Source organism: Paraburkholderia sp. RL17-337-BIB-A (assembly GCF_046025895.1).
GTDB classification, from domain to species: domain Bacteria; phylum Pseudomonadota; class Gammaproteobacteria; order Burkholderiales; family Burkholderiaceae; genus Paraburkholderia; species Paraburkholderia fungorum_C.
In genome coordinates, this window is sequence record NZ_JARESY010000002.1 from 2,991,227 (window position 1) to 3,106,569 (window position 115,343).

The window sequence follows — 115,343 nt, forward strand, 5'->3', positions numbered from 1 at the left end:
GCACCGTTCCCCGCCCAGATTGGGTGGTGGTGCCTGCGCCGAATGCGAGGCAACCGGAGCGCCTGATCGAGGCGCTGGCGCGTCCAGACGTGCGCGACGCGATGGCGTACCTGCGTACCTGGCATGCTGACGGCGTCGGCGTCGCGGCCGCCTGTATCGGTACTTTCCTGCTGGCCGAAGCCGGGCTTCTGGATAATCGCGAGGCGACGACCACCTGGTCACTGGCGCCTTTCTTCCGCCAACGCTATCCGGCTGTCAATCTGGATGATTCACGCATGGTCGTCGCGTCGCATCGCGTAGTCACAGCGGGCTCCGCGATGGGCCATCTCGACCTTGCGCTATGGTTGTTGCGTCAGGCAAGTCCCGAACTTGCGACGCTCGTTGCCCGCTTCATGCTCGTTGACAAGCGTTCATCCCAGGCCGAGTACATCATTCCCGATCATCTCGCTCACGCCGATCCATTGGTCGCGCGATTCGAGCGATGGGTTCGCGACAATCTTTCTTTGGGTTTTTCGCTTCAGGCAGCGGCGGCTGCGTTGTCCGTCGGACCACGCACCTTGCAGCGCCGTACCGAGGCAGTGCTTGGCAAATCACCATTGGCGTTCTTCCAGGACCTGCGAATCGAACGGGCGCAGAATCTCGTCTCGATTGGCTACGACCTCGAGACAATCGCAAGCGAGGTTGGCTACGCCGACTCGGCGACATTGCGGAGCCTACTGCGTCGGAGGCTCGGCCGTGGGGTGCGGGAACTTCGTGCGGAAATGCGCTAGCGTCCTGACGACGGATTTGCCTTTACGCGACGCGTTGCAAAGCGGCGAAAACGTGGCGTACAGCAAAACCCACCGCGCAAACCGGCGAACGCTCAGAGTTCAGGCGCTGCGTCCCATTTGGGTTTCATTTCTTTACCCCATTTGTGCGGATCTTGTTTGTGCATCTCTTCCATTTCCTTGGCGACATCCGGATGTTTGTCCATGACATGTTTCGTCATGGCTTTCACCATTTCGTCCCATGATTCGGCCGATAATTTCTGATCACATTTTCCGCCGAGCTCTTTGCACGTCATGGCCTTCATTTGGAATCTCCTTCTAACTGCTAACGAGAGTTTGGGCGCGAGATGACACACCTCAGACACGCGACGGCAGACGTTTCCCGGAACCGGCGACGCTGCTGGATGCGACGTTGGATGTCGCAGCAATTACTGGACCTGCAATCTTCGGGATTTAGCGCAAGTGAACTTTGGCGTATGTCTGCTGGACCTCGGGCTGACCTTAGTCGCCATAAACCTCGATCCGGTTGCGACCGCGCTCCTTCGCGCGATACATGGCCTTGTCGCCACGAGACAGCGACTGATAGGCGCCGACATCGGTCGCGCGCATCGCGTCGACGCCGACGCTGACGGTCAGCACGATCTGCTCAGCACGGCACAACAAGGGGGTTCGCGACGTACGTTGCTGGACGCGTCGCGCGAGCGCGATGGCCGCGTCGATATCGGTGTCCGGCAGCACCATCGCGAACTCCTCGCCGCCAAGGCGGCCGACGATGTCGCTGGCCCGCACTTCGGCACGCAGAAGCGCGGCGAAGTGACTGAGCGCGTAGTCGCCGACCTCGTGTCCCCAGCGGTCGTTGAGCGCCTTGAAGTTGTCCAGATCGAACATCAGCACGGAGGCGACACAACTGTCAACGCGCCGGACGCGCGATAACGCCGCCTCGCTTTGCATCATGAAGTGGCGGCGATTGGGCAACTGGGTCAGGAAATCGATCGTTGCCGATTCCTGCAGCTCGGCCTCGATGTGCTTGCGCTCAGTCACATCCGTGATGAAGCCGTGCCACAGCGTGCTGCCGTCGGCCAGCAGTTGCGGCCGCGCATCGCCCTGTCGCCAGCGCAAGCCTTGTCGCGGCAGCTGCACTCGATATTCGAGGTGCCACGGCGACAGGCTTGCCGCCGATTCCTCAATCGACTGCCGGTACGCGGCCAGATCGCGCGCATCAATCAGCGCGTCGACTGTCTCCGCGCTCGTCGTGGCCTGCTGTGGCGTCAGCTCGTAAATATCGCGGATTCCGTCGCTCGCGTAGGGGAAGAACGCGCGGCCATCGGGCATCAGCCGGTATTGGAAGACCAGGCCCGGAACCTCATCCGTCAGGTTCGTGATCAGCTCAATGGACTGCTGTAGCCGCGCGGCCATCTCCCGCAACGCCGTGATGTCGGTCGACGTACCGACCATGCGCAGCGCGCGAGCCTCGCTGTCGCGGTTGACCACCTTGCCCCGGCTGCAGATCCATTTGTAGCCGCCGTCCTTGCAACGGATCCGGTGCTCGACCGCGTAGGTGTCGGTTCTGGCTTCAAAGTGGGCCTGCATCGCCGCCGCGACGTCCGCGAGGTCGTCCGGATGCAAGCGCAGATAGGCGTCCTCGATCCGGTTGCTGAGCTCATGCGCCTCGTACCCAAGCATCGCCTTCCAGGCAGGCGAGTAGTCGATTTCGCCGGTGACGACATTGCGGTCCCAGACGCCGGTCCCGCTGCCGGCAAGTGCCAGCGTCATGAGTTCCGCGCCGGCCTCCAGTTCTTTCACGCGGTCGCGCAGCGTCGACAGTGCATGCGCGCGTTCGAGGCTGGGCGCGATCAGCCCGGCCAATTCACGAAGGAACTGCCGTTGTGCGTCATCGAGGGCGCGGGGCATGTCGTCCAGCAGGCACAGCGCGCCCAAATGGAGACCGTCGGAGCTTGTCAAAGCGCAGGCGGTGTAAAAGCGCGGCCACCGCGCCGCGCCGCCGCACGCCTTGCCGCGAAAGCGCTCGTCGATCCAGGTATCCGGCACGACGACCATCCCGTCGAACGCCGTGCCTGCTTGCAACGACGGACCCGATAGGTCCGGAGGCAGGACGTCAGGCAAAACGCCGTCGACCGCCTTAAGCCGCTGCCCATGAGCGTTGGATAACGTGACCACGGCGGTTGCGACGCCGAAATGAGCCCGCGCGAGTCTCGTCACCGCTTGGCATTCCGTGTCGGCCGACGGCAGTTCGACATCGCCGCCCGCGGGTGCTGCAGACTGAACGGCGTCTTTGTCTGAATCGGTGCAAACCAGCATAGGGATTGAGGCGTTACCTGTGACGGGTCGCGAGGCGTATCAAGCGCCTGTTAAGCCCCTGTTAACGGCACCGAACGCCGTGAGTTTAGGGCAGGTGGTCTACTGCATGCGCCAAGGATGCGTTTCAACCGGAGGCAGTGCGATGCGGAGTGTGTCAAAGTAACCACTCTTACCGTGAGCGACCCCACATGACCAGCTTACCGATTGCCGACCGATGGTTCGAACTCAAACGCATCAGCGACGACATTACCCTGCTTTGGGAACCTCACGTCGTGCCGCTGATGCGCTGCAATATCTGGCATGTGCGCGGCCGCGACCGGGACCTGATGATCGACACAGGAATGGGTATCGTCAGTCTGCTGGATGCAGCCAGGCACCTGCTGCAGAAGGACGTCACCGCCGTTGCCACGCATACGCACTCTGATCATATCGGCGGACATCATGAGTTCGAGCACACGCTGGTTCACGAGTTGGAGGCAGACAACCTGCGCTCGCCGCGTGAGTCAGGCACCCTTCTGGCATCGGTATTGGGCGACAAAGCAATTCGCCGGTATCGCGAAGCAGGTTATCCGTTCGACGGCGACCTGATCACGGCCCTTCCCAGCGCTGATTATTCGATGTCCGACTATCGCGTGCGTGCCGCAACGGTCACGGAAATCGTCAAGGAAGGGAATATCGTCGATCTCGGCAACCGGCATTTTGAAGTGCTGCATCTACCCGGCCACTCACCGGGCAGCATCGGCCTATGGGAAGCGGCATCCGGCACACTGTTCTCGGGCGATGCGATCTACGATGGCCCGCTGCTGGATGAGATAGGCGGTGCTGATATTCCGACTTATGTGCGCACGATGAAGCGCTTGCGTGAATTGCCCGTGCAAGTGGTCCACGCTGGACACGACGGGAGCTTCGGGCGGGAACGACTGGTCGAGCTGGTCGATGCCTATCTGGCTAAACGCACCTGACCGTTGGGCGGGTCCGCCGCCTGGTGCGTTGCCGGCCGGACTTCGCGCGCCAGGGAAACGGTTGACGTATGTCGGTTCGGACCTTTGCCAACAGGTGCGAGCCTGCGCCGGACGACGGCCCCAATCTCAACACCGGACCCCTGCCCCGTTATGAATTTGACGTCAAGCGGGCGGTGCTTGCTGGCATTCCGCCTGGAACCAACTGTCGACCTGGCGCTGTGCCGCTTGTAGATCATCCGGGTAGTTCGGGTCGAACCACCTTGATGGGTCGTAGCCAGCTTTCCTTAGCGCCGCCAGTTCGCTGCGGTTTCGCTCCGGGGTCAGAGGGGCGTTGTTCCTGAGCGCGGCCAGGTCGCGGCATTGCGACCCGCTCAAGTGCGCCGCGCTTTGCGGGCTGCCGCCCGCCGCGCAGCCAGCGAGTAATAAAACCGACGCGGCAAGCATCGGCCACTTTTTCGGTGGGTTCTCCATATCGCGTCTCCTTCCATTCAATCGACACAGTACAGCGGCGTCAAACGGCCGATAAGAGGCAGCCGCCTCGAGCGTCGCCTCGACCAGACGGTTAGGCGGCGCTGGCGATCGGCGCCTCGAGAAGACAGCCAAACTCGCGGGCAAAGTCGACAGAGACACGCGCATGAACTGCGCCCTGCTGGTCAAAGAATCGCTGCGTCCCTTCAAGCGTGAACACACCTTCATGCCAGACGTTCGGATGGATGTACAGACCCTGCTGTCCATCGAAGCGAAAGCACACGAACTTCTCTGGCGCAATGTCATCTCCGGGCAACGCCAGCGGAACGTAAAACGGACGATGGTCGAGAGGAAAGAACAGTTGCCCGCCGTCAGGATGGTAGTTCGCGTGCCAAAGCAACATGCGTTGCGGGGCATTGTCGCTGTCGTCGCGGGCTGCTTCGGGTTCTCTGGCGTACGCAAGGATGTAGTTACCACCCACGGCCTCGTTTCGACCGTAGAGAATATCCCCGCGCCATTCGCTCACGAATGTCCCTGCGGTTGTGCCTGCTTCGTCACCGGTACCTGGGTCGATGGGTCTTGTCCCCACCGCCGGCCACTGCACGATCTCGATCGGGCAGTCGCCCGGATCTGTCACAAGCCTGCCAAATCCATTCAGCGTTGCAGGGGTCGCGTCGACCACGGGCATCAAAACGCGTCCGAGGCCAGCAGGAAGGTCGGGGTTGAGGTAATCGATTTCTTGGGACATTGGCACAGTTTACGCGAGATCAGAAGATCTGGCCGCAGGTTACTCGAAGAAGGCTTTTAACCGACCTTCGTGTCGGCGATGTGACATGCGCCTGCTTACCGATTTTTCTCTGAAGACCGGACCGCCGACTGCGGACCCGGTCATATTTTTCAACGAAGACAACTCGCGAAAGCGAGTTGCTATCCGTTAAACCAGCACGTGCCCACCATCGACAACGATGACCTGTCCCGTGCTAAAGCCCTGCTGCATCAGATAAAGATATGTTTGGGCGACGTCGCTCGCCTCCCCGACCCGCCGCACCGGCATCTTCTCAGCGATATAGTCGTAAAGACCCTCGCGATCGGCTTCGCTCATGTTGTCCCACAGGGCGGTACGCAAAACGCCGGGCGCCACGGCATTGACACGCAGCGGCGCGAGTTCGACGGCCAATGTCCGGGTCAGCGACTCGATTGCGCCCAGGATGCTGGACGGGATCGTCCACGCAGGCAGCGGACGCGACGAAGCCACACCGCTTGTAAGGGTGATGGAGCCGCCCGTGCGAATGAAGGGCGTCGCATACTTGACGGCCTTGAGCGCGCCCCAGTAACGCACCTCGAAGGCACGCTGGGCAGCTTCGATGCTGAGGTCCGCAAGGTTTTGCAGGAGTAGCGATTCCCCGGCGGTGTAGACGAAATGATCGAACGCACCGACGCGCGCGAAGAACGCTTTCACTTGCGCCTCGTCGGTGAAATCAAGTGGCTCGCCGCGCGTACCTTGAGGCAGTTGCTCCAGTGCGGCCGCGACGCGCTCCGGCCTGCTCGAGGCGATGATGACCTCGGCTCCGGCACGCGCCGCCGCTTCGGCTACGGCGAAGCCAATTCCTGACGTGCCGCCGGCCACGACGACACGGCTCTGTTGAAGAGTAATGCTGGTAAGTTGACTGTTTCCCATGCTTAACGATTTCGTAATAGAGCGATCCACGCGGCGGCGCCCGGCGTCATGCAGCATGTTGCATGCATGTGCTGCCTAAGCATCGATCGATGCGCTACCGCGGCCGCGTGTGAGTGTACGTGGTTTGCGGCAAACGCGTTGCGCGCGCGAGCCCTGCTAACGAAGCGCCATAAGCAAGCTCTACAGGCCCTGTTTCGACGCCATCAGATCATGCGTTGTTTCCGCGCTGGTCTGCCTCTGATGACGCCGGATCACGAACGCGAGAATCAGCATCGCAATCACGCTGAATCCCGGAATGGCAGAGAACACGCCGAAGCTTGCGAGACACAGCAACGCGAGTTTGATGCACCGATATTTCTCACGATCGCGGAAGAAGGCAGCATTTCGAAAGCGCGCTCGTGAAAAACATACCGAAGTGCGACAGCGTATCGATCCGCGTATGAGACCAAAGGCCAATTGCCTTTCTACGGCGGCTATATATAAATTGATTTCCAACAATAAGGGCCGCGGGCAGGAGATTGAGGCTCGCTCACGCGTTGCAGTCGCCAAAGGGAGTATGCATCATGCTCAAATGTATTCGCTACGTCGTAGTTGTTCCAGTTCTGGTCGTCGCCGTGGCCTGTTCGACTGGCGGCGGTTCTATGTCCGCGTCGCAGTCGACCACGGCAGCGCCGGTAGCGGAGGATGCCGTTCTCAAGAACGACAGTCTCGCCGCGCTGCAGACGTTGTATGCAAAGGAACCCAAGGCAAAAGAGATCGGCGACAGATCCAAAGCGATACTTGTCTTTCCAAACCTTGTAAAGGCCGGCTTTATCGCCGGCGTGCAAGGGGGCGACGGCGTGCTGATCGAGAACGGGAAGATCACGGGCGTCTATAACAACACGGCGGTGTCGTATGGCCTGCAGGCCGGTGTCCAGACGTTCGCCGAAGTCATGTTCCTGACGACCGATGCTGCGGTGAACTACCTCCATAGCAGCGACGGATGGTCGATCGGCATGGGCCCAAGCGTCGTCGTGGTGGATGCAGGCGCCGCGAGGTCATTGACCACTACTACGCTCCAGTCTGACGTTTACGCATTCATTTTCGGTCAGGCGGGGTTGATGGCCGGCCTTGGGCTGCAAGGCCAGAAGATCACGCGGCTCAGAGGCTAGTGTCAGGATAGCCATCGCGTCAGAGGTCAGTGCCACAGGCGCTTTGTCTCGCCGCCGCGAAAACGACCACCTTCGCGGCGATCGCCTCCATCGCGACGAGAACCCCGCGCGCGCCGGCCACTTGCGCGCCCCCGAGAACTTTCCAGACCAATCCCGGACCGCATAGCTGTACAGCGCGGCAAGTTCTCCGATGAGATCCGACGGTCGCGACAAGATCACTCCGTGCCAAGCGGGAGATTCGCCGAACCACCTTCCTAAGGAAAGCATCATGAAATACACCGTTATTGCTGCGCTTGCATTGGGATTTGGCTGTACGTTACCCGCCCTCGCCCAAACGGGGAAGGAAATGAGCCCCGCGAAAATGAAATGCGAGGACTTTGTCGCTGTGGACTCGGTCTATCAGCCGGCCCTGGTTTACTGGGTGGCGGGTGTCGATCATCTTGGGGTACGCGAGACCGACACGATGGTTGTCGACACCGCGACCCCCGTCGCCGCAATCGTCGCGGAGTGCAAGAAAACACCGAAAGCCTCGTTCAAGACCAAGGTCCGAGCGCTCTATAAGAGCGGTCAGGTCACCCTCTTCGACCATCACTGAGAGTGGCGCTTGCCGCGGCGCGGAGGCATGGCCTATCAGCGATCCGGCATATGGCATGAGGATCTGCCACTGACCTCATCGGGTCGAACTGCACCACCTGGCAGCGCAGAGAGCGGCTTTTTGGGGGCGGCTCGCGTTGGCACCCCATTCATGAGCCCCGGTCATCCAGGGGGACATCCGGTCACGGAAGAAACTTATGGGACTTTGAGCCATGCAACGAATTGTTCGCTACTGGATGGGCCTGGCGATGCTCGCGCTCGCATTTGCAGCACAGGCGCAACAGCCCATCATTTATCCTGCTCGCGGTCAGAGTTTTGAGCGCCAGCAAACCGATACGGCGGAATGCCACTCGTGGGCGCAACAGACCACCGGGGTCAATCCTGTCGCGCTCGCCGAGCAGATGGCGAGCAGTCCACCGCCGCCGCAGCAGGGTGGCCAAATGTTCCGCGGCGCTGCGGGCGGCGCATTGTTCGGCACGCTGATTGGCGGAGCCGCCGGCGGCCACTGGGGCGAGGGAGCAGGAATTGGTGCGCTGGTGGGCACGATGGGCGGCGGCATGCGAATGCGGCGCGAACAGCAGGAAGCGGCCGCGCAGCAACAAGGCATGCGGCAGCAGGCGTCGAGCCAGCTTGCGATATACAACCGCGCGGTGGGAGCATGCATGACCGGGCGCGGCTACACGGTCGAGTAGCGGTCGCCACCTCACTCGCTCAATTCGGGGTCCGCACTTTCGCTCACTGGTTCACGCCAGGCAGGAGAAGCAATCATGCTGAAAATCGCGTCGGCATTCGCCGTGGCCGTGTTTGTTTGCGCCGCGCCTTCATGGGTTCTCGGTGCAGACTTCGACGGCAGCAAGCCGTTGTTGTGTTCAACCATCGACGCGCACTTCTGCGACGTGGGCGAGGTTTGCTATCGGACGCTACCGGCGACTCTCGGCGCACCGCAGTTTATCCGCATCAACTTTGCGAAAAAGGCTATTGTCGGGCCGCAGCGCACCACGGAGATCCAGCACATGGAACCGGGCGATGGACAATTGCTTCTTCAAGGGACGGAAATGGGCTATGCCTGGAGCGTTGCGCTCAATACAAAAACGGGCACGATGTCCACGACGCTCGTCAACCGCGAAGACGTGTTCGTGCTTTTTGGGAGCTGCACACCGTTGTAATGCGACGTGCGCCGCCAATCATGAGGACCACTACGGTCGAAGGGAACCACGACGGACTAGCCGCATTGGGCTTTCTGTCCCTCATCGTAGGAGCGGTGTCGGGGTTGATAGGGGCCCTGTTTCGTTGCTCGCTTGAACAGGCAGACAGCTTCCGCACCATGTTCCACGCGTGGGCGCAAACGGAAAATGTGACTGGCTTGTTTATTGTGGTTGTTGCCACAGCGGCCTCAACCGCCTTTGCGGTTTGGCTCGTCCGGCGGTTCGCACCGCAGGCAAGCGGCAGCGGGATTCCTCAAGTTGAAGCCATCTTGCACGGAGAGCGACCACCCCCACCACTTGTCCTCATCGCGGTGAAATTCGTGGGCGGAGTGCTGGCGATCGGTTCTGGTCTAGCCCTTGGACGTGAGGGGCCAACTGTTCAAATGGGCGCCTCGATCGCCCATACAATCGGGACGCTTTTTCGCCGGGGCGCCGACGATTGTCGGGTGTTGTTGGCCGCTGGCGCCGGGGCCGGATTGGCCGCCGCATTCAACGCACCCATCGCCGGCGCCGTGTTTGTACTGGAAGAGCTGGTTCGAAGGTTCGAGACGCGTACGGCAATCTCGGCGCTCGGCGCCTCCGCGGGAGCGATTGCGGTAGCACGCCTGATTCATGGCGATCTGCCTGACTTCCGCTTGAAAGCGCAACCTTTCCCCGAGTTCGGAACGGTGTCCGCGTATCTTGCGCTTGGGGCAGTCGTCGGTCTGCTTGGTGTCGCCTATAGCCGGTCGATACTGAGCGCTCTAACGGTCGCCGACCGATTGTCGGGTTGGCCCGCCGAAGCGCGGGCAGCGCTGGTGGGTGCCGGGGTAGGTTTACTGGCGTGTATCGCACCAGACCTGGTGGGCGGCGGTGACGCTATTACGCAACGTGCGCTCGAAGGGACAGGCACACTCACCACCATTGCGCTCGTTGTTACAGTCCGCTTTGCACTTGGTGCTGTGTCATACGCCGCGGGGACCCCAGGTGGGCTGTTTGCGCCGATGCTCGCGCTCGGCGCGCAAGCCGGCTTGGCTTTCGGAAGAATTTGCGTTCACTGGTTCCCTGGTGTTGCCGCGGATCCCACAGCATTCGCGGTTGTCGCCATGGCTGCCGTGTTTACGGCCGTCGTACGCGCGCCAATAACCGGCATTATCCTGGCTACAGAGATGACTGGCAGTTTCACCCTGCTCCTGCCGATGCTTGCAGCGTGCTTTGCCGCAATGATCGTTCCCACCATGCTGCACTGTCCGCCGATCTATGATTTGCTGCACGATCGCATGCTGCAAAAGAAAGGCGACCCGGCGCGCTGAAACGGGTCAATCCCGCATATCGTCGATTTTGGACCAAGGTCACATACCGGTATCGCCGCTGCTCGCGTAGCTTATCTCCTGTCGAAACAAGCTAGACCGCGCGTGTCGAAAGGACATGCGTGGACGAAGTCAAGAGCCAGACATTAATCACAAGAGCGATGATCTCGGCAATTGCACGGGTATTTCAAAATTTGATTCCCAGGCCCACAAAGATCCCGGACGTCTTGACGTTATAAAGGAAGTCGGTTTTCTCGTAGTCCATGCTGCCGAAAAGCCTGGATCTATTTTGGCGGTAGGCGTTCTTCCACCGAGGCGGGTCCACCCGTTCATCCCCGCCGCCCAGAAGTATGGGGTGGCCTCGAATTTCCAGGCGTCCAATACCGTTAGTCGCCGGTTGCACGGCGTTGGTTCGCCGATGTGTTGCTCAGGCTTTTGCGGCCGTTCAGCAATTTCCGGTCTGAAATGAAGACGGTAAAAATCAAACGACATCTTGTTGGAAATGGCCAAAGCCACTAGAAGCGATAACCGATGCCACCCAGTATGACATCGGTATCACGGCTATAGCGTGTGACCACCCGGTTCCACGTCACGCGCGCCGACCAGTGTTGTGTGACGCGATACGAGGCCGATACCGACACGAGGCCGGACAGAATGCCGTCGCCCATGTCGTGCTCCTCGTTCGAATTGCCATGATGGATGGCAGCATATGCTCCGGCACCCACGCCCAACGTAAGACGTTCATCGAAAAAAGCGCGCGTGAGCCAGAGTTGTGCGGTCACACCATCACGCCGCGCGGTCAGGCCGTTGCCTTCGTGCAGGTAGCCGAGCGTCGCGTCGAGATAGTTTGTGAGCCCGCGCCTGTATTCGATTGCCTCCGCCGCCGAGGTTTGCGAATCGAGGCTGTTCAGGATTGTCACGCCGGCCATCAACGTGACTTCATTATTCGTGACCTTTTGCGCGCGCGGCAGCGCGAAGTCACGTACTCCCGGTGTCCCGGGTGCATCCAGCTGATAGCCGATGCCAAGCATGACCGCAGTGGTCGACGGCCCGCTCGCTACCTGCACGTGATTGAGTTGCAGATTCGCGGTCCAGCGCTGCGATGAATACCACGTGGCGCGCGCACTGTAGACGACGCCCCAGCCATGCGTATTCGAATAGCCCAGACCCTCCTCCGCTGCTTCGGTATCAAAGTAACGATAGGGACCCACACCGAGTGCGACGACGAAGCGCCGTTGCGCAAGTGGCAAGCGGCCCCACACCTGAACGAGCGGTCCATCGCGGTGATGATTGGGAACGTGTCCCTCGTTGAGCCAGGTGACGCTGCCAGCGAGGTATTGGCCAAATCCCTCCGTGTAATCCAGCGACCAAGCGTAGGAATGGGCATGCTCCCCGGTCAATGGTCCGGTGTATAGCGCGAATTCCTGGGCCGACGCGCGGCCGGTCCCCATCCATAACGCTGCGACAGCAACAGCGAGAGTCCAGGAGTTACGCCAGGTACACATCGTGTTCGCTCCAGAGGGGAAACTCCGTGCGGAAATACTCACATCTCGTCGCCAGGCATACTCAGCAAAAAGCGGAGGCGCAGACAATGCCAGACGTGACGTCACGCCCGGGCGGTTCCATCGACCCGGCTGGTCAGGAAGGGAAGTCTGGTGTCACTTCGTGCTCGAAAGGATCTGTACACGAACCTCTGATGTCTGTTGCGGAGCCGACCTTCAAGTGCCCGGGTCAAAGAGCGGGCGAATGGCCGTAGATGGCCGCGAGGTGCAGATGCTACGGCCGTACGTCGATCGGCGGTCCCACGCCAGTCTATCCGCGCCGACTATCCCGGCAAGACGGGCCAACCAGGACTCTCTTCAAAATGGGCAAACGGTCCCGAGGATCACGCCGCAACCATAGCTTGATCGAACCGCCATCGAAGAACCATAGGACCAAGGTCCAATTGTCCCGGGCAGGACACAACCTGCACTATTGATGTGACTCGAAAAAAACCTGAATCAGGCACGGGTTCCACCTCTGCATGCCGTGTCTGGACGAAGTACACCGTGCCAGGTATTTTCGGCCTGTCCTTGCCATCCGCTCCTGCTCGTCGTGATGGCCTTTTCAGTGACGGATGGTCGGTAGGATGGGGCCGACCGCGTTGGTAGTGGATGCGTGAGTCAAATTGCTTGAGCCAGCGGGTGGGGAAAGATGTCACCGGCGTAGTCCCGGTCGATGACACGCTCGCCGTAGGCTTCAACGAATAGTAGACCGGAGCGATTTGGCAGCAATGCAGTCTACGGTCGACTTCGTTTGGTCGCGCAGGATGTCACATGTTGCCCCTGACACGTTTAAACCGGTTACTGCTGATCGGCGCACTCTGCCTCGGTGGCTGCGTGCGTGTGGGGCCGAACTTCGAGCCACGGCATGACGCCTGGGTCGACCACTGGAGCACCCCAGCTCTCGAGCAGACCAGCGAGGCCCGTCCACAACCCGACGCCCGTCAGTGGTGGCAAGTGTTCGCGGACCCAACCCTCGAACATCTGATTGCCGAAGCCGATGCTCACAACGCAGGCGTGCAGATTGCCGGCTTGCGGGTGATGGAGGCCCGCGCCCAACTGGGCATCGCCCAGAGCGGGCGCTACCCGCAAGCGCAGGTGGCCAGCGGCGAAGTTCTGTACCGCGATCGTAGGGAATCTGGCGGACAGAATCCGCAGAGCAAGAGCTTCTGGCAATACAGCGCGGGCTTCGACGTTGGTTGGGAACTGGATTTCTGGGGGCGCTTCAGCCGCGCCATCGAATCGGCCGATGCCGCCTGGTTCGCCGCCCAAGCCAACTATGAAGATGTGCTCGTGCTCCTGCACGCCCAGATGGCGGAGACCTACTTCGCGCTGCGCACTGCCGAGGCACGCCTGCGCATCGCCCGCGACAACGCCCGGCTGCAAAAGCGCAGCTATGAGATCACCGAGCGGCTGTTCAGGAGCGGCGAGACTGACGAACTCGATTTCCAGCAAGCCAGGACACAGTATCTGGGCACTCTGAGCAGCATCCCTGACTTTGAAAGTCAGATAATGCGGACCCGGAATGCGCTGGCTGCCCTGATCGGCCGTCCCCCCAGCCCTTTGCCGGAACTAGCGGAAAACGAAGGGGTCATCCCGCTGATCGATCGCGCGGTGCTGCAGGACGTGCCCGCCAACCTGCTGCTGCGGCGCCCGGACATACGCGCTGCCGAACAGCAGATTGCTGCTCAATCGGCGCTCATCGGCGTCGCTGAAGCGGATCTCTATCCGTCGGTAACCCTGTTGGGCAGTATCGTCTGGTCAGCCGGCTCGCTGGAGGGCATCCCCAACGGCCTGACGCTGATAGGAGGCCCCAGCCTGCGCTGGAACGTGTTCGACCATGGCGCCATCAAGAACAACGTGCGCGTACAGGATGCCCGCCTGCAACAACTCATTGTCGCCTACCAGGACGACGTGCGTCAGGCGGCTCGCGAGGCCGATGATGCAGCCAGCAGCCTGATCAAGGCACAGGAGCGCGACGTCATCCTCCACGGTGCGGCACTGGCCGCCAGGCGCTCGCTGACGCTGGCGAACGCCCTCTACCGTGAAGGCTATTCGGACTTTCAGCGCGTACTGGATGCCCAGCGCGCGCTATCCACCCAGCAGGATGCTTATCTGGTCAACCGCAGCAACGCCGTGAGCGATCTGATAGCCCTTTATAAGGCCCTTGGCGGAGGCTGGTACAGCGAACAAGCGCTGGTCGACCCGGCCAACCGTCAACAGATGCAGAAGCGCACCGATTGGGGTGATCTGCTGGATGAGCCGAGCCGCCAGTCCGCCAACACCGGCCTCCCCGTGCAGAGGTAAGTTCCGATGAGTGACACTCAACAACCGCCTGCAGCCCCGCCGCCGAGCGCGCCAGCGCCAGTGCCCGCGCCCGCCGCCGATCCGTCAAGGAAGGGGATCAAACTGGTCCTCCTGCTGATCGGCCTGAGCCTGATCTGGTACCTGTTGGCCGACCGGCTCACCCCGTACACGCAGCAAGCGCGGGTGCAAGCCTTCGTCGTCCCGGTAGCCTCGGAAGTGTCGGGACGTGTGACCCGGGTGTATGTGCGAAACAATCAGGATGTCAAGGCTGGAGCAGTCCTCTTCGACGTCGATCCGGAGCACTACAGGATTGCCGTTGACCGCGCCCGCGCCGACCTTGAGTCAATGCGCCGGCAGATCGGCGCCAGTACAGCAGGCATTGATTCGGCGAGGGCGTCATTGCGTGCCGCCCAGGCCAACGAACTCAAGGCACGCCAGGATAGCGAACGTCTCGAACGCCTGTACCGCGAAGACCAGGGCACTATTTCACAGCGGCGCCTCGAGCTGGCTCGCGCCAGCCTCGAACAGGCCACCAGCCAGGTCGCTGCGGCCCGGGCCGAGGTACAGCGCGCGCGCGAACAGGAAGGCGGCAGCGAAGAAGACAACGCCAAACTGCTCAGTGCCGCTACCGCTTTGGAAAAGGCCGAACTGGACCTCACCAATACCCAGGTACGGGCACGTTCGGCCGGCCTGATCACCGATCTGCGCACCGATGCTGGCCAGTTTGCCGCCGCCGGTAATCCGGTGATGACACTGATCACTATCCACGATATGTGGATCAGCGCGGAAATGACGGAGAACAACCTCGGCCACGTCGAGCCTGGCACTCCGGTTGCCATCGCATTGGACGCACTGCCGGGCCAGGTATTCGAAGGCCGCGTGCGCAGTGTCGGCTATGGCGTCAGCGTCGGCCCGAGCGCCCCACCGGGTGGCCTGCCCACCGTGCAGAACAGCCGCGACTGGTTGCGCCCCGCCCAACGGTTCCCGGTGATCGTCGAGTTCACTCAGGGCGAGTTGTCCAGTTTGCACGGCGTCCGCGTTGGCGGGCAGGCCGAAGTGATGGCCTTCCCCACTCGGGGCAATCCGCTCAATCCGCTCGGGCGCCTGTTCCTTCATCTGATGAGCTGGCTTTCGTATGTCTACTGATCGCTCAGCGCACGCCCAGCGTGTCCTCCGCAGTCAACGTGCGCTGCGCCTTGCGAGCGGCACCGCCCTGTGCCTCGCGACCAGCTTCGGTCTGGACGTGCCAATCCCGATGATCGCGCCGGTGCTCTGCGCATTTCTCCTTGCCATGCGCAACCAGCCTCTACCGCTCAAGGCTGGGGTGGGCCTGGCGTTGGTGGCCATGTTGACGACCAGCAGCGGATTGCTGCTCACCCCTTTGCTGCGCTACTACCCGTTCAGTGGCGTGCTGCTAGTCGGCCTGTGTCTCTTCCTGACATTCCGCCGTGGACTGCGCGGCGGCAACAATCTGGTCACGCTCTTCCTCGCGGTTGGCTTGACCATGATTTCGGCGGCCGGTACCGCCAGTTTCGCGCTGGCCGTCGTGGTGATCGGTGCGCTAGTGAAAGCACTGCTCCTCGCCGTGCTGATGCACACCGTCAGTCACTGGATTTTCCCCGAACCAGCCGGTGCGCCGACATTACCTGCCGCCCCGGCGCTGCGGGAAAACGAAGCCAGTTGGTTGGCGTTACGCGCGACCGTGGTGGTCATGCCCGCCTTCCTGCTGACACTCACCGATCCGACCAGCTACATACCGATCATCATGAAGGCGGTCAGCCTCGGCCGCCAGAGTTGTACGACTACGGCTCGCGGTGCCGCTCGCGAACTGCTCGGCTCGACTCTGCTCGGTGGGGTACTCGCCATCCTGTTCTGGTTTGCACTCAGTCTGTTTGTGCATCTCTGGATGTTCTTCCTGTGGATGCTGCTGTTCGGCCTGTTGCTAGCACGCAAGCTGTATGCCCTCAGGGCTACGCGATACTCGCCCAGCTTCTGGCTGAACACCTTCGTTACCCTGATCATTTTGCTAGGCCAGTCGGTGCAGGACAGCGTCTTAGGCAAAGATGTCTACACGGCTTTCGCGGTGCGCATGGGACTGTTTATCGCCGTCGCCCTCTATGCCTGCCTGGTGCTGCAACTTCTCGACCAACCACGCCGCGCGCCGCGGCAATCTGCAGTGATTTAATCGTCCAAACAGGAGATCGTGTCATGACTACGTCAGACATCAAAGCCGAAGTCCCCGCCACGGGCGGATGGCGTTTCAAGCTTGGAATCGGTATCTTCGTCCTGGCCTTCGCGTTGTGGCTAATCCTTCCGCTGGCGGGCTCCATGGGAGCATCGGGTGCGCGCATCGCGGCACTGACCGGCGCGATTTTCGTCGCCAACAAGGTCCTGCTGGTCACCTGTATTGCTGTAATGGGCAAGCCCGGCTTTCAACAGCTCAAGGCGATGGTGTTCGGCCATGCAAAGCGTCTGGCACCCAGCAAAACTGTCGGCCCCATTCGCCACGTCATCGGGCTGGTGATGTTCTGCCTGCCACTCATCTCGGCGATGCTTGAGCCCTATGTCGACACGATCTGGCCCGGTCTAAGGCCGAACATCTGGCAGCTTCAGGCGCTCGGTGATCTCCTGCTGATAGCGAGCTTCTTCGTGCTCGGCGGGGATTTCTGGAGCAAGGTCCGTGCGCTGTTTGTGCGCACGGCCTAGGTGGTGGACGCTCGCGACCCGGGCGATGGCGATTGAACCGGTCGGTGGGAGACCAAACATGAACATTGGCATTTATGGAACCCTCGTCGCGGCTTCGCTGGTTCTGCTGCTCGGCAACCGCCTCGTCGAATGGATTCCGGTGCTGCATAACTACACGATTCCCGAACCCGTTGCCGGCGGCCTCGTCGTCGCGATCGTGCTGCTGGTGGTGCGCGTCGCAGGGCAAGTTGAGGTGCGCTTCGACACGGCGTTGCAAGCGCCCTTGATGCTCGCCTTCTTCGCGACCATCGGGCTGAATGCCAATCTCGCGAGCCTCAAACAAGGCGGGCCGCTGCTGCTGCGTTTTCTTGGCGTCGTGATCGGCTTGCTGGTACTGCAGAATGCCGTTGGAATCGGACTCGCCTATGCGCTCGGCGTCGATCCGCTGCTTGGCTTGCTGGGCGGTTCGATCACGCTGTCGGGCGGACACGGAACGGGGGCCGCGTGGAGCAAGGTCTTTGCCGAACATCACGGCGTGCAATCGGCTACCGAAGCCGCCATCGCGTGTGCGACGTTCGGTCTCGTGATGGGCGGCATCCTGGGCGGCCCGGTGGCCCGCCTGCTGATGCGCCGCGTCACGAAACCAGACTCGCAACAGACTGCTACGCCGGTTGATTCCCCACTCGCCTTTGAAGAGCCGAAAGCGGAACAACCCACCACGTCCGCCGCGTTCATCGCCACGCTGGCACTGATCGCAATAAGCCTGGCCGTGGGCGAGGCGCTCTCGAACCTGTTGGCCGGCACGGCCTTCGAATTGCCTACTTTTGTCTGCGTGCTGTTTGTTGGCGTACTGCTCAGCAATGGGCTCGCATTAGCGGGCAAGCCCGTGGCCGAGCACGCTGTCGCGTTGCTCGGCAATGTCAGCCTCGCGCTGTTCCTCGCCATGGCGCTGATGACCCTGAAACTGTGGGATCTGGCCTCGCTGGCGTTGCCAGTCATTTCGATTCTCGCCGCGCAGACGGCGTTAATGGCGCTGTATGCGATCTTCGTGACGTTCAGCGTAATGGGCCGTAACTACGACGCTGTTGTACTCGCCGCGGGTCATTGCGGGTTCGGGCTTGGAGCGACGCCCACCGCAATTGCCAATATGCAGGCGGTCACAAACCGCTTCGGCCACTCCCATCTGGCGTTTCTCATTGTGCCGATGGTGGGGGCATTCTTTATCGACATCGCCAATGCCATTGTCATCAAGGGTTATCTCGCGTTGCCGATCTTTCGCTAACCCGGTGGGCTGAGTGACTCGAACGACGGCGCCTGAAGCCGCCGGTTGAAGCTGCGCTTCTTTGCCCATCGAAGTAACCACAGCGAACGATGGACTCAGTGCGCAGGCAACTGGAACACCCCCACCACATCGCTCATGCGCGTGGCCTGCTCCTCAAGCGAGACCGCTGCGGCCGCGGCCTGCTCGACAAGCGCTGCGTTGCGCTGCGTGACCTCATCCATCTGCGAGACGGCCTTGTTGACCTGCTCTATCCCGTCGCTCTGTTCTTCGGACGCGGCCGCGATCCCGGCCATGATGTCGGTCACCCGGCGCACCGCGTCGTTGATCTCCGTCATGGTCTTTCCCGCTCGACCGACCAGCTCGGTCCCATTACCCACCCGCTCGACCGATTCGCTGATCAGCGTCTTGATTTCCTTGGCCGCCGAGGCACTGCGCTGGGCCAGCGTGCGCACTTCTCCCGCCACCACCGCAAAGCCGCGGCCTTGTTCGCCGGCTCGCGCCGCTTCAACGGCAGCGTTCAACGCGAGGATATTGGTCTGAAAGGCGATGCCCTCGATCACGCCAATGATGTCGGCAATCTGCTTCGAACTCGCGTTGATTTCGCCCATCGTCGTAACGACCGCTGAGACGACGTCGCTGCCTTCGTGCGCAACGTCCACTGCGACCCGCGCGAGATCGCTCGCCTGACGCGCGTTGTCGGCGTTCTGGCGCACGGTCGAAGTGAGCTCCGCCATGCTCGAGGCGGTTTCTTCGAGCGAAGCGGCCTGCTCTTCGGTTCGCTGCGACAAATCGGTGTTGCCTGCCGAGATCTGCGCGGTCGCAGTGGAAATGGATTGCGCGCCGTCGCGCACCGCTACCATCGCGTCCCGAAGGCGGGACTGCATCAGGCGGAGGTCTTGCATCATCTGGCCCATTTCGTCGCGCGAACGTACCTCGACAGGTCGGCTGAGGTCGCCATCGGCAATGGCGCGGAAGTGGTGCATGGCTTCACCCAGTGGGCCGGCAATCGACTTGCGCAGTGCATGCCACGCCAATGCGGCCATCGAAAGCCCGATCAGAAGACCCGCTGCGGCGATGAAAAGAATCGCGTGGAAACGGTCCTGCGCCGCTTCGTATCGGCTGCGCGCCTGATCCGCCTGCATCCTCTCGAGCGCCCCGGAACGGTCCGTGATCTCGTTGAATGGTCCCGTCATCTTGTTCGAGATCAGATCGGCGAGTTGTGTGGTGTCACGCCGGTCGATCGCGGCGAACACCGCGGCGACCGGTCCGTTCATCGCAAGCGCCCGCCTGGCTTCGACCGCTTCGGCCAACTGCTCCTCTTGCGATTCGACATGCAGCGCACGGTACGTCTGCCAGGCCTTGTCGCCGATCGCGAATTGCTCGCGTGCATGCGCCTCAAGGCTCGCAACGTCCGGGCGATCAGGCTGAGCCGCGATCCGGTCAAGCACCAGCCGACCGCGAGCATAGAACAAATCGAACTTGCCGAGCGCACTCGCCGACGTGAGTTCGTTGGCGTACAGCGCCTTCTGATCCGCATTGCTCAAGGCAATGCCAGTCACGCCGAGCACGGCGCCAATCGTCATGAGCAAGCCGAGGAAGCCCATCGCAAAGGCAAGACGGGCACGGATCGTGATGTTCGAGAACATAGATGCCTCAAGGCACAACAAGTGGAACGGGAAAAATGTCGCGCCGGGAAAGCACGTGTGGTCACTGTGCTTTACGGCAATTGAGCGGAAATATGAAGGGGGAGAGTTGAACTTGATCCGTTCGAGGGACCGAAAACACGAGGAAGGTGTGTTACAGCCCGTTGCAGGAGCCACTATCGGTCCTGCAACGGGCGGCCAGATCGCGTGGCATCACACGACACGCGATGGCCATGCTAACGCCGGCGAATCAATGCTGGTTGGCCGTGTCGCTCAGCAACTGCACAAGGTATGGCTTCCACACGTCAGGGTGAGCGAGGGTCTGATGGCCGTACGAGTGCACCGTCTCCGGCATTTCGACGAATCCTCCGTTCGGCACAGCCTTGATCTCCCGCTGCATCACACCGAGGTCCGCGGCGTTGATCAGGTCGTCGGCAAAATTGACGGCAAATAGCCGTGCGCGAATCTTTGACAACTCAGGCGCGGGGTTGTAGTCCCATGACGATTCGAACCAGTACAGGACGTCGTTAGCGTCGCTCTTTTCGGCGTTGCCGACCAGGCCTTCATACATCTGCGTGGCCGCGTCGCGATTGGGAGCGTCGCTTTGCATACGTGCCGGGTTGTTGGTGATGATCGTGAAGATTGGCATCACGCGGGTCCACTGGGTCGGCCGCACGGTATAGTCGCCCCCCTGCCAGCCCGGGTCGTTGCGAATGGCGCTGACGATCATCTGCCGCCAGAGCCAATTGCGGCCGGCCATCGCGATCGGTTGGCTGGCAATCGGCATCAAGGCATCCGCCATCTCGGGATACCGCTCGCCCCACATCCAGGTCTGCATGCCGCCCATCGACGTGCCCAGCACCAGGCGCAGATGATGGATGTGCAAACCCTCGACGAGCAGACGATGGTTAGCCTCGACGACATCGCCATAACCGTAATGCGGGAATCTTGCGTGCATGCCGTCGCTCGGCTTACTCGAACCGCCTCGGCCCAGGCCATCGGGGATCACGATGAAGTACCGGCTCGTGTCGAGCGGCTCGCCCGGGGCGAAGAGTTCCCGGCGCATCGCCGGCGCGAGGAATGCCTGGCCGGTGCCGGTGGTGCCGTGCATCAGCAACACTGCATTATTGATCTCGCCGTGCGCATCGCGCCGCGGCGTGCCTAAGGTTACGTAGTGGATATGAATATCCGGCAACGTAGCACCATCGGAAAAGTGGAAGTCGCGCTCGGTGAAATCGGCGGCCTGCTCGGAAGCAGGTTCGGTTGTCGCAGCGTGGGCCGGCACGAGGCTGGTCAGTGCGCACATTCCTGCCGTGGCCAGCAGGGATGCGAATCGGATCATGGAAGTGTCCTGTCGATTGTAGGGAAGGAAAGAAAATCGTAAGCACGCCAGGCACAGACGACGAAGATAGCTCAACGGCGACGGGGGCGTGCTCGCAACGGGGCTCAATGGTACGCGGATAGGAAAAAAACCGTTGGCGTAACTCGGGGTGGAACGACTGCTATTGGTCAATCCGACGGGCAGTTCCGGGGCAAGCGCGCGATCCACGTCGGGAAGTCTCGATGTATGTCCCGTTCCACTACGCACGCGGTAGCGAAACGGTTCCCTATGAACCATGGCCTCATTTGGCAAATGTCATTTGCCAAATGAGGCCATTCCGTCGGTCCGCTGCCGCGTGGCAGGATGCATTCAGCCACGACGAGTACATAGACGGCTTCATCCAGATACACCACGCGATGTCGACGCTACCGAACGGCACAACCTGTCGAATTGTTCGTCGCTTCACCCCATAACACGGAGAACGAATTGTTTAATTTTTTCGATATAAACAGCATCATCGGTCAATTCCCGGACGAGGCGGATAGCACAATTGTCGACGTCTATCTCACCGATGAACCCTCTGCAAGCTCAAGAATCTTTCGTGTTTATTACCCGATACCTCGCCACTACCACGAAACGTGCGAAGAACATCTCTACCTCCTGACCGGTAAGGTCGCCTTCGCGATTGAGGACGAAGCGCCTCGCGTCCTCACTGCGGGCCAGTTAGTGACCTTTGAGCGGAACACGGTCCACGCGATAACTGAAATACTCGAGTCGCCGGCAGTCTTCTTTACAGTTGACGCTCCTCGTCGTGTGCCGACCGATGTCGTGTATGTGAATCCGGACGACGCAAAAATCCGACCTTTTGTGACCCACCTGGAAAGCTACTAAAGGTCAGCGTGTGGCGGCAGGAAATCAGACTATCAACCTGCCGTTTCCTGCTAGTGAACAACCGGTTTAGAGAAACGCGAAGGGTTGCTTCGCGCGACCATGAAAAAAGTACCGCGCCGCTCACGCCGCCATGCGCGCGGTACTCCAGGACCACAAATCGGCAGGCGACAAGGCCTTCGAGAACAGGAAACCCTGCAATTCGTCGCAACCGATAGCGCGTAGGATGTCAGCCTGATGCTCGCTCTCGACTCCCTCGGCGACCACCCGTAGCCCAAGCTCGTGGCCGAGCTCGATGATTGCCCGGATGATGGCAAGGTCGGCCGGCGCGTCGAGCATGTCTTGCACGAACGCACGATCGATCTTGAGGCGATCAAGCGGGAATCGGTTCAGATAGCTGAGGCTTGAGTAACCGATACCGAAATCGTCGAGGGCAAGCTTGACTCCAAGCTTGCGGATCGCGTTGATCGTGGTGAGATAGTTCTCCGCATTGTCCATCAGCACTGTCTCGGTGATCTCGAGTTCGAGCCGCTCGGGGGCGACTCGATACCGTGCGAGACTGTCTGTGAGCGTGCCGATCAGGCCTGGATCGCGCAGCTGGATCGCCGACAGGTTGATCGAGACGCGCAGCTGCATGAGCCCTTCTGCGTCCCACGCGGCGACCTGCTGGCAGGCTTGATCTATCACCCAGGCGCCGATTGGAATGATGAGCTGCGTCTCTTCGGCGACCGGAATAAACTGCACGGGCGACACCGCGCCGATCTGCGCGCTGTTCCAGCGCAACAGCCCTTCAACAGCGATCAGTTCACCCGTGTGCGCATCGACACACGGCTGATATTCGAGCCGGAACTCGTGCATCGCGATCGCGGTGCGCAGGCACGCTTCGAGCGTCAAGCGGTAGCGCGCGCGTTCGGCCATGTCGGGCACGAAGAACTTGACGAGGTTGCGTCCCGCGCCCTTCGCGTGGTACATCGCGGCGTCGGCGTTCTGCATCAGGGTCTCGATGTCCTCGCCGTCGTCGGGGAAAAGTGCCACGCCGACACTACACGACACCGGCAGCGCGACGCCGCCGAGCTCGTGCGGCTGGCGCACGAGCGGCAGTAAGCGCTCCTCGATCGTGCGGCTGACGTCTGCCGCGTTGGTGACGCCGTTGAGGATCACCGTGAACTCGTCTCCGCCGAGGCGGCTGACCGTGTCGTTGCTGCGCACGGCCTGCAAGAGGCGCCGCGAGACCGAGCGCAGCAGGTTGTCGCCGATGTGATGGCCCAGCGAATCGTTGATGTTCTTGAAGCGGTCCAGATCGATGAACAGCACCGCGACGCGCTGCCCCGTGCGGCGCGCATTGCCGAGTACGACGCCAAGGCGCTTCACGAACAGCTCGCGGTTCGGCAGTTCCGTCAGCACGTCGTGCTCGGCGAGGAACTGGATGCGGGCCTCGTTCTTCTTGCGGTCCGTAATGTCGATCAACGTGCAGATATAGTGCGACAGGTTCGCACGCCGGTCGCGCACGGCGCTCACCATCAGCCACGCTGGGTAGTCGCTGCCTGCACGCCGCCGCACATGCGCTTCGCCATGCCATGCGCTCAGGCGGTCGACGGAATCGATAACGGCTGGAAAAATGTCGCCTTGCTCCTGCGCTCCGAAGAGGAAAGCGGGCGCCTTCCCCGCCACGTCGTCGGAGCGATATCCTGTCGCACGATAGAACGATGCGTTGGCAGTCACGAGCCGTCGTTGCGCATCCAGAATCAGAATCGCCTCGGATGACGCCTCGAACACCTTGCCCCACAACTCGAGGCGCTGCTCCATCAGCTTGATCTGGTTGATTGGGGTGAATGCGGTCAACACGGCGTCGCGCCCCTGGAAGTCGAGGCGCCGCGCCGACAGCATGGCCCAGGTGGGTTCGCTGCCGGCCTTCCAGCGCACCTCGAATTCGTCCACAGCATCGCGGTCGGAGAGTTGCTGGAAGAAACGCGCGCGCACCTCCGAGTCGAGACCGAAGCCCCATGGGTCCACCGTGCAGCCATTGAGCCAGGAAAGCGCCGGCCCGTTCGCGTGCAGCACCTCGTGCCCCGGGATCGCTGTGACGACCATCGGCACTGGAGTCGCCTCGACGAGCGCGTATTGCGCGGCTGACGCGCGCGCTGTCGCCTCAAGCTCCTTCTGCACGTCGCGCTCGCGGGCGAGCTGCGCGAGCATCTCGTTGAAGCCTTGCACGAGCTGGCCGATCTCGTCCTGGCTATGCCAGTTGGCGCGCAGAGAGTGGTCACCTGTGCGGCGCACGGTATCCATCACGCGCGCGAGCCGGCGCAGGGGCCGTGAGATCTGCTGGGCGACGAAGTACACCAAGCTCAGGATCGCGCACAGCAGGAAGAGTGCGGTTCCCAGGTCCAGCCACATCCGCTCAAAGAGGGCGCGTACGCGCTCATGCAGAAGTCTTTCGAGCTGATTACCGGTCTCACTCCACGCGTCGCTTACGCTCGTCACCACGCGCCGCTGTGCGGCATCGAGCGCGGCCAGCGTGACAGCATCCGGGCCGGCGTCGACCGCGGCGCCAGCCACACGGCGATACGCGTCGATCGCGGCGAGCAATCGCCCGACCGGCGGTCCGATCGTGCCGGTCAGTGTGCCGTTCGCGACCGAAGCTTCCGCATAGTCGGAGCGCAGCCCCTGCAAGACTGCGTCGAGCTGCCCTTCCAGCACGAGGTAGCGGGTCCGCATCTCGTCGCGGCTCATCCGTGCGGCGCGAAAACTCGCGCCGGCATCGTGCAGGTGGCGGCCAATCCGGTTGACGTCGCCGAGCAGTTCCGGATAGCGCAGGATCGACAGCGACATCGAATAGTAGCTGTCGAGATCCGGATCCAGAATCAGGTTCGACTGGTTGCCGACCCGCGTCACCAGTGCGCGCGTTGCTTCAAGGCCGCGGTCGACCGTCGCTGCGCTCGCATGCGGCGCCGAGCTGGCGGCAAGCGCATCGAGCACCTGTTTATTGATCCCGGCGCTCTGCATGTTCGCGCCAAAGCGGCGTTCGGCATCGGCGAGTCTGCCGGCCGTGCGCTGCAATTGGGCCGCCGTCTGCGGCTGCCCGGCGCCCGCGAGCGCGAAGTCGATAAGCGCGTCATGCACGGACACGACGTAGGCATTGCCGATCAGCTCCTTGTCGGAGAAGTCAATTGCGATGTACTTCTCGTGGATCAGGATGCCGCTGATGTACAGCACCGCGCTCAGATCGAGCAGATAGATCAGCAGCAGCTTGCGGCCGACGCGAAGACGTCCGAGAAACCGGAAGAACAGGTTGCGTTTCATGGGCACTGTCGCTCGATCGCGAAGCTTTTGTCCCGGGTGCGGCGAGCCAGACGTTTCACTGCGTTTCTCCGTGCGGGGAACGTCGGACCTGGGTCAGGTCCGACGGTGGGAAAAGCCCCTGATCACGCTATCGGCCAGTTGGAGAACTTCTTTAGTTTTTGCTTAAAACGCTCCAGGACGGTGCCGAACGCGCGACAACACGGTGCGAACATTTCGACTAATGCTCTCCGTTGGATCATTCGCGTAACGGTAATGAGGCATTGTCACCACGAGGTCTCCTGAGCCGGCGAGCGGTCAATCCGCAAAATTTCCGCTGCGCGACTCAGAGGACGCTTGCAAAGAGTGAATCAGTTGTCGTCCGACCAGGTGCGACCAGTACGGGACATTCGGCGGCCACGACCAGATTGACAACAATCGTTGGCAGATGGGTACAGCCGAACGTTAGCTCAAGCCATCGGCCACTATTGCTGCGTGAGCATCAGGTTCAGGTTCTGAACCGCAGCGCCGGATGCGCCTTTGCCGAGATTATCGAAAACCGCGGATAGCAGGACGTGCCCGTGTTCCATGTTAGGAAATACGCTTAAGCGCATATCGTCCGTACCGTTTAGTACTTGCGGATCCAGGTGCTTTAAGACGCACGATTCGTGCAGCGGCAAAACATGTACGTGGACCGCCTCGGCATAGTGGCGAGCGAGGCATGCGTGTAACGTGGCGCCATCCACGTCGGGCGCCAGCAATCGCAACTCCAGGGGCACCGTCAGCACGATGCCCTGGCGGAACGCACCATACGCAGGGACGAAGATCGGACGCTGCGCGAGCCCGGCGTGCTGCTGGATCTCCGGGGTGTGCTTGTGCGCGAGCTCCAGACCATATACCTGGTATAACGGTGCGTTGACAGCACCCTGCCCCTCGTGTTCCTCCACGCCGGCACGCCCGCGTCCGGAGTAGCCGGACACCGCATGAATGCTGATAGGGTAGTTGCCTGGTATGAGCCCAGCCTGCAACAGGGGACGCAGCAAGCCAATTGCACCGGTCGGATAGCAACCGGGATTGGTGACCCGACGTGCGTTTGTAATGCGCTTAGCCTGTCCCAGCGTCATTTCCGGAAAGCCGTATGTCCAGTCCGGCTGTGTGCGGTGGGCGGAACTTGCGTCGATTACTCTGACGGCAGGATTAACAATGGCGTCCACCGCCTCGCGCGCGGCGGCATCGGGCAGGCAGAGGATGGCGATGTCGCAGGCGTTGATGGCTTCGGCGCGACGCCTGGAATTCTTGCGTTCCGCCGCGGCAAGCGTGACCAGTTTCAGATCGGTCCGGTCGCGAAGCCGTTCGTGAATTTGCAACCCGGTGGTGCCTTGGTCGCCGTCGATGAAAACAAGGGGAGAGCTCATGCGCGCAATACTCCGGTGACTGGGTAATAACAAGTAGAACGAGCCTGCTATCTTCCGCGCACCGCTAGAATAGCGAAAGTTGAATTTCATAACGTGAATATTCAGTTTTTCTGAATCTGGACGCCGACATGCGAGAGATCAGCCTGGACCGCTTGCGCACCCTGGTCGCTATTGCCGACCGTGGCTCATTCGCCGACGCGGCGCGTGCGTTGCATCTGGCGCCGCCAACGGTCAGCCTCCACATCGCTGAACTGGAAGACCGCATCGGGGCTCCGCTCCTGTCGCGCAAGCGTGGACATGTTCGGCCGTCGGCAACAGGCGAGTTGTTGGTCGAACGCGCGCGTCGACTGCTGGCCGACGCGGAACAGGCGTTAGACGATGTTCACCGCCAGGTTCAAGGGCTTGTCGGACGCGTTCGGCTCGGAGCATCGACCGGCGCGATTGCGCACCTGCTGCCCCAAGCGCTTGAAGTGCTGCGCCAACACCATCCCGCTATCGATATTCAGGTCGCGGTACTCACCTCGCATGAAACGCTAACCCGACTGGCGGATGGAACGCTGGATGTTGGGCTGGTCGCTCTGCCTCAGCCTCCGGTGGCTGGACTCGTGATAAAGCCTTGGCGGCGCGACCCCGTGATGGCCTTTGTGCCGGCGCATTGGCGGTGTCCGGCCCGCGTCACGCCTGAATGGCTCGCGGCTCAACCTCTCATTCTCAATGACGCGACCACGCGTCTCTCGCGTCTGACTGCGGAGTGGTTTGCGACCGCAGGGCACCATCCTGCGCCGCGCATTCAGCTCAACTACAACGACGCGATCAAGAGTCTGGTAGCAGCAGGTTACGGCGCAGCGCTGTTGCCCCATGAGGCCACTACACCATTACCCGACAGGCGCATTGTCATGCGTCCGCTGCGGCCGGCGTTGTGGCGTCGGCTCGGCATTGCGCATCGTGCGGGGCACGTCGAGCGTTCCACGCAACACGTGCTCGATGTGTTGTGGGATCTGCGATTGGCGTAGGAATTTGCCATTTGTCCCAGAAGAATCCACCCGTCGGGCACGATGCAGGAATTAACCCGACTGCCATGAACCCAACGCCGCCAACGGACCTTGCCGATGGAATACACGTGAAGCGGGACGCCCAGCGGACGTCGCGTAGCCTTGTGCGAATTCTTTGGCACGCTCTGGCCTCGCAAACAGGAAGCCCTGCGCAAGGGGCACGCCGATCGTGTCCAGCACATCCTGCTGTGCGCGTTCTTCGACGCCTTCGGCGACAACCTGCGCGCCGACCTGCCCTGCGAGGAAAGTAATACCTTCGAGCAGCGCGCGATCGTTGCCAACAACGCCCTGGACGAATTGCCGGTCGATCTTGATGTAGTCGAAATGAAACCGCTGCAGCAAGGCAAGATTGCTGTTCTCTGTCCCGAAGTCGTCGACGGCGAATTTGACACCCTGACGCTGCAGCCGGGCCAGGCTGTCTTTCACGCCGTCGATGCCCGCGAGCAGGCCGCGTTCAGTGATTTCGAGCACAAGCTGAAGTCGGGTCTGGCTGGCAGAGAGGATATCGCTCAGGTCGCCGGGAAAGCCGCGCAGGCCTGCATGGAATGCCGCGAGGTTGACGGTGAGCCTGAACCCGTTTGGCAGATCCATGGCACTCAATTCCTTGAGCGCTTGCCGGAGGACGAATTGCGTCAGGTCCGCGATCACCGGACTGTCCTCCACTTCGCCAATGAAATGGCCGGGCATCACCAGACCCCGGCGGGGATGCTGCCAGCGCACCAGCGCCTCGGCGCCCACCCATTTCCCGGTCGCCACTTCGACGATCGGCTGATAGACCACGAGGAATTCGCCGCGCGCGAGCCCCCGACGGACCCGACGGATCAGACGCTGCCTCGGCGTATAACCGGTGAGATAGCCCGCGGCGAGCGCCAGACCCACCATCATGCCGATCAGCATGGCAACGTTTTCGACATCGCCCAGATCCTGTCGCCGCCACGTTGGACCACCTTGTACCGAGACGGAAAACAGGGCGTCACGCGCCGGGTAACTCGCCCATCCCTTACCCGGGGCGAAAGACGCCAGAATCCGCCCGTCGCTGGTGAACGCACTGCCATCGGTGCCGGTAATAGCCGCTGACTGGGCTCCTGACGCCCGCACCCGTCCGAGCAGGTCGTCAATGTATGCGCCGCTAACGACGAGGCCAATTCCGGCGCTGTCGGACAGGCGGTCGTACACGACCATCGCTGGGCTCTTCGGGAAAAGCGGTGTACCCGCACGCATCGCTATGCTGACGCCTGGTCCGGGCGGCGAAATATACGCACTCAACGGGACGTCGCCGGCTCCCGATACCGTCGTGCAGTAGACGCGATTGTCCCTGGAAAAAAAGGCATTGCGAACGTACAGGGCAATCCTCTTGTCGCCCGTGAGGCCTGCGAGGACCCTGGCGCAGGACTGTCCCGCCAACGGTGCGAGTTGCGGCCTGTCGCGTTCAGCGATGGCGATGATCCGCGCCAGCGACCGGCCAATATCCTGCGCCAGCGCTGCCTCGCGCTGAAGTGTGCGCTCTGCGGCGATGTGGTAGCCCACCGCCAGCGAAGCTGCTACAGCGGCACCAAAGAGAGCCGCGGCCGACGTCCACACCCTCCACGGACGCAACGCCACAGCGACTGCGCGAGGAAATACGGCTGCCGTCAGTCTTGTGATCATGATCATATTGAAGTAGTCATGCAGGCGAGTAGCCGCTAATGTCGGACCTGGTGTCGTCAAGCATCCGTGATGCTCGGAATGATATTGACCTGAACATACTCATAGCGCTGTTGTGCCTGGTTGAGCCACCACGGGCCGATACCCCCGACGAAAAGCAGAGGCGAGCCGGGCGACGAACAGTGCGAGGACAAGACGTCTGCGGAGGGCCATGCGACTTGTCCTTACCGAACTTCCGACGGCGCGATGGCCGCGTCAAAAATTTCCTCGATCGGGACGGGCCTGTGCCGCAGAAAACCCTGGGCATAGTCGATGCCCATGTCGCGTAACAGCCCTTCGACCGCCTCGGTCTCCACGAATTCGGCCACGGTCTTCTTGCCCGTGATGCGAGCCACAGCGCTGATGCACCGGACTGCCTCCTGGCCCACAGGATCGTCCACTAACCCTTTGATGAACTGGCCGCCGATTTTCAGATAGTCGACCGGCAGCGCTTTGAGGTAACCGAAGGACGATACGCCGCTGCCGAAATCATCGAGCGCGAAGCGCACGCCGCGCGCGCGCATGGACTCGAAGAACGACGTTGCGTCGTTCAGATTGATGATGGCGGCAGTCTCCGTGATCTCGAAGCAGATCTTGTGCGCATCGATCGTCATCGTCTCCATCAGATCGTGCACGTAGCGGTGGAAATCGCGGTCGCCGATTGACTGTCCCGACAGATTGATCGAAACAGTGGCCAGATGCGTGACCTTGTCACGGTGGATGGTCAGGAACTCGAAAACGTGCCGAACCACCCATCGGTCGATGCGCGAGGCCATCTGAAAGCGCTCGGCCGGGGCGAGGAACAGACCCGGCGGAATCAGCTTTCCGTCGTCATTGATCATCCGTAACAGGACCTCGCCGTGCACCCCGCCGCCGTCGCGACCGAGCGCGTTGATTCGCTGCCAGTACAACGCGAATTGCCCGTTGTCCAGGGCCTGCTCTAGCCGGCGAACCCACTGCATGTCTTCGCGGTGAGATTCGATCACCTCGTCCGCTGCCAGGTACGCATGCACGCGATTTCTGCCGGCTGCCTTCGCCGCGTAGCACGCGCTATCAGCCGCTTCCAGAATGCGCTCCGCCGTCGGCCAGCGCGTGTCCACCGGCACGAGCCCGATGCTCGCGCCGACGTGAAAATGCTGCACGCCTTCGTGAAACCGGAATGAATCGAGCGTCTCGCAGATCCGCTGGGCGACGCGCTCCGCATCCTCGATGCCGCGGTCCTTCACGACCAGCCCGAATTCGTCGCCACCAAGCCGGGCAAATGTGTCGTCGCTGCGGATGAACCGCTTGATGATCCCGACGACATGCTTGAGCAGCCTGTCCCCGGCTGCGTGCCCGGCCGCATCATTGACCAGTTTGAAGCGGTCGAGGTCGATGTACATCAGCGTATAGCGGGCCTTACCGGCACGCGCGCCGTCGAGCGCGAGCTGCAGGTGGCGCTCGAACTCGTCACGGTTGAGAAGCCCCGTCAGCCGGTCGTGCGTCGCTCGCCAGGTCATTTCGCGATGCAGCTGGATCTTTTCGGAAACGTCGCGAAATACCAGAACTGCGCCAATCGTCTCGCCCGACGCGCTCCTGATCGGCGCAGCCGAATTTTCGATGCAATACTCCCGGCAGTCGCGGCCCAGCAGGATGGCGTGGTCGCCGGCGTCGGTGAAGGCCCCACCACTCAGGCATCGTATCGCTGGGCTCTTCACGCGCTGCCGGCTCGTTGCGTCCACGATCCGGAGTACCACCTCCGACGACATGCCGCGTGCCGTCGCACTGGTCCATCCGGTCAACCTTTCCGCAACGGGGTTCAGGTAATCCACGCGACCCTTGGCATCGACCGCAATAACGCCGTCGCCAATCGAATCGAGCGTTACGCGCAGGCGCTCATGCTGGGCGAGCAGTTCCCGCTGGACGCACTTACGTTCGGTCACGTCCTCCATCACTGTCAGCGAGACGAGATGACGGCCCTGCACATCGCGCTCCACGACGGACGACATGGATACATCGAGCACGCTGCCATCCTTGCACACCAACTGATATTCAATCCCTACGCATCGGCCTACGCGAAACAGTTCCGGAATGACCGTCCCGATGGCGTAGTTGCGCGATGCTGGCGTAAGAAAGTCAGTCACCGGACGGCCAACCACCTCGTCGCGCGCATAGCCGAGCGTCGCCAGCCAGACGTCGCTCACATGAATCAATCTGCCTTGCGCATCAATCGAATGCAGCATGGCAGGTGTCGATTCATAGAGCACGCGGTAATGCAAGGCCGTTGATTCGTCGCCGGCCGAGCACGACCCGACCCGCGCGCCCCCGGCAGCCTGATCATCAGTCTGCGCATCGCGGCCAACAAGACCGAAAAACGGGACGCTGCAATTCATTTTGTATCAACCTATATGACGTGTCGGTAACCCGGAAAATGAGCACCTCGCAGCCGGACCAGATCCACGATCTGGGTGAGCCTCTTCGGAAGACTTCCCTGGACGCAGCAGGTCAGGTGTTAGTCCGAGACGAATACCGTGACGGCCTCTGGCTGGTCCAACCCGAACGCGTGGACGCGTCCCGCGCGGACGTCGAGTATCAGCCGCTCGATCAACTCGACTCCCTGAAATTCGGAGTCAGCGTTGCCGCTCGGCGTGACCGCGATTCCTTCCAGCAGCGCGCGCCGACGGTTAAGCAGATACGACACGGCACTTGCGCGTCTCAAAAAAAGACGATCCATTTCAACTTCCAACGTCTCGCTCAATCGGGGCTCTGTGGCGCTGAGGCGATACGCATCCCGCCGTAAAAAAAACCGACCGGGTTAGGGTCGGCTAAAGATTCTGGCTGTTCGGGGGCCATGCCAGAACCTGAGAGAAAAATCAGGCAGCCGATCCTCATCTGCCGCTCGAGGCGCCTGAGACAGCCGGCCGGACGCGGGCTCCTGTGTCGACCGGCGAGTTCCCGGACGTGCGCTGCACCAGGCGTATGAAACTACCCGCTATCCATGCGTGGCTGATTCCTGATCCTCGTCAGCATTGTTCAATTTTCCGCCCACTCAGAAGGCCTGCCAGTCCACGGCATCACTGGTGTCTGTCGCAACTGTGGTGCTCCGGTTTGCTGTAGCGACTGACCTCGTCTCTGGCCTGGTCAATGACGCACGAGGGGTCATGCGAACTGTCGGTGCCGACCGGCGCGGTTCACTCCGCTGGGCGACCGCTCGTGACGCCGAGGCCCCCGTTTCGCCGACCTTGAAGAACGCCACCGTTTCACGCAGGCTTTGGGCCTGCTGGGCCATCGACTGCGCCGCCGCCGAGGCCTCTTCGACCAGCGCGGCATTCTGCTGGGTCACCTGGTCCATCTGGCTGACCGCCTGATTCACCTGTTCGATGCCGGTGCTCTGCTCCTGCGACGCCGACGAGATTTCGCCCACGATATCGGTCACGCGCTTCACCGACTCGACGATCTCGTTGATCGTGCTGCCTGCTTCCTCGACGAGCTTCGAGCCGACGTCCACCCGATCCAGCGAGCTGCCGATCAGATCCTTGATTTCCTTCGCCGCAGTGGCGCTGCGCTGGGCGAGCGTACGGACCTCACCGGCCACGACAGCAAAGCCCCGACCCTGTTCGCCCGCGCGGGCTGCCTCGACCGCCGCGTTGAGCGCGAGGATGTTGGTCTGGAAGGCGATGCCCTCGATCACCGTGATGATCTCCGACATCCTGGCTGAACTGCTGGCGATCTCATGCATCGTCTCAACGACACGCCCGACCACCTCGCCGCCGCGCTGCGCGATGCCCGAGGCCGTGCCGGCCAGCGTCGCTGCCTGCCTTGCGTTATCCGTGTTATGGCGGACCGTGGCGGTCAGCTCTTCCATGCTGGAGGCAGTTTCCTCGAGAGAGGCCGCCTGCTCTTCGGTGCGGCTCGACAGATCCAGATTGCCCTGGGCGATTTGCGCACTCGCGGTCGCCACGCCTTCGGCGTTCTCGCGCACCTCTGACACGACCCCCAGCAGGCCGTCGCGCATGGCCTTCAGCGATGCCATCAGGCTGCTCGTGTCGCCGGGACGCAGGTCGATCCTGACGCCCAGATCGCCGGTGGCAACGCTTTTGGCCAGTTCGGCGGCGATCGCCGGCTCGGCCCCCAACTGCCGCGTCACACTGCGCGTGAGCCAGACCCCGATGCCGATGCCGCCCAGAACAGAAAAAACCACCAGGGCAAGCATCAGAGTTCGGCTTTCCTGATACAGCGCCTGGTTGGAGTCGGCACGGTCTTTCGCGCCTTTCTGCTTCAGATTCACCACTACGTCCATCAGGTCGTCGACCTTGTTGGTCCTCGAGCGGAAATCGCCGAACAGGTAGTCGGTCAGGTCACTGTGATCCTGTAGCGAAGCAGAGCGGGCCCGGGCCTGCATCTCCCTGACGGCCTGCGCGTAATCCTGCCAGCTCTGGTCGATCTCGGCGAAGGCAGCCCTGGCTTTGTCGGTCTGTAACGTCTGTTTGGCTTTATCGAGGTTCTCACGCGTCAGTGCCAGGTTTTTTTCGCTGTCGGCGAGGAATGCGGCCCGCTGCTCGGCGCTGGTGGCCAGAATGGCGTCGCGCAGAGAGCGGCTGACATACAGCAGGTCGATGTTCGCTTGCTCGGTAAGGTCAAGCCCGATCAGATTGACACGGTAGATATCGTCGCCGTTGTCGTTAATCTGATCCATATCGTGGATGCCGATCCCGCTGACGATGGCGCCGATGGCACACACCAGCATAAAGGCACTGATCAGTCTGGTACCCAGTTTCATGTTGCTGAATTTCATAGTTTTATTCTTTCAGATCGAGGGGGATTACTGAAAGTCCTGGAAATCGCCTGACACCTTGGAGAACGCTGTTGAAAACGGCACAGCACCCAGCATTGCCGAATACCTATCGATATTATACATCTATAGCTAATGGTATATACCTACGTATTTACCATTATTTGATGCCGTGCCGCATAGCGGTGGCCCAGAAAATGGGCACGGCGCACATCGCGACTGAAGCAGATCTGCACGTACCCGACTCGCTTTCGACCGCCTGCGGCTGCGGCTGCGCATCGCTCGTGCCGTTATCAACCGGCTCTGTTGGCGTTCATGCTGCCGGGAAATAAAGCCCCTTTTTTGACACAGTAAGAGTGGCATTAGGTGCGTCAGCCGGAGCGAAGCGTAGCTAGATCGACTATTTGCGGCAATTGCGTGAATACATGCTTATCTGCCAACTTGACAATATTTTCGGCCAAGCGACGCCGCCTTCCGGCAGGCCATTCTGGTGAATGTGCTCTTTGAAATTGCAGAGGCCAGCGGCTGCCTGACTCGCTTTCGACCGCCTGCGGCTGTGCATCGCTCGTGCCGTTATCAACCGGCTCTGTCGGCGTTCATGCTGCCAGGAAGTGAAGCACATGAATTGACGGTCGACCTCTGCGTGATACGTTCCCGACACTGAGTGCCTGCTTCGGGCCCGAAGCCATCAGTCAAGCACTTGTGCCACCATCGACCTTCAGACTGGTGCCGGTTATGAACGCCGCATCGGGGCTTGCCAGCCAGGCGACAAGTCCCGCAATATCGTCGCCTGATCCGTAGCGGCCCAGTGCAATTGAGCCCCGGATCTGGTCGGCCATCGGACCGTTGGCCGGGTTCATCACCGTATCGATCCGTCCGGGCTGGACGTTATTGATCGTAATTTCCCGGCTGCCAAGATCCCTTGCCAGCGCCCGCGTCATGCTGGTTACCGCGCCTTTCGTCGCGGCGTAGACGGACACGCCCGAAATCGGCATGTAGTCGCTGCTGATGCTGCCGATATTGATAATCCTCCCGCCTTTTTCCATGAAACGGAGCGATTCCTGAATGGCGACAAGCAGGCTCCTGACGTTGATGGCCAGCATCCGGTCGATATCTTCCAGTGGGAAGTCGTCGATCAGGCCGCGGCGGAACATGGCGGCGTTGTTCACGAGAATATTCAGTCCCCCGAAGCGTTTCGAGGTCGATCCGACCGCGGCTTTTACCGCTTCCGCGTCGGCACAATCCGCGCGAATCGCCACGCCCCGTCCCCCGTCGCGTTCGATGTCCTCGATGACGCGATCCGCGTCGGCACTCGAGTTCGAATAGGTTATCGACACGGCCGCGCCATCGCTTGCGAGCCGTCTTGCGATGGCCGCGCCTATCCCGCGAGAGCCACCGGTCACGAGCGCCACTTTACCAGCCAGTTGTCCATTAGAAAAAGTCACGTTTATTCCTTTCAATTGCATTCTCTGCTCGTTCAGATCGGCCACGCTTGCCTCGTCTATCAGCAAGCGGGAAGCGTGTGTAAGCGGCTCACTTCTGAACCTGGCATCGCTGCGCTGCTGCGACAGGACACGACATGTCGTGTGAAAAATTCTAGCTAGTCTGCGCCGGTCGTACGTGCCAAAATAAGCCAATGAATTAACTGTGCGTGGCAACATTAGGCAAATTTTCGTGTTTATTTGAGACAATGAGCCAATGAAATTGGACCGGATCGACATTGACATCTTGCAGGCGCTGCAGCGGGACGCTCATGTCAAGGCTGCGGACCTCGCTGAATCGCTGGGCATTTCGCTTTCGCCGTTCTACCGGCGCATTCGTCTGCTCGAAGAGGCGGGCGTCATTACAAAATATGTGTCACTTCTGGACCAGGAGAAGGTTGGATTTCCAGTCACCGCCTACGTATCGGTCGCGATCGAAAAATCCGCGGCAAAGCTGGCTGCTTTCGAGCGCGCCCTGCTGGGTTGCGAGGAGGTGATGGAGTGCTATCTGATGACGGGCGCGTTCGATTACATCGTGCGGGTGGTGGCCAGCGACATGGCGGGAATCGAGCGTTTCGTGATGACACGGCTCGCGACCATCGAGGGTGTTCGCGACGTCAGCACGTCGATCACCTTGCGGCGTGTCCAGTACAAGACCGTACTACCGGTTCGCGAGAGCGGAGAGTAAAAAAATATCGAGTGCGCCGGAAGTACCCGATCGGTGGAGCAGACTGCTCAGGGTGAAGCTATGAGCCCAGCGCGCCGCCGGGCCAGGTGACGGGCGGATATTCCTGGAACGTTTAGGATTGTTCAACGTTTAGGGTTGTTCGACCGCGTTCTCACGCGGACATTCGAGCGTCAGGTCCACCCAGACAACGGACTTTCCCTCTAACAGTCATGCTCGTCAGACTGTCGGCCGGGGCGGCCGGCCGTTCCGGTTTCGCCCAGATCTGGATAGGCTCGTTGGGTAGTCGCCGATGCCCGCCGATCCGGCGGCCCTGCTCACATCCACAACCAACCGTTGTTCGAACGCAGATCAATTCCGCCGAACTTGCCCATTCCAGGGTCGGCGCTTACGTGATCCAATGTCGACCGCATGTTATACGTCATCCTATAACAAATCTATTTCGATGTTTTCAGCATCGATTATTGGAAGGCACTTCGGGTAAGTACCGCATGTACGACGACGCTCGTGTTGAATAGAATTCATATGTCATCGTATAACATACATGAGGAGACATGGTGCGCGGACCCTTACCAAAAGGCGCGTGCGCGCGTAGCGCATGGACGGCCCACCGAAATCATCAGCTACGAGCGGGAATGGCTCAAAAGGCGAGCCAACCAACCCCGCTTCTTCATATTTCTCGGTTTTCTTCAGCGTGATCAATGTGCTGACCTACGCGTCATCGCTTCAAAGCCAATTCTCGACTTGATCTGTAGATGGTTTTTTGCGGGGCTTTGTACAAGGTCTGACACGAAAGAGGTCAGAAACGCTTCCGATCCCGCTCGGGACGCTGCCGGCTCCGCTCCCGAGTCAACGCCGCGAGCACGGTTACGCGCGAGCCTCGACTGCCAGATTGGTTAGCGATGAAAACAAAGCCGTTGCGGCCTGGCTGGAGTGAATCAATAACAAGTCTAAATCGTTAGGTGTATTTATTATAAGGATGAGCCATGCTTTATAGATTTGCCGTTATCCCTTTAGTTATAACACTTGCCGCATCACTTGCCGCTTGCGGTAGCAGTGACAGCTTGCCACCTGCTTCAACCAGCAACACCCCTCCGCCGGCGGCCGCCGCGTTCAAGGTCGGCGTGACCACAAGCGATGCCGCGCTTCCGCCCGCACCGCAACTGCCGACTCCCGGCCAGGTCTGTAGCACGCTCGAAGCAAGTAACAATCTGGTGCGCCAACCCAGTGGCGCGCTGGGGCCCGAAGCCGATAACGGTACAACGTCGGCCATTCTGAATCCGGATCAGGCACGCATTCAGGCGGCGCTCGACGCTTGCGGCGCCGCGGTTGACGCTCAGGTCGGAGCGGCCATCTCTGCTGCGGACGCCGCGGCGGCAGCTTCGCAGACCGCGGCGGCGGCGCCGAACGTTAACATTTCTGGCGCGTCGGCTCAGCAACTGGCTGCGCCGCAATATCGCGCCCAACAATTCGCTGTTCGCCTGGTTGTGTCGAGTACTGGCGCCGGCAACGCGTTTATCACCGGACCGCTCACGCTGCCGTCCGGCGTCACGTTGTGGATCGATACGGGCGTGACGGTCTATGCGACGCGGGACGTGATGGCGTATGCGCCCAATGCGGCTGGACCCTATTGCGCCAACACGGCCGTCAGTTCGACCAAAGCAGGGAGTTCTAGCAACTGTCTGCCACTGATCGGCGGCAGTTACCTCGTCAATTCGGCAGTCGTCGGCGGCGGCAATATCGACGGCCGGGCCGCCTCCGAGATCGTGAGCTCGAACCCGCTCTATCCGCTGATGCGCGTCGACCTGACTTGTACCAACACCTATGCGGCTTATGCAAAGGGACAGCAGGCTGGCAACAATACGCCTTGCGACAACGGCGGCACCTTCGTCGATACCTCGGCCTCGTCCCGGCACATGACCTGGTGGGATTTGGCGTGGCTTGGCAACATGATCGAGAACGGTACGACCGGGGTTGGCTCACAGTCGAACTTCCGCATGATGGTCTTCAACTACGCAAAGAACCTGACGCTCTTCGGCATCACGTTGAATAACAGCGCCAGCTTCCACGTCGTTCCTAGCGGCGTCGACGGACTCACGGTCTGGAACGTCAAGGTTCAGACACCGTCACTGTCGGCTTCGGCGAACCCGGCGGGCAATGGCAATCCGAATTACCTGGGTATGCTGCCGACCGTCGACACGGCCAAGAACACGGACGCTTTCGATCCGAGCTCATCTTCCAAGCCGGTTGTTCAGGCGTTGGCGATTGGGAGCACAAAAACCTCCACGGCGGGCAAAATCGCGTTTGACGGGTACCTCAAAAATGCCGTCTTCGCCTATAACTACATCAGCACTGGCGACGATGACATCTCTCCGAAGGGATCCAATAACCCGAGTCCGAGCGGCTCAGGATTGTTCGGTATCGACGGCAACCGCAACGTAGCGACTGACCGGCAATACGGTTTCGTCATCGCCCACAACCATATTTATGCGGGCCACGGCATCTCGATCGGCAGCGAAACCAATGCTGGCGTCACCAACATCCAGGTCTACGACAATTCGTTCGACGGCTCGGAACAGGCGCTGCGCATCAAGTCCGATTGGGCACGAGGCGGCATCGTGACCAACATCAACTACAACGACATCTGCATCCGCAATAGCGGGCAGGCACTGCTCTTCACGCCGTACTACAGCACCAAGGCGTTGCCGAATCCGACGTCGCCGCTATATCCGGACTTCTATAACATCTCGTTGTCGAACGTGCATATTATTGGCGGCACCACGGCGATCCTCGAGGGATTCCAGGCTAATACTGGTGGTATCGCGCATGCCGCACTCCCGCTCGGCATGACGTTCACCAACGTTCTCGCCGATTCGCCAAGTAACGTGGCGGTCACCACGTCCGACGCGAACCTGACGCTGAACAACGTGAACCTGCCGATTTTCCCGTCGACCGCGAATCGGGTCGTCCTGACCGGCAGCGCATCGCAGTTGCTGAGTACGGCGAACGCGGTGGATTGCAGCAGCGCCTATGTCGACTTTCCGGGTATTGGTGATTCGTCGCCGACGGGCCAGACGTGGGCGGGTTCGCAGTAAGCAGGGGTACGTATAGCGTGCCGCGCGTTGAAAGGCGGCACGCACTGAAACTGACGCAGTCTGTTCAACGGCCCGTCGAGGTTGCTCGATCGGGCCGTTCTACTTTCAACTCATGCGAACTAGCCGCTTTCGTGCATGTCCCTTCAGCAGGTCGATTCCCGTGGGACGCCACCTTCACCGTGTCAGCCATTCGGGCTTGCTCGAACCCCGTGGCGCGAGCACCGTCCTGAAGGCCCCGGGAGTTTTCGACAAGACCACCTGGTCGGTCATGCCCTGATATGTGCCGAGCGGGGTCTCTGCCGTGAACAGATCGGGCGCGACGTAGGCGTGCTCGTCGGAAGATCCGGCGGTCGCTCGGGCGTAGTCCCTGTCGAAGATGCCGAGCGAGAACAGCCACAGCACGGTTCGGGTCAGAGAAACGGTGACGCGATAGCTGCCGCCCTCGATCGCACGCCGGCGCAGCGCCGCGAGTACGCCGACCGTGCCGAGCCAGCCCACCACGTTGTCGACAATGGGGATGATCGGCGGCGATTTCGGACGCGCGAGCGTACCTTCGACAGCGAATAGCCCCGAGACGGCCGCGCCGATTTCATCGAATCCCGGACGATACTTCCAGGGGCCCTTGGCACCGTGAAGCAGGACACTGGCATGGATCAATCCAGGCTTCCTGCCGCAGAGCTCCTCGGCTTCGAGACCATGGCGTTCCAGATAGCCCGGACGCTTGTTCGCGAAGAAGACATCGGCATCCTTCAGCAGGAGATCGAATTTCGCGCGATCCTCCTTCGAGTAGTCCAGGATCGTCGAGCGCATCCCGACCTGGGTGTCCCACGCGAACGCCTCGATCTCGCTGTCGTCGAACGGCCGCCAGATGTTGAGGACATCGGCCCCGTGCAAAGCGAGGTCTCTGCCGATGGCCGCGCCGGCAATCACGTGACCCATCCCAAGTGCGCGAATGCCGTCCAGCGGACTGGCGCCCTCTTTCCTGAAAGGGATCGGCTCGCTTTCGCCGATCTTTTCCACGTTGATCAGCGACATGCTCGAGAGGACCTCGGTGTACTGAAGCTCCTTGCTGAATTCCTCGAAGGTGCGCACCTTCGCGATGACGATCCCGGCTTCGGCCGCCGCATTCTCCAGGTCGTCCGCGCGCCATTGCAGAATGGCGTTGCGTACGGCTTCCGGGCTGCAGTCGCAGCGCAGCAGGCTGAGCTCGCGGGCTGCCAGCTTCGGATAGATGTTCAGGGGTACGACGTGCCGTCCGTCGCGGGTTTCGCGAAAGAGATTCGTATCGACCTTGAGGGCCGGAGGACGTCCATTGATCGTCTCCCATTTCAGATCGAAGAACCCGGCGAAGCGCCGCAACGCTTTACGAACGTCCACTTCGATGTCCTGTTCCTCGCCGCTGCGCAGTCGCCATAGCGCGGCGACGCCGACGGCCTTGGCGGCGAGAGCGATCGCGGACAATGAGCCGAACCGGAAGAGCGCGGGAATGATCGGATCCCGGCCGTGGAAAGTGATCTTGCCACCGCTGTCCGCCGTCGATAACCCGACGTCTTTCAGTACGTCATTGAGCGCGCCGTGCAGATCGATATCCGAACTCCGCGCCGGATTCGCGAGCTTCGATTGAATGATTCCGGTAAGCCGATCCGGTTCGCTTTCGATTGCAAGATTGGTCGAGTCTGTCATTTGAGGAGTTGTTTTCGATAAGGGAGTGTCAACTGCCCGCGATCAGTGCACGCGGGCCGCGGCCACGCGTGAGTGGCCGCATCCGTACCTTTAACGCGCCTTTCCTTTGGTGCGCAGTTCGATCAGGCCGAGCAGCATCTCGTCGCGCTCTGCCTCCAGCTCCTTAATGGACCGCGATCCGACTTCGGCATGAACGCCGTCGATGAGCTTCTTCTGCACTTCCGGTGTCAGCTCGGGCGAGCCGAGATCCTTCCACCCAGCCGTCATCGGACCGCTGAACTGATGGAAGAAGTGCTCGATGCCGCCCGGGCCGCCGCCGAGGTGATTGAGCATCATGTTGCCCATCACGCCCCAGCGCAGGCCCGGCCCCCATGAGAGAGCGGTGTCGACGTCGGCGGCGCTCAGCACACCCTCCGCCACCAGGTAATAGACCTCGCGCGCTACCGCGAACTGCAGACGGTTGGCGACGTGGCCCTGCAATTCCTTATGCAGGCGCACCGCCTGTTTCCCGATCGACGTATAGAACGCCGTGGCGCGCCGGATCGTCTCTTCCGAGGTCTTGGTCCCGCCGACGATCTCGACCAGCGGCATCAGGTGCGGCGGATTGAACGGATGGCCGACGACGCAGCGCTCGGGATGCAGCACGGCGCCTACCTGAATGTTGCTCATGGGCAGGGTCGACGTGCTCGACGCGATGATCACGTGAGGGGGCAGGAGCTCATCGAGTTGCCGATAGAGATCCTGCTTGAATTCGAGCCGCTCGGGGCCGTTTTCCTGGACGAGGTCCACATCCGTGAGCGCTTGTGCGAGCACGGGCGTGAACGTAAGGTTCGCTTGCGACGCTCCGGGCGCAAGGCCCAATCTCTTGAGCGCCGGCCAGGCGGATTCCACGAACTGCTTGAGTTGGGCTTCGGCATTCGGCGCGATGTCCGTCGCCACGACCTTCAGCCCCTTGGCGAGAAACAGTGCGGTCCAGCTGGCACCGATCACGCCGGTGCCGATGACGGCGATCCGGCGAATGGGCGTGGTATCAGTCATGTCATGTCTCCAATGCGTGGGTCAGACTTCGGCATAGGCGATGCCGGTGAGGTTGCCTTGGGCGAAGAGGAAGTTGCGCGGGTTCTTGCCATCGAGATCGGCGGAATAGACGGAGCCGCCCAGGTCCGTGACGAACATCCGGTTACCGGGAATGTCGAGTGCGATGCCGATTCCCTCCATCAGGTGCGTAACGAGGATTTCAGATGTCGCCGTTCCATCGATCGACGTACGATTGACGGTGTTGCCGCGCGGAGGATCGCCGCGGTCGGTCCAGTAGAGGACACGCTTCGCGAGGTCGAGCTCGAGGTCGATGGGCTCCGGCAACCGGTCGAACAGCACTTCGATGTCGGAGCGGTTGGTCGGGCCTTCGCCCTGCGGGATGTCGAGATTGGCGCGGAAGATGCGGCCCAGGCCGGCGTTGTCCGGACCTTTCTGCGTCCAGTAGAGCTTCCCGTGCTTCGGATCGAGCGTGATTCCGACGCACCAGCGGGTCTGGTCGAGCCGGTCCTGGTCGCTCTGCCCAGTGGCGACCAGCGTTTCGACTTGAGAGCCGTCGAGGTTGGCGCGCATCACGCGCATGCCTTCTCGATCGCACCAATAGAGCTTGCCACCTGCCTTGTCGAGATGAATCTGCTTCGGTGTGTGCGTGACGCCTTGCGGGACGATGACCACGCGGTTCTTGCCATCCAGATCGGCGCGTTCGATCGAGCCGTCATGGCGGCCGATCGAACCCATGTTGGTCCAGTAGATTTGACCAGCATCCACGTCCACGACAATGCCGTCGGGGAGGCGGCAATCCGCGACGATCGTCTTGAGGTCGGATCCGTCGGGATTGATCGAGTGAATGCGGCCACCACTCAATTCGAGGAAAAACAATCGGCCGGAGCGGGTCGCGTCCGCGGAAACATTCGTTCCGCTGATTCGGTGCAGGGTCATCGTGTGTCCTTTCGGGTCATTGCCATTGGAAGAGAGACTGAATGTCGGGCGCGACGGTGTACCGCCGGGTAGCGATCTTGCCGACCATCGCGAAGGGATCGGAAAGCCAGCGGTTGGCGCCAAAAGCTTCCATCTCTTGCCACACACCGTGTTCATTGCGCGTCGCAACAGCCGCGAGCCTTACGCCGGGAAGCCGGGAACGGGCGACAGTTTCGAAACTTGCATCGGCGTTGGCGCCGACGATTCCGACGCGAATTTCCTTTTGGTCGTGGCTAGAGCCGCTGTAAAAGAAATCGGGTGCCGTGAATTGCCCGGCAGGACGTTCATCCGGCCCGCGACCCCATCGAGGTCCGCAGTGCAATCACCAAGCCGTAGTGTCTGAATTGAACGGTTTATAGAACCAATTTTCTGATGGTAGTTGGCAAGGCGAAGGGCGGCTATTACATAAAGCTGGAATAGGCCTCGTGTCCCGTAACCATTAGAGACATGTTGTTGCGTGAAGACCGTTTGACCTTTGAAACCGGCCATCGCTGGCACGAAGTGTCGGAGGTCCGTTCAGGTCGTATTGGGAACGTCGAGATAAAGTTGACATGCCGGGGTTAATGCCTGGACACCAACGACAGCTTCCAAAGAACGTCGTTCACGCTTCCGAGCCGCCACGCATGGTGTGGAGCGCCGGACAAACACGCCGCGCATGCCATGACCAAACCAAACAGACTGTGCCGGTCAGTCGGTCGAAGCGTCGCAGCAGCGGCCGCACGAACGCGCCTTGCCCAGCCGCAGGCGCCCGGCGCTCACTGTTGCCTCACCACCGCACTCGCACCGGCAAATCCACAAACCATCGCCAGCGTACCGATCGGTCGTCAGCTGGCCAAACACCTCACCGCCCCGCAGCGCAGGTGAGCCTGGGCGGGACCGCCACACACGACGCTGCTCACGGCAGCCACAATCACGCGTTCTGCCGCCTTCTACCGCCTCCAACTCGGCAGTCACCTGGCCGCCGCAACGGCACCGCCAGAGCCACATACCGGCGCCGCGATATTGAAGCGCGACAAGGTAGCCGAAGGTGCGACCAGCGACATCGCGACCAGGCGGAAAGGGCCATTGAGGCGGCAAGGGGGGACGGATACGCTGATTCACAAAAGGTCAGTGGGATTCGGCATCCTACTCTCAAGGCATAAGTGCTGCCCGTCGCTTCGCGGGCGTGGCTCTGGAAGGCGGGGACAGGGTGGCCCCATACAATCGATGAATTGGCACCTCGTTATAAGGAGCGCGTGCGCAAGTTGGCACCGCAGCAACATGCCGATGATAGTTCGTGCACATCCTCTTCGGTGAGTGACGAGCATCTGGGACGGCGTCATAACGACTGTTTCCAACGGATACGTGTCGGGCCATTAACCGTCACTCGACGTTGTGGCCGGGATCGTCGACAATCTGGAGAACGATGGGGCGCCTTCCGGTAACCGCGGGTTACGCCTCCACATCACGTTTCTCCGCGCGTTCCGTGCGCGTTTCAAGGAAAGATCCATGCTGAAGATCCATCACCTCGGTCACTCACAATCGGAACGGATCATCTGGCTTTGTGAAGAACTGGGCGTTCCTTACGAGCTCAAGAAATACACGCGCGACCCGGTCACTCGTCTATCGCCGCCGGATCTGAAGGCGCTACATCCGCTCGGGGCGGCGCCTCTCATTGAGGTCGACGGAATGTTGCTCGCCGAATCGGCCGCTATCGTCGAATTCATCCTCGCCCGATATGGTCGCGGACGTTTGCGGCATGGGCCGGACCATGCCGATTTCGCGTCCTATCTTTACTGGTTCCATTTTGCCAACGGCAACCTTCAGCCGGTGATGGGCCGATCGATGATCGTGGAACGGTGCGGGCTGGCACCGGATCATCCCGTTCAAACTTCGGTGCAGGGACGACTGGACAAAGCGCTCGCGCTGGTCGACGCGCGGCTGGCGCAGAACGACTATCTCGCAGGAAGCGAATTCACCGCAGCCGACATCATGAGCGTCTTCTCACTGACCACGATGCGCCTGTTCCATCCGGTTGATCTCGCACCTTATCCCAACATACTCGCGTATCTCCAGCGCATCGGCGGACGAGCCGCTTATCAGCGGGCTATGGCCAAAGGCGACCCTGACTTGACTCCAATGTTGACCTGAGCGCGGGTCGACATTCGCTCACCACTGTTTCTCAACTTCGGAGCAAAAGAACTTCCCGGCCGGATTGCGAACACTTCAAGAGTGAGCTTCCAAGGGCAAATCCTGGGTTCGGCCAGCCCACTTATGACTTGGCGCGCTACGACGATTTCGTGAGACTTCGCTGAGCACCGCCTCGTGGTTCGATCCCAATCGATGGCTGCATGCTGGATCGCGAAAGCAATCCCTGGCATTACATGACAATCGATTCGACCGCTGGCCGGGCGCAATTCGGCCAGAAACGGCTGGTCGACTCGTATGCGGTGCTATTTCAGGCGCTGATATTGATCACCGAGCCGACTGCTGTCGTGCCGGAACCGGTAGTGGATTGCGATGACGATGGCGACCCATCCGCCAATGCGCTTACTGCGCCATGCGCGTGATGGTGTTGGACGCTTTTGCCAAGACTGCTCTGTGACGTTGCCGCCTTCAGATGTGCTGCAAAACTCGGCTGGCTCGATTCACTCGTGGAGCTTTGGCCTGTCAGCTTCGACAGCCCGGAACCGATGGCGCTGCTCACGCCGCTGAGTACTGTGGCTGCTACACCGATTGGAATCATATGGACATCCTTCAGATTGGGGCAACCGAAATGCCCACGCTGTCGAACTATACCGAGTTTCCCCACTGCACGGGTATGTCGGCCTCCGTATGCTATCGAAATAGCGGCTATCGTTGACGCTGGAGGCATCCGGCGATCGGACTTGACGGCTCTTCGGTGGCCTGAGGGAATGCAATCACCTGTTGCAGATCCACGTTAGGCGGTTCGATGCACTACATAGAAAGGAATTTGAAAGATCGTCGACCGCGAGTCGCCGATCGCCAACTCGTAAGTTTCACGCGACGTATGCCGATTGCTTCGGGCCGCGATCGGCCAGCTTGAGCCATTCAAACAGGCATTACGCCCGTCCGTTCACGGCCCGACAAGAGGCGTTCGTGCCGGCCCGACAGCGGCCGCTCTGGAAGCCTATGATGGGGTGGTGACGCACCTCGTCTTCTCCGTTGTTCCCGTCGTCATACCCCATCTTCGACGTTGACTGCGACCACGCCCGCCTGAATCGTGAACCGCGTGCGCTTCGCGAGCGGTGCGGCCGGTGCGCTGCCGTCGCTGTTCAACACTTTGACCTTATTGAAGATCGCGACGAATTGGCCTGGCGTCACCGTTGCTGAAGCATAGCCATTGCCGTCGTGATCGGCATAAAGCAGATCGGGGTTGTTCTGTTGCAGGAACTGGTCGAAGGCTATGGGCGAAGACGTCAGCGGGGCAACCGGCGTGCCTACTGCGCCCTGCTGCACGTCGACGAAGAAAGGCCGGCTGCTGATGCCCGCCGTCATGAGCTCGACGGCAACGGGCGTGCCGTTCACCGGATCGGGCACGTCGCGCACGATGCCGCACTGGAACGCATGCAGATCGCCCGTGACCGTGACGAGATTGCGGATGGATTGCGTCTTCAGGAACGACATCAGATCGGCCTTGTGCGTCGGATAGCCGTCCCACGCGTCGCAATCGATCACAAAGACGAGGTTATTGGGCGGCGGCGCAAGTTGCGTCAGATCGAGCCACAGGCGGTTTAGCATGACCTCGTTGCCCCAGACCTTCCACGTCGCCGTCGACGCGTTCAGCGTGTCTTTCCACCATTGCGTCTGTGTCGTGCCGAGCATCGAAGGTGGACGGCCCAGCTTCTGCGTATCGAGTGCCTCGAATTGCTGAAGCACCGGCTGCGGCACGAAGTATCGCGCGCCGGCTGCGTCGTTACCGTTGACGGGATCGTGGCCGAGCAACTGCGCGATAGCGGCTTCGCTGACGACCTGATCGTCCCGATACAGACGCTCATCGGTCATCACGAGATGCAACAGCGTGCCGAAGTGAAAGTCGCGATAGATCTGGATGTTGTTGTACGCGGGATTGTTCAGATCGAACGACACATCGCCCCAGTCGACCGGCAGATATTCCGCCCAGGCCTGATTCGCATTGCGGCGCCGCTGGGTTTCCTGCTTGTTCTCGTTGGTATAGGTCTGGTGATCCTGCCAGCAGTCGTCGCTGAATTCGTGGTCGTCCCAGATCGCGATCAACGGGAAGCTCGAATGCAGTTTCTGCAACCGCGTATCCGAACGATAGGTGCGATAGAGCGCGCGATAGTCGTCGACCGTGTTCGCATATGAGCCGTTGCCGCCAGGCAGCGGCAAGCCGTTCGGAATCGTCAGCGGTACATGCGCCGGCTCGGTGGGATCGACCTGCGCAGCCGGGCCGACCGTCTCGTAGATGTAGTCGCCCAGATGCACGATGAAGTCGAGATCGGTTTCGGCGGCCATTAGCGTCATCGCCTGCCAATGGTTCGCGCTCCAGTTCTGACACGTGAACCATGCGAAGCGCACCTGCTGATTGGCGTCGCCGGCGGCAGGCGCGGTGCGTGTGGTGCCGATCGGGCTGATGTCGCTGCCCGCGACGAAGCGATAGTAGTAGGTGGTCTTCGCGACAAGGCCGGTCACTTTTGCGCGGACCGTGTAGTCGTAAGTTGGAATTGCGGTCAATTGCACGCTGGCTACGATTGCGCTGAAGTCCGCCTGGGTCGATACGTCGAGCCGCAACGGCACGCTGGTCGGCGCGCTCGTGGCGCTTGCGCCGCCGGCGCAGCGCGTCCAGAAGACGGCAGACGTGTCGCGTGGATCACCGCTCGCGACGCCTTGCGGGAAGGCGAACGAGCCAGCGGGCGGGGGTGGGGCTGCGCCGCCGTCGTCATGCGAATGGCAAGCGGTAAGCGTGCCAGTTGCCGCGGCGACGGTATAGAACGCTGACAGCGAAAGGAAACGACGGCGATCCATGATGGTGCCCCGCTCTGCATGCGTACTGCTGTTGCGCTTCATGTGCGCCGTGCTGGCGACGATGGGGGACTCGGTCGAACCTGGAGGAAGCCGTCGCGGGCACGCGTGCGTTCTCAAGCACAGTAGTTCTACAAGCTATAAAACCATGTTGCACGTGTCAAGTAACGATTGTCCCGGACATGGAAGGTGCAGGCGCGCCTGATCTAAACCGTTCGGGCGAGGAGCGGAAGCAGTGAGCCGATGCACCGGAAGACCTCCATTGCACGAGAGGCACTGAGCTAATGCCCGGTGCCTCTCATCTTCGATCAGAAGATGTCGATCATCCCCATCGCGGGGTCGGTCACCGAGTGACGGCCGGTTTCGATACGCCCGGCGATGCGACGCAAGAAGCTGCTGTCCGTGCTGCTGGTGATCTCGAAGTCATACCAGAAGCCGGTCTGGGCGAGGTTCCAGAAGAGCGCGACCGGGAGTGCGCCGTTGGTGCTTACCGTCCAGGTGTGACCTGGGTCGAGGCGATCATTCCGGGAGAACGGGGCTGGCTCCGGCCATGCGCCGAAGCCCGGCACCGGGAAACCAGCGAAGCCCAAAGGACCTTGGCCAAAGACCGGTGTCGGCAAACCTGGGAAAGCCTGCAGCGCGCCGTAGACCTTGTTGGACTTCACTGTGAACTGTGCGAGGCCAGCACCGTCGTTGCGCAGTTGCAGGTGCAGGTTGCCGGTTAGGGAGCCGTAACCCACACGAACTTCCAGATTGGCGGTTCTGTGCCCCTTCAGCGCGGTGAGGTCGCCCTTGAATTCGCGATGGTAGCCGTTCGGGCCGAGTACCCACAGGTCGTATTTGCCGAGGTCCGTGGAGGCCGGCGCCCACACGTCGTCCAGCGTCTTGCCCGGCTCGACTGCGTAACGCTTCGGCAGGCGGTCCAGGTGCAACTTGTCATAGACGTGGAACACAGCACCTTGACGACCGGTATTGGCGAGCAGCAGTTTTACGGTGCCGGTGGTCGCGTCCACATGCGCGCTGGCATGCAGCTCGTACGGCAGCGCACGCGACGGGCGGAAGCCGCTCGCCTGCTTCGGCATACCGCGACTGGCGTCCGGCACGATCTGGCCCAGCGCCTGCTGCGTGGCGCGCAACGCATCGGCGTCGGCCTTGCTCTTCTCGCCCGCGATGGTCGGCAGCGGCTCGTTGTTCGGCGTCGCGAAGTTGAAGGCCGAAGTCAGGTCGCCGTTGATCAGCCGGCGGTACGTCGAGATATTGCTTTCCTTGATGCCGAAGCGTGCTTCGAGGAAGCGCAGCACCGAGGTGTGATCGAACGTCTGCGAATTGACCCAGCCGCCACGGCTCCACGGCGAAATCACCCACAGCGGCACGCGCGGACCCGGGCCGTACGGCTTGCCGTCCGGGCCGCTCGGCTGGCTGTTGGGCGTCGCGCCCGTGTCGGCGCGGGTCACGTACGGATGTGTGAAGTATTCGACGCCCAGGTCGGCGTTGCTCAGCGTGGTCTTTCCGGCGTAGGTGCCGTCACCGTTCGGCGACGGGACAGCGGCCGGGGGCACGTGGTCGAAGAAGCCGTCGTTCTCGTCAAAGTTGACGAGCAGGACGGTCTTGCTCCACACCTCGGGCACGGCGGTCAACGCATCAAGAAATTGCTGCACGAACCACGCGCCCTGCACCGGGCTCGAAGGCCCCGGGTGCTCGGAGTAGACGTCGGTCGGAACGACCCACGAGACTTCCGGCAGACGGCCGTTTCTCACATCATCGGCGAAAGCCTCGACGAAGGTGCCGTTGGTGTTCGGGTCGGTGTCCGTGGTCGGCAGTGTGTTCGCGTAGCCCTTGACCAGCGGTTCGGCCACGGCATCGGTCGGGTTGTAGACCGGCTCGGCGGCCTGGCTCAGCGACGTGTTGACCTGACGCGCCGACGGCAGCGCCTCGTTGGCCTGGCGGTACTGCCTGAAGCCGAGCAGCGGGTTGCAGCCGAAGGTGTTCTTGATGTTCTGATACACCTTCCAGGTCACACCGGCCTCTTCCAGGCGCTCGGCGGTGGTCTTCCAGTCGAAGTAGGCGGACGCCGACGTGGTGACGTCAAAGTCGCCGCTGAAGTTGTTCACGAAGGTTTTGCCATACGCCGGACCATTCGTGCCGGTGAAATGGATGATGCGATTCGGGTGCGTGCCGCCAAGGAACGCGCAGTGGTAGTCGTCACAGATGGTGAACGCTTCGGCCAGCGCTCGCTGGAACGGGATTTCAGCCGTGTCGAAGAAGCCCATTGTCTGCTCCTTCTTGGACACCGGCCATGCAGCCATGCGGCCGCCATCCCATGCGTTCTGCGTGTCGACCCAGCTATGCGGCGTGCCGGTCACGCGCTGCGCATTGCCCCTGGTCTCATCCAGATGGTATGGCAGGTCTACGTTGCCGTTGGCATCGATCTGCTGCCACACGTTACGGCCGTTCGGTAGCGGAATCGTGAAGCGATCGCCGTAGCCGCGCACACCCTTATAGGTGCCGAAGTAGTGATCGAACGCGCGGTTTTCCATCATCAGGATCACGACGTGCTTGACGTCCTTGATCGTGCCGCTCTCATGATGCGCGGGAATCGCGAGCGCACGACGGATGCTGGGTGGAAATACGCTGAGCGCGGCAGCCGACAGGCCGGCCGTGGCGGTACTCTGGAGAAATTTGCGGCGGGAATTCACGGTGCAGGTGCTCCTTCTTTTCTGGCTGATCGTCGAAACCTTCGATAGCGTTCACTGCAGCCGATCGCCCGGCGAACCCGCATGGCTTGTCACGATCGATCCGTATGCACCGTTCGCGCTCCATGCTCGATGTCACCCGTTAGGACGGCTGCCTGCCGAGACCCCGCTCGTGGAAGCTCAAGGATGTCTTGTTGCACGCCCGTAACCTGTTGTGCGGTAATTGTCAGGATCGGGCGATTGACGAATATAGGGAGCAACAATGACGGTATGGTGTCGGTGCTCTCATTGTTTTTGTAGTCGAGGGACGGCGATGGTCAGCGTGTCGGCATCCTCGGGCAAGCTCCGATAGGTTGTTCGATGTGACTTCGATGTCCGGCCCTCTCCGTTATCAGCCTTTGACTAGCGGAGCGTGTGACAGGCAGGAATGGGTCGCGTGTTGCCGATCGCAGTCTTGCGAGTTTCAGGCCGCAACACTCGTTGCATGAGGCTGCACCCGGCCGAACAATTCGGCGGCGCAGGACCGGCAAAATCCGGTCGCTGGGCGGCAATGTGCGCATCTTCCGTTCGAAGAGACATCGCAATAGTGCGTGCAAGCCCGCGTCCTCGAGTAGCGGATTGAGGCAGGTACCGGTTTGAGATCACCACGGGCGAACTGATCGCGCTGATTCGCTCGCACGGCACCGAGGTGTCCGGAGAAAATCAGGTCAATCCTGCCCAGGCCGATTGCGCGCATCGACCCAGTCCCGTGTCACCTAACGGCTGCGCCGTTTCAACAGCTTGCCGACGTTACCACCCGAAGGTCTGCGGGCTAAGGGCCTCTTGCAGCAGGTCCTTACCTTCGATGGCCAATCCCCGGCATAAAGCGTCGGCGGCCTTGAGCAGCTTCCTCGTCAAAGAATTCCCTTCACTGTCCGACGCAGTTCAGGCCGCGCAGTCCTTTTACAAAATCCCGCCGGTGTTTAGCGCATAGCCTCTTCTTTATACGAGGCAATGACGAAGCAGGTCTGGTTGTGGAGGATGACCCGCGCACAAGTCGCCCGTGCCGCCGCCTCGCTCAGCCCGGTGAGTTGCGCTTGCCAGATCCGGCGGTGATGCCGTACCGCGCTGACGGCCCGTGCGACACCTCCCTGCCGTTCACCGCTTAACAGCGTTACCTGGTGCCGGGCCCCCGCATGGGTATCGTAGGCACCGATCTGCACCGTCCAGTCCGGAAGCATATCGTTGACCGTGCCGACGGATTGGGCGGCGAAGCGATGGCGCGGCGTTGACGGCTGTTGCAGCGTAACGGAAACGCGCTGCGCCGCGTAGGGATGTGCCGTGACTGCATCAGCGGCGGGCAGTGCAGCATGGTTTGCGGCTAGCAGAACGGTTGGCTCTACATCTGACGCGAAACCCGTGTCGAGGAGTTTCGCCATGGTGCCATAGGCCGTGTTCCACGACTGTGCATGAAGTTCGACGCCAATCAGAAGGTGTCCGTCGCGCTCCGCCGCGGTCACCACGTTGAAACGCGCGGCGTCCGTGAAGCCGGTCTTCATTCCGATCGTGCCGGGATAGCGCTTGAGCATCCCGTCCAGGTTGGGGATCGTCCGTCCTTCGAAGTTGAAACTCTGAACCGAGAACATGTAGCGATACTGCGGATAGGTCAGCAGGATGTGACGGGTCAGGATCGCTATATCGTAGGCATCGACCACCTGCCCCGGATCGGGCAAACCAGACGGATTGCGAAAGCGCGTGTGAAGCATCCCGAGCGCACGGGCATGATCCGTCATGGCTTGGGCGAACTGCGTGATGCTGCCTCCGCCGAGATATTCGCCAAGCGCAGTTGCCGCGTCATTGGCGGACAATGTCGTCATGCCCAGTATCGCCTCACGCACGGTGATTTTCTGGCCCGCCAGCAGATCGAGTTTCATCCGCTGAACGCGGGCCGCCGCCTCGCTCACCGGAATCAAGGTATCGAGCGTCAACCGCCCGGCGCTCAATTCCTGGAACGCGAGATCGAGCGTCATTAGCTTGGTCAGGCTGGCCGGGTATCGCTCGTTCCGGGCACCTTGCTCGGACAGGACACGTCCGGTGGACATGTCCATCACGATCCAGTCGGTGCCGGAAGATGTCGGCGCAATGCGCCCCGCCGCGTGTGCCGTAAAGATCGCGCCGAAGGCAACGATGCCGGAGACTACCGCGAGCACTGAAGCCCATTTTTTCTGGACAGTCATCCAGGCACTTACCACGTCACACCTCATCGCCGCCTCAAAGTCGCTAAACCCTGCCCGAACGGACAGGCAAATGACCGTCGATGGCCATTTGAGGCGTAAATATATAGCAGCTTGGGGTTGCGCGCCTATTGCGTGAGGATGTCGGCCGCTGCCGGGGTTGCGTTGGCCATTACCGCCGCGTTCTTGAGCGTGCCGTGCCGCCGTTTTTCAGGTATGCGGTTTGCCGCGCGGCGCTTGTGCGGTATCGAGAATGTGCCGGTGCTTGAACGACAGGCGGCACAGTCGAAGAAACGCGAAGACTTTCAGGCCGAATGGATTATTGTCCGCTACACCGAACAGATCCGGATACGAGTGGAGCGTCAGCATGTACTGCCTCCGGATGCGTTCGTGCGACCGAAGATGAACCCCGAGGCGGGCAGACGAATATAACCGCCATCGATACTAGCAGCCGCGGATCGCCGCCGGCGGCGCGTGAAACTGGCTGATCCGCCATGATGGGACAGCAAGCGGCCATTAGCTGCCGTTGACGCAGTATGCGAAGGCGTCATTCCAACGGCCGGTTCGCTCCGAAGCCCGCCAGATGATTGAACGTGAGCGAGTCGGCCATTGCGGTCTTTGGGTCGATAGCCGGGCCCGGTCGGCCGCGACCGCGTCGGCGGCTGGGTCAGTTGACGTGTGCGAAAGATCGCCCATCTGCGGCTCTCGAAATGGTCGAAGCCACCGGGCGACCGCTGAACTTCGTCAAAATGGCACCCCTATCCCCGTGCAACGCCGCCTCCGTTCACGGCAGCCCAGTCCTTATCCACCAAGGGTTTTAGCCCGGTCGCCCGGTGCGTTGGACTCACTGGTAAACCACTATCGCGCGTGGATTGGTATGCCAGTACTGTCAGACAGGAACGCGTATACGCATGCCCTTCTTTTCGCTTCGAGGAGGCGCCGTTGAAAAGCTCCTTCTGCAAGTCCGATCCAGTTCCGCTATAGCAACGCCGCAAGGTTCCGTGCTTCACGCACACCGTGCCGGCAGTCCACGACCAGCCATGTGCGCAGGCAATCGGTACGTCCAATCGAACAAAAAGGAGGCAACATGCTTTCAGGAATCCACGTGCTTCGAGCGGCGGCGAGCGCCGCATTGGCGCTCTGCGCAAGCGGGGCTTTCGCGCAGGCTTCGATCGTTTCAGGGCCGCCCAGCGATCCCACCTGCATGGTCCCCTGGAAGAGCGACACGAAGTTCATCAAGTATCCGAAGAAGAACGCGCCTTACCGGATCGCACTCGTGAACGGCTATATCGCGAACACCTGGCGTATCCAGATGATCAGGACGGCCAAGGCCTACACCGCGCAACCGGCCGTTGCCGCCAAGCTCAAGGAATTCAAGGTCGTCTCGACCGGCGAGGACGTTCCGGCGCAGATCTCGGCCGTCAACAACTTCATCGATGCCGGCTATGACGCCGTCATCGTGAACGCGCAGAATCCCTCCTCATTCGGCCCCGCGATCCGCCGCGCGAAGAACGCCGGTGTGGTGCTGGTCGCTTTCGACAACACGCTCGACAGCGCAGACGCGATCAACGTCAACGTCGACCAGTATGGGCTCGGCGCGCTGTGGGCCAAATGGCTCGCGGGCCACCTGCCGAACGGAGGCAAGGTGCTCGAAGTTCGCGGGGTGGCGGGCACGTCGGTTGACACGGACCGGCACAATGGTTTCACGAAAACGCTGGACGACACCGGCAAGAAGTGGAACGTCGTCCAGGTCTACGGCAAGTGGGACGACGGGGTCGCGCAAAAGGTCGCCGCCGACGCGATTGCCGTGCAGGGTCATTTCGATGGCATATCGGCGCAAGGCGGCGACACGGGCGTCGTGCGCGCGATGATCGATGCGAAACACCCGTTCGTGCCTTTCGGCGGCGAGACGGAGAACGGCTTTCGCAAGTTCTGCGCGCAGTATGGGAGCCAGGGCCTGAAGTGCACGTCGGCGGGCACCGGGCCCGCGCAGGTGGCCGTGGCGATCAAGACGGCACTCGCTGCACTGGATGGCCAGACGATTCCCGTGGCGATCAAGCTGCCGCTCGACGTCACCGACGATTCGATGCTGAAGTCGGGCGTCAACTATTTTCCGAACGACTCCGACAACTTTTTCGTCGGCAACTCGTTTCCGACATGCGGCATCAATTTCTCTGCGCAGGAAATCATGAAGCAGAGCCAGGGCAACCAGTGACCGGATGATGGCCCGCGCTGTGACCGGAGACGAAGCATGCTGCAGGATGCAGAGCAGCCGTTCTTTCAGATGTCTGGCGTGTCGAAAAGCTACGGCGGCGCCGTCGCGCTGGATCACGCCGAACTCACGGTGCGCAGAGGCCGCATTCACGCGATCCTCGGCGAGAACGGCGCGGGCAAGTCCACGTTGCTGAAGGTGATGTCCGGCGTCGTGCAGCCGGACGAGGGCACGATGCATTTCGATGGCCGGGAGGTCTCGTTCGCGTCGCCTGCCGAGGCGAACGCGGCCGGTATCGTCTGCGTGTATCAGGAGCTGTCGCTGATCCCCGACTTGAGCGTGGCGGACAACATCTACGCTGCGAACCCGCCGCGACGTTTCGGGATGATCGACCGGCGGGCCCAACGCCGCCAGGCCGAGGAGGCGCTCGCGCGAGCGGGCGCCGCCGACATCAATCCGCTTGCGAAAGTCCGGGACCTGCCGCTGTCGCGCCAGCAGATGGTCGAGCTCGCGAAGGGGCTGGCACACGCGCCGCGCATTCTGATCCTCGACGAAGCCACCTCGGCGCTGACCGCGGCCGACGTCGCGCGCGTGATCGAGGTGCTCAAGCGCCTGCGCGAAGAGGGGCTCGCGCTGCTGTTCATCTCGCACCGCATGCACGAGGTGAAGGCGCTCGCGGACGAATGCACGGTCTACCGGAACGGTCGCCATGTGATGAGTTTCGAAGCTGGCACGCGCGCCGACAATGAGGTTGTCGAAATGATGATCGGCCGGAAGTACCAGCATGCGTTTCCTGCCAAACCCGCGGCCAAACCGGCGGACCAGCCCGCGGACGCCCGCAGCACCGCGCCGGTTCTCGCCTGTCATGATCTCGCATGGAGCGACACGCTGCGGGGCATCAGCTTTTCGTTGCAGCCCGGTGAAATCCTCGGACTGGGCGGCCTCGACGGACAAGGCCAGCGCGAACTGCTGCTCGCGCTGTTTGGCGTGTTGCGCGGCTGCGCTGGCAAGATCGAGATCAACGGCAAAGCCGTGTCGATCGGGAGCCCGACGGCCGCGCGCGCCAACGAAATCGGTATGGCGCTGATACCCGAGGACCGCAAGACCGAAGGCTTGATGCTGCCGATGTCGGTACGCGAGAACCTGTCGTTTGCCGCACTCGATCGCATGTCCACCGCGGGCATAATCGATCGCGACCGCCAGCAGTCGCTCGTCGAGCAGATGATGGAGCTGCTTGCGATCAAGTCGTTCAGCGTCGACGCGCCCGTGGGCTCGCTGTCGGGCGGCAACCAGCAGAAGGTCGTCATCGCGAAGTGGCTGATGCGGCAGCCCAAGATCCTGCTGCTCAGCGACCCGACGCGCGGTATCGACGTCGGCACCAAGCAGGAGCTCTACCAGCTGCTCAGGCGTCTTGCCGACGAAGGCGCCGCGATCCTCTTCTATTCGACCGACTATGACGAGCTGATCGGCTGCTGCGACCGCGTGCTCGTACTGTACGAAGGCAGGATCAAGAAGGAACTCGTCGGCTCGGCGATCACCGAGCAGAACCTGATTGCCAGTGCTCTCGACCTGCCCGTCGGACAGATTGTGCCTTCCACGGGAGTGGCGCTATGAGCGGGCTGCGTTACTGGTATGCGGAGAATCGCGGAGCGGTGTTCGCGTTCGGCCTGTTCGTGCTGATGTTCGCGATCTATCTCGTCAACTATCCGTCGGCGTTGTCGGCCAACGTATTTCAGACGGCAGCGAACAAAGCGGTACTACTCGCGCTCGTCTCGATGGGGCAGGCGCTCGTCGTGCTGACCGCCGGCATCGACCTGTCGATCGGCATGACGCTGGTGCTGACGAATTGCATCGGGTCGTGGATCGTCACGGGCGACTCGCTGCACAGCGCGCTCGGCATCGCCGGCGTGCTCGGGGCGGGTGCGCTGTGCGGCGCGCTGAACGGCGTGATCATCATTTTCGGCCGGCTGCAGCCGATCGTGACGACGATTGCGACGGGCGCCGTCTACTACGGATTGGCGCTGCTGCTGCGCCCTGTGCCCGGCGGATCGATCAACGAGGACCTCGCCGACGCACTGACGGGCAAGGTCGCCGGCGTTCTGCCAGCGAGCCTGGTGATTCTGCTCGCCGCGATCGTGATCGTCTGGATTCCTTTCAAACGCTCGGCGATCGGGCGAGCGGCATACGCGACCGGGTCGTCCGAACCCGCGGCTTTCCTGTCCGGCATGCCGATCCGCCGCGCGAAGTTCGCGAGCTATACGCTGGCCGGCCTACTCGCGGCAGTCGGCGGCCTGTTTCTGACGTTCTTCACGGACACCGGCGAAGCGAGCCTCGGCAGCGCGAACTCATACACGCTGTTTTCGATCGCCGCGGTAGTGATCGGCGGCGTGTCGCTGCTCGGCGGTAAGGGCAGCGCGATCGGCGCGATCTTCGGCGCATTCGCGTTCCGTTGCATCGGCGATCTGCTGTTCGTGTTCAACGTCGATGCGCTGTGGCAGCCGCTATTTCAAGGCATGATTCTTCTGCTTGCTGTCGCGATCGGCGCGTGCGGATTGTTCAGGGTGCGCAACCGTCTGGAGTGGTTTCAATGAGCCACGCTTCCGCGACCGGCCGGACCACGTTCGTGTCGAGGCTCACCCGCAGAATCGACAAACCGATCGTGATCGCATTCGCGTGCATCGTTGCGCTGCTGCTCGTCGGCGGGATGTTTTCGCGCAACTTCACGTCGCCGGAATACATCCTGCTGCAACTGAAGGTCGGCGCATTCCTCGGCATCATTGCGACCGGCCTGATGATGGTGATCCTGCTCGGCCACATCGACCTGTCGCTGCCGTGGACGATCACCGTCGGCGCGATGATGGCGTGCGCGGTCGCGGGGCACGGCGATCTCGGGCGCGTCCTCGCGATTCCGGTCGGGATCGGTTGCGGCGTGCTGATCGGCATCGTCAATGGCATCCTCGTCGCACTGCTGCGCATTCCGTCGATGATCGCGACGCTTGCGACCAATGCGGTCGCGCAGGGCATCATGATTGTCTATACGGGCGGATCGTCGCCGCAGGATTCCGCGCCGGAGGTGATGCGCTGGCTCGCGGCGGGCTGGCTCGTACCGGGCGTGCCGAATGCCGTCGCGCTGTGGGTGGTGATCGGCGGCGCCACGATGTTCCTGCTGTCGCGCACGACCTTCGGCCGCACGCTTTACGCGATCGGCAACACCGAGCGCGCGGCGTATCTTTCTGGCATCGATACGCGGCTCGTCACGGTGACCGCCTTCGCCGTGTGCAGCGCGTTCGCCGCGTTCGGCGGCGTGCTGCTCGCGGGCTATGCGTCGAAGGCCGCACAGTCGATGGGCGATGCTTACCTGTTGCCGGCGATCGCGGCGGTCGTGCTCGGCGGCACGTCGATTCTGGGTGGACGGGGTTCATACCTGGGCACGGTGGCCGGCGCGATCCTCATCACACTACTGCAATCGATCCTCTCGGTCGCGCAGATGCCGGAGGCGGGGCGTCAGATCATCTACGGCGTGGTGATCGCGGCGATGCTCCTGCTGTATGGGCGAAGCAAGCGAGAGGCGTAGGTCGAGCCGCTGGCCCGCCAGTCGCGCTCAATCAACGAGTGCAACCGGTAGAGTCGAGTTGTGGCGCGGGAGCATTAGGTTCGGTTTGTCTGTTTCCGCCCCTTTCGTCTGGCGGTGCCCGAATATCCTCGCCTTAACCCCGTTTCCACAACCCGCTCATCGAACCGGACGTGCAGATCTCCCGCATCAAATGAGTTCGATCACATTTGATGCGATATGTGGTGTTGCCTCAAATGTGGTCTTGCGGCGCCCGAGCCGCGATCCTGACAGGATCCGGCCGGCTGAACGCCACATAAAAAGCCTGCTACAAGGACCGGAGAAACGCCATCAGCGCGGGATCTTTGGCCCATCGCCTGTTCTCCTTTCGATCGCTGGGGATAGCAAGCCTCGCCAGGGCGTTGGCCTTCATCTCCAGATCAATTTCGGCGTAAACGTTGGTCGTATCGATGGAGACATGACCAAGCCACGCCCGTACGGTGTTGATATCGACGCCGGATCGAAGCAGGTGGGTCGCAGTTGAATGTCTAATGCTGTGCGGGCTGACGCGCTTGGATGCGAGCGAGGGCATATTGGCTCGCGCCTTGATAGCGTAACGCTCTACGACCGCGTGAATGCCGAAACGCGTCAGGGGTTGCCCACAGCGATTGAGGAATACCCGTTCCTGCGGTGGACGTTGGCCAGCGAGGTTGCACAACTCTTGCACGGTGTCCGGCCATAACGGACACTGGCGCTGTTTGCGTCCCTTTCCGAGAACGCTCACGCTGCTCGAGATCGCATCGACGTTGCCGATGGTCAGGTGGGCCGCCTCGTCCGCCCGCGCACCGGCATTGTAGAGAAACAGCAACAGGGCGTAGTCACGGCGACCCTGAGATGTACGTCGATCTGGACAGGCAAGGAGCGCATCCATTTCAGATTTGTCGAGATAGGATACCAGCGTTCTTGTAGTCTTCTTGTAGGGGATGCAGCGCAGCTGGGTGCACCACTGGATATGTTCGGGGCTGTGCTCGCCAACGAATCGAGCCAAGGCATGGATAGCAGCCAGGCGCTGATTCCGCGTCGCGACGCTGCATCCGCGACAGACTTCGATATCTGAGAGGAAGTCCCGGACGATCTCGGCCGACACATCTGTCATTGCCAGCCGGTCGACCGGTTTGTGGACTCGACCTGAAGCGAAAGGAATCAGTTGGCACAGCGTGTCGCGGTAGCTCTGCTGGGTGTTGCGAGCGAGGTTCCGCTCGCCGATAAGGTGCTCGAGCAGGAAGCGTCGGACCCAGGGTCCAAGAAGGGTTGTGTCACGCATGATCGTCTCCTCCCCGGACGTAGCGCTCGAAACGTAAGCTCGCCTGCCGCAGCAACTCTGGCGTCATGGTCAGGTAGTGCTGGGTGGCGCCAATATGCACGTGACCAAGATAGGTTGCCAGCTGGGGCAGCAGGCGTTGTACATCCGCGCCTTCACGATACCAGGAGACCAGCCGGGTAACTGTATAGGTATGCCGAAGGTCATGAAGTCGTGGCTGATACCGCGCACCATCGTCACGACGTACCTGTGCGCGTTCACGCAATTGTTTGAAGGCATACTCGGCGCCGGCTCTGGACGGGCGCTGTCTGCGCTTCGTCAGTAGAAAGGCCGCGTCGGGGTCGAGTGGCGGGCATTTATTGCGTTCGACAGCGTACTTGGCCAGCACCGATGTCAGATCTGGTCCGGTCGGCACCAGCCGTGTCCTGTAGAACTTGCTCTCACGGATGCAAAGCACTCGGGAGTCCAGATCCACATCCGCCAGATTCAGGCCGACAGCCTCGCCGATGCGAAGCCCAGTACCATAGAGCAGGAGCAGGAGCGTGCGGCAAGTTAGCGATGACAGATTGCAGCGTTCACGACCAGCCGTCGCCGCGAGTAGACGCCGTATCTCTTCTCGCGAATAGATGTACGGCACGAAGGTCCGGTGTTCCTCTGGTACCGTTAAGGGTAACGGCGAACTGGTCGTGTAGCCGCGAGCAATGGCAAAGCGGTAGAAGCCGCGCAACGCGTTGAACTTGCGATGCCAGAAAGGCGTGATGGGACCCTTGCCAGCAAGGAACGCATAGACACAATCGGCGTCGACCGCGCGCATATCGATGTCGCCGAGCGTTCGATGAAAGGACTTCAAGGTACGCGCCTCAGTGGCAAAGCGCATCCCCAGTGACTGTTTGTAGGCCACGTACGCGGCGACCGCTTCAGGCAGTTTCATAGCAGGTCTCCCAGGGCAAAGTCTGCGACCTGCCTCAGGCCAGCCAGATCGACCTTGGCATAGGTGCGCGTTGCGTAGGCGCTGCGATGGCCCAGATGGTCCCCAATCTCCTTGAGTGAGAGTCCTTCAGCCACCAGACGGGTCGCGCACGCGTGTCGAAGCGAATGCGGGCCGCCATGACTGCAACTGATGTTCAGAAGTCGCAATCGTCGTTTGACCAGGTAGTGCAGGCTCGTAGGCGCGAGCGGACGAAACGGGGCTCGTATGGTGACAAACAAGGAGCGCGAGAAAGTGTGAGGTCGCACCTGTTCCAGGTATCGCAGAATTGCTTCACCTACCTCGGCTGCAAGCGGGTAGTCCTGTTTGCTCCGCTGCTTTGGACGGCTGATGTGAAGGATGTCATGTTCCCAGTCCACGTCGTCCAGAGTCAGGGCAACGACTTCACCCCTTCTCAGCCCGTAGACCGCCAGGAGCAACAGAATGGCCCGGTCCCGGATATCATGGGGACTGTCCGTATCGGTGCTGCGAATGAGTCGCTGCACGTCTTCCCACTTCGGCCCGGCTGGAAGCGTCTCGTGGCTGAACAGACGCGGTCCTTCGATACCGGCGGCGAGTCTCTTCGAGCACCAGGTTTGCTCACCGGCGTAGCGGAGGAAACTTCGCAGCGCGCCGGCAAGGGTGGCCATCGATACCCGGGACCAACCTTGCATTCGTCTCAGCGCAAAAAAAGCGTCGACCTGTTCGAGTCGCATCTCGCCGATGCTGCTTCCTTGCTCGCTGAGCCAGGACAACAACGCCTGAACGTGCCAGCATCGATTGTGGATCGTTTGTGACGACAGGCCGCGCTCCTCGCGCAAGTAGCGGTCGAACTGTTGAACCAGATCGGCGAATGGCGGCGTTTCAGGTTGCTGCTCTTGCAGTCGCCCCAGGAAGCGAAGCCAGGCCGTAGCGGTCTGAATAAACCGTTCCCGCGAGAACCTTCCCGTCAGGATTCGCTGATGCCGTCGCTGGTAACGAACCCAGCGATCGGCTGCCATCTCGACCTCCGCAGACGAAATCAATCGCTCGTTGTCGAGCGCGATACGCCGGGAAATAGCGAGAAGCTCAGGTGCAAGGCCCAACAGCGTTGATTGGGCCGCACCACCCTGTGCACAGTGGACCAGATAGCGTTCTCGATCATCGGCCGATGGACCATTGCGATGACGAGCCAGTACACGGGGGTAATGAAACAACGTACCGAACATGATCGGATCTCCGAGTTAACCTTCGGATCTCCGACACTACTCCGGCGCTAATTTATGTGGCCTTCAATAGACATACACCGCTGACGAACCTCGACCTGTCCCCGCAAGACCACATTTGAGGCAACACCACATATCGCATCCGGCTCTCGGACAAGACATCACGCCTTCGTACACGGCAAGTCACTACCAAGGACCCTGTAGACGAACGAGACCGAAGTGCCCGTAGAGGTGCGAGGATGGATAGCTCCCGCCCCTGCGACGTCTTACCTTGTGCCTGGTACGTAACCACCGACGCAACCGCGTGCTGGTGTAGCTATCGAGCGCCCGATATGCTCGGCTGACCGTGCCTACCTTGAAGTAGTTCGCCCAGCCGCGTAGCGTGCGGTTCAGTTTGCCAATCAGCTCCGTGGTGTCCATCCACGTCATGGAAGCGGCGGTCAGCGCATGAACCTTCTCAACCATGCGCCGGATACTCTTCTTCGACGGCCGCATGCCCATACGGGCCTGGCCAGTCGTTGCTGAGTACATCCGCCCAAACGTGTAACCCAGGAAGTCGAATTCCCCTTCCGGGACCTTGCAGATTTGTGTCTTCTCCTCGTTGACCGTCAGCTTCAGTTTGCCCATGATCTCGCGCAGTCGCGACAGGGCCTCTTCAGCTTTGCCTCGCTTGCACAGGATCACCAGATCGTCCGCGTAGGTCACGATTCGACTGCCAAGTCTTCGCTGAAGCCCGAGCTTCTTCCATGCCAACACAAACCGGCGCATGTAAATATTCGCCAATAGTGGTGAGATGGGTGAGCCCTGCGGAATGCCTCGCCTGCGGTCCTTGGCCTCGGTCGTACGTGTCTTCCGGCCTCGGTGATCGGTTTCTTCAACGGCGCACTCCAACCACATCTTGACTAGATGCAGCACGCGCCGATCAACGATGCGTCGCGCAAGCGACAACATCAAATCGGCATGGGGAATGCTTCCGAAGTAGTCCGCCAGGTCGGCGTCAACAACGTCCGTTTGCCCTCTATGCAGCCGCTCCTCCACCTCGATCACCGCTTGCTGGGCATTGCGCCCCGGGCGGTAGGCGTACTGCTCTGGTGGAAGGTCCGCTTCGAAGATCGGTTCGAGCACCAGCATCGCTGCTGTCATGCACACCCGATCTCGCAAGGTCGAGATGCCCAGTGGCCTTAGCTTGCCATTGGCCTTCGGGATAAACACTCTTCTGATAGGGGCCGGCCGGTAATTCTCCTGCCTGAGTGCAAGCGCCAGTTCGCCGAGCCACTTCTGCACCCCATACGCCTCGACCTCCGTGAAGTCTTGCCGATCGACACCCGGCGCGCCCTTGTTCGAGCGACACTGAGCGTATGCATGCGCCAGCACGTCCTCACGATAGATCTTGTCGTACAGAGCGTAGAAGCGGTACCCGGCTTCTGCCTTCGCTTTCGCGTGTAACGCCATCTGCAGCTTCTGAACACGAATCGGAGTTGATAGGTTGCCCAATCTCCACGTCCTCACTACGTATTGCGTCTGTCTTGAACTGAGGCCCCTTTCCTCCACCAGCATTACACCGGCTTCAACGGTAATACGGGCCTCTCCGTCACCCCAAGGCGCCCGGCCTGTCCCTCGCGGGCGTCCGGTTGGTCATCCCTGACCACGCCAGGGGGCTTCCCGTGTTGCGTGCGCTTCCCTTGTGTGCATGCTGTCGCCATTACCCCGGCGCAGCGACTGGGCGTCCTGCCTGCTCGTTCACCCAGCCGTATCAGCCTTCCCCGATATGGCAGTCAGGTCGGCCTGCGCATCGTCCTTTTCGAGGCTTGCTCGGCGTTCACTCGCGTTACGGCCTGCACACTCGCGCTGTCACCGTATTTCGTGACACGCTTCACCGAAGGCTTCAACCGCTTCGTTACCTCCACGATTGCTCCGGTTGCTTCCGGCTGGAGCGGTTGCCGGGCGGGGCTTGCACCCGCTGGGAAAGCGCCGCCTTTGCACGGCGCACGCCAGGAAGCGACATTCGCCCGTCAATTGCGAATGACCGTTGGGTGGCTCGTCAGCGGTCATTGAATCTCGATCGGGCAGACTTTGTCGAAACGGCTTCCATTGAAATAGCAGACAGTGTTGACCGATCGTTTAAAGTAGTACTCGCGTCGGCAATTTGGCACCCGTCCAGAACCTGTCCCTCAGGCGCGCCGCGCGCTCACGGCAATGATGAGCCCGGTCGTCATGATACCCAGCCCGGCGAGCTGGACTGCGGACGGAAGATCGCCGGACACCGGGATATCCAATAGAATCGCCACGCCCGGCGATAGTGCAGGAAACAGCGCCGCCCGACCGGGCCCCAGATCCTGCACCGCTCGCGAGAAGGCAAACAGCGCGACGACACCCGACAGCACCCCCTGGGCAATGATTTGCACAACGAGCACAGCCGGGCCGGCGACGCTGAATATCTGGAGTCCGGTGCATGCGAGATAGACCGGTGTGTAGACCGCGGCCGACAACACGGAGACGACGGCGGTAGCGGCAAGCGGAGCGATCCCCCACCGGCGCTGCAGCAGCGAGAAGAGCGCCCACATCGAGCCGGCGAGCGCAAACAGCATATCGCCGATCCATGCAGTCGAGCTGCCGTGCAGCAAACCCGGGCCTGCCGTAATCGCAAGCCCCGACACCACGACGACGAGGCCAGCCAGTCGAATCGCCCCTGGACGTTCGCCGAGCATCTTGGCCGCGAGTACGATGCTGACCAGCGTCAGCATGCCGAGCTGTATCACGGCGGCATGCGCCAGCGGCGCAAAGCGGTAGCCGCTGGCACTCACGACGATGAACAGGGGGCCGGCAAGCACAGCCAGACACATACCCCTGCGCCAGCCTACGCCAGCGAGCCGACCCGGGGAGTGCCGGAGCAGCCAGGGCAGCAGGATCACGCCCGACGTCAGGTAGCGCAGGAAGGCTAGATCTGTGGCTCGCAAACCTGCGCTGATTCCGTATCGAGAGACGACGAGGAACCCACCCCAGATCAGCGTGGCCAGCAATCCGAAGGCCAGTCCCTGGCGGCGCACGCCATCGCCATGGCAAGCGCCGGTGTGGGCCGCAGTCACGGCGTTTCCCCGCCATGCGCCATGTGTGCCTGGATGAACTCGCCGCCGTCCTCGAGCGCACGGCGGGCGGCGGGTACAAGGGTCGGGAACAGTTGCCACTGGTGGATCATGCCGGGCCACACCTGCAGCTCGACAGCGACCTCGTCACCGGCGGCGACTTGCGCCATACGCAGGCTGTCGTCGAGCAGGATTTCGCCCGCGCCGACCTGCAGAAGCAGCGGAGGCAATCCGTGCAGATCGGCGAACAGCGGCGACGCGGCGGCACTGCGCGGATCGCCTCCATGCATGTAGACGCGGGTCACGCCGAGCAGGCCGTCACGTTGTAGCACGGGATCTCTGGCGGCATTCGTTCGCGTAGAGGCACCTGATGCGGTCAGGTCCATGATCGGACTCATCGCGACCATCGACGACGGCAGCGGTCGATGTCCATCGCGCAGCCGTAACGCCAGTTCGAGTACCAGGTTCCCGCCAGCCGACTCGCCGGCGAGCGCGATGTTCGAGCCGGAATAGCCCTGCTTGAGCAGCCATTCGTAGCTGGCGACGGCGTCGTCGATCTGGGCGGGATAGACCGCTTCGGGCATGCGTCGGTAGTCGATCAGCAACACATCGGCCTGTGCATCCTTCGCGAGCGTGGCGGCAAGCATGCTATGGCTGTCGCTGGAACCGCTGTAGAAGCCACCGCCGTGCAGGTACAGGATTACGCCGCGAGCGGGTGCACCGTGCGAATTGCCCGTGTCCGGCGAGATCCACTTGCCGGGCACGCCGTTCGCGCTGACCGCGCGTATCGTCACGCCATGCGGAGCGGGTAATCCCGCCATCAGTTTTTCAAAGGCTGCGCGGCGGTCGATGAAGCCGTGGGTGCCGACAAGCGACTGCTGACGCATGGCGACTACCGCAGCGATACCGTCGCTGCTGGTCGCCGGGGCGCCTTGCGCCTTTGCGTCGGCAGCCGCGAATGCGACGGCTGCGCAGAGGCCAGCCGCGAGGCCAAGTGCGGAAATGATGAGCGATTTCATAAGTTATTAATCCTGTGTTCCATCCGGCGAATGCGGATTGGAACGCCTGCGTTGACGAAGTCCGAGCTACTGGCGTTGGAGGTACTGCACCGAAAACCGATGACGTGCATGCAGGATTTCAACCCGACCGGCCTGCCATCCGCCGCCGATCAGCGGCTCGCCGAACGGATGCGGAGGGCGACGGCAGCAGGTTCGTCACGGTGATGATCAGCACTTTTCTCCCTGGATATGAGGTTGGAAACCTTGGGGAGAAGTGTGACGGACGCAGGGTGCATCTGGCCAATTCGATGTAGCCGGGTGCGCGATAAGTTTCGCTAATCGGCCGCCTTGCCGCCGGCTGGCTCGACGCCGTTCATTTGTACACGACGGGCCTCTTCGATGGCCAGTTCGATGAAGTCGAGCACGAGCGGACTACGTTCGTCTTCGCGGAAGAAGATCTTCACGGCCAACGGGTCGAAGCCGTCGACAGGACAGTACATAAGCGATTCCGGCACCGAGGCAAAGACATAGGCCGCACCGAGCAGTGAGCCAAGACCCTGGTTGACCAGGGAGATGCCGACCTGCGACTGCGTCGTCTCATAGACGATGTTGGGCTTGACGCCCGCGTCGGCAAAACGGGACAGCACTGAGTCGTAGAGCGGTTCGTTGACGGACCGCGCCGGTACGATGAGTCTTTCACCCGCGAGCTCGTCGATCCGCAGACGTTTGCGTTGGGCGAATCGATGATCGCGGCGCATCAGCAAACACCATCCGGAGTCCAGCAGGCGTTCGGAGCCTATGCGCATCTTCCGGTCGGGTTGCTCGACAGGTACGCCGAAGCCTACGTCGATCTCGTCCGTCGCAAGTGCCGCCAGTTGCCGTCTCGCGTTCATCTCGTGCCGGACGATGTTGACATCGGGGTACAGTGCCTGCAGCCGGATCAGCGCCGGCGGGATAAAAGGCAGGTTGGTGTATTCGACCAGCCCGACCGACAGGCTGAAAGCCCGGCCCTCTCCTGCATCGCGCGCGGCCCGAAGGGCCATGTTCAGTTGCGCAAACACCTGATCGATCCCGTCGCGCAGCGCCGCCCCAGCAGACGTCAGCGTGACGCCGCGAGATTCGCGGACGAACAGCGGTGCGCCGACGAGTTCCTCCAGCTTGGCGATCTGCTGACTCAAGGCGGACTGGGTGACATATGCGGCCTTCGCCGCCCGGCCAAAATGCAGTTCGCGCGCGAGGACCGAGAAGTAGCGCAGTTGCCGTAACTCCAGTGTTTTCAATGGAGGGGATGGGGGCATATTCATGGGTCGATTATCACCTGCCGTCTCACGTATCCGGAAAAAACGAGCCCGACTGCTTCGACGGCGGCTGATATCGGGGAACTTTGAATCACTAAGGTTTGAAAACGGAAGGGGGACGACGACTATCCGCTTCGGGTTGTTAACCATTTCTAGCCGCGCAATTCCCGTGGCGGGTCACTCAATGCACTCCGGTTGGGCCTAACTCGGCAGGTGGTGAGCGGCGCGCTGGCCCGGCTCCGCGTGAGCTTCGGCGATCCGCTTTTCAGCTGATCTCACTCCCCCCGCCACCCTCCACATGCACGCCCAGCCCCACCCTGCCCGGCTCAATATCCGCACGTAGCGTCAGCGCCGGAATGTCGTACGCGCCGCCGTTCTGCTGGCGAAATCGGATCGGCGAGTCGGTCCACAGGCCGTCGAGACGGCGTCCCAGCGCGGCGCGCACGGCGCCCCAGCGCGTGTTGTCCATCTTGCTTGTCCGGTAGACCAGAAACGGCGGCAGCACATCAAAGCCGGGGTAGTGCAGTATTCCGTGCTGGATCGGAAACAGTACGTCGTCGATCGGACCGTTGATGCCGCGCGCGCTGTAATGGGATTCCCATCCACCCGTCGTCACGATCAACATCGCGCGCTTGCCGGCCATCGTGCCTTCCCCGTAGCGGTTGCCCCAGCGGGTATCGGAATGCTCGCCGACGCCGTACGCGAAGCCGTACGCGTAGACGCGGTCCACCCAGCCCTTCAGGATCGCGGGCATCGAGAACCACCACAACGGAAATTGCAGCACGAGCGCATCCGCCCAGCGCAGCTTTTCCTGCTCGGCTGCAATGTCCGGACTTTGCGTGCCGTGCTCGAACGCGCGCTTCGACGCAAGCGACGCATTGAACGGTGCGTCGTCGCCCCGGTCGCTGCTATCGTCCGCATCGAGCACAGCCTTCCATTTCATCGCATGCAGGTCCGACACCTGCACGTCGTGCCCAGCAGCTTCAAGTTGCGCGACTGTGAAATCCCTCAGCGAGCCGTTCAGAGAACGCGACTCCGGATGCGCATATACCAACAGTACCTTCATGCTTCCAACCTCCACGGTTAACCTGGCGAAGCACGCAGAATAGGCATCGCTAAGGTATATTGGAAATGAATTTCCAATATGTCAGGTATTGCCATGAACAATTTCAGGCAGCTCGATCTCAATCTGCTGCGGACCCTCGACGTGCTGCTCGCCGAACACAACGTGACCCGTGCCGCGCAACGGCTACATCTCGCGCAGCCGTCGGTCAGCGTGCAGCTCGCGAGGCTGCGGACGGTCTTCGACGATCCGCTGCTTCTGCCGGGTCCGCGCGGGATGAGGCCGACGGCGAAGGCCGATGCGCTGCGCGAGCCATTACGGCAGGCGCTCGCCGCGCTCGCCCAGGCGGTGTCGCCGGTAACGCCGTTCGATCCTGGCAAAGCCGACAATACGTGGCGCATTGCGGCCACCGACTACAGCGAAGCAACGATCGTACTGCCCACGCTCGGCAAATTGCGCTCGGCTGCGCCGGGAACGCGGCTGGCGGTCGTGTCGCTCCTGCCGGCGACCGTCGCGAAGCAGGCGGAGCAAGGCGAGATCGACCTCGCGTTTCATACGAGCGAGAATGCGCCGCCCGGTTTGCGCCGGCGCGCGCTGTTTACCGAGCGCTACGTACTGGCAGGGCGCACAGACCATCCGCGCTTGAAGCGCAAGCCGACGAAGGCGGAGTTTTGCAAGCTGGAACACGTGATCACATCGACGGCCGGGGGCGCGTTCCACGGCGTCACTGATGATGCGCTAGCGCAGGTGGGAATCATGCGCCGGGTCGTGCTGTCTGTCCCGCATTTCACCTTCGTCAGGACGGTGGTCGAAAGCACGGATCTGGTGGCGATGCTGCCCGAGCGCATCGTGCGCGGCATCGACGCGCTGCGGGTCGTCGAGCCGCCCGTCGACGTGCCGGGCTTCGAAATGACGATGCTGTGGCACGAGCGCTCGCACCGCGATCCGGCACACCGATGGCTGCGCGAATGCATCGCGAACGCGTGTCGATGAAGTCGGGCACAGGCGCGACGCAGAGCAGAAACACGCGCAGACCTGCGACGGCAGCGCCACAAGCCGCGTCTGCTAAAGAAAGGTGGCGCCGCTCAGAAGGACAGTTGCGCGCGCATCTCGATGCTGGGCCGGGGACGCGCGTCCGGCAGCGACGGATTGTCGAACGTGGCTTACGCGGCCGCGTCGCAACAACTAGCCACGTCCCCTCGCTGCGCGTCCCCGCGGCGTCGCTTGCGCTGCGCGAAGCTCCGACGGACTAAGAAAGAAGTTCCGGTTGTCGGCCATGCGCTCGATCATGAATTCGATGAAGATCTTCACGCGCAGCGGCTGCTCGGTTCGATGCCCATAGTAGATATAGATCGTGCCGTAATCGGTGACGTGCTGCGTCAGCAACGGAATAAGCCGGCCGCTCTTGATGTGAGTCGTGGCGTTGAAACTGCCCAACTGCCCGATGCCGAGGCCCGATAGCACCGCCTGCGTTTCTATCTCCGTGTCGTTCACGCATATGGCGGCCGGCACGTCACGATAGACGATCTCATCGCCGATCCGGAACTGCCACTGCGCGAGCTTGCCCGTGTTTGCTCGCCGATATCCGGTGCAACGATGTTGATCCAATTCCTCGATCGTCCGTGGCGCGCCGTTGCGCTCGATGTATTCCGGCGATGCGCAGACAATCAGTTGGATCGGCACGAGCCGGCGCGCAATCGAGCCGCCCGACGGTGGTGGGCCGGCTCGGAATCCCACATCGGAGCGCTCGGTCACGAGATCGGTGAAGCGATCGTCTAGTTGCACTTCAAGTTGCACGTTTGGATGAAGCTGCTGGAACTCCGCGAAGTAAGGCCACAGGACCGGTAGCCCGAGCGAGCGCGGCGCGCTCACGCGCAGCAGGCCGTTGGCTTCCTCCTTTGAACGCCGGGCCTCGTCGAGCGCGGAGGACAGAACGGAAAGCGCCGGCTTCACACTGTCGAAAAGCCGCTGGCCCTCCTCGGTCAGGCTCAGCTTGCGCGTGGTCCGGTGAAAGAGCCGCACGCCCAGTTCCTTCTCCAATTGCATCACCGCATGGCTCGCGGCCTGCGGCGAGATGCCCTGGTCGACTGCGGCGCGCCGCAGACTCCCGAGCGTCGCGGCGCGCACGAAAATGGTAACCGCACGAATTTCGTTCATTGCTGGCGCCCTGGATTCGCAACTAAAGATTGATTATGAGTCTAGCAATTGATGGCTAGTTTGTGATAACCGTGGCGCCTACCATGACATCACTTCATCACACACACGAGAGACATCATGGCTGACATCCAACCCCGCGGTTTCAAGCGCGTATGGTTCATCACGGGCGCGTCGCGCGGTATTGGCGCGCTGATCGCCGAAGCTGCACTCGCGGACGGCAACGCGGTCGTGGCAGCGGGGCGCAACGTCACTGCTATCGTCGAGCGTCTCGGCGACTCGGCCGCTCTGCTACCGGTTGCACTGGACGTGACCGACGAGGCGCAGGCAAAGGCGGCTATGCAGGCCGCAGTGGACAAATTCGGTCGCGTCGACGTACTGGTCAACAACGCCGGCTTCGGCCTGTTGGGCGCGGTGGAAGAATGCGCCGACAAGGACGTCCGTCGCATGTACGACACCAACGTATTCGGCTTGCTGAATGTCACCCGCACCGTACTGCCGACGATGCGCGCGAACTGCTCGGGCCATGTGATCAATATCTCGTCGATCGGCGGCTATCGGGGCTCAGCGGGATTCGGCGTGTATTCGTCGACGAAGTTCGCCGTCGAAGGTATCACCGAAGCGATGCATGCCGAATTGAAGCCGCTCGGCATTCGCGCGACGGTCGTCGAGCCGGGCTATTTCCGCACGGACTTTCTGGACGCATCGTCGCTGGTCGTCGCGCCGGACGTGATCGACGACTACGACGCAACCTCCGGCGCGGTTCGCCGCAAAGCCATGCAGTTGAATCACAACCAGCCGGGCGACCCGAAGAAGCTGGCGGCCGCGATGATCAGGCTGGTCGACGCGCCGACGCCGCCGCTGCGCCTTCCGCTCGGCACCGACACACTGGCCGCCATCGCTACGAAAAACGCCTACGTGACGCAGGAAACGGAAGCATGGAAGGAGTTATCGGCATCGACCGACTTCGCTGCCTGAGCCGGGCCGCCGCTCTCCTGCACGGACCCACGATCTGCGTCGAGATGTCTAAGATGACCTCACTCCACCGCAATCCAGCTTTCTATCAGCTCCTTGCCGACAGCTACGCCCAACAAGTGGGAGCAAAATGCTATCGAGCTGGACTATGGGATGTTTAATGGTCGAGTCGTACTACAAGAAAGGTACCTATGCGCCAACGAGGGTTTTCGCATTTTCGTATTCCTCTAGATTCGCGATAAAGACACAAACGCCGCTTCCATGCGGTTATCGGACCTTCGCAAGAGGGCGCCGAGAGTCTCCGATGGGTCGACCAGAGTCATTCGATTCGCCCGAGGCCCGGAGACCTGGAGGTCCTGAGTCCGTATCCAACCCACAACCTGAAGCGTTTTGGCGATTACAAGCTGCGCATGGACAGGCCGCTGGAAGGCTGGATCCGCGATGCGCTGTTTGGCCAGGCCGCCCGTCCTGCGGGACGGGACGGCCCAGTATCTCAGCCCGGATGATGCTAGGCTATGGCGAGTCCGCGGGGATGGTCAACACGCACGGGCATGGCCGTTGCGCGCTTCCCGCTTTAGTCAACTGAAAGAACAGGAGGGTGTATGAAAATTGGCATCATTGGCGCGGGGAATATAGGGAAGGTACTGGCGCTGCGCTGGGTCGAACATGGGCACGAGGTGCTTATCGGCAACTCGCGCGGGCCGGATACGCTCGCCGATGTCGCCCGCGAAACTGGCGCGAAACCAGCCGAACTCGCGGATGTGGTCCGCGGTGCAGCGGTGATCGTGGTCACGATTCCCGAAAAGAAGGTGCTCGATCTGCCTGCGGGCCTGTTCGACGACGTGCCGGAAACCACGGTTGTAATCGATACTGGCAATTATTATCCACGCGAGCGCGATGGCCGCATCGACGGGATCGAGTCCGGGATGATGGAAAGCGCGTGGGTCGCGCAGCAGATCGGCCGGCCGGTAATCAAGGTGTTCAACAACATCTACGCCGATCATTTGCGCAATCTCGGCAAGCCGGAAGGCACGCCGGGGCGGATTGCCCTGCCAGTCTCGGGCGATAGCGCCGACGCCAAGGCGGCAGTGATGCAACTCGTCAACGAAGTGGGTTTCGATGCCGTCGATAATGGCGGTATCGACGACTCCTGGCGTCACCAGCCCGGCACGCCAGTCTATACGAAGGACTTCGACACGGAAGGCCTGAAGGCCGGCTTGCGGAAGGCGGAGCGAGTTCGTACTTCGCAGTGGACGGCCTCGGACAAGAGCCCCGGCAGTTTCGATCAGCCTGCATGAAGCCACGCGACGACGGACCTGTCGAAGTCCGTTGCCGCGTGCTGGAAAGACGCGGTCAGTACGAGAGGTCCGTTGTGCGCTCGAGAGCGGACCTTTGGCCAACACGGTCGCAATAGCGGCTATGGGTCAACTTCTGCCCGACGCAGACCGATCGTTGGCGGGCGAGTACGTCGGTTCGACGTCGGACCGGGTTCGGCCAGGAAGCGCCGGTCAGAGCTGTGACTGCTCCTCTCCCAGGGACCGACCTTCACGGTTGACGCCGTGCCCATAAACGGGCCGGGATGTGTCCGGCCCGTTCTCGCGTTAAGTGCACATGGCGTTGCCGAAAGATACGGAAGCGCCGTGCCCTGCGTCATGCTGCGTTGATGAGTCCGAGTTGTTGCAGAGCGGTCACGCCGTCGTCCAAACCGATTTCCTCAACGATCTTGCCATCTTTGAGGCGGAGCACGGTCGTGCCGGTGAAGCGCATTTTCCGGCCGGTCGCAGGCGGCAACGATCCAATGAGGAAATCGCTGAATGCCGGACCGGTATGTGTGCCTCCACCCTCCCAACGGCCGACTACATAGTCCCCCTCGGCGATGAGATCAGCAGCGCCCCAGAAGTTGAGATCCGGGAACGCTTCGCGGAAATCGGTCATGAATGCCTTGATATCCTCGCGGCCACGGCGCGGCTCGTGCAGCGAGTAGCGCAGAAGCATGTCGGGAGCAGCAAGTTCGTCGACGATGTCGAGGTTGCAGGTCTTACCCCAGAAATCGGTGAACCAGCGGCCTACGATGGCCTTGTTGTCGTCTTCTCTGGACATGGTGAATTCCTCATTGACTGTGGTCAAAAAAGAGAAGCACGATCGCCTCTCTCTGCCTGAACAATATCGAGGCAAACAGTCAACGGCCCCCCGTTTCTTGCCGTGTTACTCGCACCCCCGCATAACTGCGGAGCATCAAGCGGGTGTGGTCAAGGGCGACAAAACCGCATGCGTCAAGGGTGGATTTCCGTTCACAGAAATTAAATAGCAAGAATCGGAGTGTTTGTATCGAGCGGCTGCCATAAATTGATCATTCAATCCCGCAGTAGCCGAGGTCGGCGCATGCCGCAGGGCGCGATCGAACCTCGCTTATCGCGCACGCGCCCAATGCGCCAATTCTCTCATCGACATCGCGTTCGCCTGTCGCTCATTGAATGGAGTTTAACCAAGCTGCCATTTCTCTCGCTTCACGCTCTCGCTTCCCAACGCGGCGACGGACTGCGCCCAGAACTTCTAGCTTTATTTGAACGCCATGCCGGATCAGAGACCGGTCTCGCTGCCATCATCGAACCAGACGAAACAGAGCCCCTTAACCAGGTGGTGGACGTCGTGCCCAAAGAGCCGGTGAAGTAGTGCGGGGCTGCTCCGGCCGCGTTTGATTGCGGCCCGGACGAGGGCAAATGGAGGCTGCGGTGACAGCGCAATTGCGGTCGTGAATGACCGCTTGTAACTTAGAACCGCCCACCCGAGCATCGTAGGATGGTCGTCCGTTGCGGGTCATCCTGAGCCAGCCGCCGTCGGGCTCAGGAGGGCCATGAAGCGACGATCGCTGACGCTGCTTGAACGATCGCTTTTTGGCTTGGTGCTGAAGTCATTGATTCGTCTTGCGAGCGCATCCAGCGCGATCAAGTCACTGTTTTCCACTTGCCAGAAGTGCAAGCGCATTTCCCAGTGAATTAGTCTCGTTAGCACCCGGGACGCCGGACGGCGTCCCATGCACAGGCTCGCTCAATCCCCACCGCTATAGAGCGCATGCAGGCGATCCAGTGTGCCGTCCTTCTGCGCACGTTGCAATTCCTGATAGACCTCCGCGCGAGTCTTGCCGAGCTGCGCGCCGCTTTCACTGCCGCCGACGGACGTACCGCCCACCGCGTCCGACGTCATCGCGGCGTTGCTGTCGGATGCCGTACTGGATGTATCAGTGTTGTCACCCGCGTAGGCGAGCGTGGCGCACAACGCCAATGCGGCAATAGGGATCAAAGTCAGAGTCTTCATCGTATTCTCCAGCATGGTGCGTGGATACAACCCCAGCGCTGAGCGAAGTGACGCGGCATGCGCGGGGATTTCGTGCCGGTTCAAGAAAGGCATCAAGCCTCGTTGAGAGAACGCGGCACGTTCCTGCAATACCTGGGTGGAATTTCCTTTATTCCCGAGCTACCGTTTTTTTTCGGGGTGGCACCACGACCGCTCCATAGAGGAATCGCTCGTTTCCAGTATCCAACTCGCGAAAAAAGGTGCATATGCGTGGTCGTCCCGACCGGTCGTGCATACGCCAGGCGCGTCCCTCTTCCGTTCAGGCTACAGGTGGCCGGTGTGGGTCAACCAGAGTCGGTCGCCATCGGACTCAGTGCGGCCAACTTCGGCCAGTCATATCCAAGACCGGATTTTCTCGGAGGCTGAGGTCGCATTCGCGAGGACCCGCTACTTTTTTAGCCGAGATGTAGGTAAAAACCCTTAAGTTTTCCCTCTCCCTTGTCGTTATCCAGAGTTGCCCGGGAAGCTGGTGGTCAACTGGCAGAATTCGAAAGATGGAAACTCTGACATGCAATTGAGCAACATGAAAATAGGAGCGCGCCTCGCGCTGGCGTTCACAGTTACGTTACTTCTAACGTTCGCACTTTCAGCCGTGTCGCTGAGCCAACTGCGTGGTTTCAACCAGGGCGTTAATGACGTCACGCGCGCGCGCATGCCGGTGTTGCTGGATCTGCATCTGCTACTCGAAGTCACTCGCGGGCAGGCGGTGATGGAACGCGACGCATTGGCCGCGTTGGCGAGCAATGAGCCGCAGGTTGTAAGCGCCAATCTGCAGTCGATCGGCAATGGTCACGAGGCAGTCTCCAATGCAGCCAAAGAAATCGAGCGACTGGTCGACACGGACCAGGGCAAAACGCTCTGGGCGAGTATAGGATCCGCGCGTCAGGCGTATCTGTCCAACCGGGCGGCAATCATCGCGCAGATCAAGGCCGGCGACGCTGAAGGCGCACGGCAAAAGTTGCTGGGCGAACAGGTGCCGCTGGAGAATCAGTATCTGAGCGCGGTGCAAGCCTTCATCGATTACGTCGGCAACCAGGTCGTGACCGAGCGCGACGCATCAAGCGCATCGTATGATGCCTCCCGCATGCTCGTACTGGTGCTCACGGCGCTCGCGCTGGCTGTCTGTGCGCTCTGCGCGGTACTTGTCACGCGCTCGATCGTCCGGCCGCTGCACCAAGCCGTCGATGCGGCCGAGAAAGTCGCGCACGGCAACCTGGTCACGGGGATCGACGTGGATGGCAAGGACGAGACGAGACAGGTGCTTCGATCACTTCGTACCATGACCGAAGGCCTATCTAACACTGTCGGCGAGATCCGCATGGCCGCCGAGTCGGTCATGACGGGCGCACAACAGATCGCACAGGGCAACACCGAGCTGTCTTCGCGAACGGAGGAGCAGGCCGCGTCGCTGCAGCAAACGGCGGCGAGCATGGAGGAACTGACAGCCACGGTCAGGCAGAACTCGGAGAACGCTCGCGAGGCGACCGGGCTCGCGGACGATGCGCGCGCTGTCGCCAACGAAGGCTCTGCAATCGTCGGGAAGGTGGTCGAGACCATGGCGGGCATCGAGGAAAGCGCGGGCAAGATCGCCGATATCACCGGCATGATCGAGGGCATCGCATTCCAGACCAACATCCTCGCGCTCAACGCGGCGGTGGAAGCGGCACGGGCGGGCGAGCAGGGTCGGGGCTTTGCCGTAGTAGCCAGCGAAGTGCGCTCTCTGGCGCAGCGCTCGTCAGTCGCGGCGAAGGAGATCAAGGTGCTGATTGAGATCTCGGGCAGCCGCGTGCAAACAGGAACGGAGTTGGTCGCGCGAGCCGGAGAGACGATGGGCAAGGTCGGTACAGCGATTCATCGCGTGACCGACATCATGGGCGAGATCGCGTCGGCCTCGGCCGAGCAGAGCCGCGGCATCGAGCAGGTGAACCAGGCGATCAGCCAGATGGATGAAGTCACGCAGCAGAACGCGGCGCTGGTCGAAGAGGCGGCCGCCGCGGCCGGCTCACTGTTGGATCAGTCCAAGCGGATGCGCGCCGCGGTGGCGGTGTTTCGGACGGCGCAGACTGATGTCGTCGCGCCAGGCGTGCGCCCGCGGGCTGTTGTGAAGCGGCCGGTGGCGAGCCGGCCTGGTTCTGTGGTGGAGCGTGCGGTATCAGCGACGAAAGTCGTCGCGCCGGTGCCGCGACGCGTCGAACCGTCGGTGACGGTCGAGGGCGCGGATTGGGAAACGTTCTGACAGGGCCGCAATGCTGTCGAATTTATTGTGTTGATGTGCCGCCACGGTCAGTGGCGGCGCGTCGATGGTTTATTCAGTGCGTTTATGTGACGCACTGACCACTTCTGATGGGTTAATGCGGCGCGACGCTCGGTTGCTGGGCGACTTCTGCACTTGCGCTAGGTGTGTCTTTGGCAGACGGTTGGTTGTGCTGCCTTGCTTTTGTTGTCGCAGCTTGCGCTTGTGCCAAGGCTTCCGCTTGGGCTTCGGCTGCGATCTGCGTGGACTCTTCAAGAAGGCACGCCGCACGCTTTGCAGTGATGCGGCTTTGAGCGACGCCCTTCGCATCCAACGCGATCACCTGGAAGAGTTCGCGGTCGCATGTGAGCTCCTGTTGATATTGCTCGCCGGTGTGGACGAGTAATTCAAGAAGGGTTTGCTGGCGACGACGTTCCTCTAGCGTGATGGCAGGATTCCTACATATCGTGGCCGAAAAAGTGACAAGCGTTTCCAGTTGGTTTAACTGGCGGGTGCAAAGGTTGAATGCTTGCAATGCGAGTTTCTCGTATTGAAGCGCGTCGACTGGTGGGCGTGAATCGGGTTGAGTTTGTTTTGTGGTTTTGCTGCTCATGGTGCGACCTCCCTCGTACATCTCGGATCGCCCGACACTCGCTTGCAAAAAGTGGGTGAGCGGGCACGTAGCGGGGTTAGCAGACCGGGACCAAACCAAAACCGGCGAGCCTTGCGGCTCCCCCACCACAGCCCGCCCATTGAATATAGACGTGCAGAGGTAGACGCACGCCCCGCCTGGACGGGGGTGCGGGTTTGGTTACCAGGCTGCTAAACCTGGCCGCTGGGTGTTTCCCGACGGCTTGGTGATTATAAGTCAGAGTGAGTGGGTTGCTTTCAACTGCGCAGGCAAAATGTCTGTTTTGGCCGAACGGATGATGGTGTGTAGGACAAGGTGGAAGGCAGTTGTTCGGCCAATGCCTAGGTTCAGATATCTCTGATCGTCAGGCAGCTTCAGGTCGCCCTCCTGACGTTCGCACATGGCTATCCAAGAGCGCGTTGCGCCGCAAGCTATGCGCACTCTCAAGCCGATGCGGTCGACAGTGCTAACGCAACAGCGGATTAAAAGTCCGGTGGGTGGATAGCCACACGTACCACCGGGCAACGCTGTGTCGTCATAACATTAATAGTTCGTCGCCGGCCCGCTGCTGTGTTCGCCGCCTCTCAACTTCGTGCGTGCGCAAACCAACGAACAAAACGATGTCCCAATCGAACAGCATTCGTGATCTGGTACAGCTGCAACAATGGCAAAATGCTTTTTGCCTCAGCCGCAGGTGGCTTTCGTTAGAATCTGTTTTCGATCCATATATTCGTCTATAACCGGAGACAAACGTGCCAGGCTTACTTCCCGATGTCGACCGCGAGGGACTCCTCGAATATTCAGTCGTTTACACCGACCGATCAATCAATCATATGTCGCAGCTCTTTCAAGGAGTCATGCGCGATATTTCCGGTTCTCTGAAGAAAGTCTACAACGCGAAGTCGGCCGTTGTCGTCCCGGGCAGCGGGACTTTCGGCATGGAAGCCGTTGCCCGGCAGTTCGCAACAAACAGGAAGTGTCTTGTCATCCGGAATGGCTGGTTCAGTTTTCGCTGGTCGCAGATTTTCGACATGGGCGGCATTCCGTCTGAATCGATCGTGCTGAAGGCGCGCCCGGTCGAACAAGGGAGACAGGCTGCCTATGCACCGCCACCGATCGAAGACGTGGTCGCTGCGATCAGGGAAAACAAGCCGGATCTGGTCTTTGCGCCGCATGTCGAAACCGCATCCGGGATCATGCTGCCGGACGCTTATTTGCGCGCGGTGGCCGACGCTGTGCATGCCGTCGACGGCATGTTTGTACTGGATTGCATTGCCTCCGGCACAGTCTGGGTCGACATGAAGGCGAGCGGCGTTGACGTCCTGATCAGCGCGCCGCAAAAGGGATGGACCGCGTCGCCGTGCTGCGGGCTGGTCATGCTTAGCCAGCTTGCCCGCGAAAGAATCGACGAAACAACGAGCACCAGTTTCGCTTGTGATCTTCGCAAATGGCTGCAGATCATGGAGGCCTACGAGAACGGTGGGTTCGCGTACCACGCCACGATGCCCACGGACGGTCTCGCTACGTTGCGTGACGTCATGAAGGAGACCGAGGCATACGGCTTCGATAAAGTGAGAGCAGAGCAGCTTGAACTCGGCAAGCGGGTTCGCTCACTCCTCGTGGACAACGGTTTCAAAAGCGTGGCGGCCGAAGGTTTTGAGGCTCCGGGCGTCGTCGTCAGCTACACGGACGATGACGGAATACGATCCGGCAAGAAGTTCGCTGATGCCGGCTTGCAGATCGCGGCTGGCGTTCCCCTTCAATGCGACGAGCCTGAAGATTTCAAGACCTTCCGCATTGGGTTGTTCGGGTTGGACAAACTGCATGACGTTGAAGGTGCGGTGGCCAGGCTCGCGAAGGCGCTGGATAGTATTCTTTAGAGCGTTTTTGCTTTTTGTGGAGGATGTGCGTCTTGCTCGTCGTCGCAACCGCCTCGGCAGGAGGAACCCGAAACCTAGCGGACAGGCTATGCGTACTATTCGGCCTTTGCCGACATTCAGGTAACGACGCCCGTAAGGCGGCTACTAGTCGCTTTCCTGACGTTCACCCGTTGTCAGCCGTGAATGTCAGGTCTCACTGTCTGGGGGTGAGTGCTCTCGTTAAGGGTCATTCGTTGCCTACCCTCGATCATGACGATATGCTTCGGATTGCAAATAAACTATCCTCATTGACTGACGCACGCGAAGGAAACGACATCACGCGATTGCGATGCATCACGGCACGCCGTTCACCGGCCCATGGCATGGGACTGTTCGCACTGCAGCCGATCTCCGGCACCCGGCCATTGCGCGTGGCGGAGAACGTGCAGAAACCGAGGGGCGATTTATTTAGTATTGGTGCTAGTGCCACGAGTCGTTGCACCTTCGCTTTGTCTAATGCACCATGTTCCGCGCGTTGGCATGCGTGTCATCTGAATTCGCCAACGTGGCGGGAGCTAGCCAATGAAAGGCTGCAAGCGACTTGCCGTCGAACCGGCATTCCACTTTTGCAGGTACGACAGTATTTAAGCGTTGGTCTTCGACCATGCCAGTTATGAGCACGGAGCGGCCGTCAGGCGACGGCTGCTTTTCGCTCACCGAAACGAGGGCGGGTTCTGCTTTGCTTTGCATGATTTGTTCGCACTGGTCCGCGTTTTTTTCGGCCACGCTCGCGCAACCAGCTAAGGACGCCGCGACGATGGTGAAAGCGATTGTAATAAACCTACCTTTCTCCATATCATATTCCTCACTACTTCCCAGTTCTGCATTGGTTCCAGACTCCTACCCTGGGTCTGGCGAACCGCGATTCTAGCGTTTACATCCGCCTTCAAACAAAAGCCGCGTCGTGTGAATGCGATTTCCGTCCGAGTCATTCCCGGTTGTTCAATTCGTGCTTTAGCTGGCAGCGGCCGCACGAAAGAGTGCTTGCGACGCCCCGTCGGCAAGCGCCAAAATTAATCGGGTCGGCGCTTTCGACAGCGGCAGCGGCAGCGGCCAATGGCATGGGATTGTTCGCGCTACAGCCGATCGCCGCGGGCGAGCGGGTCATCGAGTACAAGGGAGAACTGACCAGCTGGCAGCACGCCGCCGTCCGTCAGCGCTCCAAGGCTGGCCGCACGTTCGTATTCGACCTGCCTGACGGACGTGTGGTCGACGGCAGCCGTGGCAACAGCGCCCGCTTTCTGAACCACGCCTGCGCCCTTAACTGCGAGGCCATCGAGACGGGCGACCGGGTCTTCATTCATGCGCTCGCCCCTATCGCAGCCGGCGATGAGCTTTATATCGACTACGGTCTGTCAGTCGACGGTGAGATCACCGTCGACATTCGTGTCCGGTACACGTGTCATTGCGGCACGTCAGCATATCGCCGAACCATGCTGGGCAACAATGCCGAGTCAGCGTAACCCTGCTGCCGTGCAGAGAATCCAATGAGCGATGCTTCCGGCATCTCTACGGCCACAGCGCGCGTCCATGTCTGAGCACAGCCTCCTCGCGACACGGCTGTAGATCCGATTGCGGTCGGTTGGCGCGTCGCCGATCGGCAGGCAGGAGCCCACCCACTGCCGCGAGTCGTGCGGTCGCACCAAGGGGCTGTTAACTGGGCGGTGCGGTCAGCCAAACCGCTGACTCAGGACAGTAGTTCGGCCATTCCTGTCATCTGCGAGTGGTCAAATATTTCGGTCGCGAATGGCCGCTGTCGAGAAAATCGAATGCTCTTTCCGTCAGCGAAAACTGACGAGTCGAGCTGTGGCTTCGCCTCAGCGATAGCGTAGCGCCGCCATACCGCGTTCACTCCGCTGGGCCCGTCGCAGGAAACGGACTGTGCCAGTCCATCCAGTCGTACGAGTCGCTGTGGTGCGCCCATGCCCAGCTCCTTGGCAGAGTGGGATTGATCACCTCGGCGACATGGTTCGACGCCGAACCCACGTCACTCCGATCATTCTTACTGCATTGGTGCTCGATATTCTGGAAATTCGTGTGGTCGTAAAACATGATTATCTCCTTTGAAGGCTTGACATACACAACTACCCGCGCCAACCGTACGAGACTGAAGGGTTGTGTCGGGGGACGAGTTCTGACGACCGACACGCTGAGCGGGGTACAGCGCGTTGCCGAGACAGCTACCTTCAATTTCATCGTGCTGGACCCTGGTCACGGATTTTGTCGGCGTCCGCGGTGGGCGTCCGACTTCCGCGGCCGCGCCCGGGTACTCCCGCGCGATGATCGGCGTGCGGTATTTCTTCCGATTGCCAGCACAATACGCACGAAAAAAATCCGGCAAGCAAGATCTGCATCACCTTGTCGCTCGCCCTCTGCGGATCGCACATTCTGGAGAACTGCACGCCATCGCGCAGGCTCACCAAGCCGAGCGCGAGCGCGTCAGCCTGCAGGGGCAATGGCCTGCCGTCGCGCTCCGAAGCCGTGCGGATGTACGCGCTGATCTGGTCGAGCTTTTCGTGCCGGAACGCGTTAAAGTGCTCCTGAAACGCGGTGTCCCGATACGCGAGTAGTTTGGCTTCGACCCGAAGCAGAAAGCAGTCTCGATCGCGAAAATACCGGGTGTAGTACGCGATGGCGCGCGCCTTCACTTCCGCGGGCGTGCCGCCCTCGTCCATGACCGCCCGCAGATCGACCTGCGCGCTATCGTGGTCCCGGCGTACCAACTCAAGCAGCAACTCCGGCTTACCGTCGAAGTTCAAGTAGAACGCGCCGCGCGTGTAGCCGGCCGTCTCGGCGATGTCCTCCACGCTTGTAGCGGCCAATCCCTTTTTGACGAACATCTTCCGCGCAGCCTCAAGCAGACGCTCTCGCGTCTGTTCCCTGCGCTGTGCGTGTGTCAGGCGTTCCCGTTTCATGGCATAAACGTACCGGTCAGATCGCCATCGGCGGCGCCATCACATGTTCACGGGTGTCAGACGACGGCTTTCGCAAAGATTCTCTCGACAAGGGATTTGACAATTTCAGACCCCAACCCCGACGGTTCCCGCAAGCTCCGGGTTGATTCTTCACTCAGAACTGCTCCGCCCGCAGCGAATCGAATTCGGCGCGGCAAACGTCGCTGAATCGGCCGAGGATGTCGATCGAACCCTCGGCGAGCATTTCGCGCAGTTGAAGGAACGTCCTTTCCGGGGCGTCATAGGTATCCACAATCCTTCGCCCAACCTGATCGGCTTCGTTCGCAACCTCTGTCGAGGATTGGACACGCATACGGCTTATCTTCGCGAACAGACTGACGAGAGCAGCAAGGTCCGGCTCATCGTGCTGAAGCGCGTGGACATAGCAATGCGACGCCTCCTCGATGAACTCCTTATAGAGGTCCTGCCGACGGATGCGGTCGTGCGCAAGCCACTCTGCCTTCGCCTGCGTTCGTTGCGTGACAACGGATGTCAGGCCAGCGATCGATGCACCGAACAGCGCCGCCATTGCTGATAGGAGCGTTGCGTTCATCAAGTCGCCTCGGCGAGCTCTATCAGCCTATTGAATTTGATACGGCCCGGCTTTCTGCCAAGGTATTCGAAGGCGTAAAAATGCCGTCGGTCGATGACGCACACGTGCTGACCTCGCGCGCCGACTGGAGATTGCGTCGACAGGCGTTCCGAGGTAAGTCGAGCGAAGCCCGCACAGCGGCCCAAGGCTAGTACCCCAAAAACGGAGGCACCGCGGCGCAACTGCAACGGCCTCATGCCAAGGCCTCGAAGTGGTAGTGACGCTACGAACGTCTTGACCTCATGACTGCGATTGCCCCCAATGTCGAGGGCTCTGAAAATTCGTTTCTCACACGACTCGAGCACGCCTCGTGTGCGCTTTTGCGGTACATGCATGATGTTCCTGGCAACTTCCCGACGGCGCGCCAGCGATGTGTCTGCGTGCATGGCACCGCCCTCCATTATGACATTGGTTACGCCAAATATGACATTAGACTCAATATTGATTATTCTGTCAATGTGAACCATTGAATCTACGCTGAGGTGAAGGCAAAGGGTGGAATCGTCGTACCGAACAGCGGACAGTCGGGACGCGGAAGCGCCCCATCCCGGACGCACCCATCACAGGCGCGGAAGCGGGCGAGAATCAAGACCCGGAAACGCCGGGCCCCATTGCCGCGACGTGTGTCACAACGTGTCGTAATTGACCGTGCGTTCGCGCATCGGCAGCCAGGTCCGGGCGGCGAAAAATAACGTCCATATCTTCAATGAGCATTCAAACCTCTCGATTGACGCATTGACGACCTGTACGCGCTAGAACGTATAAGCGACGTTCAGGAAGACGTTAAGCGGATTGATCCGGAGCGTCGATCTGGAAACGATCTGCGCTCCCGTTGCGGTCTGCCCGTATAACGTAAGGTGAGTCTTCACCGGAACGTAGCCGAGCGAGGTTCCGACCGACCAGTGTTTTGTAATTGCGTAATTTGCCCCGACCTCGAATACAGGATTCCACGATGAACTGAGTGTCGCCCGTGCCGAGCCGCCTGGACCAAGGCTATCAGTGACGAATTGGCTATTGGTTGTCCGAACCTGGGTGAACCACGTATAGTTCACGCCGAGTCCTATGAACGGACGGAATTTCGATTCTGCTGAAAACAGGTGGTATCGAAGTTCGATGGCGGGCGGCATCGGCTTTGTCGTGCCGAGGTTGCCATACTTCTGTAGCGTCCCTTCGCCAACCAGATTCACCTTCATCGGTAGTCCAAAAAGCATGGCGACACCAATGTTGTCCGTGACGTAGTACTCGGTGGTAATTCCCACCGTATCCGTCGAGCTGGCATGTGCTCCGCTACCAGATAGCTGCTGATTCACCGCTACGCCGCCAATGCTTTCCACGGTTAGTGGCGTTGCGTCACCCTGTGGCGCAATGTGAAGCCATCCCGTCGACAGCGTTATGCTTCCGGCAGACTGCGCATTGGCATTGTCGATAAGCGCGGCCGAGCAGATGCAAGCTGCCACACCGACCGAACTGATTGCGCGATTGTAATTTCTCATGTCTCTTCTCCTGTCGCTATGTCTGGAAATTTTTATGAATCATTGGCGCTGCAGCTGAATCTGCTCCATTGATTTCTTTCTTCATTTCGTATCGCTACACATGCCACATACTCGGATCGCCCTGTAGCCTAGTAGGCATGCATGGCCAGACGTTCCGTCTCAGGCGGGAACACGCACCACGTACCGTCGCGGTGCCGGAAGAAAAAGAATCCGAGCGGGCCTGTCGGTAGAAGTAGCTCGATACGCACACACGGTCTCTGATTCGAACGAGCGCGGCTGAATCGGGTAACCCGAACCGGCGTCGAAGAAGTCGGCCCGAGCCATTTTTCAACCTGCGAACGCAAAGATCTTTCTGATGCAATACTCATCCTCTTTCCCTTAAAAAAAATAATAGGTGTACTAAACCAAATACGCCGACAGGCATCTGAACGCGGCATCGCGGCGGGTACGTCCCGACTAATCTCTAATCCGGTCGCGCGACCGAACGCGTCCCTTTGATGCCGTGGATCGTGTCACGTTGGTCTGCCCTGCGCATCTGTTGCTGCCGGGTTCGTCCCCGTCGGCTGCTCCGCCCGCGATGGTCTCCCGGCGGCCGAGATCGAAAATGCGAACGGAAAGCGTCCGAGCGCGGCAGTCGCCAATGCTTCGAACGCAGGATCGCCAAGTTCGACGTGAAGTGAAATCCCGCGCGAGGTGTCATCAATGAGGCTAACGGTTGCATCCTCGACGCCAGCCTCTATGAGAGCCGACTTCAGCGCGTCTGCCGTTTCGCGCCGTTTCAGCGCCGGCTTGAAGATCTTGCCGACGCCCGTCAGCGGCATCGCATCCACGATCCGTATCCCCTTTGGCAACGCGGCGCGTTCGTTGATCTCGTGACGCAGAAACTCAGCCAATTCCGCTTCGGTTGCCGTTGTGCCCGGCTTTAGCTGGACATAGGCAACCGGCAACTCGCCCGCGTGCATATCGGGACGGCCTACAGCTGCGGCGATCTGGACTGCGGGATGGCGATGCAATGGTTCTTCGATTGCTGCGGGGTCGATGTTGTGTCCACCCCGGATAATCAGTTCCTTCTTCCGGCCGGTGAGCCAGAAGTAACCGTCGGGGTCACAGCGTCCGAGATCGCCGGTGTTAAGCCAGCGCCCGCCGTCACCACCCTCCATCCAGATGCCACTGTTCTGCTCCGGCCGGGTATAGCCAGCAAATACGTTTGGTCCGGAGATAACCAGTTGGCCGACCTCATCCGCAACGCAATCCCGTACATACCGGCCGCTCTCATCGACCATCACTGCTTTCATTGCCTGACCGGGCAGACGAAGACCAATCGAACCGACCTTGCGCTCGCCAAGCGGCGGGTTCACGCTGCTAACGCAGGTACCTTCCGTGAGGCCGTAGCCCTCAAGGATTCTGATTCCTGTACGATTTTGGAAAGTGCGAATTAATTCCACGGGCATGGGGGCGGCGCCGCACAGCCCGTACTCGAGCGAGCTGATATCGCGCTCGCCAATCGGAACGTCCAGCAGCGATCCGTACAGTGTCGGGACACCGCTGAAGAAGTTGATGCGGTAGTGCTCGACGATTTCCCAGAAGTGCTTGACAACGCCTTCGCCCCGATAACCTTGCGGTGTGCCGAGCACGATGTGGGCGCCACGCGAGAACGCAAGCAGACCTGTCACGATCACGGCGTTGACGTGGAAAAGCGGCAACCCGCAGAAAATCGTCTTCCCCGGACCAATGCTTTCGCCGAAGAATTGACCTGCGTTCCACGCATTGGCCACCTCATTGCCGTGCCGCCGAACCGCAATCTTCGGCAGTCCCGTGGTGCCGCCTGTGCAGAAGAAAGACGATACATCGTCGATGCTCGTTCGACGCGTGCTGTTGAGCGCCACCCCGGACTCTCCCGCGATGGCGGTGCCAAAATCGTGGATACCAACATGCGAAGGAACCGCACTATGAACGCCGCCCGGCCCATGCAGTCTTGAACACTCGCCACGTTGAAGCGCCCGGGCCGCGAATCCCTTGTCGCCCGGGATGCGCTCGGCCGGATTCACGAGCACCAGATGCTGCAGGCAAGGGAGCTTGTGCAGCACCGCTTGCACCTTCTCCCAAAGGTCTGTTCCGGGAAACGGCGCCAGGGTTACGAGCACGCTCGCCGCTGAGGCGTTGAGCAGTTCGCCGATGGCTTCACTCTCAAGCAGCGGATTGATCGCGCAGACAATCCCGGCGGCTTCCCCACCCCAGATCACGAAATGCGTTTCTGGGAGGTTGGGCAGAACGTATGCGACAACCGAGTCCCGCTGCACTCCCAGGCGCGCAAACATGTTCGCGGTGCGCGTGACATCGCGTACGAGTTCGCTATACGTCCAGCACTCAGCGTTCCGGCGGTCGTCGGCCGTGGCGAAGAACGAAAGTGCGGGCGCCACTGGATTGATGGCCGCGCCCCGACAGATCATCTCGTAGGTACTCGAGGGAAGATCCGCCGGCTGCCCCCGCGTTTCAATGGCAAGGACATCCTGTACGTTTGCGACGGCTTTCATGCCGCCGGGTCCATAACGACGTTGCGTTGCACGCCCAGATTGATCGCGCGGTCATAACTGGCGATATGCGCCTCTACGACGTCACCCACGCGCAGATACTGTGGCCTTTCCTCCTGCATCTTCAGGAATAAACGCCATTTCTCCGCTTCAGGCAGCTGCGCCGCGGCGCGTAGCTTCTCGGGTGACGGAATGCTCAGTGCGCAGCCGGAAGGCGTGCCGGTCGCGAGCAGGTCCCCGGCGCGCAGGTCGTGTATGCCTGAGAGCTCCGTCAAGGTCTCTGCCGGACCATAGACCAGGCCCGCCGTGGAGTCATTCTGCCGGACCGTTCCGTTTACCGTCAGCGTCAGCACGAGCTCCTTCAGCTTTGAAATATCCTGTTTCTCCAGGAGGCAGAGGTAAGGGCCGACAGGGCCAAACGTGCGATAGCTCTTGCCCTTGTAGAACTGCATTTGCGGAATCTGGATATCGCGCGCGGAATAGTCGTTGACGATCACGGCGCCGGCGATGTACTCATGCAGGTTCTCCTCGGTGACAGTTTCGCGGGACGAAATGTCGCGCCTGAGGACGAGACCGAGTTCGATCTCGTAGTCGAGGAACTGCACCCCGTCTGGTTTAACCACGGGCGAGTCGGCCGGAACAATGCAGCTCGTCGCCTTCGTGAAGATCATGTTGAATTTCTTCACATCCGGGTCCATGCCGGACTCGATCATATGCTGGCGATAATTCGCGCCCTGGCAGATGAACTGCTGATTGGCGGTGACGGGCGACAACCATTGCACTTCCGATTCGGGAATCGTCGGGCCGCTCAGCAGGAAAAGCCGCTCGACCGGGTTAGCCTCGATAAACTCGGCGGTCGACCTGAATTCGCCGGGAATCGGCGTGATAGCGCCATTAGCGACCACGCCCCACTGGGCGCGGTCTTGATGCAAATAATGCAGAACGTGAAGTGCCATTTTTCGATCTCCGGATTCTATGGAAGGGGTTGGTTCAGGCGAAAAGCTTTGCCAGCGTGCGCAGTTTGCTCAGCGTCAGGTCGGGGCTGCGGCGCAGGTTCCTGAAGAGCGCTACGATGCTCATGGGCGTGAATTTTGGTTTTGTGAAACTGCGCGGCATCGTCGGTCCCCATTGCGCCATCGCCTCACGGCTCACGCCATGGACACCGGTCGACGCATCGGCCGTAAAGAGATCGCCGTCGCAGTAGTGCTCGTGCTTGTCGCCCCATGGGTCCTGCCAGTAGTCGAAGATCTGGCTGCCCAGAATATGGCGGCCGATCCCCCACGCGTGCGTCCAGCCCTTCTCGCGCAGGACGCGCTGGCCCATGCCAACCGCGTCGGCGTCAACGACTTCGTAGGCGCTATGGCTGTAGGTGGGCAGGAAGCCTTGTGCAAGCGCGAGCGTATGGTGATCTGCCGGCTTGTCACCAAGATCGAGCCGCATGAACGCGACGACGGGCGAGCCATCGGGAAGCACCTGCACATCGCTTGGGATTAAGCCGAAATACTGCGCATACCATGCGCAGGTTTCCTGATAGTCGGCGAGTTCGAGCACGACATGTCCGAGCCGGATAACTTCGGGCGCTCGCTCGGGCGGTCGCTGCGTCCCGTTAATCCGGACGGCCTGATCCACAGAGTTGAACGGCAACGGCGGCCTATGGGATAGCGTCGAAGCTGGCGCCTGGCCCCATATTGCATCGACGCAAAAGCCGGAAGGGTCGGTCAACCGTACGATATAGCCGCCGCCGGGCAAGGACGACCGTTCGGCCTCGGAGGCGCCAGGCACTTTTGCAAGTGCATCAAGATCGGACCTGTTGTCGACCTGCAGCCCAAAACCAACGAACCGGGATTTGGGCGCCTTTCGGACGACATAGCAGAAATGCGAAGCACCCGTTCCCCGCAACAGCAGGATCGATCCATCGCGCGATACAGTTCGAAGCCCAAAGTCATTGAGAAACTGCTCGGCTTTCTCGAGGTCTGGCCGATCGAATATCAGATAGGCTAGTGCCGACGCTTTCGTCGTGGGAGTGGGGTGACGAGCCGGCTGTGCAGTGGTCAGTTTCATAACGGATAAGAAATCAGGCGGTTCGAATAGCGGCTTCGACTTCCGGAGTCCGCACGCTCAAGGGATTACCCAGCAGGGCGAGACTCTCGCGCACGATACGGTTTGCATCGGTGGCCGGGCCGTCGTGGACGATCGTCTTGTCGGGCCGGACTACAGCAGCCCACCCGAGGGGCACCAGCCCGGGAAGAAATACGCCTTCGAGGTCTTCCCAGCTGTCGCGCGGGGCAAGATGCAGTCGTTGCCCCCGATGGGCAATCTGGACAACGCGCCCTCCGGCACGCGCAAACGCTGCGGCCGTCGCGTGCTCGAGCGCAGCCGCCGCGTCCACGCCAAACCCGATCAGCGCGAGACCCTGCTCGAGCACGTCGTCGCTCAGACGCGTGGTGCCATCCGAACCTCTCACCCAGCCTTGCGCGATGACAGCGCCACGAACAAGCTTCGTCGGCGAGCGGCCCTGGACGAACAGTCCCCGGCGGAATGCGTTCTTCGGCTTGATCTGCAGCTCCTCGAATTGCGCGCGCAGGCGCGGTACCAGTCTCGACAGACGCATCGACCCGTGGGTCAATAAGGCGACGACACCACTCCGGGGCATGACGAGCTTGCCCATGAACTTCGCGAGGTTGATCATCGCCTTAGCGTGGGGGCGCCGCTCCTCGTCATAGGTATCGAGAATCCCTGCATCGGCACGTCCATTCACGACCCATGCGAGCTTCCAGCAAAGGTTAGCGGCGTCCCGAAGGCCTGCGACCAACCCCTGCCCGACGAAAGGGGGCGTGATGTGGGCCGCGTCGCCCGCCAGGAACACCCGGCCCTTGCTGAATGCATCGACAGCGCGCGCATGGAAGCGATACACGGCCTTCCGCTCGATGAGCATCTCTTCCAGATTGCCCCAGGGGGAAAGCAACTCCCGGATACGCGTCTCGGACTCCATTTCCTCGCGATTCTCGCCAGGCCGCAGCATGAATTCCCAGCGTTCACGGCCGCCAGGCGCGACCATATGCGGGATCGGCCGACGGTGATCGCAGATGAACTCGATGTGATCGATCGGACGCGGTACGTGGCGGGCATCAACGATCAGCCAGTCCTCGGCGAACGTCTTGCCCTTGAATTCCTGCCCGATGAGCTGGCGGACCAATGAACTCGCCCCGTCCGCGCCGACCAGATAGCGGGCCCGTACCACATGAGTGCGCCCCTGGCCAAGATCTAAAGATGCGAGCACATGATCCCGTTCCTCCGTGAAGCTCCTGAGCTCGACCCCCAACGCGATATGCGCACAATCGTACGTCTCGAGCCGGGCGCGCAGACACCGCTCCAGGTCTGGCTGGTAGAAGGTGACGAGCTTCGGGTGGCCATCCAGACTGCCCAGCGAATTCACCCTGCCGAACAGGCCCAGCATGGGCGACCGCATGCGGACGTACGGTATTGCAATCGTCTCGAAATCGCTCTCCGCGACGCCGGCAAGCTGAAGGATGCGCAGCGCTTCGTTATCGAGCGCGATCGCACGGGGCGCCATGAATACCTCAGTCGCCCTGTCGACAGCCATCACGTTCACGCCGTGCCGTGCCAACAGATTCGCAATCGTGGCACCTACCGGTCCGCAACCCACCAGTAAAACATCTACGGCCGACGGAAATGCCCCAATCGGCGCACGACCCTCGCCATCCCGGCTGCACGGCGCCGAACCATCTTTTGCTGCTGTCTCCACAATCACTCCGTCTGCTGTTTGTTAGACCGGCGCTAGTCGGCCGTTAGTGACATTAAAGTCATAGATGATGATTTTGTCAATGTAGACAATAGCATCTATACTTCGGTATGGCTAAAACTGGACCGATCATGCCGAACACTTCAAATCGCCCGACAGCAAAGCGCCCTACCCGTGCGGCGCCAGTTTCCCCGGTTGCCGTACCCGAAGAACGCGAGCCGCGCGGTGCCCGTCGCAAGCGCGAGACGCGCGCCCGCCTGCTCGACGCTGCCTTGAGGCTGATGGCTGAAAAGGGCATGGAAGGCGTAGCTATCAACGAAATTACCGAGGCCGCCGACGTCGGCTTCGGCTCGTTCTACAACCACTTCGAGTCGAAGGAAGCCATCTACGAGACGCTTGTGGACAACGTGTTCGAGGAATTCGCCGACATGCTCGATCGTCTCGCCGGGGGCCTGTCCGACCCCGCAGAAGTGATCGCCGTCTCGGTGCGTCATACCCTGATGCGTGCGCGGCGCGATCCCGTATGGGGACGCTTCCTGATACGCGAAGGGTTTTCAGCAGGCATGCTGAGCCGCGGGCTGGGTCAGCGGCTGCTGCGGGATATTGGTAACGGTATTGCCGCCAGGCGCTTCGTGGTCGCTGATCCGTTCATCGGCTTTCTTTCGGTGGGCGGCACCGTGCTCGCGGCAGTTGCAGCCGAACTGAATTTCGTCGCACCGGGCGCGCCAGCGGCGCAGCTGCTCGACGAACTTGGATTCAGCGGAGAGCACTTCGCCGAGCGCACGGCAGCAACACTTCTGCAAACACTCGGGCTCAAGCGCGCCGAGGCGGAGAAGATTGCAACGCGAGCGTTGCCGCTCGTCGAGGAAAAAGTCGATGCGCAATGAGACCGGCGACGATAAGGTACGTTACGGGATTGGGGTCATCGACCCGGCAGGATGAGCAAAGGTGCGTTCCGGTCGGCCTTGTCCATCAATCTGTTTCCGGTTCTGGCTCGGCTCAACCGCGCGAATGTCGTGCATCCAGACGCGCCCAGTTTGCCCGGCTTGATCTGACGCGCACTGTTCGAGCGGCGCCCAATCAGCTGTCGCGATCATCCGTCATGGCCCGTTATGGCATGGAGGTTATCAATCAATTCGCGGTCCATATCGTCAAGTGTTTCCGCATGGAACATTGAGAGATCGCGGAGCGCTGCCGCCAGCTTTTTGACTGGATGAGGTTTCGACGGGAATAAGGGCCACGCGTGCAGCAGATAAATGAGGGGAGTAATCTCGCGGCGCCCGCACCAGCGATCGAAGAGCGCGATACATAGGTCATCAACTTTTTTTCGCAAGCGATAGTCGTCGTCCGTACTGCTATTGCGGTGTTCTTCACGAACACACGCGAACTTGGTCGAATATTTGCGGTTACAAGTTTGGTCCATCGTTTTAACCCGATCAAGGCTTCGATACGCGTCCGCTTCTTTTGGACCGTCCGCTTCCCAGTTTTAAATGCGTTCCCCAGACCCTGGAGGTGACCGGGCGATCCGCTCATTGCGCCGCGCCGGACACTAGCTCGTGACGCAAGGTCATTCTCTTGATGATGCTTGCGGCGGATCGCCCGGCAATTCGCCCATCGCCTGGAACAGTGCAGCGGTATCGCTCATGCGCTGGCTCCCGGCCCGTACTGCGGCAAGCTGTGCATTGAGAAATCGCTGCTCGCTGGCGTGCTGTGCCGTTGACGGCAGGGAACCCAGCCGGGCGCGCGACGCCGTTTCGTCGAATGCCGCATGGGCTGTCTGTGCCGCTCTTTCGGTTGATGCCAGCGTCTGCGCGTCGTTGTCCAGTGCGGCAAGCGAATCCGCGACATCCTGGAATGCCGACAGGACCGTCGACTTGTAGTGCAGAACCGCGGCATCGTAGGTATCGATCGAGGCTCTGCGTTGCGCGAACAACGCCCCACCGTGGAAGAGCGGCTGCGACAGGCCCGCACCGATCGCCCAGAGCCCGCCCGCGCCTGAAAGAATCGCAGGCCAGCTGAAGCCGCCGCGGCCCATCGAGGCCGTCAGTGACAGGCTCGGAAGGAGTTGCGCGGTCGCAGCGCCAACGTCGGCCGCGGCGGCCTTCAAGGCGGCGTCGGCTGCCTGAATGTCGGGACGCGAACGCAGAAGATCCGACGGGACGACGACCGGCACATGGTCGGGCAAAGACAGGCTATCGAGATCGGGAACGGTCGGTGCGTTATCCGGCGTACGGCCCATCAGTACCGCCAGCGCGTGGACGGCAGAGGTGCGCTGCTGGCGCAAGGCCGGAAGACTCGCCGCGATCGAATCAGCGTCCTGCGTCGAGTTGAGCGCCTGCACGTGCGAAATGGAGCCGAGCACGTATCGTTGCTGATCATCGTTTGCAGTTGCGCTCGCCACGGCGACGAGCCGTTCGGTGAGCGCGATCTGACGATCGAGCGCCGCCGCATTGATCGCCGTGCCAACGATGTTGGCGGCGAGCGCGCGCCGGGCCGCTTCCAGCTCATACCCCTGCACATTCACGCGTGCGGCAGCAGCCGCGTTGGCGTAGCGCGTCTGGCCGAATAAGTCGAATGTGTAGTGCGCCTGAAGCTGCCCGGCGAAAAAGTTGTACTGCACCTGCTCAGGGCCGAGCCCCGGCACGACGGGTGAACGCGCGCGTTCAACCTGGGCGACACCGTCGACTGACGGTAGCGTGGATGCGCCGACCTGCGCGCGCAGTCCCTCTTGCGCGGCCGCGAGCGTTCGCTGCGCACCTGCAAGCGTCGGGCTGTTGCGCAGGCCTTCGTCGACGAGTGCATCGAGCGCGTCGGACCGGTAAAGCCGCCACCACTGCGGCACCGATGTCGCGCCGATATCGAACTGTTGCGCAATACCGCCTGCGGCAACCGTGTTCGAGGGCTGCGCCTGCGCCCCGTAGTGCTGGGGCGAAGGCATCGCCGGCGACTCGCCGCTGGGGCCGAACGAGCAGGCCGTCAGCGCGAGCGCCGTAGCCACTGCGAGAACGGATGTCTTATAGGCAAGCTTCATGATCAGATCTCCGTATGCTCGACGACAACCGGTTGCATCCCGCACTCGTCGCGCCGGATCCTGAAGCACGTCGCGTAGAGCGCCGGCAGGAAGAAAACGGTCAGTGCCGTGGCGATCGTGATACCACCCATCAGCGCGGTCGCCATGGGCCCGAAGAACGCGGAATGCAAAAGCGGAATCAAGGCGAGCACGGCGGCGGCCGCCGTCAGCATGATCGGCCTGAAGCGCCTTACGGTTGCACCGATAATCGCGTCGAAACGCCCGTGCCCCGCTGCGATGTCCTGGTCGATCTGATCGACCAGAATCACGGAGTTGCGCATGATGATGCCGAACATGGCAATCACGCCGAGCAACGCGACGAAACCGAAGGGTTTGCCGAACAGGAGCAGCGCGGCCACGACGCCGATCAGCCCGAGCGGCGCTGTCAGCACGACGATAAACGTCCGCAGGAAGCTCTTCAGCTGGATCATGAGCAGCGTCAGCACGGCGATGATCATGAGCGGCATCTCGGCGTTGATCGAGTTCTGGCCTTTCACGCTTTCCTCAACCGAGCCCCCCACGTCGATCCGATAGCCGACCGGCAGCGTGGCTTTTTGCTCCGCGAGTGCGTGCTCGATATCGCGGGTCACGTCGATGCCCTGCGCGTTGCCCCGAATGTCGGCCTGCACGGTGATCGTCGGCTGGCGGTCGCGCTGCCAGATCACCCCATACTCGAGCGTGTTCCGAACATGTCCGAGGGAACCGAGCGGAACCGGGCCGTTCGGCGTCGGAATCGCGAGGCTTGTGAGCTGCGCAGGATCGACGCGCTCGCTCTTCGGCGCACGCAGATCGACGTTGATCAGCTTGTCGCGCTCGCGCAATTGCGTGACCGTATAGCCGGAAAGCGTCATCGCCAGGAAGTTCGATACGTCCTCCGACGACACGCCAAGCTGGCGCGCCCTGATCTGATCGATCTCGAACGAGATCGACCGTTCCGCCGGCTCATCCCAGTCGAACTGGACATCGCGCGTACGGGAATCGGCGCGGACCTTCTCGGCGACCTTTTCAGCAATAGAGCGCACGGTCGCAATGTCGTTGCCGCTCACCCGGAACTTGATCGGGAATCCCACGGGCGGACCGTTCTCGAGTCGCGCCACACGCGTGCGCACGCCGGAGAACTCTCTCCCGAGTTTGGCATCGAGCCAGTGCATCAACTCGTCGCGGTTTTCGACGCTTTTGGCCGTGATCACGAACTGCGCGAAGTTCGGCTGCTGAAGTTGCTGGTCGAGCGGCAGGTAGAAGCGCGGTGCGCCGGTGCCCACAAAGTCGACAAAGTGGTCAATTCCGGGATTGCCGTCGAGCGCCTTTTTCAGGCGCTTCGCTTCACGCAGGGTCGCCTCGAACGAAGCGCCTTCTGGCAGCCGAATGTCCACGAGCAGCTCTGGCCGTTCAGAGTTGGGGAAGAACTGTTGCGGCACGCGCGTGAAGGCCGCCATCGCGATCGCAAAGAGCACGGCAGTGACGCCGAGCACGGCCCAGCGACGCTCGATACACCATGTGACCCAATCCGACAGGCGCCGGTAGAAGCCGGTGTTGTAAATATCATGCTCGTGATGGTGCCCGCCACTCTCGTGGCTCTTTCGCTCTGGCAGCATGTGAAAGCCCAGCAAGGGGACCAGCACGACGGCCGCGAACCACGATACGATCAGCGCAATGGCCGACACTTCGAAGATCGAGCGCGTGTATTCGCCCGTGCTCGATTTCGCAAGTGCGATCGGCAGGAAGCCCGATACCGTCACGAGCGTGCCGGTCAGCATCGGGAATGCCGTGGTCGTGTAGGCAAAGGCCGCCGCGCGCATGCGACTCCACCCCTGCTCGAGCTTCACGGCCATCGTTTCGACGGCGATGATCGCGTCGTCGACGAGCAGCCCAAGCGCGAGCACGAGCGTGCCAAGGGAGACCTGGTCCAGCCCGATATTGAACACATGCATGCACAGCGCCGTCACGGCGAGCACGATCGGAATCGAGATCACGACGACCATGCCAGTACGCAGGCCGAGCGAAACGAGGCTCACGACCAGCACAATGGCTACCGCTTCGCCGACCGACCTGACGAACTCGTCCACCGAATGCTTGACCGCGTGAGGCATGCTCGAGACGGGAGCCAGCTTGAGTCCCGCCGGCATTGCAGCCTGCAGTTCGGCGGCTTTCGCGTCGAGCGCCTTGCCGAGGCTAATCACGTCACCGCCTTTTTGCATCGTCACGCCGATACCGAGCACCGCCTGCCCCCCGACGCGCATCTGGGTGACGGGCGGATCGTCGTAGCCGCGCGTGATCTTCGCGATGTCACCGAGCCGGAACGTGCGTTTGTTCACGGTAATGAGCGTGTCGGCGAGTGCCTGCACGTCCTTGACCGCGCCGCTCGGTCGCACGAACACGCGGTCGTCCGTCGTTGTAATGGTGCCAACGGGCGCAACGGTATTTTGTGCGTCGATTGCCTGGGCGAGCTGCTGCGGGGTGATAGAGAGCCCCGTCAGCTCCGCATTCGACATCTCGACGAAGACGCGCTGGTCAGGGTCGCCAAAGTAGTCGACCTTGGCGACACCGGGCACGCGCAGCAGGACCGTGCGCAACTGGTCCGCGTAGTCGTGCAGTTGCGCAGGCGTAAAGCCGTCGCCTTCGAGCGCATAGATGTTCGTGTAGACATCACCGAACTCGTCGTTGAAAAGCGGTCCAACCGTCCCCTTGGGCAGCGTCGCCGCGATGTCGCCCACTTTCTTGCGCACCTGGTACCAGGTCTCGGGGACGTCCTTGACCGGCGCCGAGTCCTTCATGGCGAAGAAGATCATCGACTCGCCGGGCCGCGAGTAACTCTTGATGTTGTCGACGTACGGCGCGGCCTGCAACTGACGGCCGATCCGGTCCGTGATCTGTTCCTGCACCTCGCGGGCAGTTGCGCCCGGCCAGTAAGTTTTGACCACCATGGTCCGGAACGTGAACGGCGGGTCCTCCGATTGCGCAAGTTGCGTATAACCGATCACGCCGAACAGGGTTGCAAGCCCGATCAGAAAGATCACGAGCTGCTGATGGCGCAACGCCCACGCGGAGAGATTGAAGCCGCCTTCGCCATGTGCCCCGGCGTCGGAGGGGGCGACGGGCGCGCTGTCACGCGCAGTTTCACGGTCGCGTGCGTTCATGAAGAAAAATCCTCGGGGTGCAACGGGGCTATTGCCTGCACGTGTTCGTCTGCGCTCACTGCGTGTACGCCTTGCATCACGACGCGGTCGCCGTCGTGCAGGCCGCCGGTGACGGAGACCGTGCGCTCGTTGTAGCGCGCGACGTTGACAGGGCGCAGCTCAAGGGTGTCGCTGCTCGCGCGCACCACCCAAACAGCGGGGTCCTCGCCTTTGTGAAAGAGCGCCGTCACAGGCAGCGCGAACGGGCGTGCCGTTGGCGCGTCGGCGACGGCATCGAACGTGACATTCGCCGTCATGCCGAGGCGAACTTCGGGGCTCGGCGCGGCCAGCGTAAGCTTCACGCGCCAGGTGCGGCTTTGCGGATCGGCGGCCGGCGACACCTCACGCACGCGGGCCTCGAAAGTCTTACCGGGCAGCGCGGACGGGCTTACGCGCGCATTGCTGCCGACGGTCAATGCGCCAAGCGTCCGCTCGGGCGCGTCGCAGACGACATCCACGTCTCCCGTCCAGTCGAGGTGATAGACGGCTTGATCTGCCTGAACGTTCTGGCCGGTGTCGACGTCCTCCGACGTGATGACGCCGTCGTGGTCTGCCGTGAGCGTGGCGTAGTGCAGGTGATCCGTGGCGAGCGCCATTTGGGCGAGCGCCGAATCGCGCTGCGCGAGGGCGGAAGCGTAGGTGTCCTGAGTCTGCTCCATCTGCGCCGTTGCGATCAGGTTTGCCTGCGCCTGAGCGCGGTCGCGATCGAGCTGCTGCCTGGCGTACACGAGGCGATGTTCGGCGGCGTCGAGCTGCGCTCGTGCGTTGACCAGGTTATGGCGCAGATCGGTAGGGTCGAGCAGCGCAACGGCCTGTCCCGCCTTGACGGTATCGCCGATGCGCGCCCGCCGTTCGGTGATCTTGCCTCCAACCCTGAACGAAAGAGGCGTCGAATACCGCGCCTGTATCTGAGCCGGCAACGAGGCGCTTGCCGTGCGCCCGTCGGGATGAACCGTGACAGCGACGACGGGCTTGGGCTCGGGAGCGACGGTTTTGCTCTGGTGGCAAGCCGCCAGCAGCATTGTGCCGCCAGCAGCAAGCAAAAGACGTCCTCGGAGGGATCGCCGGGCGATGGACGACACGAAGGGGCGCGCAAGCGTCTGCGCGTTAAGACCGGAAAGTTTCACGATGTTCACAAGGCAGGTGATGGTCCAGCAATAAAAATGGGCGAGGCATCGGAAGACACGGTGTATCTGGCGGCATGCCTTGCCAGGCGCGCGATCGCTCGATCCGGCATACTTGTAACTTAGTATTCCTACTCGCTGCGTCTGATACAAACCGCTTGCAACTCTTCATACTTCGTCATCGCACGCGGCACACTCCCACGAAACGGATGAAGAACGAGCGTAAAACGATCCTCGTCCCGAGCCCGGCGCTGGTGGATGTGAGCGACGGTCGATGACTCGTCTTCAGCGCGGCAACACCCGGTTCCGGATGCCGTCGCAGCTCAATTCGTCTGTCTACGCTGTCACTTATCCCCTGCAACAGTGACATTAGATACATAACTGATTATATTGTCAACTATGATTCTTAAATCCAACCTATGACAGTCAAAAACTTGGAGCCGAGATGCGTGATACCCCGAACGCCCGTGCAAACCGACAGCGCGCGCAAAAGCTGTCAGCTTCGGCCGAGGCGACGGAAGGGCACCAGCCGCGCGGCGGCCGCCGCAAGCGGGAGACTCGTGCCCGCCTGCTCGACGCAGCGCTCAGGTTAGTAGCCGAAAAAGGGATGAATTCGGTGGCCATCAGCGACATCACCGAAGCCGCAGACGTCGGTTTCGGCTCCTTCTACAACCACTTCGAGTCGAAGGAAGGGATTTTTGCCGCGCTCGTCGAGTGGGTGTTCGAGGAGTTTGCCGATATGCTCGACCGCCTCGCCAGCGGACTGTCCGATCCGGCAGAAGTCGTCTCCGTCTGTGTGCGCCATACGCTGATGCGCGCCCGCCGCGAGCCGGTGTGGGGACAGCTCCTTATCCGCGAGGGTTTTTCGGTGCGTGCGCTGAGCTGGGGTCTAGGTCAGCGACTGCTGTGCGATAGTCACGGTGGTATTTCCGCGAAACGTTTTGTCGTCTCCGATCACTTCCTGTGTCTCATTTCCGTTACGGGCATCATCTTCGCGGCAATCGCAGCGGAGCTGCACTCTTCCGCCCGCGTCACACCAGTAGTCGAGCGGCAGAACGCATCTGGACTCGATGAACAGAACTTCGCCGAGCGCGCTGCGACGGTCGTGCTGCAGGCACTCGGACTCAAGCGCGCAGAGGCGGAGAGAATTGCGCGGCTGCCGTTACCGGGTAAGCCGGAAATCAAGGTCTGTCGAGCAAAACCGCGCGTCTGCTGATTGGATGGACAATCTCCGGCCTCAGGGCACGGATAGACGCGCGGCGAGATCAGAATCGAGGCAGCCGTGATCGGGAGAAACGGAACTGACAAAGAAGGAGTGTCGAGACGGCTGCGGGATCATGCGTAGCCGGCGCCCTGGCTTCTTCGTCCAACACTACGGCGCTGTGAGCATCAATCAAGCCCGTGGCACCGGTTGATGTCGCCGAGTCCCTAAAAGCGCCGATGCCGTGCCCCTACGGCGACTGGGACCGCCTGGTCAGCCGGAGGAAAATGGCGGGTTTACTAAGTAGCTGCGCATGGCCCAGAAACCGTACGAGCTTTTCATCTGCAACGGCGCGCCGCATGCGTTCGGCGAGTGGTTCCGGGCCGCCGTTTTCAGGCCGGCTGCGTCGAGCGCCGCCTGGCAGCGCACGCCATTTTCGCGAACTGTCACCTGCGCGGACGCGTCGGCGCTCGTCAGCGCCAGCCACTATAATTTAATTTAAAGAGGCGAACCTGAGTCACGACCACGCAGTCAAACACGAAACGTCGCCCATGGCGGAAATCGTCGACTGGATCGAGTGAGTCCGTAAATTGAGCGTCCGCGCCGCGTCCGTCTGCTGCCCAAGACTTTCCACCGAAGCGGCCATTCGCCGACCGCAATACGGAGGACACTTGTATGACCGGAAAGGCCGAATAGCGCGCATAGCCTGTCCGCCAGGCTTCAGGTTCCTCCTACCAAGGCGGTCGCAATGACAAGCCATACGCACATCCCCCGCAAAAAGCAAAAACGCTCTAAAGAATACTATCCAGCGCCTTCGCGAGCCTGGCCACCGCACCTTCAACGTCATGCAGTTTGTCCAACCCGAATAACCCAATGCGGAAGGTCTTGAAATCTTCAGGCTCGTCGCATTGAAGGGGAACGCCAGCCGCGATCTGCAAGCCGGCATCAGCGAACTTCTTGCCGGATCGTATTCCGTCATCGTCCGTGTAGCTGACGACGACGCCCGGAGCCTCAAAACCTTCCGCCGCCACGCTTTTGAAACCGTTGTCCACGAGGAGTGAGCGAACCCGCTTGCCGAGTTCAAGCTGCTCTACTCTCACTTTATCGAAGCCGTATGCCTCGGTCTCCTTCATGACGTCACGCAGCGTAGCGAGACCGTCCGTGGGCATCGTGGCGTGGTACGCGAACGCACCGTTCTCGTAGGCTTCCATGATCTGCAGCCATTTGCGAAGATCACAAGCGAAACTGGTGCTCGTCGTTCCGTCGATTCTTTCGCGGGCAAGCTCGCTAAGCATGACCAGCCCGCAGCACGGCGACGCGCTCCATCCCTTTTGCGGCGCGCTGATCAGGACGTCAACGCCGCTCGCCTTCATGTCGACCCAGACTGTGCCGGAGGCAATGCAATCCAGTACAAACATGCCGTCGACGGCATGCACAGCGTCGGCCACCGCGCGCAAATAAGCGTCCGGCAGCATGATCCCGGATGCGGTTTCGACATGCGGCGCAAAGACCAGATCCGGCTTGTTTTCCCTGATCGCAGCGACCACGTCTTCGATCGGTGGCGGTGCATAGGCAGCCTGTCTCCCTTGTTCGACCGGGCGCGCCTTCAGCACGATCGATTCAGACGGAATGCCGCCCATGTCGAAAATCTGCGACCAGCGAAAACTGAACCAGCCATTCCGGATGACAAGACACTTCCTGTTTGTTGCGAACTGCCGGGCAACGGCTTCCATGCCGAAAGTCCCGCTGCCCGGGACGACAACGGCCGACTTCGCGTTGTAGACTTTCTTCAGAGAACCGGAAATATCGCGCATGACTCCTTGAAAGAGCTGCGACATATGATTGATTGATCGGTCGGTGTAAACGACTGAATATTCGAGGAGTCCCTCGCGGTCGACATCGGGAAGTAAGCCTGGCACGTTTGTCTCCGGTTATAGACGAATATATGGATCGAAAACAGATTCTAACGAAAGCCACCTGCGGCTGAGACAAAAAGCCAGCCCCCCACATCGACTTGCCGTAGCTTTTCTGCTCAGGCAATAATGCTCTCACAGGACGTTCATAAAAATTACCACGGCGAACCTGCAACGACGGCCATGAGCGTCGGAATGGGCAGTAGGGTCCCACCAGCCCAAACCCTCGCCAGGGTTAACCCATTCAAAACAAAACAACACGCCAAAACAAAAACGCAACTCTCGCAAACTAGCGGCCTTAAAACGCAGGGTCATCTCCCCCTATGGAGTGTCCGGCGGTGTTTCCTAAGTTCCACGAGCTCAAAGGAGATAACAGATGGAAATCCGCGACCCTTCCCCCGGCCTCTACAACGAAGACCTGGCGCCCTCCAGGCAGCGCAACTGGGGCGCCTTCAGCATCTTCAACGTCTGGACATCGGACGTGCACAGCCTGTGGGGCTACTACCTCGCCGCCAGCCTGTTCCTCCTGTGCGGCAGCTTCATCAACTTCGTCATAGCCATCGGCCTCAGCTCGCTAGTGATCTTCGCGCTGATGAACCTGATCGGCTACGCCGGCGAAAAAACCGGCGTTCCTTACCCAGTGCTGGCCCGCGCCTCCTTCGGCGTCTGGGGCGCCAACCTCGCAGCTCTGGTCCGAGCAGTGGTGGCCTGCTTCTGGTACGGCGCCCAAACAGCAGCCGCCTCAGGCGCAATGGTCGCGCTCCTGATCCGCAGCGACACCCTAATGGCCTTCCACAAAAACACCCTATGGCTAGGCCACTCAGGACTAGAAGTAATCTGCTACGTGATCATCTGGGCGCTGCAACTACTCATCATCCAGAAAGGCATGGAGACGGTCCGCAAGTTCCAGGACTGGGCCGGCCCCGCAGTGTGGGTCGCGATGCTAATCCTGGCGATCGGCCTATGCGTCAAAGCCGGCGGCTTCTCCTTCAGCCACGGCATTCCAATGAGCGCATTACTCGACAAAACCAAAGACGCCGGCGTCAGCGGCGACCCCGGCTCGTTCTGGGCACTAATGGCAGTAGGCGCAACCTGGATCACCTACTTCGCCGCGCTGTACCTGAATTTCTGTGACTTCTCCCGTTACGCAAAAAACCGCAACGCCGTGAAAAAAGGCAACCTATGGGGCCTGCCAGTCAACCTGATCGCCTTCTCGCTGGTCGCCGGCGTCACCACGATTGCCGCCTTCAAGGTCTACGGCGAAGTGCTGCTCCACCCCGAACAGATCTCGGCCAAGTTCGACAGCTGGGTGCTGGCCCTCATCGCGGCCCTGACCTTCGCGATCGCCACACTGGGCATTAACGTGGTGGCCAATTTCGTCTCGGCCGCGTTCGACATCTCCAACGCGTTCCCCAAGCGGATCAGCTTCAAGAGAGGCGGCTACATCGCCGCGGCCATCGCGCTGGTGCTCTACCCGTTCGCGCCGTGGGAAGGCAACGCCGCGCACTTCGTCAACGCCATCGGCGCCACCATGGGCCCGCTGCTGGGGATCATTCTGGTGGACTACTACCTCGTGGCCAAGGGCAACATCAACGTCGCGGCGCTCTATCAGGAGTACGGCGAGTACCGCTACGAGGGCGGTTGGAACATCAACGCGCTGGTCTCCGCGGCGGTCGGCAGCGTGTTCTCCACCTTCCTGCCTAACTTCACCAACCTGCTGCCGGTCTGGTGGAATACCTATGGATGGTTCTTCGGCGTGGTGATCGGCGGCGGCATGTACCTGATCATGGCGACGCTACGGCCACGTGCCGCAATTGCGCCGACCCGCGCTTGAGGGCTTGCAGAAGGAGCAAGTGGGATTACAAAAATCACACAGAACAGGCACGGCAATATTGCCGATGGTTAACTGTCGAAGGGCATGCTAGGATTTCCGCAAACAACTCCGGAGACTGCTATGCCGTTCATCTGCGAAAACGTTGAATGTCGTGCTGTGCTGGCCCGTGGGCAGGTCAGATCGATTCGTGAGGACGAGGGGTGGTGCTTCTACTGCCCAGACTGCAAGGCGAGGAACGCGTTGACCGATATCGGCGTACCGGGCGGTCCTGTCGAGTTGAAACAACCGGAGCGACCCGATCTCCCGCACAAGGTGATTGCAACTGCTCGACCACTGGAAGACGGCAAGTACGCGGCGCAATTGCGCGTACAAAGGGCTCTCGGCGTGAGAGGCACTTATGCGGTCGAAGAGCATTGGGAGCAGCTCGGCGTATTCCCTGATCCAAACGAGGCGGTCGCGCATGCGAAATCCATCGCGGCGGACTTGCTGGCTGGAAGGCATAGTCCCCAGTAAAGCGCCGGAACATCCGAACCGCTCCACGCTGAAACATGCTGCTGAACCCGGCGCCGCGGGTTCAAATTCAACCAGCGCCAGTCACGAAGTTTCAGCCGGAGCGAGTTTAAGAAATAGTTTGGCTGCTTCGTTGCCATGCGACAAAGCGCGCAGTGCAAGCGAGAGCGCTAGCTGCGCGTCGTGGGCGACTGCGCTACGGTCCTGATCGAATAGCTTCGCAGCATGACGCATATGCTGCGCTGCCTCCAAGTGAAGCTCCGCTGCCGCCGCGTGATGTTTTGCTGCAGTTGCACCAATTGCGCTAGGGGCCACCGCTGCAGATGCTATCGGCGGCGGACTGGCGCTATGTGCACCCGCATCATGTGCTTCATCGATCGCATGCAAGGTGTGACCGTGGGCCAACATCGCCTGATGCGCGGTGTGGGCATAATCCTTACCCGCCTCGAAATGCCGCGACGCACCGTGGTGAAATCGCGCTGCCTGCTCGTGATGCGACGCCGCGGCCACCAGATGTTCTTTCTTGCTCTGCTTCGTGCTCATACCGGCTCCCTTACGACTGATAGGACTGACTCGGATGACGACCCATTCGAAGACGCAGTGGCAGGTCGGAAACCACCGGCTTCGAATTTACACGCACTTGCGCGCTCGATGAGGTTTTTCGTCGAGCGCGGATATTCAGCCCGTCAGCAACACCAAGGCTAACGGGCCATCACCCTCAAGCCTCCGGCGTCGGCACCCTGATCCACCCTTCCATCAACACCCGCGCACTGCGGCTCATGATCGCTTTAGTCACGATCCACTCGCCGCCTTCCTCGCGCGCCTCGGCACCCACCCGCAACGTCCCCGACGGATGACCAAACCGCACCGCTTCGCGCGCGCCGCCACCAGCGGCAAGATTCACCAACGTCCCCGAAATCGCCGCGGCCGTTCCGACCGCTACCGCCGCCGTCCCCATCATCGCGTGATGCAGCTTGCCCATCGACATCGCCCGCACCAGCAGATCGACGTCACCCGCACCAACACGCTTACCGCTCGAAGCAACGTACTCAGCAGGCTTCGCGACAAAAGCAACCTTCGGCGTATGCTGCCGCGTCGCGATCTCATCGATACTCTTGATGAGCCCCATCCGCACCGCACCGTGCGCGCGAATGGTTTCGAACATCGCCAGCGCCTTATCGTCGCTATTGATAGCGTCCTGTAGTTCGGTACCCTTATAACCGACCGATTCCGCGTTGATGAAAATGGTCGGAATACCGGCATTGATCATCGTGGCCTTCAGCGTGCCGACACCGGGCACCTCGAGGTCATCCACAAGATTGCCTGTCGGGAACATCGCGCCGCCAGCGCCCTCTTCTTCGGCAGCCGGGTTCATGAACTCAAGCTGAACCTCGGCAGCGGGAAACGTCACACCATCGAGTTCGAAGTCGCCCGTTTCCTGCACAGCGCCATCGGTAATCGGCACATGCGCGATGATCGTCTTGCCGATATTCGCCTGCCAGATACGCACAATCGCCACACCGTTGTGCGGAATCCGGCTCGCATCGATGAAACCCGCGCTAATCGCAAACGGCCCGACCGCCGCAGAAAGATTCCCGCAGTTCCCGCTCCAATCGACGAAAGCCTTATCGATAGCAACCTGCCCGAACAAATAATCCACATCGTGATCCGGCTTGCTGCTCTTCGCGATGATGACCGTCTTGCTCGTGCTCGACGTCGCGCCGCCCATGCCATCGATCTGCTTGCCATAAGGATCCGGGCTGCCGATCACACGCATCAACAACGCGTCACGCGCAGCGCCCGGCACCTGGGCCGCCTCCGGCAAATCCTGCAACCGAAAGAACACGCCTTTGCTGGTACCGCCACGCATGTAAGTCGCCGGAATCTTGATCTGAGGTTTGTGGGCCATGAAAGTTGATGTCCTGATGAGATCGTTTTTAGAACCTTAAGCCGCAGCCTTGGTCGATTCGAGAAAGTCCTGCGCGAAGCGTTGCAACACGCCGCCGGCTTCGTAGATCGACACCTCTTCCGCAGTGTCCAATCGGCACGTCACCGGCACCTCCACGCGCTCGCCGCTCTTGCGATGAATCACGAGCGTGAGGTCAGCGCGCGGTTGGCGTTCGCCGATCACGTCGAAGGTTTCCGTACCGTCGATAGCAAGCGTGAGACGATTCACGCCAGGTTTGAATTCCAACGGCAACACGCCCATGCCCACCAGATTCGTGCGGTGAATTCGCTCGAACCCTTCGGCCACAATCGCTTCCGCGCCGGCAAGCCGCACACCCTTGGCCGCCCAGTCGCGCGACGAACCTTGACCGTAGTCGGCCCCGGCAATCACGATCAACGGTTGCTTGCGCTCCATGTAGGTTTCAATCGCTTCCCACATGCGCGTCACCTTGCCCTCGGGCTCGATGCGGGCCAACGAACCCGCCTTCACCTTGCCGTTTTCCAGCACCATTTCGTTCTTCAGCGTCGGGTTCGCGAAGGTGGCGCGCTGCGCGGTCAGGTGATCGCCGCGGTGGGTTGCGTACGAGTTGAAGTCCTCTTCGGGCAAACCCATCCTGGCGAGGTACTCGCCCGACGCGCTATCCGCCAGAATCGCATTCGACGGCGACAGGTGGTCGGTCGTGATGTTGTCGCCCAGCACAGCCAGCGGACGCATGCCCTTCAGCGTACGTTCGCCGGCAAGCGCACCTTCCCAATACGGCGGACGGCGAATATACGTACTCATCGGACGCCAGTCATACAGCGGATCGGCCTTCTCTCCCGTATCGACCGAGACAGCAAACATCGGCTCATACACTTTGCGGAACTGCTCGGGCTTCACGCTCGAAGCGACGATCGCATCGATCTCTTCATCCGTCGGCCAGATGTCCTTCAGCTTGATCGCATTGCCGTCAGCATCGACGCCAAGCACATCCTTCTCGATATCGAAGCGAATCGTGCCCGCAATCGCATAAGCCACCACCAGCGGCGGCGAAGCCAGGAAGGCCTGCTTCGCATACGGATGGATACGGCCGTCGAAGTTACGGTTGCCGGACAGCACAGCTGTCGCATACAGATCGCGATCGACGATTTCCTTCTGGATCACCGGATCCAACGCACCCGACATGCCGTTACACGACGTGCACGCATACGCGACCACGCCGAATCCCAATTGCTCCAGTTCCGGCAGCAGGCCCGCCTCTTCCAGATACAGCGTGACGGCCTTCGATCCCGGCGCGAGCGAAGTCTTCGCCCACGGCTTGCGCGTCAATCCAAATCGATTGGCATTACGCGCCAGCAAACCAGCGGCGATCATGTTGCGCGGGTTGTTGGTGTTCGTACAGCTCGTGATCGCAGCGATGATCACGGCGCCGTCCGGCATCAGGCCCGGCTCGTTCTCCACCTTGCCGCTGATACCGCGCGCGGCCAGTTCCGAAACCGGCAAACGACGATGCGGATTCGACGGCCCCGCAAGCGTGCGCACCACGGTCGACAGATCGAACTTCAACACGCGCTCGTATTCGGCGTGTTGCAGCGTATCGCCCCACAGGCCGGTTTCTTTCGCGTAGGTCTCGACGAGTTTGACGAGTTCATCGTCGCGGCCGGTGAGCTTGAGGTACTTGATGGTCTGCTCATCGATATAGAACATCGCCGCCGTTGCGCCGAATTCGGGCGCCATGTTGGCGATGGTCGCGCGATCGCCGAGCGTCAGGTTGGCTGTGCCTGCTCCGTAGAACTCGAGGTACGCGCCGACCACTTTTTCCTTGCGCAGGAATTCGGTCAACGAGAGCACGATGTCGGTCGCGGTGATGCCTTCAACCGGCTTGCCCGTCAGTTCCACACCAACGATATCCGGCAGGCGCATATAAGACGCGCGGCCCAGCATCACGCTCTCGGCTTCCAGACCGCCCACACCTACTGCGATCACGCCGAGCGCATCCACCATCGGCGTGTGCGAGTCGGTGCCGACCAGCGTATCGGGGAAAGCCACGCCGTCTTTCACCTGCACCACCGGGCTCATGCGCTCCAGGTTGATCTGATGCAGGATGCCGTTGCCCGGCGGAATCACGTCGACGTTCTTGAACGCGCGCTTGGTCCAGTTGATGAAGTCGAAGCGGTCTTCATTGCGGCGATCTTCAATAGCGCGGTTCTTCGCAAACGCGTCCGGATCGAACCCGCCGCACTCGACGGCGAGCGAGTGATCCACTACGAGCTGCGTCGGCACGACCGGGTTGACCATCGCCGGATCGCCGCCTTGAGCGGCGATTGCATCGCGCAAACCGGCGAGATCGACCAAAGCGGTCTGGCCGAGAATGTCATGACAGACCACACGCGCGGGGAACCACGGAAAATCCAGCTCGCGCTTGCGTTCGATGATCTGTTTGAGCGATGCCGTCAGCGTCACCGGATCGCAGCGGCGCACGAGGTTTTCGGCCAGCACGCGCGAGGTGTACGGCAGCTTGTCATAGGCGCCGGGCTGGATTGCGTCGACAGCGGCACGCGTGTCGAAGAAATCCAGCTGGGTGCCGGGAAGGCGTTTGCGGTTGGCAGTATTCATGGCGTAGGGGACAAAACAAAATAATGATCCGGGGACGGTGGCGGCAGCCGTGCTTCACAATCCGCTGCCCCTCTTTAAAGCGGCGCTTCCCTGGCGTTTCAATCGGTCAGTCTGTGTAGTTTAGCTTGCGGTGGCGCGGCGGCTTGCAGTGTGTTTCGTTGATGCACCGCACAACGTCGCGCACAACGTAGCGCGCAACTTACCGCAATCAGCGCAGCAGGAAATCCCGCAAAAAATAGCCCTGGCTCGGGTTCCAGCCAGCCAAGGCCGAACTTCATTACGTCAAGCTGATGAAACGTAATGGAGGAGAAAGACTTGCGGCTTTGCTCTTACACGGTCAAAGGCCGTTGGAGGTTTTCAACCTTCCTTGCACGACCTTTGACCTTTAGACATCCATAGGCACGCTTAAACGCGCTTGGCGAGCGGCACGAACGGCAGATCGTCAGGACCGGTGTAATTCGCGCTCGGGCGAATGATCTTGTTGTCGATGCGTTGCTCGATGATGTGCGCGCTCCAGCCTGCCGTGCGGGCGATCACAAAGAGCGGCGTGAACATCGCCGTCGGCACGCCCATCATGTGATACGACACCGCGCTGAACCAGTCGAGATTCGGGAACATCTTCTTCGCTTCCCACATCACCGACTCGAGACGTTCAGCAATATTGAAGAGCTTGTTGTTGCCCGCTTCCTTCGACAGATTTTTCGCGACTTCCTTGATGACCTTGTTGCGCGGATCGGAGATCGTGTACACGGGGTGACCGAAACCGATCACCACTTCCTTGTTTTCGACGCGCTTGCGGATATCGGCTTCGGCTTCATCCGGCGTCTGATAGCGCGACTGGATTTCGAACGCGACTTCGTTCGCGCCGCCGTGTTTCGGGCCGCGCAGTGCGCCGATTGCGCCGGTAATCGCTGAATAGATATCCGAACCCGTGCCCGCGATCACGCGACCGGCGAACGTCGACGCGTTGAATTCATGCTCGGCGTACAGGTTCAGCGACACATGCATCGCGTCGACCCACGACTTCGACGGCTCTACACCGTGCAACAGATGCAGGAAGTGGCCGCCGATCGAATCGTCGTCGGTTTCGACTTCGATGCGCTTGCCGTTGTGCGAGTAGTGGTACCAGTACAGCAGCATCGAACCGAGTGAAGCCATCAGCTTGTCGGCGATGTCGCGTGCGCCGGGCAGGTTGTGGTCGTCTTTCTCCGGCAACACGGTGCCGAGTACGGACACACCAGTGCGCATCACATCCATCGGATGCGCGGCAGCCGGGATCCATTCCAGCGCGGCTTTCACATTCGCGGGCAGGCCGCGCATGCCTTTGAGCCTGGTCTTGTAGGCGGTCAGTTCGGCTTGCGTGGGCAGCTTGTCGTGGACCAGCAAATAAGCGATCTCTTCGAATTCGCATGCACCGGCGATATCGAGAATGTCGTAACCACGGTAATGCAGATCGTTGCCGGTCTTGCCGACCGTGCACAAAGCGGTGTTGCCAGCCGTCACGCCGGACAGGGCCACGGATTTCTTCGGTTTGAAGGCGCCTGCGTTCGGCGTGCTGTTATCGGCTTCACTCATGATTTCGTCTCCAACTGCGGGGTTGCGTTCGTACGGCATTCAGCGCGCCGAGCTTGTCTTTCAAAGTTTTACTGCGGTGACCGGCGAAAACGGAGGCAAATAACGCAAAGAATGGGCCAGGTGGCACATGAACTGCTAAGTGACTGATTTAACAAAAAATCATCTCCCGCCCACATCACCACTAGATTTCATAAGTGAAATCACGAGTTTCAAATTCGGAAAGGGCGCGTGCATAATGGCTGAGCTTCTCAGCCCTGCTGCCCTTCACGCTTCTGAGCCCGCTTCTACGGCCGCTTCGAAGCCCCGCGCTAAGCCCATTAACGAGCCTCCATCGTGAGCACGCCTCCCTTCGACCCCGCGCAGCGCCCTCGTATCTGGGCCGTCAGCATTAGCCGGCTGCGCGATCTGTTCTTCGACATCGCCGGCGAATACGTCGAACGCGCCGATCTGCGCATCGTCGCGCATGGTTTCGAGGATGCCGTGCATGAAGTCGACGTGGTCGGCGCCGGGCGTCCGGATGTCGTCATCGCCGGCGGCTCCAACGGCGCCTATCTGAAGACGCGCGTCAGCGTCCCGGTCGTGCTGATCAACCCAACCGGTTTCGACGTCATGCACGCGCTCGCACGAGCGCGGCGCGACGGCGCGAAGGTCGCGCTCGTCACGCACGGCGACACGCCCGACGAAGTGCGCCGCTTCATCGCGGCGTTTGGCATCGACGTGACGCTCGCTTCGTACCAGTCCGCGCAAGATGCGGAAAGCGTCGTGCTCGATCTGCGCGATCGCGGCATCGACGTCATAGTCGGCCCAGGTCTCGTCACCGATCTTGCGGCAAACGCCGGCATGGGCGCGGTGTTTCTCTATTCACGCGCATCGGTACGTGCGGCGTTCGATACCGCACTCGAAGTCGCGCAGGCCACCCGCCGCGAAACGGTGCGCCGTCAACGGCTCGATAATCTGCTGCAGCATCTGCGCGACGGCGTCGTCGCACTCGATGCGCAAGGGCGCGTCGAAGCGATGAACCAGCGCCTTGCCAGCGTGCTCGGCATCGACGCCGCGCATGCAGTGGGCCGCGCGCTGCTCGAGCTCGCGCCCGATCTCGCGGGCAGCTTGCCGGATTCGGACGGCGACACGTTCTGCACGGTACGTGGCGCGAGCTATGTCGTGCATCGCGGGCCGCTCGCGAGCAGCGGCTCGGCGGCGGGCACGGTGCTGACGTTTCAGGAATCGCGTGCCGTCGAACGGCTCGACCGTACGCTGCGTTCACGACAGCGTGTGCAGCAGTTCAGCGCGCGCTATCAACTCGGCGATATCGTCGGCGCGGCCGATTCGATCGAACGGGTCCGCACGCTCGTGCAGCGTTACGCCAGATCGGACGCCACGGTGCTGATTCTCGGCGAAAGCGGCACCGGCAAGGAAATGGTCGCGCAGAGCATGCATCAGTTGAGCGCACGGCGTGACTTCGCCTTCGTCGCCATTAATTGCGGGGCGTTTCCTGAGGCGTTGCTCGAAAGCGAATTGTTCGGCTATGAGGAAGGCGCGTTCACCGGCGCACGCAAAGGCGGCAAGGCGGGACTGATCGAAGTGGCACACCGTGGCACGCTGTTTCTCGACGAAATCGCCGAGATGCCGTTGTCGTTGCAGAGCCGGCTTCTGCGCGTACTGCAGGAACGTGAAGTCGTACGGCTCGGCTCGACGGAGCCGACGCGCGTGGACATCCGGGTCGTCGCCGCGACGCATCGTGCGTTGACCGAGGGCATCGAGGCCGGCAGTTTCCGTGCGGACCTTTACTACCGGCTCAACATTCTGAGCATCGCACTGCCGCCGCTACGCGAGCGGCCAACCGATCTGCTGCCGCTCGCGGTCGAACTGCTTTTGCAGGCGGCATCGCGTGAGCCGAGGCTGGCTGCCCGGCTACCCGATGCGAATGCCGCGGCACGCGTCCTTAACGGTCTCAGCGAACCACTCAAGCGTTACACGTGGCCAGGCAACGTGCGCGAATTGCAGAACGTGATCGAACGGATTGCGGTTGAACTGGCAGACGTAGACGCGAACACGGACTCAAAAGACTCAAGCGCAGACTCCAAGGATTCAGGCACGAACTCACGCACGAACCCAGGCACCGCATTAGAAACCATCTTTACGCGAGACATACTGCGCACCGTCGCACCCGAAATCTTCGAGCAGCCCCACGCACGCGCGAAGAAAGCGGCGCTCACGCTACGCGAGCGCAGCCGTCACGTGGAAGCAGACGAAATCCGCGCCGCGCTCGCCGCATGCGGCGGCGATCGTGACGCGGTTTGCCGGGCGCTCGGCATCAGCAAGACCACCTTATGGCGGAAGCTGAATGCGGCGCAGTAGCCGGAAACCACATCCCCCTCTTTCGCCGTCTTCACAACCGCAACGTGCCTTAAACAGCAGGCATAGAATAAGCGCGATCGAACCGCCTAACAGCCCCAATGGAGAGCAGGAATATGTCGAAGAAATATCGGATTGCGGTCATACCCGGCGACGGCATCGGTGTCGAAGTGATGCCCGAAGCCATTCGCGTGCTCGATGCGGTCAAACAGCGCTTCGGCATCGAACTCGAGTATCAGCACATCGAATGGGCAAGCTGCGACTACTACGCGAAACACGGCAAGATGATGCCGGACGACTGGAAAGCGCAACTGCAATCCGCCGACGCGATCCTGTTCGGCGCGGTCGGCTGGCCCGACACGGTGCCCGACCATATCTCGCTGTGGGGCTCACTGCTGAAGTTCCGCCGCGAATTCGATCAGTACATCAACCTGCGCCCGGCCCGGCTTTTTGCCGGCGTGCCTTCACCGCTTGCAGGCCGTAAAGCGGGCGACATCGATTTCTGGATCGTGCGTGAAAACACCGAGGGCGAGTATTCGTCGGTGGGCGGGGTGATGTTCGAAGGCACGGAGCGCGAATTCGTGCTGCAGGAATCGGTGTTCACGCGGCACGGGAGCGAGCGCGTGCTGAAGTTCGCGTTCGATCTCGCGCAGCGCCGCGAGCGCAAGAAGATCACGGTTGCAACCAAGAGTAACGGCATCGCGATCAGCATGCCGTGGTGGGACAAAGTCGCGGCGGGCATCGCCGCGCAGTATCCCGACGTGACGTGGGACAAGCAGCACATCGACATTCTCTGCGCGCGCTTCGTGCTGAATCCGGATCGCTTCGACGTGGTGGTTGCCACCAATCTGTTCGGCGACATCCTGTCCGATCTCGGCCCGGCCTGTACCGGCACGATCGGCCTCGCGCCGTCGGGCAACCTGAATCCCGATCGCAAGTTCCCCTCGCTGTTCGAGCCAGTGCACGGCTCGGCACCGGATATCGCCGGCAAGAACATCGCCAATCCGATCGCGATGATCTGGTCGGCGGCGATGATGCTCGACTTTCTCGGCAATCAGCAAGGCAAGGAGCGTGAGGCGCACGACGCGATTCTCGCGGCAATCGAAGCGACGTTGATCGAAGGCCCGCACACCGGCGACCTTGGGGGCAAGGCGAACACCACCGAGGTGGGTCAGGCAATCGCGGCAAAACTCGCCTGAGTCTCTGCGGCGGCGTCGTCCCGGTCGCGAAGCCGGTTCGCCGCCGGCGCAGATATCGTGTACCGCCTGTAATCGGCGCACAATCGTAAAAGAAAGAAGGCTCGTACGACCAGCCGTAACGGCAAGCCTTCCCCTATTAAGCAGTCAGGAGACAACCATGAGCCGCAGCCCCACTGTAAACGTTCAAACGTTTATCAACGACCATCCCTTCTCGCCGTTCCAGTGGCTCGTCTTTTTCATGTGTTTCATCATCGTCCTGCTGGACGGTTTTGACACGGCCGCAATCGGCTTCATCGCACCTTCGCTGATCGCCGAATGGGGCATCGCGAGGCCGGCACTCGCGCCGGTGCTGAGCGCGGCGCTGTTCGGCCTCGCGTGCGGCGCGCTCGTCTCAGGACCGCTCTCCGACCGGCTCGGGCGGCGCTCCATGCTGCTCGGCTCGGTACTGCTGTTCGGCGTGGCCTGCCTCGCCTCGGCGTTCTCGAACAGCATCGAACACCTGACGATATTGCGCTTCATCACCGGCGTCGGCCTCGGTGCGGCCATGCCGAACGCCGTGACGATGATGGGCGAGTACTGCCCGGATCGCCGCCGCGCGACCGTGATCAACCTGATGTTCTGCGGCTTTCCGCTGGGCGCGGCCTTCGGCGGCTTTCTCGCCGCGTGGATGATTCCGCACTTCGGCTGGCGCAGCGTGCTGGTGCTCGGCGGCATCACGCCGTTGTTGCTGTTGATCCTGCTCGCACTGAAGATGCCGGAATCGGTCCGCTACATGGTGGCCAACAACAAGCCGGTCGAACGGATTCGTGCGGCGCTGGCGCGCATTTCGAGCGAAGCGGTAGAGGGCAACAGCTTCGTCATGACCGAAACCGCCCCGCAAACCGGCGGCAAAGGTCTGGGCGTGGTGCTGTCGCGTTCGTACATCATCGGTTCGGTGATGTTGTGGATCGCCTACTTCATGGGCCTCGTGATCTTCTATGCGTCGATCAACTGGATGCCGATTCTCTTGAAGGACGCCGGCCTCACGCCGCAACGCGCGACGCTGATTTCCGCGCTGTTCCCACTCGGCGGCGTAGGCGCCGTGGTGTGCGGCGTGCTGATGGACCGCTTCAACGCGAACCGCATTATCGCGGCCTGCTATGCGCTGACCGCCGTGAGCGTGTACTTCATCGGCCAGGCGGTCGGCAATGTGGGCGCGCTGGTGTTCATCGTCTTCGTCGCGGGCGTGCTGATGAATACCGCGCAATCGTCGCTACCGGCGCTGGCCGCCGCGTTTTATCCGACCCAGGGTCGCGGCACCGGCGTGGCGTGGATGCTGGGGATCGGCCGCTTCGGTGGGATCGCGGGCTCGTTCCTTGTGGCTGAACTGACGCGCCGCCACTTCACGTTCGCGGGTATCTT

Annotated in this window: 88 protein-coding genes and 2 pseudogenes (2 of these 90 running past the window's edge); 35 read left to right on the forward strand and 55 right to left on the reverse strand. The window is 61.2% G+C overall.

The annotated features are described in order from the left end of the window. A protein-coding gene (locus P0D84_RS34055; RefSeq protein ID WP_408344082.1) for a GlxA family transcriptional regulator crosses the window boundary here: on the forward strand, positions 1-770 show its 3' portion. 193 nt of this gene lie to the left of the window's left edge; 770 of the gene's 963 nt are visible here — the last part of the coding sequence; the start codon falls outside the window, past its left edge; its stop codon occupies positions 768-770. Between the two features lie 92 nt (positions 771-862). On the opposite strand, the gene P0D84_RS34060 is transcribed toward P0D84_RS34055, so the two are convergent. Further along, a complete protein-coding gene (locus P0D84_RS34060; RefSeq protein WP_408344085.1) occupies positions 863-1,072 on the reverse strand; it encodes a DUF1059 domain-containing protein in 210 nt (69 codons plus the stop codon). Between the two features lie 196 nt (positions 1,073-1,268). Further along, positions 1,269-3,086, reverse strand: coding sequence for a sensor domain-containing diguanylate cyclase (locus P0D84_RS34065; protein WP_408344088.1), 1,818 nt, complete (start codon positions 3,084-3,086; stop codon positions 1,269-1,271). 188 nt (positions 3,087-3,274) lie between these two features. Here P0D84_RS34065 and P0D84_RS34070 point away from each other — a divergent pair, with 188 nt between their 5' ends. Beyond that, complete coding sequence (locus P0D84_RS34070; RefSeq protein ID WP_408344091.1) at positions 3,275-4,048, forward strand: MBL fold metallo-hydrolase; 774 nt, start codon at positions 3,275-3,277, stop codon at positions 4,046-4,048. A 162-nt stretch (positions 4,049-4,210) separates the two neighbouring features. Here the strand turns inward: P0D84_RS34070 and P0D84_RS34075 are convergent, their stop codons facing one another. From P0D84_RS34075 to P0D84_RS34090, 4 genes are all read right to left on the reverse strand, one after another. Then, complete coding sequence (locus P0D84_RS34075; RefSeq protein ID WP_408344094.1) at positions 4,211-4,519, reverse strand: DUF4148 domain-containing protein; 309 nt, start codon at positions 4,517-4,519, stop codon at positions 4,211-4,213. A gap of 91 nt (positions 4,520-4,610) precedes the next feature. Next, the gene (locus P0D84_RS34080) at positions 4,611-5,264 is read right to left on the reverse strand and encodes an ureidoglycolate lyase (RefSeq protein ID WP_408344097.1); all 654 of its coding nucleotides are present in this window, start codon (positions 5,262-5,264) and stop codon (positions 4,611-4,613) included. Between the two features lie 186 nt (positions 5,265-5,450). Continuing rightward, positions 5,451-6,251 (reverse strand): SDR family oxidoreductase, encoded by an 801-nt coding sequence (locus P0D84_RS34085; RefSeq protein WP_408344100.1) that lies wholly within the window; start codon positions 6,249-6,251, stop codon positions 5,451-5,453. Between the two features lie 123 nt (positions 6,252-6,374). Next, positions 6,375-6,503, reverse strand: a complete 129-nt coding sequence (locus P0D84_RS34090; RefSeq protein ID WP_408344103.1) for a hypothetical protein — start codon at positions 6,501-6,503, stop codon at positions 6,375-6,377. A 254-nt stretch (positions 6,504-6,757) separates the two neighbouring features. Here P0D84_RS34090 and P0D84_RS34095 point away from each other — a divergent pair, with 254 nt between their 5' ends. The 5 genes from P0D84_RS34095 (at position 6,758) to clcA (ending at position 10,436) form a co-directional block, all read left to right on the forward strand. Further along, positions 6,758-7,345: a lipid-binding SYLF domain-containing protein gene (locus P0D84_RS34095; RefSeq protein WP_408344106.1), complete on the forward strand. Its 588-nt coding sequence runs from the start codon at positions 6,758-6,760 to the stop codon at positions 7,343-7,345. A gap of 268 nt (positions 7,346-7,613) precedes the next feature. Next, positions 7,614-7,940 (forward strand): HdeA/HdeB family chaperone, encoded by a 327-nt coding sequence (locus P0D84_RS34100; protein WP_408344109.1) that lies wholly within the window; start codon positions 7,614-7,616, stop codon positions 7,938-7,940. Between the two features lie 211 nt (positions 7,941-8,151). Then, complete coding sequence (locus tag P0D84_RS34105) at positions 8,152-8,631, forward strand: glycine zipper domain-containing protein (RefSeq protein ID WP_408344112.1); 480 nt, start codon at positions 8,152-8,154, stop codon at positions 8,629-8,631. A gap of 75 nt (positions 8,632-8,706) precedes the next feature. Next, complete coding sequence (locus P0D84_RS34110; protein ID WP_408344115.1) at positions 8,707-9,105, forward strand: hypothetical protein; 399 nt, start codon at positions 8,707-8,709, stop codon at positions 9,103-9,105. Between the two features lie 20 nt (positions 9,106-9,125). Then, a complete protein-coding gene (gene clcA, locus P0D84_RS34115; RefSeq protein ID WP_408344118.1) occupies positions 9,126-10,436 on the forward strand; it encodes a H(+)/Cl(-) exchange transporter ClcA in 1,311 nt (436 codons plus the stop codon). Between the two features lie 512 nt (positions 10,437-10,948). Here clcA and P0D84_RS34120 read toward each other — a convergent pair. Further along, complete coding sequence (locus tag P0D84_RS34120) at positions 10,949-11,884, reverse strand: hypothetical protein (RefSeq protein WP_408346250.1); 936 nt, start codon at positions 11,882-11,884, stop codon at positions 10,949-10,951. Positions 11,885-12,748: 864 nt separating this feature from the next. Here P0D84_RS34120 and P0D84_RS34125 point away from each other — a divergent pair. Genes P0D84_RS34125 through gltS form a run of 5 tightly spaced genes read left to right on the forward strand, consistent with a single transcriptional unit; the run spans position 12,749 to position 18,248 of the window. Further along, positions 12,749-14,281 carry an efflux transporter outer membrane subunit gene (locus P0D84_RS34125; protein ID WP_408344121.1) on the forward strand — a complete coding sequence of 511 codons (1,533 nt, stop codon included), beginning with the start codon at positions 12,749-12,751 and terminating at the stop codon, positions 14,279-14,281. Between the two features lie 6 nt (positions 14,282-14,287). Further along, complete coding sequence (locus P0D84_RS34130; RefSeq protein WP_408344124.1) at positions 14,288-15,427, forward strand: HlyD family secretion protein; 1,140 nt, start codon at positions 14,288-14,290, stop codon at positions 15,425-15,427. Further along, positions 15,417-16,466: a DUF2955 domain-containing protein gene (locus P0D84_RS34135; RefSeq protein WP_408344127.1), complete on the forward strand. Its 1,050-nt coding sequence runs from the start codon at positions 15,417-15,419 to the stop codon at positions 16,464-16,466. The genes P0D84_RS34130 and P0D84_RS34135 overlap by 11 nt, the downstream gene beginning before the upstream one ends. Positions 16,467-16,489: 23 nt before the next feature. Beyond that, the gene (locus P0D84_RS34140) at positions 16,490-16,987 is read left to right on the forward strand and encodes a transporter suffix domain-containing protein (protein ID WP_408344130.1); all 498 of its coding nucleotides are present in this window, start codon (positions 16,490-16,492) and stop codon (positions 16,985-16,987) included. Positions 16,988-17,045: 58 nt separating this feature from the next. Next, entirely contained in the window at positions 17,046-18,248 is a 1,203-nt protein-coding gene (gene gltS, locus P0D84_RS34145) for a sodium/glutamate symporter (RefSeq protein WP_408344134.1), read from the forward strand. A 95-nt stretch (positions 18,249-18,343) separates the two neighbouring features. Here the strand turns inward: gltS and P0D84_RS34150 are convergent, their stop codons facing one another. Then, positions 18,344-19,894, reverse strand: coding sequence for a methyl-accepting chemotaxis protein (locus P0D84_RS34150; protein WP_408344137.1), 1,551 nt, complete (start codon positions 19,892-19,894; stop codon positions 18,344-18,346). 247 nt (positions 19,895-20,141) lie between these two features. Continuing rightward, positions 20,142-21,233 (reverse strand): alpha/beta fold hydrolase, encoded by a 1,092-nt coding sequence (locus tag P0D84_RS34155; RefSeq protein WP_408344139.1) that lies wholly within the window; start codon positions 21,231-21,233, stop codon positions 20,142-20,144. 465 nt (positions 21,234-21,698) lie between these two features. Here P0D84_RS34155 and P0D84_RS34160 point away from each other — a divergent pair, with 465 nt between their 5' ends. Further along, on the forward strand, positions 21,699-22,103 hold the full coding sequence (locus tag P0D84_RS34160; RefSeq protein WP_408344142.1) for a cupin domain-containing protein: 405 nt from the start codon (positions 21,699-21,701) through the stop codon (positions 22,101-22,103). Positions 22,104-22,223: 120 nt separating this feature from the next. Here P0D84_RS34160 and P0D84_RS34165 read toward each other — a convergent pair whose 3' ends face one another. After that, positions 22,224-25,403, reverse strand: coding sequence for an EAL domain-containing protein (locus tag P0D84_RS34165; protein WP_408344145.1), 3,180 nt, complete (start codon positions 25,401-25,403; stop codon positions 22,224-22,226). A gap of 461 nt (positions 25,404-25,864) precedes the next feature. Further along, a complete protein-coding gene (gene argC, locus P0D84_RS34170) occupies positions 25,865-26,794 on the reverse strand; it encodes an N-acetyl-gamma-glutamyl-phosphate reductase (RefSeq protein ID WP_408346254.1) in 930 nt (309 codons plus the stop codon). Between the two features lie 128 nt (positions 26,795-26,922). On the opposite strand from argC, the gene P0D84_RS34175 reads away from it, so the two are divergent. Continuing rightward, on the forward strand, positions 26,923-27,807 hold the full coding sequence (locus tag P0D84_RS34175; protein WP_408344148.1) for a LysR family transcriptional regulator: 885 nt from the start codon (positions 26,923-26,925) through the stop codon (positions 27,805-27,807). Between the two features lie 51 nt (positions 27,808-27,858). On the opposite strand, the gene P0D84_RS34180 is transcribed toward P0D84_RS34175, so the two are convergent. The 5 genes from P0D84_RS34180 to P0D84_RS34200 all read right to left on the reverse strand — a co-directional run bounded on the left by P0D84_RS34180 (position 27,859) and on the right by P0D84_RS34200 (position 35,790). Beyond that, positions 27,859-29,493 (reverse strand): EAL domain-containing protein, encoded by a 1,635-nt coding sequence (locus tag P0D84_RS34180; RefSeq protein WP_408344151.1) that lies wholly within the window; start codon positions 29,491-29,493, stop codon positions 27,859-27,861. A gap of 221 nt (positions 29,494-29,714) precedes the next feature. Beyond that, positions 29,715-31,901 carry an EAL domain-containing protein gene (locus P0D84_RS34185; protein WP_408344154.1) on the reverse strand — a complete coding sequence of 729 codons (2,187 nt, stop codon included), beginning with the start codon at positions 31,899-31,901 and terminating at the stop codon, positions 29,715-29,717. Between the two features lie 119 nt (positions 31,902-32,020). Beyond that, positions 32,021-32,242 carry a hypothetical protein gene (locus P0D84_RS34190; protein WP_408344157.1) on the reverse strand — a complete coding sequence of 74 codons (222 nt, stop codon included), beginning with the start codon at positions 32,240-32,242 and terminating at the stop codon, positions 32,021-32,023. Between the two features lie 315 nt (positions 32,243-32,557). Then, positions 32,558-34,303 (reverse strand): methyl-accepting chemotaxis protein, encoded by a 1,746-nt coding sequence (locus P0D84_RS34195; RefSeq protein ID WP_408344160.1) that lies wholly within the window; start codon positions 34,301-34,303, stop codon positions 32,558-32,560. A 689-nt stretch (positions 34,304-34,992) separates the two neighbouring features. Then, positions 34,993-35,790 (reverse strand): SDR family NAD(P)-dependent oxidoreductase, encoded by a 798-nt coding sequence (locus P0D84_RS34200; protein WP_408344163.1) that lies wholly within the window; start codon positions 35,788-35,790, stop codon positions 34,993-34,995. Between the two features lie 208 nt (positions 35,791-35,998). On the opposite strand from P0D84_RS34200, the gene P0D84_RS34205 reads away from it, so the two are divergent. Together P0D84_RS34205 and P0D84_RS34210 are read left to right on the forward strand one after the other, a co-directional pair. Continuing rightward, the gene (locus P0D84_RS34205; RefSeq protein ID WP_408344166.1) at positions 35,999-36,469 is read left to right on the forward strand and encodes an Lrp/AsnC family transcriptional regulator; all 471 of its coding nucleotides are present in this window, start codon (positions 35,999-36,001) and stop codon (positions 36,467-36,469) included. A gap of 983 nt (positions 36,470-37,452) precedes the next feature. Continuing rightward, positions 37,453-39,561 carry a glycoside hydrolase family 28 protein gene (locus tag P0D84_RS34210; RefSeq protein WP_408344169.1) on the forward strand — a complete coding sequence of 703 codons (2,109 nt, stop codon included), beginning with the start codon at positions 37,453-37,455 and terminating at the stop codon, positions 39,559-39,561. Positions 39,562-39,735: 174 nt separating this feature from the next. Here P0D84_RS34210 and P0D84_RS34215 read toward each other — a convergent pair whose 3' ends face one another. From P0D84_RS34215 to P0D84_RS34230, 4 genes are all read right to left on the reverse strand, one after another. After that, positions 39,736-41,244 carry a CoA transferase gene (locus P0D84_RS34215; RefSeq protein WP_408344172.1) on the reverse strand — a complete coding sequence of 503 codons (1,509 nt, stop codon included), beginning with the start codon at positions 41,242-41,244 and terminating at the stop codon, positions 39,736-39,738. A 90-nt stretch (positions 41,245-41,334) separates the two neighbouring features. Further along, complete coding sequence (locus tag P0D84_RS34220; RefSeq protein ID WP_408344175.1) at positions 41,335-42,282, reverse strand: 3-hydroxyacyl-CoA dehydrogenase NAD-binding domain-containing protein; 948 nt, start codon at positions 42,280-42,282, stop codon at positions 41,335-41,337. Between the two features lie 21 nt (positions 42,283-42,303). After that, entirely contained in the window at positions 42,304-43,218 is a 915-nt protein-coding gene (locus P0D84_RS34225) for a 3-hydroxyacyl-CoA dehydrogenase (RefSeq protein WP_408344177.1), read from the reverse strand. 16 nt (positions 43,219-43,234) lie between these two features. Continuing rightward, positions 43,235-43,579: a hypothetical protein gene (locus tag P0D84_RS34230; RefSeq protein ID WP_408344180.1), complete on the reverse strand. Its 345-nt coding sequence runs from the start codon at positions 43,577-43,579 to the stop codon at positions 43,235-43,237. A 1,166-nt stretch (positions 43,580-44,745) separates the two neighbouring features. Between P0D84_RS34230 and P0D84_RS34235 the strand changes: the two genes are divergently transcribed. Both P0D84_RS34235 and P0D84_RS34240 read left to right on the forward strand, forming a co-directional pair. Next, positions 44,746-45,387, forward strand: coding sequence for a glutathione S-transferase family protein (locus tag P0D84_RS34235; RefSeq protein ID WP_408344183.1), 642 nt, complete (start codon positions 44,746-44,748; stop codon positions 45,385-45,387). A gap of 200 nt (positions 45,388-45,587) precedes the next feature. Next, complete coding sequence (locus P0D84_RS34240; protein WP_408344186.1) at positions 45,588-45,806, forward strand: hypothetical protein; 219 nt, start codon at positions 45,588-45,590, stop codon at positions 45,804-45,806. Between the two features lie 628 nt (positions 45,807-46,434). Here the strand turns inward: P0D84_RS34240 and P0D84_RS34245 are convergent. The 4 genes and pseudogenes from P0D84_RS34245 to P0D84_RS34260 all read right to left on the reverse strand — a co-directional run. Beyond that, the gene (locus tag P0D84_RS34245) at positions 46,435-48,243 is read right to left on the reverse strand and encodes an alkaline phosphatase D family protein (RefSeq protein WP_408346257.1); all 1,809 of its coding nucleotides are present in this window, start codon (positions 48,241-48,243) and stop codon (positions 46,435-46,437) included. A gap of 305 nt (positions 48,244-48,548) precedes the next feature. After that, complete coding sequence (locus P0D84_RS34250) at positions 48,549-50,936, reverse strand: phosphocholine-specific phospholipase C (RefSeq protein WP_408344189.1); 2,388 nt, start codon at positions 50,934-50,936, stop codon at positions 48,549-48,551. A gap of 959 nt (positions 50,937-51,895) precedes the next feature. After that, positions 51,896-53,176, reverse strand: coding sequence for a D-alanyl-D-alanine carboxypeptidase family protein (locus tag P0D84_RS34255; RefSeq protein WP_408344192.1), 1,281 nt, complete (start codon positions 53,174-53,176; stop codon positions 51,896-51,898). Positions 53,177-53,368: 192 nt separating this feature from the next. Next, a pseudogene (locus tag P0D84_RS34260) lies at positions 53,369-53,515 on the reverse strand (thioredoxin domain-containing protein); the annotation flags it as partial. A gap of 718 nt (positions 53,516-54,233) precedes the next feature. Between P0D84_RS34260 and P0D84_RS34265 the strand changes: the two are divergent. From P0D84_RS34265 to P0D84_RS34280, 4 genes are read left to right on the forward strand one after another with little or no spacing between them, the layout of a single operon-like run. Beyond that, a complete protein-coding gene (locus P0D84_RS34265; protein ID WP_408344194.1) occupies positions 54,234-55,361 on the forward strand; it encodes a sugar ABC transporter substrate-binding protein in 1,128 nt (375 codons plus the stop codon). A 36-nt stretch (positions 55,362-55,397) separates the two neighbouring features. After that, a complete protein-coding gene (locus P0D84_RS34270; protein WP_408344197.1) occupies positions 55,398-56,972 on the forward strand; it encodes a sugar ABC transporter ATP-binding protein in 1,575 nt (524 codons plus the stop codon). Next, positions 56,969-57,949 carry an ABC transporter permease gene (locus P0D84_RS34275; RefSeq protein WP_408344200.1) on the forward strand — a complete coding sequence of 327 codons (981 nt, stop codon included), beginning with the start codon at positions 56,969-56,971 and terminating at the stop codon, positions 57,947-57,949. The genes P0D84_RS34270 and P0D84_RS34275 overlap by 4 nt, the downstream gene beginning before the upstream one ends. Next, positions 57,946-58,932, forward strand: a complete 987-nt coding sequence (locus P0D84_RS34280) for an ABC transporter permease (RefSeq protein WP_132380169.1) — start codon at positions 57,946-57,948, stop codon at positions 58,930-58,932. The genes P0D84_RS34275 and P0D84_RS34280 overlap by 4 nt, the downstream gene beginning before the upstream one ends. Before the next feature lie 304 nt (positions 58,933-59,236). Here P0D84_RS34280 and P0D84_RS34285 read toward each other — a convergent pair whose 3' ends face one another. The 8 genes from P0D84_RS34285 to P0D84_RS34320 all read right to left on the reverse strand — a co-directional run bounded on the left by P0D84_RS34285 (position 59,237) and on the right by P0D84_RS34320 (position 68,846). Then, positions 59,237-60,232, reverse strand: coding sequence for a tyrosine-type recombinase/integrase (locus P0D84_RS34285; RefSeq protein WP_408340812.1), 996 nt, complete (start codon positions 60,230-60,232; stop codon positions 59,237-59,239). Continuing rightward, positions 60,225-61,160: a tyrosine-type recombinase/integrase gene (locus tag P0D84_RS34290; protein ID WP_408340814.1), complete on the reverse strand. Its 936-nt coding sequence runs from the start codon at positions 61,158-61,160 to the stop codon at positions 60,225-60,227. The genes P0D84_RS34285 and P0D84_RS34290 overlap by 8 nt, the downstream gene beginning before the upstream one ends. Continuing rightward, positions 61,157-62,404 carry a tyrosine-type recombinase/integrase gene (locus tag P0D84_RS34295; RefSeq protein WP_408340816.1) on the reverse strand — a complete coding sequence of 416 codons (1,248 nt, stop codon included), beginning with the start codon at positions 62,402-62,404 and terminating at the stop codon, positions 61,157-61,159. Before P0D84_RS34295 ends, P0D84_RS34290 begins: the two co-directional genes overlap by 4 nt. Positions 62,405-62,587: 183 nt before the next feature. Then, positions 62,588-63,895 (reverse strand): group II intron reverse transcriptase/maturase, encoded by a 1,308-nt coding sequence (gene ltrA / locus P0D84_RS34300; protein WP_408344203.1) that lies wholly within the window; start codon positions 63,893-63,895, stop codon positions 62,588-62,590. A gap of 677 nt (positions 63,896-64,572) precedes the next feature. Further along, a complete protein-coding gene (locus P0D84_RS34305; RefSeq protein WP_408344206.1) occupies positions 64,573-65,487 on the reverse strand; it encodes a DMT family transporter in 915 nt (304 codons plus the stop codon). Continuing rightward, entirely contained in the window at positions 65,484-66,503 is a 1,020-nt protein-coding gene (locus P0D84_RS34310) for an alpha/beta hydrolase (protein WP_408344209.1), read from the reverse strand. The genes P0D84_RS34305 and P0D84_RS34310 overlap by 4 nt, the downstream gene beginning before the upstream one ends. A 314-nt stretch (positions 66,504-66,817) precedes the next feature. Next, complete coding sequence (locus tag P0D84_RS34315; RefSeq protein ID WP_408344212.1) at positions 66,818-67,786, reverse strand: LysR family transcriptional regulator; 969 nt, start codon at positions 67,784-67,786, stop codon at positions 66,818-66,820. Between the two features lie 259 nt (positions 67,787-68,045). Next, positions 68,046-68,846, reverse strand: a complete 801-nt coding sequence (locus tag P0D84_RS34320) for an NAD(P)H-dependent oxidoreductase (RefSeq protein WP_408344214.1) — start codon at positions 68,844-68,846, stop codon at positions 68,046-68,048. A gap of 93 nt (positions 68,847-68,939) precedes the next feature. Between P0D84_RS34320 and P0D84_RS34325 the strand changes: the two genes are divergently transcribed. After that, the gene (locus tag P0D84_RS34325; RefSeq protein WP_408344217.1) at positions 68,940-69,836 is read left to right on the forward strand and encodes a LysR family transcriptional regulator; all 897 of its coding nucleotides are present in this window, start codon (positions 68,940-68,942) and stop codon (positions 69,834-69,836) included. Between the two features lie 192 nt (positions 69,837-70,028). Here P0D84_RS34325 and P0D84_RS34330 read toward each other — a convergent pair whose 3' ends face one another. Then, positions 70,029-71,000, reverse strand: coding sequence for a LysR family transcriptional regulator (locus P0D84_RS34330; protein ID WP_408344220.1), 972 nt, complete (start codon positions 70,998-71,000; stop codon positions 70,029-70,031). Between the two features lie 117 nt (positions 71,001-71,117). On the opposite strand from P0D84_RS34330, the gene P0D84_RS34335 reads away from it, so the two are divergent. After that, entirely contained in the window at positions 71,118-71,975 is an 858-nt protein-coding gene (locus tag P0D84_RS34335; RefSeq protein ID WP_408344223.1) for an oxidoreductase, read from the forward strand. A 599-nt stretch (positions 71,976-72,574) separates the two neighbouring features. After that, complete coding sequence (locus P0D84_RS34340) at positions 72,575-73,270, forward strand: NADPH-dependent F420 reductase (RefSeq protein ID WP_408344226.1); 696 nt, start codon at positions 72,575-72,577, stop codon at positions 73,268-73,270. A 352-nt stretch (positions 73,271-73,622) separates the two neighbouring features. Here the strand turns inward: P0D84_RS34340 and P0D84_RS34345 are convergent, their stop codons facing one another. The 3 genes from P0D84_RS34345 to P0D84_RS34355 form a co-directional block, all read right to left on the reverse strand. After that, a complete protein-coding gene (locus P0D84_RS34345) occupies positions 73,623-74,072 on the reverse strand; it encodes an ester cyclase (protein WP_408344229.1) in 450 nt (149 codons plus the stop codon). Between the two features lie 717 nt (positions 74,073-74,789). Beyond that, a complete protein-coding gene (locus P0D84_RS34350; protein ID WP_408344232.1) occupies positions 74,790-74,951 on the reverse strand; it encodes a hypothetical protein in 162 nt (53 codons plus the stop codon). A gap of 69 nt (positions 74,952-75,020) precedes the next feature. Continuing rightward, a complete protein-coding gene (locus P0D84_RS34355) occupies positions 75,021-75,287 on the reverse strand; it encodes a DUF4148 domain-containing protein (RefSeq protein WP_408344235.1) in 267 nt (88 codons plus the stop codon). Between the two features lie 547 nt (positions 75,288-75,834). Here P0D84_RS34355 and P0D84_RS34360 point away from each other — a divergent pair. After that, entirely contained in the window at positions 75,835-77,562 is a 1,728-nt protein-coding gene (locus P0D84_RS34360; RefSeq protein ID WP_408344238.1) for a methyl-accepting chemotaxis protein, read from the forward strand. A 112-nt stretch (positions 77,563-77,674) separates the two neighbouring features. Here the strand turns inward: P0D84_RS34360 and P0D84_RS34365 are convergent, their stop codons facing one another. Continuing rightward, positions 77,675-78,172, reverse strand: a complete 498-nt coding sequence (locus tag P0D84_RS34365) for a hypothetical protein (RefSeq protein ID WP_408344241.1) — start codon at positions 78,170-78,172, stop codon at positions 77,675-77,677. Between the two features lie 770 nt (positions 78,173-78,942). Between P0D84_RS34365 and P0D84_RS34370 the strand changes: the two genes are divergently transcribed. Next, on the forward strand, positions 78,943-80,070 hold the full coding sequence (locus P0D84_RS34370) for an aminotransferase class V-fold PLP-dependent enzyme (protein ID WP_408344244.1): 1,128 nt from the start codon (positions 78,943-78,945) through the stop codon (positions 80,068-80,070). A gap of 492 nt (positions 80,071-80,562) precedes the next feature. Here the strand turns inward: P0D84_RS34370 and P0D84_RS34375 are convergent, their stop codons facing one another. Further along, positions 80,563-80,904 (reverse strand): hypothetical protein, encoded by a 342-nt coding sequence (locus P0D84_RS34375; RefSeq protein ID WP_408344247.1) that lies wholly within the window; start codon positions 80,902-80,904, stop codon positions 80,563-80,565. Positions 80,905-81,170: 266 nt separating this feature from the next. Here P0D84_RS34375 and P0D84_RS34380 point away from each other — a divergent pair, with 266 nt between their 5' ends. Beyond that, on the forward strand, positions 81,171-81,572 hold the full coding sequence (locus P0D84_RS34380; protein WP_408344250.1) for an SET domain-containing protein: 402 nt from the start codon (positions 81,171-81,173) through the stop codon (positions 81,570-81,572). Between the two features lie 385 nt (positions 81,573-81,957). Here the strand turns inward: P0D84_RS34380 and P0D84_RS34385 are convergent, their stop codons facing one another. The 8 genes and pseudogenes from P0D84_RS34385 to P0D84_RS34420 all read right to left on the reverse strand — a co-directional run bounded on the left by P0D84_RS34385 (position 81,958) and on the right by P0D84_RS34420 (position 91,382). After that, on the reverse strand, positions 81,958-82,161 hold the full coding sequence (locus tag P0D84_RS34385) for a hypothetical protein (RefSeq protein WP_408344253.1): 204 nt from the start codon (positions 82,159-82,161) through the stop codon (positions 81,958-81,960). Between the two features lie 251 nt (positions 82,162-82,412). Beyond that, positions 82,413-83,024: pseudogene (locus tag P0D84_RS34390) on the reverse strand (TetR/AcrR family transcriptional regulator); the annotation flags it as partial. Positions 83,025-83,178: 154 nt separating this feature from the next. Continuing rightward, complete coding sequence (locus P0D84_RS34395; protein ID WP_408344256.1) at positions 83,179-83,592, reverse strand: hypothetical protein; 414 nt, start codon at positions 83,590-83,592, stop codon at positions 83,179-83,181. A gap of 815 nt (positions 83,593-84,407) precedes the next feature. Continuing rightward, the gene (locus tag P0D84_RS34400; protein ID WP_408344259.1) at positions 84,408-85,148 is read right to left on the reverse strand and encodes an OmpW/AlkL family protein; all 741 of its coding nucleotides are present in this window, start codon (positions 85,146-85,148) and stop codon (positions 84,408-84,410) included. 512 nt (positions 85,149-85,660) lie between these two features. Beyond that, a complete protein-coding gene (locus P0D84_RS34405) occupies positions 85,661-87,682 on the reverse strand; it encodes an acyl-CoA synthetase (RefSeq protein WP_408344262.1) in 2,022 nt (673 codons plus the stop codon). Further along, positions 87,679-88,635: a fumarylacetoacetate hydrolase family protein gene (locus tag P0D84_RS34410; RefSeq protein WP_408344265.1), complete on the reverse strand. Its 957-nt coding sequence runs from the start codon at positions 88,633-88,635 to the stop codon at positions 87,679-87,681. The genes P0D84_RS34405 and P0D84_RS34410 overlap by 4 nt, the downstream gene beginning before the upstream one ends. A 34-nt stretch (positions 88,636-88,669) precedes the next feature. Continuing rightward, positions 88,670-89,740 (reverse strand): VOC family protein, encoded by a 1,071-nt coding sequence (locus P0D84_RS34415; protein WP_408344268.1) that lies wholly within the window; start codon positions 89,738-89,740, stop codon positions 88,670-88,672. 13 nt (positions 89,741-89,753) lie between these two features. Further along, positions 89,754-91,382, reverse strand: a complete 1,629-nt coding sequence (locus P0D84_RS34420; protein WP_408346260.1) for a bifunctional 3-(3-hydroxy-phenyl)propionate/3-hydroxycinnamic acid hydroxylase — start codon at positions 91,380-91,382, stop codon at positions 89,754-89,756. A 191-nt stretch (positions 91,383-91,573) separates the two neighbouring features. On the opposite strand from P0D84_RS34420, the gene P0D84_RS34425 reads away from it, so the two are divergent. Further along, complete coding sequence (locus P0D84_RS34425) at positions 91,574-92,329, forward strand: TetR/AcrR family transcriptional regulator (protein WP_408344271.1); 756 nt, start codon at positions 91,574-91,576, stop codon at positions 92,327-92,329. Positions 92,330-92,535: 206 nt separating this feature from the next. On the opposite strand, the gene P0D84_RS34430 is transcribed toward P0D84_RS34425, so the two are convergent. The 4 genes from P0D84_RS34430 to P0D84_RS34445 all read right to left on the reverse strand — a co-directional run bounded on the left by P0D84_RS34430 (position 92,536) and on the right by P0D84_RS34445 (position 98,710). Next, complete coding sequence (locus tag P0D84_RS34430) at positions 92,536-92,865, reverse strand: hypothetical protein (RefSeq protein ID WP_408344274.1); 330 nt, start codon at positions 92,863-92,865, stop codon at positions 92,536-92,538. A 144-nt stretch (positions 92,866-93,009) separates the two neighbouring features. Then, positions 93,010-94,473 carry an efflux transporter outer membrane subunit gene (locus tag P0D84_RS34435; protein ID WP_408344276.1) on the reverse strand — a complete coding sequence of 488 codons (1,464 nt, stop codon included), beginning with the start codon at positions 94,471-94,473 and terminating at the stop codon, positions 93,010-93,012. Between the two features lie 2 nt (positions 94,474-94,475). After that, positions 94,476-97,649: an efflux RND transporter permease subunit gene (locus tag P0D84_RS34440; protein ID WP_408344279.1), complete on the reverse strand. Its 3,174-nt coding sequence runs from the start codon at positions 97,647-97,649 to the stop codon at positions 94,476-94,478. Beyond that, positions 97,646-98,710, reverse strand: coding sequence for an efflux RND transporter periplasmic adaptor subunit (locus P0D84_RS34445; protein WP_408346263.1), 1,065 nt, complete (start codon positions 98,708-98,710; stop codon positions 97,646-97,648). The genes P0D84_RS34440 and P0D84_RS34445 overlap by 4 nt, the downstream gene beginning before the upstream one ends. A gap of 547 nt (positions 98,711-99,257) precedes the next feature. Here P0D84_RS34445 and P0D84_RS34450 point away from each other — a divergent pair. Further along, positions 99,258-100,028 (forward strand): TetR/AcrR family transcriptional regulator, encoded by a 771-nt coding sequence (locus P0D84_RS34450; protein WP_408344282.1) that lies wholly within the window; start codon positions 99,258-99,260, stop codon positions 100,026-100,028. A 776-nt stretch (positions 100,029-100,804) separates the two neighbouring features. On the opposite strand, the gene P0D84_RS34455 is transcribed toward P0D84_RS34450, so the two are convergent. Next, positions 100,805-101,932: an aminotransferase class V-fold PLP-dependent enzyme gene (locus P0D84_RS34455; protein WP_408344284.1), complete on the reverse strand. Its 1,128-nt coding sequence runs from the start codon at positions 101,930-101,932 to the stop codon at positions 100,805-100,807. A gap of 370 nt (positions 101,933-102,302) precedes the next feature. Here P0D84_RS34455 and P0D84_RS34460 point away from each other — a divergent pair, with 370 nt between their 5' ends. Next, the gene (locus P0D84_RS34460) at positions 102,303-103,760 is read left to right on the forward strand and encodes an NCS1 family nucleobase:cation symporter-1 (protein WP_408344287.1); all 1,458 of its coding nucleotides are present in this window, start codon (positions 102,303-102,305) and stop codon (positions 103,758-103,760) included. Positions 103,761-103,880: 120 nt separating this feature from the next. Further along, positions 103,881-104,273 (forward strand): hypothetical protein, encoded by a 393-nt coding sequence (locus P0D84_RS34465; RefSeq protein WP_408344290.1) that lies wholly within the window; start codon positions 103,881-103,883, stop codon positions 104,271-104,273. Between the two features lie 81 nt (positions 104,274-104,354). On the opposite strand, the gene P0D84_RS34470 is transcribed toward P0D84_RS34465, so the two are convergent. The 4 genes from P0D84_RS34470 to prpC form a co-directional block, all read right to left on the reverse strand. Beyond that, positions 104,355-104,813: a hypothetical protein gene (locus P0D84_RS34470; protein WP_408344293.1), complete on the reverse strand. Its 459-nt coding sequence runs from the start codon at positions 104,811-104,813 to the stop codon at positions 104,355-104,357. Positions 104,814-104,988: 175 nt separating this feature from the next. Further along, entirely contained in the window at positions 104,989-106,179 is a 1,191-nt protein-coding gene (gene prpF, locus P0D84_RS34475; RefSeq protein ID WP_408344296.1) for a 2-methylaconitate cis-trans isomerase PrpF, read from the reverse strand. Between the two features lie 36 nt (positions 106,180-106,215). Next, positions 106,216-108,813, reverse strand: a complete 2,598-nt coding sequence (acnD, locus tag P0D84_RS34480) for a Fe/S-dependent 2-methylisocitrate dehydratase AcnD (RefSeq protein ID WP_408344299.1) — start codon at positions 108,811-108,813, stop codon at positions 106,216-106,218. 405 nt (positions 108,814-109,218) lie between these two features. Continuing rightward, entirely contained in the window at positions 109,219-110,388 is a 1,170-nt protein-coding gene (gene prpC, locus P0D84_RS34485; RefSeq protein WP_408344302.1) for a bifunctional 2-methylcitrate synthase/citrate synthase, read from the reverse strand. Between the two features lie 333 nt (positions 110,389-110,721). On the opposite strand from prpC, the gene prpR reads away from it, so the two are divergent. The 3 genes from prpR to P0D84_RS34500 form a co-directional block, all read left to right on the forward strand. Further along, positions 110,722-112,746, forward strand: coding sequence for a propionate catabolism operon regulatory protein PrpR (prpR, locus tag P0D84_RS34490; RefSeq protein ID WP_408344305.1), 2,025 nt, complete (start codon positions 110,722-110,724; stop codon positions 112,744-112,746). 113 nt (positions 112,747-112,859) lie between these two features. After that, positions 112,860-113,942, forward strand: coding sequence for a tartrate dehydrogenase (locus P0D84_RS34495; protein WP_408344309.1), 1,083 nt, complete (start codon positions 112,860-112,862; stop codon positions 113,940-113,942). Positions 113,943-114,099: 157 nt separating this feature from the next. Next, positions 114,100-115,343, forward strand: the 5' portion of a protein-coding gene (locus tag P0D84_RS34500) for an MFS transporter (RefSeq protein WP_408344312.1). 115 nt of this gene lie beyond the right edge of the window; only the first 1,244 of its 1,359 coding nucleotides appear in the window; it begins with the start codon at positions 114,100-114,102; the stop codon falls past the right edge of the window.

Bases quoted from the DNA above. Each gene is read 5' to 3' on its own strand.
- P0D84_RS34060 (WP_408344085.1), bottom strand. From the start codon at position 1,072: ATGAAGGCCATGACGTGCAAAGAGCTCGGCGGAAAATGTGATCAGAAA.
- P0D84_RS34065 (WP_408344088.1), bottom strand. From the start codon at position 3,086: ATGCTGGTTTGCACCGATTCAGACAAAGACGCCGTTCAGTCTGCAGCA.
- P0D84_RS34070 (WP_408344091.1), top strand. From the start codon at position 3,275: ATGACCAGCTTACCGATTGCCGACCGATGGTTCGAACTCAAACGCATC.
- P0D84_RS34075 (WP_408344094.1), bottom strand. From the start codon at position 4,519: ATGGAGAACCCACCGAAAAAGTGGCCGATGCTTGCCGCGTCGGTTTTA.
- P0D84_RS34080 (WP_408344097.1), bottom strand. From the start codon at position 5,264: ATGTCCCAAGAAATCGATTACCTCAACCCCGACCTTCCTGCTGGCCTC.
- P0D84_RS34085 (WP_408344100.1), bottom strand. From the start codon at position 6,251: ATGCTGCATGACGCCGGGCGCCGCCGCGTGGATCGCTCTATTACGAAA.
- P0D84_RS34095 (WP_408344106.1), top strand. From the start codon at position 6,758: ATGCTCAAATGTATTCGCTACGTCGTAGTTGTTCCAGTTCTGGTCGTC.
- P0D84_RS34100 (WP_408344109.1), top strand. From the start codon at position 7,614: ATGAAATACACCGTTATTGCTGCGCTTGCATTGGGATTTGGCTGTACG.
- P0D84_RS34105 (WP_408344112.1), top strand. From the start codon at position 8,152: ATGCAACGAATTGTTCGCTACTGGATGGGCCTGGCGATGCTCGCGCTC.
- P0D84_RS34110 (WP_408344115.1), top strand. From the start codon at position 8,707: ATGCTGAAAATCGCGTCGGCATTCGCCGTGGCCGTGTTTGTTTGCGCC.
- clcA (WP_408344118.1), top strand. From the start codon at position 9,126: ATGAGGACCACTACGGTCGAAGGGAACCACGACGGACTAGCCGCATTG.
- P0D84_RS34120 (WP_408346250.1), bottom strand. From the start codon at position 11,884: ATGGGGACCGGCCGCGCGTCGGCCCAGGAATTCGCGCTATACACCGGA.
- P0D84_RS34125 (WP_408344121.1), top strand. From the start codon at position 12,749: ATGTTGCCCCTGACACGTTTAAACCGGTTACTGCTGATCGGCGCACTC.
- P0D84_RS34130 (WP_408344124.1), top strand. From the start codon at position 14,288: ATGAGTGACACTCAACAACCGCCTGCAGCCCCGCCGCCGAGCGCGCCA.
- P0D84_RS34135 (WP_408344127.1), top strand. From the start codon at position 15,417: ATGTCTACTGATCGCTCAGCGCACGCCCAGCGTGTCCTCCGCAGTCAA.
- P0D84_RS34140 (WP_408344130.1), top strand. From the start codon at position 16,490: ATGACTACGTCAGACATCAAAGCCGAAGTCCCCGCCACGGGCGGATGG.
- gltS (WP_408344134.1), top strand. From the start codon at position 17,046: ATGAACATTGGCATTTATGGAACCCTCGTCGCGGCTTCGCTGGTTCTG.
- P0D84_RS34150 (WP_408344137.1), bottom strand. From the start codon at position 19,894: ATGTTCTCGAACATCACGATCCGTGCCCGTCTTGCCTTTGCGATGGGC.
- P0D84_RS34155 (WP_408344139.1), bottom strand. From the start codon at position 21,233: ATGATCCGATTCGCATCCCTGCTGGCCACGGCAGGAATGTGCGCACTG.
- P0D84_RS34165 (WP_408344145.1), bottom strand. From the start codon at position 25,403: ATGAAACGCAACCTGTTCTTCCGGTTTCTCGGACGTCTTCGCGTCGGC.
- argC (WP_408346254.1), bottom strand. From the start codon at position 26,794: ATGAGCTCTCCCCTTGTTTTCATCGACGGCGACCAAGGCACCACCGGG.
- P0D84_RS34175 (WP_408344148.1), top strand. From the start codon at position 26,923: ATGCGAGAGATCAGCCTGGACCGCTTGCGCACCCTGGTCGCTATTGCC.
- P0D84_RS34180 (WP_408344151.1), bottom strand. From the start codon at position 29,493: ATGATCACAAGACTGACGGCAGCCGTATTTCCTCGCGCAGTCGCTGTG.
- P0D84_RS34185 (WP_408344154.1), bottom strand. From the start codon at position 31,901: ATGAATTGCAGCGTCCCGTTTTTCGGTCTTGTTGGCCGCGATGCGCAG.
- P0D84_RS34190 (WP_408344157.1), bottom strand. From the start codon at position 32,242: ATGGATCGTCTTTTTTTGAGACGCGCAAGTGCCGTGTCGTATCTGCTT.
- P0D84_RS34195 (WP_408344160.1), bottom strand. From the start codon at position 34,303: ATGAAATTCAGCAACATGAAACTGGGTACCAGACTGATCAGTGCCTTT.
- P0D84_RS34205 (WP_408344166.1), top strand. From the start codon at position 35,999: ATGAAATTGGACCGGATCGACATTGACATCTTGCAGGCGCTGCAGCGG.
- P0D84_RS34210 (WP_408344169.1), top strand. From the start codon at position 37,453: ATGCTTTATAGATTTGCCGTTATCCCTTTAGTTATAACACTTGCCGCA.
- P0D84_RS34215 (WP_408344172.1), bottom strand. From the start codon at position 41,244: ATGACAGACTCGACCAATCTTGCAATCGAAAGCGAACCGGATCGGCTT.
- P0D84_RS34220 (WP_408344175.1), bottom strand. From the start codon at position 42,282: ATGACTGATACCACGCCCATTCGCCGGATCGCCGTCATCGGCACCGGC.
- P0D84_RS34225 (WP_408344177.1), bottom strand. From the start codon at position 43,218: ATGACCCTGCACCGAATCAGCGGAACGAATGTTTCCGCGGACGCGACC.
- P0D84_RS34235 (WP_408344183.1), top strand. From the start codon at position 44,746: ATGCTGAAGATCCATCACCTCGGTCACTCACAATCGGAACGGATCATC.
- P0D84_RS34240 (WP_408344186.1), top strand. From the start codon at position 45,588: ATGCTGGATCGCGAAAGCAATCCCTGGCATTACATGACAATCGATTCG.
- P0D84_RS34245 (WP_408346257.1), bottom strand. From the start codon at position 48,243: ATGGATCGCCGTCGTTTCCTTTCGCTGTCAGCGTTCTATACCGTCGCC.
- P0D84_RS34255 (WP_408344192.1), bottom strand. From the start codon at position 53,176: ATGAGGTGTGACGTGGTAAGTGCCTGGATGACTGTCCAGAAAAAATGG.
- P0D84_RS34265 (WP_408344194.1), top strand. From the start codon at position 54,234: ATGCTTTCAGGAATCCACGTGCTTCGAGCGGCGGCGAGCGCCGCATTG.
- P0D84_RS34270 (WP_408344197.1), top strand. From the start codon at position 55,398: ATGCTGCAGGATGCAGAGCAGCCGTTCTTTCAGATGTCTGGCGTGTCG.
- P0D84_RS34275 (WP_408344200.1), top strand. From the start codon at position 56,969: ATGAGCGGGCTGCGTTACTGGTATGCGGAGAATCGCGGAGCGGTGTTC.
- P0D84_RS34280 (WP_132380169.1), top strand. From the start codon at position 57,946: ATGAGCCACGCTTCCGCGACCGGCCGGACCACGTTCGTGTCGAGGCTC.
- P0D84_RS34285 (WP_408340812.1), bottom strand. From the start codon at position 60,232: ATGCGTGACACAACCCTTCTTGGACCCTGGGTCCGACGCTTCCTGCTC.
- P0D84_RS34290 (WP_408340814.1), bottom strand. From the start codon at position 61,160: ATGAAACTGCCTGAAGCGGTCGCCGCGTACGTGGCCTACAAACAGTCA.
- P0D84_RS34295 (WP_408340816.1), bottom strand. From the start codon at position 62,404: ATGTTCGGTACGTTGTTTCATTACCCCCGTGTACTGGCTCGTCATCGC.
- P0D84_RS34310 (WP_408344209.1), bottom strand. From the start codon at position 66,503: ATGAAATCGCTCATCATTTCCGCACTTGGCCTCGCGGCTGGCCTCTGC.
- P0D84_RS34315 (WP_408344212.1), bottom strand. From the start codon at position 67,786: ATGAATATGCCCCCATCCCCTCCATTGAAAACACTGGAGTTACGGCAA.
- P0D84_RS34320 (WP_408344214.1), bottom strand. From the start codon at position 68,846: ATGAAGGTACTGTTGGTATATGCGCATCCGGAGTCGCGTTCTCTGAAC.
- P0D84_RS34325 (WP_408344217.1), top strand. From the start codon at position 68,940: ATGAACAATTTCAGGCAGCTCGATCTCAATCTGCTGCGGACCCTCGAC.
- P0D84_RS34330 (WP_408344220.1), bottom strand. From the start codon at position 71,000: ATGAACGAAATTCGTGCGGTTACCATTTTCGTGCGCGCCGCGACGCTC.
- P0D84_RS34335 (WP_408344223.1), top strand. From the start codon at position 71,118: ATGGCTGACATCCAACCCCGCGGTTTCAAGCGCGTATGGTTCATCACG.
- P0D84_RS34340 (WP_408344226.1), top strand. From the start codon at position 72,575: ATGAAAATTGGCATCATTGGCGCGGGGAATATAGGGAAGGTACTGGCG.
- P0D84_RS34345 (WP_408344229.1), bottom strand. From the start codon at position 74,072: ATGTCCAGAGAAGACGACAACAAGGCCATCGTAGGCCGCTGGTTCACC.
- P0D84_RS34355 (WP_408344235.1), bottom strand. From the start codon at position 75,287: ATGAAGACTCTGACTTTGATCCCTATTGCCGCATTGGCGTTGTGCGCC.
- P0D84_RS34360 (WP_408344238.1), top strand. From the start codon at position 75,835: ATGCAATTGAGCAACATGAAAATAGGAGCGCGCCTCGCGCTGGCGTTC.
- P0D84_RS34365 (WP_408344241.1), bottom strand. From the start codon at position 78,172: ATGAGCAGCAAAACCACAAAACAAACTCAACCCGATTCACGCCCACCA.
- P0D84_RS34375 (WP_408344247.1), bottom strand. From the start codon at position 80,904: ATGGAGAAAGGTAGGTTTATTACAATCGCTTTCACCATCGTCGCGGCG.
- P0D84_RS34380 (WP_408344250.1), top strand. From the start codon at position 81,171: ATGGGATTGTTCGCGCTACAGCCGATCGCCGCGGGCGAGCGGGTCATC.
- P0D84_RS34385 (WP_408344253.1), bottom strand. From the start codon at position 82,161: ATGTTTTACGACCACACGAATTTCCAGAATATCGAGCACCAATGCAGT.
- P0D84_RS34395 (WP_408344256.1), bottom strand. From the start codon at position 83,592: ATGGCGGCGCTGTTCGGTGCATCGATCGCTGGCCTGACATCCGTTGTC.
- P0D84_RS34400 (WP_408344259.1), bottom strand. From the start codon at position 85,148: ATGAGAAATTACAATCGCGCAATCAGTTCGGTCGGTGTGGCAGCTTGC.
- P0D84_RS34405 (WP_408344262.1), bottom strand. From the start codon at position 87,682: ATGAAAGCCGTCGCAAACGTACAGGATGTCCTTGCCATTGAAACGCGG.
- P0D84_RS34410 (WP_408344265.1), bottom strand. From the start codon at position 88,635: ATGGCACTTCACGTTCTGCATTATTTGCATCAAGACCGCGCCCAGTGG.
- P0D84_RS34415 (WP_408344268.1), bottom strand. From the start codon at position 89,740: ATGAAACTGACCACTGCACAGCCGGCTCGTCACCCCACTCCCACGACG.
- P0D84_RS34425 (WP_408344271.1), top strand. From the start codon at position 91,574: ATGCCGAACACTTCAAATCGCCCGACAGCAAAGCGCCCTACCCGTGCG.
- P0D84_RS34430 (WP_408344274.1), bottom strand. From the start codon at position 92,865: ATGGACCAAACTTGTAACCGCAAATATTCGACCAAGTTCGCGTGTGTT.
- P0D84_RS34435 (WP_408344276.1), bottom strand. From the start codon at position 94,473: ATGAAGCTTGCCTATAAGACATCCGTTCTCGCAGTGGCTACGGCGCTC.
- P0D84_RS34440 (WP_408344279.1), bottom strand. From the start codon at position 97,649: ATGAACGCACGCGACCGTGAAACTGCGCGTGACAGCGCGCCCGTCGCC.
- P0D84_RS34445 (WP_408346263.1), bottom strand. From the start codon at position 98,710: ATGCTGCTGGCGGCTTGCCACCAGAGCAAAACCGTCGCTCCCGAGCCC.
- P0D84_RS34450 (WP_408344282.1), top strand. From the start codon at position 99,258: ATGCGTGATACCCCGAACGCCCGTGCAAACCGACAGCGCGCGCAAAAG.
- P0D84_RS34460 (WP_408344287.1), top strand. From the start codon at position 102,303: ATGGAAATCCGCGACCCTTCCCCCGGCCTCTACAACGAAGACCTGGCG.
- P0D84_RS34465 (WP_408344290.1), top strand. From the start codon at position 103,881: ATGCCGTTCATCTGCGAAAACGTTGAATGTCGTGCTGTGCTGGCCCGT.
- P0D84_RS34470 (WP_408344293.1), bottom strand. From the start codon at position 104,813: ATGAGCACGAAGCAGAGCAAGAAAGAACATCTGGTGGCCGCGGCGTCG.
- prpF (WP_408344296.1), bottom strand. From the start codon at position 106,179: ATGGCCCACAAACCTCAGATCAAGATTCCGGCGACTTACATGCGTGGC.
- acnD (WP_408344299.1), bottom strand. From the start codon at position 108,813: ATGAATACTGCCAACCGCAAACGCCTTCCCGGCACCCAGCTGGATTTC.
- prpC (WP_408344302.1), bottom strand. From the start codon at position 110,388: ATGAGTGAAGCCGATAACAGCACGCCGAACGCAGGCGCCTTCAAACCG.
- P0D84_RS34495 (WP_408344309.1), top strand. From the start codon at position 112,860: ATGTCGAAGAAATATCGGATTGCGGTCATACCCGGCGACGGCATCGGT.